The sequence below is a fragment of the Pseudomonas sp. o96-267 genome, from assembly GCF_003935465.1.
GTDB classification, from domain to species: Bacteria; Pseudomonadota; Gammaproteobacteria; order Pseudomonadales; family Pseudomonadaceae; genus Aquipseudomonas; species Aquipseudomonas sediminis.
In genome coordinates this window covers 237,067-330,714 of sequence record NZ_RHQP01000001.1, presented here as the reverse complement: position 1 = coordinate 330,714, position 93,648 = coordinate 237,067, and the positions used below count along the sequence as shown (strand labels likewise).

Sequence of the window (93,648 nt, the reverse complement as noted above, 5' to 3'; positions counted from 1 at the left end):
TAAAAACACAAACGCCACGAATCAATCGAGGCGTTTGTATTGAACCGGTTCAGTTCAGAACGTTTTCACACAGTCTGCTGGTGGGCGCCTTTTTCGTTTCTCTGCTTTGCGTCGATCTGGCTCAGGCCTTCTGCCCGTTACGCGCAGATCTGCCTCAGGTTGCCGTGCGCCAGGTGGTCGATGGCGACACCGTGCGCCTGGCCGATGGGCGCAGCATTCGCCTGATCGGCATCAACACGCCCGAACTGGGGCGCAAGGGGCGCAGTGACGAGCCCTTCGCCGTGCAGGCCAAGCGTCGTCTGCAGGCGCTGGTCGATGCCAGTGATGGACGTGTCGGTCTGCTCTACGGTGAGCAGCGCAAGGATCGTTACGGCCGTACCCTGGCCCACCTCTTTGACCGCCGGGGGCGTAATCTCGAGGCGCAACTGCTGGGCGAAGGCCTCGGCTTCATGGTGGCGGTGGCGCCCAACAGCGCGCTGGTGACCTGTCAGGCGCAGGCCGAGCGCCAGGCGCGCAGCAAGCGGCTTGGCGTGTGGCGTGACGAGCAGGTGAGGACGGCTGGCCAGATACGCAGTGGTGGCTTCGCCTTGCTCGGTGGGCGGGTCACCAATGTGCAGCGCAACCGCGGCGGCCTCTGGATTGATCTCGATGGCAGTCGGGTACTGCGCGTGGCGCCGGAACTGATGGGTGAGTTCGACGTGCGTGCCTTGCAGAAACTCAAGGGGCGACAGGTGGAGGCGCGTGGCTGGGTCATCGATCGCCAGAGTCGCGGCGGCTTGAAATCCGGGCAGGCGCGCTGGATGCTGCCGCTTACCCATTCGGCGATGCTGGAGGTGTTGCCATGATTCGTGCATTGACGCTGTGTCTTATCTGCGGCTGGTTGGCGGGCTGTGCGGTCAATCCTGCAACGGGTCGCAACGATTTCGTGATGATGAGCGAACGCCAGGAGTTGGAGCTCGGTGCGCGTTATAACCAGGAAATCCTCAAGCAATACCCGCGCTATCAGGATGCCAAGCTGCAGGCCTACATCCAGCGCGTTGGCGAGCGCGTAGCGCGCAGCAGTCATCGCAATCAGCTCAACTATGTCTTCACCCTGGTGGACAGTCCGGACGTCAATGCCTTCGCGTTGCCGGGTGGCTACATCTATATCCATCGTGGCCTGCTCGCCTACCTCAACTCCGAGGCAGAGCTGGCTGCAGTGCTGGGGCACGAGGTCGGCCACGTGACGGCGCGTCATAGCGTGCGCCAGCAGAGTCAGTCCACGGCCTGGGGCTTGCTCGGCCAGGCCGCCGCCATCGGTACCGGTGTCGGCGCTTTGGGCGATCTGACCAGCGTCATGGGCAATGCCTTCGTGCGCGGCTACGGCCGCGATATGGAATTGGAGGCCGATGGCCTTGGTGCGCAATATCTGGCGCGTGGTGGCTACGATCCGCAGGCGATGATCGAAGTGGTCAAGGTGCTCAAGGGGCAGGAGGATTTCGCCCGCGAGCAGGCGGCCAAGCGTGGAGAGGCGCCAGCGGCGGGTGGTTACCACGGTTTGTTCGACACGCACCCGGATAACGATCGTCGTTTGCAAGAGGTGATCGGCCCGGCGAGTGCGCTTGTGGGTGGTAATCAGGAAGTGGGGCGCGACAATTTTCTGCAGATGCTCGACGGTCTGGTGTTCGGCGATTCGGCGGCCAGTGGCATTCGCCGCGGACGCCGTTTCTATCACGGCGAACTGGACTTCACTCTGACCTATCCGCAGGGCTGGCAACTGGTCAATCGTCCCGATGTACTGATCGGCCACACCCAGGATGAGCAAGCCTTTATCGCCATGACGCTGGAGGCAGCGGACAAGCAGCTTTCGCCCGCCGAGTATCTGCGCCGGCGCGTTGGTAATCAGCGCCTGGTAGCTGGCGAGGAGCTGCGTCTGGGGACGCTGCAGGGCTATACGGCGGTCTTGCAGGGACAGTCGGCGCGGCGCGTGGCGGTGATCTATCGAGGCGACAGTGCGTACCTGTTCGTGGCGGCGGTGAAGGGGCGCGCTTCGCTGGAAACCGAGGACCAGCGTTTTCTCGAGGTCATCCGCAGTTACCGGCCGCGGGAGGCGGCCGAACGCAAGCTGGCCGAGCCGGTGCGCCTGCACTTGGTGCGGGCCAAAGCGGGGCAAAGCTTGTCCACTCTGGCCAAGGACTCGCCGCTACCAGCTGGCGGGGAGGCCCAGTTGCGTTTGCTCAATGGGCTCTATCCAAGCGGTGAGCCGCGCCCTGGCGAGTGGCTGAAAACGCTGCGCTAGTGCGGCGCTTCAATCGCGACCGAACGGTCTTGTGCAGGTGTATACAACTTGCGTATCCTCGGCCGCCTGCCCGTTCAACAGCCAACAAAAGCGGAAATGCCACTATGTCAGATCTAAAAACTGCCGCTCTCGAATATCACGCCCAGCCCCGCCCCGGTAAGCTGAGTGTCGAGTTGACCAAAGCCACTGCTACCGCCCGCGACCTTTCGCTGGCATATAGCCCGGGTGTCGCCGAGCCGGTTCGCGAAATCGCTCGTGATGCCGAGCTGGCCTACCGTTACACCGGTAAAGGCAACCTGGTAGCCGTGATTTCCGACGGTACCGCCATCCTCGGTCTGGGTAACCTCGGCCCACTGGCTTCCAAGCCGGTGATGGAAGGTAAAGGTGTACTGTTCAAGCGTTTCGCCGGCATCGACGTGTTCGATATCGAAGTCGATTCGGAAAGCCCGCAGGCCTTCATCGACACCGTAAAACGCATCTCCATCACCTTCGGCGGCATCAACTTGGAAGATATCAAGGCCCCCGAGTGCTTCGAGATCGAGCGCGCACTGATCGAGCAGTGCGACATCCCGGTCTTCCACGATGACCAGCACGGTACCGCTATTGTGACTGCTGCCGGCATGCTCAATGCGCTGGAAATCGCCGGTAAGACCCTGGAAGAGGCGAAGATCGTCTGCCTGGGCGCCGGTGCCGCCGCCATCTCCTGCATGAAACTGCTGGTGAGCATGGGTGCCAAGGTCGAGAACATCTTCATGATCGACCGCAAGGGCGTGATCCATGCCGGTCGCGACGACCTCAACCAGTACAAGGCCGTGTTCGCTACCGAGACCGACAAGCGCACGCTGTCCGATGCGCTCGACGGTGCTGACGTGTTCGTAGGCCTGTCCGGTGCCAACCTGCTGAGCCCGGAAGACCTCAAGCGCATGGCGGCCAACCCGATCGTCTTCGCCTGCTCCAACCCGGATCCGGAAATCAAGCCGGAGCTGGCGCACGAGACCCGCAACGACGTGATCATGGCCACCGGTCGTTCCGACTACCCGAACCAGGTCAACAACGTGCTGGGCTTCCCCTTCATCTTCCGCGGTGCTCTGGACGTTCGTGCCACCCGCATCAACGAAGAAATGAAGATCGCTGCAGCGCTGGCACTGCGTGACCTGGCCAAGTTGCCGGTACCGCAGGATGTCTGTGACGCCTACGGCGGTATCGAGCTGTCGTTCGGTCGTGAGTACATCATTCCGAAACCGATGGATCAGCGCCTGATCACCGTGGTTTGCGATGCCGTGGCCAAGGCTGCCATCGAGTCCGGTGTGGCTACCCTGCCGTATCCGAAGCACTATCCGCTGACCTCGGTGGATGATGTGTTCAACGGCTAAGCCGGCTGGATGCACAAACAAAAAACCCGCCTAGGCGGGTTTTTTGTTGTCTGTCGCGTTCTCTCGGATACGAGCTTTTGCGCGTGTGGCGCGTCGGCGAAGTGCCGATCAGAACAGATCGATCGGCGCCATTTCGTCAGCCGGCAGCGGGCTGCCAGGAGCGCCCATCCCTGGTTCGAACTCACTCATTGGGGGAGGCGAGTCTTCGCTTTTGAACAGTTCGAAGTAGGCGTCCGGCGTGCCCGGTGCGGCAGCGCGGCCACTGACCGGGTCGACGCGCAGCGTCAGCAGGCCCTTGGGTTCCTTGGGCAGATGGTTGGGGCGGTCCTTGAGTACCGCGCCCATGTAGCCCATCCAGATGGGTAGTGCGACGGTGCCGCCATACTCGTGGCGGCCGAGACTTTCCGGTTGGTCGAAGCCGGCCCAGACAGTGGTTACGTAGTCGGCGTTGTAGCCGGAGAACCAGCTGTCCTTGGACTCGTTGGTGGTACCGGTCTTGCCCGCCAGGTCGTTACGACCCAGTGCAAGGGCGCGGCGACCGGTGCCGCGCTTGATCACGTCCTGCAGCATGCTGGTCATGATGTATGCCGTACGCTCGTCGATGATCTGCTCGGCTACCTTGGGTTCTTCCAGCGGCAGATCGTCGGCCGCGTTAACCGTCAGGTTGGCATTCTCCTCGGTCGGCTCACTGCCTGGGACGCGCGCCGGGTTGGCGCGGAACAGCGGTTTGCCGTTGCGGTCATCGATGCGTTCGATCAGGTAGGGCTCGATCTTGTAGCCGCCATTGGCGAAGGTGGCCCAGCCCTCGGCGATTTCCATCGGCGTCAGGCTGGCAGTGCCGAGGGCCAGCGACAGGTTGCGCGGCAGGTCCTGCGGGGCGAAGCCGAAGCGCTCGATATAGCGCAGGCTGCGGTCGATGCCCATGTCCTGAAGCAGACGGATGGAAACCAGGTTGCGCGACTTGTACAGCGCTTCGCGCATACGAATCGGGCCGAGGAAGGTGTTGTTGTCGTTCTTCGGCCGCCATTTCTGCGACAGGTAGTCATCGGAGAGGATGATCGGCGCATCGTTGACCAGCGTCGCAGCGGTGTAGCCACTGTCCAGTGCCGCACTATAAATGAAGGGCTTGAAGCTCGAGCCTGGCTGGCGTTTGGCCTGTACGGCGCGGTTGTAGTTGCTCTGGTCGAACGAGAATCCGCCGACCAGTGATTGAATGGCGCCGCTGTATGGATCGAGGGACACTAGCGCGCTCTGTGCCGCAGGGACCTGGGCGAAAAGCAGGCTGCCATCTTCCTGGCGTTGCACGCGCACGATATCGCCGACCTGGGCGACATCGCCGGGCTGCTGCGGGCGCGGGCCAAGGCTGTTGGTATTGAGGAAGGGGCGCGCCCACTTCATGCTGTCCCAGGCCACGGCCTGTTCTTCGCCGTTGCGGGTCAGCACCAGGATGCCGCTTTTTTCGACCTGGGTAACCACTGCCGGCTCCAGGCCGCCGATGCTGCGAAATTTGCCCAGTTCAGCGAGCCAGGTTTCACGTGTCATGCCTGGCAGGCGGCTCTCGGGGCCGCGGTAGCCATGGCGCTGATCATAGGCGATCAGTCCGTCACGTAGCGCGCTATTGGCCACTTCCTGCAGATTGCTGGGGACGGTGGTGGTGACGTTGAAGCCTTCCGTATAGGCCTCGCTGCCATAACGGCCGACCATTTCGGCACGCGCCATCTCGGCTATATAAGGTGCGCTGAGTTCTGGCGCGGGAACGTGATAGCGTGCGTCGACCACCTCGGCAAGCGCTTCCTCGTAACTGGCCTGGTCTATGCGACCCAGGCGATACAGGCGGCCGAGGATCCAGTCGCGGCGCTCCTTGGCGCGAGTCGGGTTGACCAGTGGGTTGTAGCGCGAGGGGGCTTTCGGCAGGCCGGCGATCATCGCCATCTGTGCCAGGTTGAGGTCGCGGATCGACTTGCCGTAGTAGACCTGTGCGGCAGCTTCGATGCCGTAGGCGCGGTGGCCGAGATAGATCTTGTTGACGTAAAGCTCGAGGATCTCGTCCTTGCTCAGCTCACGCTCGATTTGCAACGCCAGGAGAATTTCGGTGGCCTTTCGCGAGAAGCTGCGCTCGCTGGTGAGGAAGAAGTTCTTCGCCACCTGCATGGTAATGGTGCTACCGCCGCTTTGAATCTGGCCGCTTTTCAATAATTGCGTGGCAGCGCGCATCAGGCTGGTCACATCGACGCCATAATGATTGGCGAAATTATCGTCCTCTGCTGCCAGCAGGGCACTGATGAATTCCTTGGGGATCTCGTCGAAGCGAATGGGCGAGCGACGCATCTCGCCGAACTCGGCGATCAGCTTGGCATCGCTGCTGTAGACGCGCAGGGGGATCTGCAGCTGGACCTGGCGCAGCGACTCGACGGACGGAAGGGTCGGGCTAAGATAAAGAAACGCGCCGCTGAAACTGAGCAACAGCCCACAAAAAACGGCAACGCAAGACCACCAGAAGAACTTCAGCAGGCGTATCAAAATGTTCGGAATTCCAAGTAAAAGAATGAGTTAAGCAGGAGCCGAGGCAAAAAGGGAAAAGCTGATCACATTATAAGCGTTTTTTTCCCGGGGAGCCATTTGCGCTTCTGTCAAGACTGATATTTAATGTGGAAAAACATAAATAGTCCGTAAGTCGCGGATGCCAATAGGAAAACGGTCGTGCTAGGGCTCTTCACTAAGAAAGCGAATACGCTGCTGGGGATCGATATCAGCTCGACTTCGGTCAAGCTCCTCGAACTGAGTCGCTCGGGAAGCCGCTACAAGGTAGAGGCTTATTCCGTCGAGCCGCTTCCACCTAACGCAGTGGTAGAGAAGAACATCGCCGAGCTGGAGGGGGTCGGTCAGGCGCTCTCGCGCGTGTTGGCCAAGGCCAAGAGCGGGGTCAAGACGGCCGCGGTTGCTGTGGCTGGTTCGGCGGTCATCACCAAAACCATCGAAATGGAAGCCGGCCTTTCCGAGGATGACCTGGAAAACCAGCTGAAGATCGAGGCTGACCAATACATCCCCTACCCGCTGGAAGAAGTCGCCATCGATTTCGAAGTTCAGGGCCCGGCGCCGCGTAACCCCGAGCGGGTTGAGGTGCTGCTGGCCGCATGCCGCAAGGAAAACGTGGAGGTCCGCGAAGCAGCCCTCGCGCTCGCCGGGCTTACCGCGAAAGTGGTCGATGTCGAGGCCTATGCCCTCGAGCGCGCTTACGGTTTGCTGGAGGCGCAGTTGGGTGGCGGTCACGATGAGTTGACCGTCGCGGTGGTGGATATTGGCGCGACGATGACCACGCTCAGTGTTCTGCACAACGGCCGCACTATCTACACCCGCGAGCAGCTTTTCGGCGGCAAGCAACTGACCGAGGAAATCCAGCGCCGCTATGGCCTGTCGGTCGAGGAAGCTGGTCTTGCCAAGAAACAAGGTGGTCTTCCAGATGACTACGACAGTGAGGTTTTGCAACCGTTCAAAGAAGCTGTCGTTCAGCAGGTTTCGCGCTCGCTGCAGTTCTTCTTCGCTGCCGGGCAATTCAATGATGTCGACTACATCCTCCTGGCTGGTGGTACCGCGTCCATTCCTGACCTCGATCGTCTGATTCAGCAAAAGATCGGTACGCAGACGTTAGTGGCCAATCCCTTTGCCGATATGGCGCTGAGCAGCAAGGTCAATGCCGGTGCGCTGGCCAGTGATGCGCCGGCACTGATGATTGCCTGTGGTCTGGCGATGAGGAGTTTCGACTGATGGCGCGGATTAACTTACTTCCCTGGCGTGAACAGCTGCGCGAGGAGCGCAAACAGCGGTTTTTGGTAAGCCTGGTCGGTGTCCTCGTTGTGGCTGCTGGCTTGGTCTTTCTGGGTGATCAATTTCTCAGTTCGGCGATCAGTAACCAGAATGCGCGAAATGACTTCATAAAGAAGGAGATCGCAGTTCTCGATGCGCGTATCAAGGAAATCAGTGAGCTGAGAACGCGTCGCCAGCAATTGTTGGAGCGCATGAAGATCATCCAGGACCTGCAGGGCAATCGACCAATCATCGGTCGTGTGTTCGACCAGTTGGTGAGAACGCTTCCGGACGGTGTGTATTTTACCAGTGTGAAAATGACGGGTAAGAGCATTGCCATCATTGGTGCGGCGGAGTCGAATAACCGCGTCTCGAATCTGATGCGTAACTTGGATGGTTCGGAGTGGTTGGCCGCGCCCAATCTGACCGAAGTCAAAGCTGTCACAGCGGGGGCTTTGGATCAGGCGAATGTGTTTCAGCTGACTGTCCAGCAGACACAGCCTGATCAAGAAAAGGCGGAGGCGGCTAAATGAGTATTAAAAATTCCTTGGACAGCCTGCGCAGCATTGATATCAATGAACTTGATTTGAATAATGTTGGGTCGTGGCCTGGTGCGGTTAAATTCATTGCTGGCCTACTGCTGCTTATTGTCGTTCTGGCGTTGGGTTACAACTTCCACCTCAAAGATATGCAAAGCATGTTGGAGCAGCGTCAGCGAGAAGAAGTGACGCTGAAGGAACAGTTTTCCAGCAAAGCATTTCAGGCTGCGAATCTGGAAGCTTACAAAGAGCAGATGCAGGAAATGGAAGTTTCCTTTGGCGCTCTTTTACGTCAACTGCCAAGCGACACCGAGGTTCCTGGGTTGCTGGAGGATATCACTCGTACCGGCTTGGGCAGTGGCTTGGAATTCGAAGAGATCAAGCTGTTGCCGGAAGTGGCTCAGCAGTTCTATATCGAGCTGCCGATTCAGATCAAAGTCACCGGTAGCTATCACGACCTTGCTACTTTCGTAAGCGGTGTCGCTAGTCTGCCGCGTATCGTCACCTTGCATGATTTCCAGCTGGCACCCGCCAGTACTGAAAACTCCAGCCGCCTGAACATGCAGATCATGGCCAAGACCTATCGCTACAATGATAAGGGGGCTCAACAATGAGTTTCTCTCGTTTGGTTCTGGTGACAGGTTTCGTTTTCTTGGCCGGGTGCGGTGTCGGTAGTGATTTTTCCGACCTGCGCACCTATATGGATGAAGTACGCGCAAAGCCTAAAGGCGCTATTGAGCCGCTGCCGACGTTTCAACCCTATGAAAGCTTCACCTACCGTGCTGCGTCCTTGCGTAGCCCCTTTCAGCCTCCGGTTAAAATCGATGTCGTCACTCGGCAGAAGGGGGCGCCGGAGATCAAACCGGATGAAAGTCGTGTCAAGCAATTCCTTGAGGGTTTCAATATTGAAACATTCGAGATGGTTGGCACGCTGAGGAATGATCGCCAGTTATTCGCTCTGGTTAACGGCGCGGGTGGTGTTCATCGTGTAAAAGTTGGCGACTATCTGGGGCGTAACCACGGCAAGATTCTCGTGATCGATGACTCCAAGATCGATGTTATGGAAATTGTTCCAGATGGCGAAGGTGGCTGGCTTGAGCGACCACGCAGCCTTTCCTTGAAGGAGCGCTCCTGAGGGGGCGGGGTGAAAAATGAATATAAATAATCTGTCTGCCACACGGGATACGAAAATGAACGGCTCTCTTTCGCGTCTTAGCGTCGCCCTGTTGGCGGCGCTGCTGTCGCCCGCGGTATTGGCGGCCAATCTCCAGGATTTGAATGTCGCCAGCTTGCCCGGTGATCGGGTTGAGCTGAAGCTGTCCTTCGATGAGCCGGTAACGGCTCCTCGCGGCTATACCATCGAGCAGCCTGCGCGTATTGCTCTGGACCTGCCGGGGGTATCGAACAAGCTCGGCTCCAAGAATCGTGAGCTGGGTGTCGGCAATGCGCGTAGCGTCACCATCGTCGAAGCCAAGGACCGTACCCGTCTGATCGTCAACCTCACCAATCTTGCGCCATACAGCACGCGAGTCGAGGGTAACGATCTGTATGTCTTGGTTGGAGATGCCTCTGCAGCCGCAGCGCGACCCACTGCGTCGGCGCCAGCGTCGGTAACGGCTGTTCCGCCCAAGAAAACCTACGGGCCCCAGGCGAAAGCAATCAGCAATATCGACTTTCAGCGTGGTGAGCAGGGCGAGGGTAATATCGTCATTACCCTTTCCGATAGCTCGATAAGCCCTGACATTCAGGAGCAGGGTGGGAAAATTCGTCTGGACTTTACCAAGACTGAGCTGCCTGAGTCCCTGCGTGTACGCCTAGATGTAAAAGACTTTGCAACGCCGGTGCAATTTGTCAGTGCCACGGGGAGCTCAGATAAAACCAGTATCGTGATTGAGCCAGTCGGTTTGTATGATTACTTGGCTTATCAGACGGAGAATAAGCTGACGCTGAGTGTAAAGCCGCTTAGTCAAGATGATGTAGAGCGCCGTAACGCTGAGCGCTTTGCTTACACAGGTGAGAAACTATCGCTCAACTTTCAGGACATCGATGTACGGTCTGTTCTGCAGCTGATCGCGGACTTCACTGATCTCAACTTGGTTGCAAGCGATACTGTGGCAGGGAATATTACCCTGCGTTTGCAGAATGTGCCCTGGGATCAAGCGTTGGATTTGGTGCTGAAGACCAAAGGGCTCGATAAGCGGCAAGTGGGTAATGTGCTGCTGGTCGCCCCGGCGGATGAGATCGCTGCGCGTGAGCGGCAAGAGCTGGAGTCGAAGAAGCAGATCGCTGAGCTCGCCCCTCTGCGCCGTGAGCTGATTCAAGTGAACTACGCTAAGGCTACTGATATGGCCAAGCTATTTCAGTCGGTCACCAGTGCTGATGGTTCAGCGGACGTGCGTGGCTCTGTCACTGTCGATGATCGCACCAACAGTATCATTGCTTATCAGACTCAGGAGCGCTTGGACGAGTTGCGCAGAATTATCGCTCAGCTTGATATCCCTGTGCGTCAGGTAATGATCGAGGCTCGTATCGTTGAGGCCAACGTTAACTACGACAAAGCTCTTGGTGTGCGTTGGGGTGGTTGGTTGGGCAATGGTAATTGGTCTGGTTACGGCAAGGATGGGGCAACTTCCTTTGATACTGATACCGGGCAGGCTTATTTGCCAGGAACCGATACGGTTGGTCGCTTTACTCTAGAGGATGGCGTAGCTCCTACTCCGTTTGTTGATTTGGGTGTCGCTGAAAGCACTTCGGGTATTGGGATCGGCTTTATGTCCAACCACTTAACCCTGGACCTCCAATTGTCGGCCATGGAAGCGTCGGGTAATGGCGAAATCGTTTCGCAGCCCAAGGTCGTCACTGCTGATAAGGAAACAGCCAAGATCCTCAAGGGGCAGGAAGTGCCGTATCAGGAAGCCAGCTCCAGTGGGGCCACCAGTACCTCGTTCAAAGAGGCTGCCCTGGCTTTGGAGGTTACTCCGCAGATCACGCCGGATAATCGCATCATAATGGAAGTTAAGGTCACTAAGGATGCGCCTGACTTCTCGCGCTCGGTTAACGGTGTCCCGCCGATCAACAAAAACGAGGTCAACGCCAAGGTGCTTGTAGCCGACGGCGAAACGATAGTCATCGGCGGGGTGTTCGAGAATACTCAGACCAAGTCTGTCGAAAAAGTGCCGTTCTTGGGCGATGTGCCTTATCTGGGACGGTTGTTCCGGCGTGATATCGTGCAGGACAACAAGACTGAGTTGCTGGTTTTCCTCACTCCGCGCATCATGAACAACCAAGCCATTGCCGTGAACCGATGACCTAAGTGCGGAATGTAATCCTCGTTGGCCCGATGGGAGCTGGAAAGAGCACCATCGGGCGTTTGCTTGCTAAAGAACTGCGTTTGTCTTTCAAGGACTCCGACAAGGAGATCGAGCAGCGTACCGGTGCCGATATACCCTGGATCTTCGATGTCGAGGGTGAGCAGGGTTTTCGTGAGCGGGAGCGGGCGGTGATCGCCGAGCTCTCGATGCAGGACGGTCTTGTGTTGGCCACTGGCGGTGGGGCAGTCATGCGCCCGGAGAATCGTCAGGCTCTGCATGCGGGTGGGCGAGTCGTCTACCTGCATACTTCTGTGGAGCAGCAGATCGACCGCACGTCGCGTGATCGCAATCGCCCGTTACTGCGCACGGCCAATCCGTCTCAGGTGCTCAGAGATCTGATGGCCATGCGTGATCCTCTATACCGAGAGGTCGCCGATATCATCATCGAGACGGATGAGCGTCCGCCACGCATGGTGGTTCAGGAAATTCTCTTGCGTCTGGAAGCCTTGTCGCCCCGTTAAAGCGCGGGGCGAACTGCGCTATCCTAGTGGCCTTTTTCTCCTGGGGGCCTCATGCAGACTCTTCACGTTGATCTCGCTGAACGCAGCTATCCCATTTATATCGGTCAGGGGTTGCTGTCTCGCCCTGCACTGCTCATGCAGCACATAGCTGGTCGGCAGGTGGCAATCGTGACCAATGAAACCGTCGCGCCGCTGTATCTGCAAGCGCTGCTGCAGGTGCTCGAAGGCTATAGCGTTACCTCTGTGGTGCTGCCTGACGGTGAGGCGTTCAAGAACTGGGAAACCTTGCAGCTGATCTTCGATGGCTTGCTGAGCGCTCGACATGATCGCCGCACCACTGTCGTTGCCCTTGGGGGTGGTGTGATTGGTGATATGGCGGGCTTTGCTGCAGCCTGTTATCAGCGAGGTGTCGATTTCATCCAGGTCCCGACGACCCTGCTTTCTCAGGTCGATTCCTCAGTGGGTGGCAAGACTGGCATCAATCATCCGTTGGGTAAAAACATGGTAGGTGCCTTCTACCAGCCCAAAGCCGTTGTGATCGACACGAGCAGTCTTGATACATTGCCTGTTCGCGAGTTGTCGGCTGGTCTTGCCGAAGTCATCAAGTATGGCCTGATCTGCGATGAGCCCTTCCTGGCATGGCTGGAGCAGAACATGCCGGCCTTGCGTGCGCTCGATCAGCAGGCGCTTACCTACGCTATCGAGCAATCCTGTGCGGCCAAGGCGCGTGTCGTCGGTGCGGACGAGCGTGAGTCGGGAGTGCGCGCCACTCTCAATCTCGGTCACACCTTTGGACACGCCATAGAGACTGAGCAGGGCTATGGTGTGTGGTTACATGGGGAGGCGGTTGCCGCTGGAACGGTGATGGCGTTGGAAATGTCCTATCGCCTGGGCTGGCTATCGGCAGCGGATCGAGACCGAGGTGTACGCCTGTTGCAGGCGGCCGGGCTGCCAGTGGTGCCGCCGCAGGATATGACGCCTGCGCAGTTCCTCGAGCATATGGCAGTGGACAAGAAGGTGCTCGATGGTCAGCTGCGTCTCGTGTTGCTAAAACGTTTGGGTGAGGCTGTAGTGACTGCCGACTACCCGCGTGAAATTCTCGACGCCACGCTGCGTAGCGATTACGCCGCGTTGGCTCAGTCGTCTAACTCTTGAAGAGTGATCCATGACCAGTTTGCATGCTGACGAAGCTTTCCTGGCGCATTACCAGTTCAGCCACGACCCCTTTGCGCCACGAGTGCCTGGCTTCAAGTTCTTCCCGGCGCAGCGCAAGCCAGTGTTGGGGCAATTGCATCACCTCGCGCGTTACAGTCAGCTGTTGCTCGCCGTGGTCGGCCCTGAAGGCAGTGGCAAGACGCTGCTGCGTCAGGCATTGGTTGCCAGCACCAACAAGCAGGCGGTGCAGAGTATTGTCGTTGCGCAGGGCGTTACCGGTAGCGAGGCGCTGCTGCGCCAAGTTGCTCAGGGTCTGTCCATTGCTCAAGCCGATGTGCGTTCGATTCTGGCGCAAGTAGGGCAGTTGGCGTTGACCGGGCAAGAGGTTTATCTGCTGGTCGACGACGCTGATCAGTTGGATGATGCAGCGCTGAAAAGCGTCTTGGCGCTTGCGGCGGGCAATGCCGAGGGGCGTCCGCATATCTTTCTGTTTGCCGAGCAGGATCTGTTGGCGCGCTTGGAGGCGTTGGCTGGTGGCGAGGAGTGTTATCACGCGATCGAGCTTCAGCCTTACGCTGAAGAGGAGACGCGCGACTACCTGGCTCAGCGGCTAGATGGCGCCGGCCAGAGTATTGATCTGTTGACCGAAGAGCAGATCGAGGACATTCATGTTCGTGCTCAGGGGTGGCCCGGAGCAATCAATCAAGAGGCGCGTGAACTGCTGGTCGAGCAGATGCTCGCGCACCGCTCGGCTGGTCGTGGTACGGGCGGCGGTTTTGCCCTGCCGAAAAAGCATCTGTTGGCGCTGGCCGTCGTATTGGTCGGCGTTGCTGCTGCCTGGTTCATGCAGGGACGGGAATCTGCCCCGCCTGCGCCGGTGGCCAGCAACTCGTCGCTACCTTTGCAGTCGTCCGCGCCGGCCGTAGAAGCCGAAGAGCCGGCGCAAGCGCCTGCTACAGAAAGTCGCGCGCCAGCTATCGAGTTCGCGGGTGCCAGTCAGCCACTGCCGTTGCCGCTTGTGGGTGAGTCCCAGAGCGTGATTCGCCAGCCGTTGGCTGAGGCAGCTGGCGAAGAATTGGATAACTTCGAGCCGGAGCCCTCGACAGCAACGCCGCCGTCAACTCCAATCGCTGCTGCACCTGCACCTGCACCTGCACCTGCACCTGCACCTGCACCTGCACCTGCACCTGCCCAGCAGCCTGACCCGGCTACACCCAACCCCGCGACCCCGGCCCCGGCTCCCGCTCCGGCTGCGACGCCCAACCCTGCGCCCGCTACGGCGGCGGCCAATGCACATGCGGGCAGTTGGTACGCGCAGCAGCCAGCCTCCCGCTATGCCTTGCAAGTGGTCGGGTCGCGCTCGGAGGCCAACATTCAGGCGTTGGTACGTGAGGGTGGTAGCGAATATCGTTATTTCAAGAAGGTCCACCAGGGACAGCCGCTGTATGTGCTGACCTATGGTAGTTTTGTCAGTCGCGACGCCGCTCAGGCGGCCGTGAAAACTCTGCCGGCCAAGCTGCAGGCCGGTAAGCCCTGGCCTCGTACGCTGGGCAGTATCCAGCAGGAAATGAGTCGTTAGACGCTCTGTCCCAAGATGACCGCCTGGTCGTTAGCACGACCTTGCGGTCTTATCCTTCGTTTTTGCGACATAAACTTTCACCCCCTCGTCACGAAAATTTGTGACGAGATGGGTGGATATGTACAATGACCTCCCTTTTGCCCATGCAAAGCTGGCCCGTGCCCGCTTTTCGGGTTCAAGTCATTGAATTAGAAAGCAATTTGCCTGAAGTTTAGGCAGCCTGGTGAGAGTTTCCCCTATGAAAGCAGGTTTGTACCGTCCTGATGAGTTCAAGGATAACTGCGGCTTCGGCTTGATCGCCCATATGCAAGGTGAGCCTAGTCATCACCTGCTCAATACCGCTATTGAGGCCCTCACCTGCATGACTCACCGCGGCGGTATCAACGCCGACGGCAAGACCGGTGATGGCTGTGGCCTGCTGATCCAGAAGCCCGACCAATTCCTGCGCGCGATCGCCCAGGAGCAATTCGGCGTCGAACTGCCTGCGCAATATGCGGTGGGCATGGTGTTCTTCAATCAGGATTCGGCTAAGGCCGAAGCCGCACGCGAGAACATGAATCGCGAAATCCTCGCGGCCGGCCTCCAGCTGGTGGGTTGGCGCAAGGTGCCGATCGACACCAGCGTGCTGGGCAGGCTGGCGCTGGAGCGCCTGCCGCAGATCGAGCAGGTGTTCATCGGCGGCGAAGGTCTATCCGACCAGGAATTCGCCATCAAGCTGTTCAGCGCCCGTCGTCGCTCCTCGGTGGCCAATGCCGACGACAGCGACCACTACATCTGCAGCTTCTCGCACAAGACCATCATCTATAAAGGCCTGATGATGCCGGCGGATCTGCAGCAGTTCTACCCGGATCTGGGTGACGAGCGCCTGCAGACCGCCATCGCGGTCTTCCACCAGCGCTTCTCCACAAACACCCTGCCGAAGTGGCCGCTGGCACAGCCTTTCCGTTATCTCGCGCACAATGGCGAGATCAACACCATCACCGGCAACCGCAACTGGGCGCAGGCCCGTCGCACCAAGTTCGCCAACGAGCAGATTCCCGATCTCGACGATCTGGGCCCGCTGGTCAACCGCGTCGGTTCCGACTCCTCGAGCATGGATAACATGCTCGAACTGATGGTCACTGGCGGTATCGACCTGTTCCGTGGCCTGCGCATGATCATTCCGCCGGCCTGGCAGAACGTCGAGACCATGGACGCCGACCTGCGCGCGTTCTACGAATACAACTCCATGCACATGGAGCCCTGGGACGGCCCGGCCGGCGTGGTGCTGACCGATGGTCGTCATGCCGTGTGCCTGCTCGACCGTAACGGTCTGCGCCCGGCGCGTTGGGTTACCACCAAGAACGGCTACATCACCCTGGCGTCGGAAATCGGTGTGTGGGATTACCAGCCCGAGGACGTCATCGCCAAAGGCCGTGTCGGCCCGGGGCAGATCCTCGCTGTCGACACCGAGACTGGCCAGGTGCTGGATACCGAGTCCATCGACAGTCGCCTGAAATCGCGTCACCCCTACAAGCTGTGGCTGCGCAAGCATGCCCAGCGCATCAAGGCGACGCTGGAAGACCGCGACCACGGTTCGGCCTTCTACGACCCGGATCAGCTCAAGCAGTACATGAAGATGTTCCAGGTCACCTTCGAAGAGCGTGATCAGGTGCTGCGTCCGCTCGGCGAGCAAGGCCAGGAGGCGGTCGGTTCCATGGGCGACGACACGCCGATGGCCGTGCTCAGCCAGCGCGTGCGTTCGCCGTACGATTACTTCCGCCAGCAGTTCGCGCAGGTTACCAACCCGCCGATCGACCCGCTGCGCGAAGCGATCGTCATGTCCCTGGAAATCTGCCTGGGTGCCGAGCGCAACATCTTCAGCGAGTCGCCGGAGCACGCCACCCGTGTGATCCTCAGCAGCCCGGTGATTTCGCCGGCCAAGTGGCGCGCGCTGATGAACCTGGATCGCCCGGGCTTCGACCGTCATGTCATCGACATGAACTATGACGAGTCGCTGGGTCTGGAAGCTGCCGTGCGCAACATGGCCGACCAGGCCGAGGAAGCCGTGCGTGCCGGCAAGGTGCTGCTGGTACTGACCGACCGCCACATCGCCCCTGGCAAGCTGCCGGCGCATGCCGCGCTGGTCACTGGCGCCGTGCATCACCGCCTGACCGAGAAAGGCCTGCGTTGCGACTGCAACATCCTGGTGGAAACCGCCACCGCGCGTGACCCGCACCACTACGCCGTGCTGCTGGGCTTCGGTGCTTCGGCGGTATACCCGTTCCTGGCCTACGAAGTGCTGGGCGACCTGATCCGTACCGGCGAAGTGCTGGGCGATCTGTACGAAGTCTTCAAGTACTACCGCAAGGGCATCTCCAAGGGCCTGCTGAAGATCCTGTCGAAGATGGGCATCTCCACGGTCGCGTCCTACCGCGGCGCGCAGCTGTTCGAGGCGGTCGGCCTGGCCGATGAAGTCACCGAACTGTGCTTCCGGGGTGTGGCCAGCCGCATCCAGGGTGCGCGTTTCGTCGATATCGAAAGCGAGCAGAAGCTGCTGTCCTTCGAGGCCTGGAACAATCGCAAGTCGATCCAGCAGGGCGGCCTGCTCAAGTTCGTCTACGGCGGCGAGTACCACGCCTACAACCCTGACGTGGTACGCACGCTGCAGGACGCCGTGCAGCAAGGCAACTACGAGAAGTACAAGGAATACTCGAAGCTGGTCGACACCCGTCCGGTGTCGATGATCCGCGACCTGCTCAAGGTCAAGGAATCCAGCGCGCCAATCAGCCTCGACGAAGTCGAGCCGCTGCAGTCGATCTTCAAGCGTTTCGATGCCGCCGGTAGCTCCCTCGGCGCGCTGTCGCCGGAGGCGCACGAGGCGCTGGCCGAGGCTATGAACCGCCTGGGCGGTCGTTCCAACTCCGGTGAGGGCGGCGAAGACCCGGCCCGCTACGGCACCATCAAGAGCTCGAAGATCAAGCAGGTGGCGACCGGCCGTTTCGGTGTGACTCCGGAGTACCTGGTCAACGCCGAAGTGCTGCAGATCAAGGTGGCCCAGGGCGCCAAACCCGGCGAGGGCGGCCAGTTGCCGGGCGGCAAGGTCAACGGCCTGATCGCCAAGCTGCGCTACGCGGTGCCGGGCGTGACCCTGATCTCGCCGCCGCCGCACCACGACATCTACTCGATCGAAGACCTGGCGCAGCTGATCTATGACCTCAAGCAGGTCAACCCGAAGGCACTGGTGTCGGTCAAGCTGGTGGCGGAAGCCGGTGTCGGCACCATCGCTGCCGGTGTGGCCAAGGCCTACGCCGACCTGATCACCATTTCCGGTTACGACGGCGGTACCGGCGCATCGCCGCTGACCTCCATCCGTTATGCCGGCGCGCCGTGGGAGCTTGGTCTGGCCGAAACCCATCAGACCCTGCGCGGCAACGACCTGCGCGGCAAGGTGCGGGTACAGACTGATGGCGGTCTGAAGACCGGCCTGGACGTGATCAAGGCAGCCATCCTCGGCGCCGAGAGCTTCGGCTTCGGCACCGCACCGATGGTGGCTCTGGGCTGCAAATACCTGCGCATCTGCCACCTGAACAACTGCGCCACCGGCGTGGCCACGCAGAACGACAAGCTGCGCAAGGATCACTTCATCGGCACCGTCGAGATGGTGATGAATTTCTTCACCTACGTCGCCGAGGAAACCCGCGAGTGGCTGGCCAAGCTGGGCGTGCGCAGCCTGGAAGAGCTGATCGGGCGTACCGACCTGCTCGAAGTGCTGCCGGGCGAAACCGCCAAGCAGGGCAATCTGGATCTGTCGCCGCTGCTGGCCAGCGCGCATATCCCGGCCGACAAGCCGCAGTTCTGTCAGGTGCCGAAGAACCCGCCGTTCGACGAAGGCCTGCTGGCCGAGAAGATGGTGGAAATGGCCAAGGACGCCATCGCCGGCAAGACCGGTGGTGAGTTCGAGCTGAACATCGGCAACTGTGACCGCTCCATCGGTGCGCGCATTTCCGGTGAGATCGCCCGCGTGCATGGCAACCAGGGCATGAACGGCGCGCCGATCACCTTCCGCTTCAAGGGCACTGCCGGTCAGAGCTTCGGTGTATGGAACGCCGGTGGTCTGCACCTGCGCCTGGAAGGCGACGCCAACGACTACGTCGGCAAGGGCATGACCGCGGGCAAGATCGTCATCACCCCGCCTGCAGGCAGCCCGTTTGCCACCGAGGACAGCGCCATCATCGGCAACACCTGCTTGTACGGCGCCACTGGTGGCAAGCTGTTCGCCACCGGCACTGCGGGTGAGCGTTTCGCTGTGCGTAACTCCGGCGCTCACGCCGTGGTGGAAGGCACGGGCGACCACTGCTGCGAGTACATGACCGGCGGTTTCGTCTGCGTGCTGGGCAAGACCGGCTACAACTTCGGCTCGGGCATGACCGGCGGCTTCGCCTACGTGCTCGACCTGGACAACGGCTTCTACGACCGCGTCAACCATGAGTTGGTGGAAATCCAGCGCATCAACAACGAAGCGATGGAGGCCTACCGCAGCCACCTGGAAAGCGTGCTCGCCGAGTACGTTGAAGAGACCGGTAGCGAGTGGGGGCAGAACCTGCTGGAAAACCTGGACGATTACCTGCGCAAGTTCTGGCTGGTGAAACCGAAAGCGGCCAGTCTGAAGTCGCTGCTGTCCAGCACCCGTGCCAACCCGCAATAAGAATGCGCCTGAAGTGGTTTGATGAGGTAATGCAATGACTGAACGTCTGAATAACGACTTCCAGTTCATCGAAGTCGGGCGCAAAGACCCGAAGAAGAAACTGCTGCGTCAGCGCAAGAAGGAGTTCGTCGAGATCTACGACAACTTCAAGCCGGCGCAAGCTGCAGACCAGGCGCATCGCTGCCTGGGCTGCGGCAACCCGTATTGCGAGTGGAAGTGCCCGGTGCACAACTTCATTCCGAACTGGCTGAAGCTGGTCTCGGAAGGCAACATCCTGGCCGCCGCCGAGCTCTCGCACCAGACCAACACCCTGCCGGAAGTCTGCGGCCGCGTGTGCCCGCAGGATCGCCTCTGCGAAGGTGCCTGCACCCTCAATGACGGCTTCGGCGCGGTGACCATCGGTTCGGTGGAGAAGTACATCACCGACACCGCCTTCGCCATGGGCTGGCGCCCGGACATGTCCAAGGTCAAACCGACCGGCAAGCGTGTCGCGGTGATCGGTGCCGGCCCGGCTGGCCTGGGCTGTGCCGACGTGCTGGTGCGTAACGGCGTGACCCCGGTGGTGTTCGACAAGAACCCGGAGATCGGTGGCCTGCTGACCTTCGGCATCCCCGAGTTCAAGCTGGAAAAGACCGTGCTCAGCCGCCGCCGTGAAGTTTTCACCGGCATGGGCATCGAGTTCCGCCTGAATACCGAGATCGGCAAGGACGTGACCATGCAGCAATTGCTGGATGAGTACGATGCCGTGTTCATGGGCATGGGCACCTACACCTACATGAAGGGTGGCTTCCCCGGTGAAGACCTGCCGGGCGTCTATGACGCGCTGGACTTCCTCATCGCCAACGTCAATCGCAACCTCGGTTTCGAGAAGGCGCCGGAAGACTTCATCGACATGAAGGGCAAGCGCGTCGTGGTACTGGGCGGTGGTGACACCGCGATGGACTGCAACCGCACCTCGATCCGTCAGGGCGCCAAGGCCGTGACCTGCGCCTACCGTCGTGACGAAGAGAACATGCCCGGCTCGCGCAAGGAAGTGAAGAACGCCAAGGAAGAGGGCGTGAAGTTCCTCTTCAACCGCCAGCCCATCGCCATCGTCGGCGACGGCAAGGTGGAAGGCATCAAGGTGGTCGAGACCCGTCTCGGCGAACCGGATGCCCGTGGCCGCCGCAGCCCTGAGCCGATCCCGGGCTCCGAGGAAGTCATCCCGGCAGAAGCCGTGCTGATCGCTTTCGGCTTCCGTCCGAGCCCGGCGCCCTGGTTCGAGCAGTTCGAGATCCAGACCGACAGCCAGGGCCGCGTCGTGGCGCCCGAGCAGAGCACTTTCAAGCACCAGACCAGCAACCCGAAAATTTTCGCCGGTGGCGACATGGTGCGTGGTTCTGACTTGGTGGTGACGGCGATCTTCGAGGGTAGGAACGCCGCCGAAGGTATCCTCGACTACCTGGGCGTCTGACTCGTCTCGTACCTGCGCGGCTGCGACCTACGTGGTCTGTAGTCGCGCGGGTCGATGGCGAAACTCTCCAGGCGTGAGCGCAGGGTCGTTGGCTTCAGCTCCAGCAACCGCGCCGCGCCGTCCTTCCCCGATATCCTGCCCGCACAGGCCTTCAGTGCTGCGATCAGGTTTTCGCGCATCTGCCGGCGTTGCTCGCCCTGAGTGAAAATCCGCATTTCCTGTTCCACCTGTGGCTGTGACGGCGCGTCGTTACCGCTGTCGTTGGGCAGATCAAGGCGCAGCCGGGTGCCGGGTGAAATGATCACCGCGCGCTCGATCAGGTTCTCCAGCTCACGAATGTTGCCCGGCCAGGAATAGGCCTGCAGGCGTTGGATGTCTGCCAGGCGCAGGCTGGGCTCAGGACGGTTGAGCTGACGACAGGCGCGGCTGAGAAAGTGCTGGGCCAGCGGCGGAATGTCTTCCGGGCGCTGACGCAGCGGCGCCGACTCGATGGGGAAGACGTTGAGGCGAAAGTACAGGTCTTCACGGAAGCGGCCGGCGCGCACTTCCTGGCGCAGGTCGCGGTTGGTGGCGGCGATTACGCGTACATCCACCTGGCGGGTACGGTTGTCGCCGACCCGCTCCAGCTGCTGTTCCTGCAGCACGCGCAGCAGCTTGCTCTGCAGCTCCAGGGGAATTTCGCCGACCTCGTCGAGAAACAGTGTGCCGCCGTCGGCCAGCTCGAAGCGCCCGACGCGGTCGTTAAGCGCGCCGGTGAAGGCGCCGCGGATATGCCCGAAGAACTCGCTCTCGAACAGTTCACGCGGTACCGCCGCGCAATTCACCCGGATCAGCGGGCGGCGGCTGCGTCCGCTGTTGTCGTGAATGGCGCGGGCGATCAGCTCCTTGCCGGTGCCTGACTCGCCGGTGATCAGCACGTTGGCGCCGGTAGGGGCGACCAGTTCGATCTGGTGGATCACCTGCTGCATGGCGGCGCTGCGCCCGACCAGATCATGCTGGGCATACTCGCCGCGAATTTCCTCCTGCAGGTAGGCATTCTCCAGTTCCAGGCGTTGCTTGAGTTGCTGCACCTCGCTCAGCGCCTGGCGCAACCGGCGCTCGGTTTCCAGGCGCTCGCTGATGTCGCGAAACACCACCACGGCGCCGACCAGTTCGCCGTCGTCGCGCAGCGGCGTACTGGTGTAATCCACCGGAATCGGCTTGCCGTCCTTGTTCCAGAACACCTCGTCGGCCACCTGGTGTACCTCGCCGTCGTTGAAGGCGGCGTAGATCGGGCAGGTGTGGCCGTCGTAGGTGCTGCCGTCGGGATGATGGTGGTGGATCAGGTCGTGAATGTTGTGGCCGATCAGATCGTCGGCCCGCCCGCCGAGAATGCGCTCGGCCGCCGGATTGACGAAGGTGGTCTCGCCATTGCGGTTGACGCCATAAATGCCCTCGCCAGCGGCGCCGAGGATCAGCTGATTCTGCCGCTCGAACTGGCGGAAGATGCGTTCCACGCCCTGCCATTCGAGCAGCCCTTGGCGTTGATAGCGCTCGGCTTCGGCCAGCCCGCGCAGGGCGTCCAGGCGACGGCGCTGCTGGATCAGCAGACCGAGCAGGCTAGCGCCGTCATGTTCCAGCCGGCTGCCGTCGATTTCCACCTCCAGCGGCTCGCCATCGCGATGCAGCAGCCCGAGGCCGTCACGCCAGGCAGCGCCGCGCACCTGTACCTCTTCGGTGAAGGTGACTAGGGCTCCCAGGTCATGTGCCCAGAGACGGCTGGCGCGCTGTGCGAGCAGTTCATCCAGCGGCCAGCCGAGCAGGGCGCAACAGGCTGGATTGGCATGCAGGATGCGGTCGTGGATTGGATCGATGACCAGGCTGGCGCTCTGCATGTGTTGCAGCAACAACTGGCTAGCGGCATTGGGATCGGGCATCGCGGAGCTCTCGGGATTGGCCTTTCAGGTCGTTATCCAAAGGGCGTGCCAGTTGCCGAAATATCGTTTTTTATGGTGACGAATTTTCGTGAATGACGAGTTTTCGTTTTTCCTTTGCTTGATGAAAATCTTTATTTTTCAATTAGTTATTCTTGTTTTTGAGCTGGTACAGCTCCTGCACTAGCTGACATGAACCGGCCAGCAATGGCCCAGCCCAGTCAGCGCCCGCCTCACCAATTTGGGGCAGGCCATCGCAGGAGTGATCACGATGAGCGTCAACAGCCTGGACGATCCATTCAGCCCCGACAGCGAGCTGTCCCATGGCGCCGGGTGTGCCTGTCAGCGTTGCACGCCCAGTGCCGCTGCGCTGCCCGATGACAGCGAGGCCATGCTCGATCGCGCGGTGGAGAACGCCATTGTGCGCGGCGTGTTCGGCCATAACGATTTCTCCCGGCGCAGTTTCATGGGAATGATCGGTGGCGGTGTCGCGGCGGCGATTCTGGGCAGCCTGATCCCGTTGGATGCGGTCAAGGCGGCGGTCAAGGACAGCCTTGGCCCGTTGGAGAAGACCAAGCTGAAGATCGGCTTCGTGCCCATCACCTGCGCCACGCCGATCATCATGGCCGAGCCGATGGGCTTCTATGCCAAGTACGGATTGGAAGTTGAGACGGTGAAAACCGCCGGCTGGGCGGTGGCGCGCGACAAGTCGCTGGCCGGCGAATACGACGCCTCGCACATGCTTTCGCCGATGCCGCTGGCTATCAGCCTGGGGTTGGGGTCGACGCAGACGCCATTCGTCATGCCGGCGCTGGAGAACGTCAATGGCCAGGCCATCGTGCTTGGCATGCAGCATCAGGACAAACGCGATCCGAAGCTGTGGAAGGGCATGCGCTTCGGTGTGCCGTTCGAATACTCGATGCACAACTTCCTGTTGCGTTATTACGTCGCCGAGCATGGCCTGGACCCGGATCGCGACATCCAGATTCGCGTGGTGCCGCCACCGGAGATGGTCGCCAACCTGCGTGCCGGCAATCTTGATGGCTTCCTCTCGCCGGACCCGTTCAACCAGCGCGCGGTGTGGGAGAAGGTCGGCTTCATCCACCTGCTGACCAAGGAGTTGTGGCCGGGCCATCCGTGCTGTGCCTTCGCCTGCAGCCAGCGCTTCGCCAGCGAGAACCCCAATACCTATGGCGCGCTGCTGCATGCGCTGATCGATGCCACGCAGTATTCCTCCAAGGCCGAGAATCGCAAGGCGGTAGCCGAGGCGATTTCCACCCGCAACTACCTCAACCAGCCGGTGCCGGTGGTGCAGCAGGTGCTCAGCGGGCGCTATGCCGACGGTCTGGGCAACATCCATGACGAGCCGCAGCGCATCGACTTCGATCCGTTCCCGTGGCAGTCGATGGCCGTGTGGATCCTCACCCAGATGAAGCGTTGGGGCTATCTGCAGGGGGATGTCGACTATCGCTCCATTGCCGAGCGGGTGTTCCTCGCGGCTGACGCCGGCAAGGTCATGAAAGAACTTGGCCTGCCGGTACCGGCCGACGCCTACAAATCCTTCAGCGTGATGGGCAAACCCTTCGACCCGGCCGATCCGGACGGTTACCTGGCCAGCTTCGCCATGCGGAGGTCGTGATGAAAGCGTCCATGTCCCTGCGCGCGGCGATTCTTTCCGTTGTGCTGCTGGTTCTGCTGCTCGCCATCTGGGAGGTGCTCTGCCGCGTGCCCGCAAGCGCCGCAGTCAGTGCTGATGACGAATACGCCCTGCTCATGGGCGAGGCCGAGCAGGAGGCCCGCGTGCCGCCGCCCTCGGTGGTGCTGGCGCATGCCTACGCCGAACTGAGCCAGCCGTTCTATGACAACGGACCCAACGACAAGGGCATCGGTATCCAGCTCGCGCACTCGCTGTACCGGGTGCTGACCGGCTACCTGCTGGCGGCGCTGGTGGCGATCCCTATCGGTTTCGTCATCGGCATGTCGCCGCTGATGTACCGCGCGCTCAACCCCTTCATCCAGATTCTGCGGCCGATCTCGCCGCTGGCCTGGATGCCGTTGGCGCTGTTCGTGATCAAGGACTCGCAGACCTCGGCGATCTTCGTGATCTTCATCTGCTCGGTGTGGCCGATGTTGCTCAACACCGCCTTCGGCGTCGCTGGCGTACGTCGCGACTGGATCAACGTTGCCCGCACCCATGAGCTGAGCCCGCTGCGCACGGCGTTCAGCGTGATCCTGCCGGCGGCCATGCCGACCATTCTCACTGGCATGCGCATCTCGGTGGGCATCGCCTGGCTGGTGATCGTCGCCGCCGAGATGCTCGTCGGTGGCACCGGTATTGGTTACTACGTGTGGAACGAGTGGAACAACCTCAACCTGGCCAGCGTGATCTTCTCGATTCTGATGATCGGCGTGGTCGGCATGCTGCTCGACCTTCTGCTGGGCAGCGTCGCCCGTCTTGTCAGCTACCAGGAGTGATGTCATGTCCCGCTATTTTCTCGATGCCCGCCGCCTGGCCAAACGCTTCCCGCAACCCGGCAGCGAGCCGCTGACAGTCTTCGAGGACGTCAGCTTCGGTCTCGACCAGGGCGAGTTCGTCTGCATCATCGGTCACTCTGGTTGTGGCAAATCGACCATCCTCAACGCCCTGGCCGGGCTCGACAGCTTCAGCGAAGGCACGCTGGAAATGGCCGGTAAGGAAGTCGCCGGGCCCAGCCTTGAACGCGGCGTGGTGTTCCAGAACTACAGCCTGCTGCCCTGGCTCAGCGCGCTGGAGAACGTCGAATTTGGCGTGCGTGCGCGGTTTCCCCAGTGGACGAAGGAGCAGCGCCGCGCGCACAGCCGCAAGTACCTGGAAATGGTCGGCCTGGGCGGCTCCGAGGCGCGCAAGCCGGCGCAGCTGTCCGGCGGCATGCGCCAGCGCGTGAGCATCGCTCGTGCCTTTGCCACCCAGCCAAAGTTGCTGCTGCTCGATGAGCCCTTCGGCGCGCTGGATGCCCTGACCCGCGGGGTTATCCAGGATGAGCTGATCAAGATCTGGAGTGCTACCAAGCAGACGGTGTTCATGATCACTCATGACGTCGACGAGGCGATCATGCTCTCCGACCGCATCCTGCTGATGACCAATGGCCCACAGGCGCGCATCGCCGAGTCGGTGCGCATCGACCTGCCACGGCCGCGCCAGCGCGACCAGGTGATTCACCACCCGGCGTACTACCGCATCCGCAACCACCTAGTGGACTTCCTGGTGAACCGCTCACACGAATTGCGCGGCCGCACCGTGGCCGACGAGCAAGGCTTCCCGCCCGAAATCAACCCCGCCCTGGACGAGCCGGCAGCGGCCGCCAGAGTCGTACCTCTGACCCCCGTGAAGGAGTTTCACCATGGATAAGCAAGAAATGCGTAGCACCATCATCGCCGCCAAGGATCGCCTCGGCCTGGATTGGGCGGAAATCGGCAAGGGCATCGGCATGTCGCCGGTGTGGACCACTTCGGCCTGCCTGGGCATGAACAGCATGCCCAAGGAGAACGCCGACGCCCTGTGCGAGACCCTCGAGCTGCCGGAGGAAGTCTCCGCTGCGCTGCAGAAATTCCCACACAAGCACTGGGACAAGGCGGTCCCCACCGATCCGCTGATCTATCGCTTCTACGAGATGATCAACGTCTATGGCGAGACCATCAAGGAACTGATCCACGAAGAGTTCGGCGACGGCATCATGAGCGCCATCGACTTCAGCATGGATATTTCCCGCGTCGCCGACCCGAAGGGTGACCGCGTGCAGATCGTGCTAAACGGCAAGTTTCTGCCCTATCGCAGCTGGTGAATCGTCGCGGCATATCGTCGCGATGGACAAAAGGCACGGCACCCGCCGTGCCTTTTGTTTTGCGCTCTGCGAAAATGCCCGCACTTTTTTCTAGGACTCTGCCATGACCGCCCTGAAGAACGACCGTTTCCTGCGTGCCCTGCTCAAGCAACCCGTGGACGTCACGCCGATCTGGATGATGCGCCAAGCCGGTCGCTATCTGCCGGAATACCGCGCGACCCGGGCCAAGGCCGGCGACTTCGTGAGCCTGATGAAGAACCCGGAGCTGGCCTGCGAGGTCACCATCCAGCCGCTGGATCGCTACCCGCAACTGGATGCGGCGATCCTCTTCTCCGACATCCTCACCATTCCCGATGCCATGGGCCAGGGCCTGTACTTCGAGACCGGAGAAGGGCCGCGCTTCAAGAAGGTGGTCAGCAATCTGGCCGACATCGAGGCGCTGCCTGTGCCGGACCCGGAGAAGGATCTGGGCTACGTGATGGACGCCGTGCGCACCATTCGTCGTGAACTCAATGGCCGCGTGCCGCTGATCGGCTTCTCCGGCAGTCCTTGGACGCTGGCCACCTACATGGTCGAAGGCGGCTCGTCGAAGGACTTCCGCAAGACCAAAGCCATGCTCTACGACAACCCGCAAGCCTTGCACGCGCTGCTCGACAAGCTGGCGCAGTCGGTCACGGCCTACCTCAACGGGCAGATCCTGGCCGGTGCGCAGGCGGTACAGATCTTCGATTCCTGGGGCGGCGCGCTGTCGGCAGCGGCCTATCAGGAGTTCTCCCTGGCCTACATGAAGAAGATCGTCGACGGCCTGATTCGCGAGCACGACGGGCGTCGTGTGCCGGTGATCCTGTTCACCAAGGGTGGTGGCCTTTGGCTCGAATCCCTGGCTGACACCGGCGCCGAAGCGCTGGGCCTGGACTGGACGTGCGACATCGGCAGCGCGCGCGCCCGTGTCGGTGCCAAGGTCGCCCTGCAAGGCAATATGGACCCGGCGGTGCTCTACGCCAAGCCGGCGGCGATTCGTGCCGAGGTGGCGCGCATCCTGGCTGCCTATGGCGCTGGTAGCGGTCACGTGTTCAACCTCGGCCACGGCATCACTCCGGAGGTCGACCCAGCTAACGCGGGCGCTTTCTTCGAGGCCGTGCACGAGCTGTCCGCGCAGTATCACCAGTAAGGCGTCTCCAGGGCGCCAAGACCTAATCCCTGTCACTCCCGCGAAGGCGGGAGCCCAGGTGCAGCGTGCTATCTGGATGCCCGTCTAAGCGGAGTGACGGTTATTTCAGCGGCCTTCCTGGCGCCTCCCTTGGCGCCACGCGTTCCTTTTTCTTGCGCGGATGAATCAGACGCACGCTGATCACGCTGTCCGTCGTGCCGTGCTCGAACAGGCTGTCGCTGGGTTTGGGTTTGCCGCCGAAGAGCGACGGATTGCCGGAAAAACCGACCGGCTCCAGCGGAATGCCGCGAGGGCTGAGATCCAACTGGCCGTTACCGTTGTTGTCCTGGAACACCTGCACGGCATAGCGGCCGGGGGAAAGGTCGCTCAGGTGCAGCGGTGTTTCTGCGCTGTGCAGTTCGCGCAGGCTGGGCTGCCAGTCCTGCTGGTCTGCTGGCACCAGCGCCAGGTACAGGTTTGCCTGATCCTGTACGCCTTCCACCTCGATCAGCAGGTCGCCCGCCTGGATCGACTGGCAAGCGAGTAGCGGAACCAATAGGCAAAGTTGGCACAGGCGAGTTACGGTTTGAAGAATTCTCTGTGGCATAATTTGCACATTTTGCAGGGAATGCGCCGCGAATGCGTCATGTTTTAGTCGTCCACTTCTCACAGACTGGCCAATTAGACCGCTTGGCGCAATCGGTCTGTGCGCCGCTGCGCGAGTGCGACGGCATCGAAGTGGATTTCCTGGCGCTGCAACCTGCCCAACCTTTTCCCTTTCCCTGGCCGTTTCTCGGTTTCTTCCGGATCTTCCCGGAAACCGTGCTGATGAAACCGCAGCCCTTGCTGCCGCTGGCTGTGGACGCCAACAAACGCTACGACCTGGTGATCCTGGCCTATCAGGTGTGGTTCCTCTCGCCCTCGCTGCCCTGCACCAGTTTTCTCGCGTCGCCCGAAGCCGCCCGTCTGCTGAAGGACACACCGGTGGTCACGCTGATCGGTTGCCGCAACATGTGGCTGATGGCGCAGGAGAAGGTCAAGGCGCGCCTGCAGGCGCTGGGTGCGAAGCTGGTGGATAACGTCGTGCTGACCGATGCCTGCGGTACGGCGGCGAGCTTCCTGGCCACGCCGCTGTGGATGTTCACCGGCCGGCAGAAGCCCTATAGCTGGGTACCGCGCGCGGGTATCGACGAGCGGGAATTGGCGGCAGCCAGTCGTTTCGGCGACGCTATGACGCGTCGGCTACTCGCTGACCAACAGCCCATCGAGACACCGATGCTCGCTGGCTTGGGCGCGGTGAAAGTGGATGAAAAACTGATCGCCAGTGAAAAGGTCGGCAACCGTAGTTTCACCCTGTGGAGCCGACTGCTCTCGGCGCTTGGCCCGCAGCAGAGTCGCCGGCGCGGTGCCGGGCTGGTGCTGTATATCGTGTTTCTGATTTGCCTGATCCTGACCGTGGTGCCGATCACGGCGGTGTTGAAAAAATTGCTGGCGCCGCTGTTCAAGGGGCGTATCCAGAGAGAGAAGGCCTACTTTGCCGGCCCATCCGGCGAGTGAAGTGACCCCGAGGTAAGACCGTGGTAACCCGTGTATTCATCAACCGCATCAGCGCCTGCCTGCCGCACGAGCCTGTGGATAACGAGCAGATGGAAGCACGCCTGGGCATGGTCGGCGGCAAGCCGTCGCGTGCGCGCAAGCTGGTGCTGCGCCGCAACGGCATCGTGCAGCGTCACTATGTCATCGATCCGGCGACCGGCGAGCCGAGCATGAGCAATGCGCAGCTGAGTGCCGAAGCGATACGCGGCTTGCAGGGCGAGGGTTTCGAACTGAACCAGCTCGATTGCCTGGTGGCCAGCACCTCGTCGCCGGATCAAGTGATGCCGGGGCACGCCGTAATGGTGCACGGCGAGCTGGGCAACCCGTCCTGCGAGGTGGCGACCACGGCCGGTATCTGCCTGTGCGGGATGACTGCGCTGAAATACGCCTGGATGAGCGTGGCCAGTGGCGAGAGCCGCACGGCCGTGGCTTGTGGCTCGGAGGTCGCCTCGACCCTGATGCAGGCGCGCAACTTCAACGCCGAATACGAAAGCCGCGTCGACGAGCTGGAAAAGCACCCGGAGATCGCCTTCGAGAAGGATTTCCTGCGCTGGATGCTTTCCGATGGTGCTGGCGCCGTGCTGCTGCAGGATCGCCCGAATCAGAGCGGCCTGAGCCTGCGCATCGACTGGCTGGATATCTACTCCTTCGCCGATCAGATGCCGCCCTGCATGTACGCCGGTGCCGACATGCAGGACGATACGCTGCGTGGCTGGAGCCGTTACGACGCCGACGACCGAGCGAAGCAGTCGGTGATGGCGATCAAGCAGAACGTCAAACTGCTCAACGAGAACATCGTCAAATACACCGTGGAAGAGGCGCTGCGCCGGATCATGGCACGCCGCGAGTTGCGCGTGGCGGACATCGACTGGTTCCTGCCGCACTACTCCTCGGAGTTCTTCCGCGAGCCGCTGGCCGTGGGCCTGGCCAATGTCGACCTGCCGATCCCGATGGAGCGCTGGTTCACCAACCTGACCAGCAAGGGCAATACCGGCGCGGCGTCGATCTTCATCATCCTCGAAGAACTGTTCAATGGTGGTCGCTTGCGCAGCGGCCAGCGGCTGCTCTGCTACGTGCCCGAAAGCGGGCGTTTCTCCAGTGCGTTCATGCACCTGACGGTGGTCGGCAATGAAGCTTGATGAAGTTCCGCAGGATCACAGCTCCACCTATGGCGGCCATAGCAAGCTGGTTTACGCAGTGGATGCCAGCGGCCATTACCAGGGGACCCAGAGCGATGGCTGGGAGCCGGAGGCCTATTCCACTTTGCTCGCTGTCGCCGAGCTCGAAGCCCAGGAGGCCGAAGCCCTGGCGCTCTGGCAGCGTGGCGAGCAGTCGCCGCTCAAGTGCCTGATGTACCGCTACCGCATGGACGAACCAGCGCTGGCGCAGATCACCGGCCTGTGGCAATGGCGGGTGCGCCGCCACTTCCGCCCGGAAATCTATCGCCGCTTGAGCACTTCGCTGCTGGCGCGCTACGCCGAGGCCTTTGGCCTGACCGTCGACGAGTTGCGTCGCTACCAGAGAGAGTTGCCATGACCGCGTTCGAACACCGCCAGAGCGCCCACTGCGAAAGTGGCGTCATGGCCAGCCTGCTGACCCACGCCGGTCTGCCAATGAGCGAGCCGATGGCCTTTGGCCTGGCATCGGGTCTGGCCTTCGCCTACCTGCCGATCGTCAAACTGGGTGGCATGCCGCTAATTGCCTACCGCATGCCGCCGCGCCACCTGATCAAGACCCTGAGCAAACGCCTCGGCGTGCGCCTGACCAGCCGTACCTTTTCCAACCCCGAGCAGGGCCGTACGGCACTGGATGCGGCGCTGGATAGCGGGCGCCTGGCAGGGCTGCAGAGTTCGGTGTTCTGGCTGCCGTATTTCCCGCCGGAGATGCGCTTTCATTTCAACGCCCACAACCTGCTGGCCTATGGGCGCGAGGGTGACGAGTACCTGCTCAGCGACCCGGTGTTCGAGGCGCCCGTGCGTTGCGCCAGTGCCGACCTGCAGAAGGCGCGCTTCGCCAAGGGTGCGCTGGCGGCCAAGGGCCTGATGTACTACCTCGACGACGTGTCGCCGGACCAGGATTGGGAGCGTCTGATCCGCCAGAGCGTGCTGTCCACCTCACGCATCCTCGATGGCATGCCACTGCCGTGGATTGGTATTCGTGGCATCCAGCACCTGGCCAAATGCGTCGAGTCGCTGGACCCGGCGCAGGCCAAGTACAACCGCCTGTACCTCACCCATATCGTGCGCATGCAGGAAGAAATCGGTACCGGCGGTGCGGGTTTTCGTTTCATGTATGCCAGCTTCCTGCAGGAGGCCGGCGAGAAGATCGGCGATGCCAGCCTGCAGGAGGCTTCGGTACGGCTCACCGCCGTGGGCGATGATTGGCGCCAGTTTGCCTCGGCCTGTGTGCGCGCCAGCCGCAGCAAGGGCGAGGCGCCGGACTTCCGGCCAATCGCCGATATGCTCCGCGGTATCGCCGGGCAGGAGCGGGTGTTGATGAAAGAGCTGGGCGCCTGGGCCAAGCGCAAGGGGTGAGGTTGGTTGCGGTGGGCTGAAGTCCACCCTACGGAGGTGCATCTCAGTTGTAGGGTGGGCTTTAGCCCACCAATGACATCAACAAGCCTGTAGGTGTAGGACTTCGATGCCTACCGTCAGCTCGGCAAAGTCCTGTGCTTTCGTGGGGGCCTCGACCAATACCGCCTGCGCCTGGAAATCCCCGTCTTCGTCGATTACCACCAGCAACGCCTGGCTGATTGCGCCATCGGCCAGGTCCAGGGCGGCCAGCATCTGTAGCTGTTTCCACACATTGGCCCCGGCACCGATAAACAGGTTCGGCCCTTCCAGTCCCAATTGGGCGGCGACATGGAAGCCGGCCGCATTGCTGACGCTGTTGACGAACTCGAAGGGCTTGGGCTGGCGCTGATGCACGCAGACCGCATCGAGCAGCGCGCCCATGGTGGCGCGGGCCGGGTGGCGTGAGGCCAGATAGAGGCCGCAATCGCTAAGCAAATGCGCCTTGAGTGGCGCGCTGCACAGCAGTGCTTGCAGGATCATGCGATCAATGCGCCGTGGCGGGGCTGCCAGCCACTGGCCCAGCGCGGCCTTGAGATCCTTGTCGGAGCAGCTCGCTTCTCCGCGCACGCTGCAGGCGGCGATAACCGGTTTCATGCTTGGGCTCCCGTGCAGCGCTGCAGTATCAGGCTGGCATTGTTACCACCGAAACCGAAGAAGTTGGCCAGCAGCAGGCTGTCCGCTGTCACGCAGGTTGGCTCTGCGCTGAGCGGCAGCAGGGCTTCGGCTGCATAGTCCAGGCCTGGCAGGTTGGCGAGGTTCCCCATCATCAGCAGGGTCTCGCTGAGGCCGCAGGCGCCCAGGGTATGGCCGAGCCAGGGTTTGAGCACGCACAACGGTGGCAACGCGTCGCCGAACAGCAGGCGTACGCCATTGTTCTCGGCACGGTCGTTGGCACCAGTGGCGGTACCATGCAGCTTTACCAAACCGATCTGTCCGGCATCGACGCTGGCGCTGCGCAGGGCCTCGCGCATCACCCAGTCGATATGGCTGCCGTCTTCGCGGGTGGTGGTCAGGTTGCTGGTATCGCAGGCGCTGAAGCCACCAAGCAGCTTGGCCAGTGGCGCCTCGCCGGGCTCCCTGGCCAGCAGCGTGGCGGCATAGGCCTCACCGAGAATCAGGCCGTCGCGCTCCGGGTGAAAGGGCCGGTAGGCGCCGCTCGGGCTGGTCAGGTCAAGGGCGCCGAAGCCTTGCTGGGCAATGGCGCTGGGTGTTTCGAAGGCCAGTACCAGCACGCGTTCGTAGAGGCCGGCGGCGAGTATCCGTGCGCCATACAGCAGGCCGTTGGCGGCGCTGGTGCAGGCGGTATTGAGGGTGAACGCGTCAGCGAAACCCCAGCGTTGGCGCAGGTCTCCGGCCAGCAGGTCGAGTGAGGTCGAATGTTCTGGGCGAAAGCCGCCTTCTGCGGCGATCAGTTGTTCGAGGTCGTCGATATCCAGGCTGGTGCTGGCGATGATCAACAGGCAGTCATCCAGCGTACCTGGCTGTTCGCCCAGGGTCTCGCCGAGCAGTCGGTCACAGCGCTGCTGGCGGCTTTCACCGCTGCGGCTTACGGCCAGGTAGGGGCGCGGTTGCTGCAGTTCATGCAGCTGGAACGAGCTCGGCACAGGCAGTTGGCCGGCTTGCAGGGCTGCGCTGGCGGCGTGCAGGTCGGTGCCAAGGGCACTGTGCAGGGCGCCGCGCTGGAGATAGATGGGCGTCACTTTTTCTGCCTGATGAAGGCCGCGATGCTGGCGATGCTGTTGAGAATACGCCGCCCATCCTTGGCCCCTTCGATGCGCACGCCATAGTGCTGCTGCAGTGCCAGGGAGACCTGCAGGGCATCGAGGCTGTCCATGGCGATACGACTTTGCTGACCGAATAACGGCTCGTCATCGGCGATGCTCTGCCAGTCGATGTCGTCTTCCTTGTCGCATTCACGGATCAGCAATTGCTTGAGTTCTTGTTCTAGTAATGTGTCGTCCATTGCGTTTGCTGCACTCGTCTGCGGAACAGGTAAAGCCCGCCGCCGCCCAGCACCAGGGCGAACAGCAGAAGGCGGGCACAGTCAGGGGCGATGTCGGCAAGCGTTCCCTGACCCACCAGCAGGGTCAGGAAGGCGTCCAGCGCCCAACTCATCGGCGAGATTTCCGCCAGTTGGCTCATGGCCTCGGGCATCACGCTCTTGGGCACCATGATGCCGCCGATGGCGGCGAGGATGATATTGAGACCGCCGCCGAGCAGCAACGCCTGCTCGCCGCTACGTGCCAACGAGGCCAGCAGCAGGCCCAGGCTGCAGGCGGCCAGGCTCAGGCTCAGTGCCAGCAGTGCGTAGGCCAGTGGCGAGCCCGGCAGGCTCAGGCCGCTCAAGCCGAGCAGTGGTAGCAGGTATACGCCGATGGCCAGCAACAGGGCGAACTGCAGCAGGTTGATCGCCAGATAAGGCAGCAGTTTGCTCAGCACCAGGATGCTGGGGCTCAGGCCCAACGCACGAAAGCGCAGCAGGGCGCCGCTCTGCTGTTCACGCTGGAAGCCGCCAGCCATCGGCAGGGCGACGAAGAACATGCCGAAGATCAGCCAGGCCGGCACGCTCAATTGGCTGGCGTTGGCCTTGCCGCTGAGTTCGCCGCTGGCCAGCATCTGTTGTTCGCTGATCTCGCTCTGGGTGCGCTGGCTGATCAGTTGCCAGCGTTGTTCGGTGCTCATGCCTGCGTCCAGCGCGTCGCTGTCTTCCAGGTAGGCCAGCAGGCGAGTCTGCGCCAGGGCGATGTTCAGCGCTGCGCGCAGGCGTTGGCGCGTCTGCCCATCGATGCGCGGGGGAAAGCTCAGCGTGGGGCCGATGTGAGGCGTTTCCAGCAAGGTCTCGGAAAAGTTCCTGGCCAGGCTGATGCGGGGCAAGGGTTCTTCGCTGCTGGCGAGCAGGTGGCTGCCCGGTAACTGTTCCTGCAGCGCGTGCTGGAAGAACGCGCTGGCTTCGCTGTCTTGCTCGATCTCCAGCACCAGGCTCAAGGGCGGCGGCTGGTCACGCAGGTAGTTGGACAGCGCGGCGGCCATCAGCACGAGAAACAGGATCGGCATGATGAACAGCACGGCCAGTGCATGCGGGTCGCGCAGCAGCAGCAGGCATTCCTTGCGTACCAGCGCCAGCAATGGGCTCACAGGCGGCCTCCGTTGAGGCTCAGGTAGAGCTGCTCCAGCGATGGCCGGCCGAAGCGCAGCAGGCTCGGTGGGGTCGGCTGCGCGGCGAGGAACTGGGTGATCACCAGCAATTGCTGGCTGTCCATATTGCCGATGCGCAGACCATCCGGCAGCGCCTCGGCGCTCAGTTGCAGCTGGTCGAGCAGTTGCTGAAAGCCAGCGGGAACCTGTTCCGGCCATTCCAGCAACAGGCCGTGGCCACCATCGAGCAGTTGCTGTTTGTCGACATCGAGGCGCACCTTGCCTTCATGCAGCAGCAGGATGCGCCCAGCCACACGCTCGACCTCGTCCAGATAGTGGCTGGTGTAGATCACCCCATGCCCTTCGGCGGCGAGCCGCTCGACGGCATCGAGCAGCATTTGCCGGCTGGCGGCATCGACGCCGACAGTGGCTTCATCGAACAGGTACAGGCGTGCGGGCTGGAGCAGGCCGATGGCGAAGTTCAGGCGGCGCTGCTCGCCACCGGACAGGCGTGCGGCGCGGCGTTGCAGCTTGTCTTCGAGAGCGCTGCTGGCGATGCACAACTCCAGACGCTGGCGGCGCTGAGCACCGTGCAGACGGTAGAGATCGGCGAACAGTGCGAGGTTCTCGGCCACCGTGAGTTCGGCGTAGAAGGCCAATTGCTGGGGCACCAGGCCCAGGCTGCGCGGCCCGTGCCAGCGGATCTCACCCTGTTGCAGGGCCAGCGTATCGCTGAGCAGGGCCAGCAGCGTGGTCTTGCCGGCGCCGTTACTGCCGAGCAGGCCCAGGCACTGGCCTTCCTGCAGTTGCAGGTCGATGCCGTGCAGGGCGAAGGTGTCTGCGCCCGGGTAGCGGAAGCTGAGGTCACGTAGCTCAAGCACGGACGAGTACCAGCAGCAGTTTGCCATCCAGCAGCGCCTTCGCACCGGCATGGATGGCGAAGGCATAGAGTGCGCCGGCCGGGCTCAACGCCTCCTGTTGGGCGCTGACCAGCAGCGGCTCCGAACTGCGTGTGACCGGGTGCAGATTGAGCTGGGAAAGTTTGCCGACCAGGGCCATTTCAATGGCATCCGCTCCGCCGTATAGGGCACCATGTGCGGCGCAAAGCTGGGCCGCGGCTTCGAACAGCAGGCAAGGCGAGGCATTTTCGCCAAGCTTGTCGAGGTGATGCCAGGCGCTGAGACCGCGGATAGTGAGGGTGTCGTGATCGACCAATGCCTCCAGCCAGAGAGCATCGCCCTGGTGCGGCAGCAGTGTGTGCAGTTGGGTGCGATCCATGGCGGGCGGTCGGTACGTACGGGCGACGCAGTGTAACAGAGGCAGGGATAGAGGGAGGATGCAGTGACGATCTGGCAGTGGGTGGCTTTTGTGATGCTCAGCGCAGTGCTGGTGGGAATTTCCTGGCGCACCTTGGGCAATCCGCGCAGTCACGGTTTCTATCGTTTCTTCGCCTGGGAAGCGATGGCGCTGATGCTGGTGCTCAATGCGCCGTCCTGGTTTGGCGACCGCGGCGAGTTGAATCAGCGCATATCCTGGGTACTGCTGAGTCTTTCTCTGTTGGTGCTGTTCGCTGGCGTGTACCAGATGCGCCGTTTCGGACAGGCCGGTACGCAACGTCAGGATGATGAGCTATTCGCCTTCGAACGCACGTCGCAGCTGGTGACGGGCGGTATCTTCCGCTACATCCGTCACCCCATGTACTGCTCATTGCTGTTGCTGGCCTGGGGTATCGCCTTCAAACGCATCGATGTGCTGATCGTGTTGCTGGCGGTGCTGTCCAGCGTGCTGCTGTGGTGTTCGGCGCGCTGCGAAGAGCGCGAATGTATGGCCTATTTCGGCGATGCCTATCGCCAGTACATGGGTCGTAGCTGGATGTTCCTGCCACTCGTGCTCTGAGTGCCTCGTTCAGAAGCCCTATTGCGCGCTCTGGTGCTCCAGCAGAAGCTGTCGATAGGCACGTTGATAGTCCTCATAGCCGAGATTCTGCTGCTGCAGATCACGCACGCGTTCATCCAGGCTCTTGCGTGGCTCGGCTGTCGAGTGGGCCTGTGCGGCAGGTTGGGCCGTGCTGCTCAACTGCGCGCTGGCCAGCAACTCGTCGATGACCGGGTCGATCTTGCTCTTGGTGCCTTGCCATTTCATCAGCGACAGGCCGCCCTTGCCGCGCAGATGATAGTTGGCCTTGGCCAGTGTCTGACGCCGAGGACCGAGGATGGTGATTTCGGCGGTGGACAGATACGGCGCCATGTCCCAGGAGCGGCGAGCGGTGTAAGTCACCACGTAAGGGCAATCGGCCCTGGGAATCTTCGAGTGGATTTGCGTCTGGATGCCATGTCGGGCAAAGCCTTCCTGCAGCACGGGCACGAAGTCGCTGACCTGAACTTTTGGGTTCTCTTGGATGCACATTTGATCGGCCGCCGTTTTTAGTGGCGTGACCCGGGTAGCGGTGCAGCCACCGAGTAGTGTTGCCGCCACGAGTAGGGGCAGGGCAATGCGCAGTTTCGACATGGTAGAGGGCTTCCTTGCGTGAAAAGGCCACCTTTACGGTGGCCTTTGGGGGCGTGCAGGCGGTGTCACTTCACCTTGGCGTACTTGGCCTTCAGTGCGACGCCGGCCATGATCGCGCCGGCGTGGCATTCGTATTTGCTGTCGTCGCGGTATTCCTTGTTCTTGTAGTTGCTGGCCAGGTCGACCACGGCGTTGGCACCGGCGGCCTTGGCCGAGTTTTGCAGTTTGATCAGGGCCGATTGCAGTGCCCAGCTGCAAGCCGCTTCATCAGTCTTGTTGAAGGCGTTGGTCTTCTGGCTGGTGGTGACGTTGGCGTTGATGATCTGGGCGCCAGCCGGAGTCTTGTTCAGGAAGAACTTCACCGAACCGTCGAGACGACCGGCCTGGGTCGCCTCGTTGACCACCGACTGGAAGTCCAGGAAGTGAGCGGTATCGCGCGCCTGGCTAAGGCCGGGCAGCAGGGCAACGGAGAGAAGTGCGGCAGTGGTCCAGATTTTTGCTTTCATGGTTATCTCCTTGAATATCACTGTATGGAAAAGCTCGTTCAACGTCTGCTGCGCGTAGGCCTGTAGCAATCACCTACAGCTCATTACCAACCAGGCACCCTGTCAGAAGGACGCCCTGTTCAGTTCCTGCTGGATGCTGCGATCCAGATTGTGAATCCACTTGTTGTAGTTGCGGTGGATCTTGCCGTTCTTGTAACCGAGGTTCTGGCTGTCGCGATAGCGGATCGAATAGCTCGACGCGCTATAGGGAATGGTGATCTCGGCCTGGTGATTGCGGCGCTGGATGAGCGCCATGATGTTGCCTCGGTCGGCACGCTCGACGGTCCATTGGCGGCTTTGCAGCGCGGCGAGAATAGCGCGGCGCATATCATCCTCACTCCTGACCGTCGAAGTGGGTGTGCGGTTCTCGATGTTCATCACCGGTTTCGACGTACAGGCTGCAACGCCCAGCAGCAGGGTTGCGATCAGAGCAAATCGAGTGAAACGAGACATCATCCGTGTTCCTTGTCTGTTGAAAATCAATGCCAGCGCTTGAAGATCAGCGAGGTATTCACGCCACCGAAGGCGAAGTTGTTGTTCATCACGTACTCGTGGCTCATCTGGCGGAACTCGCCGCGCAGATAATCCAGCTCACCGCAGGCCGGGTCGATCTCGTCCAGGTTCAGGGTGTAGACGTAACTGTCCGAGTTCATCATCTCGATGCTGAACCAGGATTCCAGCGCGCCGCAGGCGCCCAGGGTGTGGCCGAGGTAGCTCTTCTGCGAGCTGATCGGCATCTGCGCGCCGAACAGGCTGCTGGTGGCCAGGGTTTCGGCGACGTCGCCCTGCTCGGTGGCAGTGCCATGGCCGTTGACGTAACCGATGGCGGAAGGTTTCAGGCCGGCGTCATCGAGCGCCAGTTGCATGGCGCCGCGCATGGTTTCCTGCACCGGCTTGGTGGCGTGCTGGCCGTCGGAGTTGCATCCGAAGCCGACGATCTCGGCATGGATAGTGGCTCCACGGGCGAGCGCGTGCTCCAGCTCTTCGAGCACCAGGATGCCGGCGCCTTCGCCGATCACCAGGCCGTCACGGCCGCTGTCGTAGGGGCGCGGGCTGGTGTGCGGGGCGTCGTTCTTCAGGCTGGTGGCGTAGAGTGCATCGAAGACCATGGCTTCGGTGGGGCACAGTTCTTCGGCGCCGCCAGCGAGCATCATCTTCAGACGGCCGAACTTGATCGCCTCGTAGGCATAGCCGATGCCTTGGCTGCCGCTGGTGCAGGCGCTGGACGTTGGGATCAGGCGGCCCTTGAGGCCGAAGAAGATGCTGATATTGGCCGCCGTGGTGTGCGGCATCATGCGGATGTAGGAGTTGGCATTGAGGCCGTCTGCCACAGAGTTCAGCAGCATGTTGCCGAAGGCCTTGACCTCCTCGGTGCTGCCGGTTGACGAGCCACAGGCCACGCCCATGCGCCCATCGGCGATGCACGGATCGCCGAGTAAGCCGGCGTGTTCCAGCGCGCGTTCGGCGGCGTATACCGCCAGCTTGGACACCCGGCCCATGCTGCGCGTCTGCTTGCGATTCCAGTGCTTGGGCTGGACGAAATCGTCCACCGGCCCGCCCAGGCGGGTGTTCAGCTCGGTGAAACGGTCCCATTCGTCCATGCGGCGGATACCACTTTTGCCGGCTTTGAACGCGGCCGAGATGGTTGGCCAGTCGCTGCCCAGCGAGGTGATACCGGCCATACCGGTGACGACTACACGTTTCATCAGCACAGACCGCCATTCACTGCGAGAACCTGGCGGGTAATGTACGCCGCTTCGCTGGACATCAGGAAGTTCACCGCACCCGCCACTTCTTCCGGGGTGCCCATGCGCGCCGCCGGAATCATCTTGAGAATCTCCTCCACGGGCACCAGTTCGTCGAGGATATCGGTATCGATCAGGCCCGGGGCCACGCAGTTGACAGTGATCTTGCGTTTGGCCAGTTCGATCGCCAGGGCCTTGGCGGCGCCTATCACGCCAGCCTTGGAGGCGCTGTAGTTGACCTGGCCGCGGTTGCCGACCAACCCGGATACCGAGGTGATGCAGACGATGCGGCCTGGCGCACGGCGGCGGATCATCGGCATGGTCAATGGGTGCAGCACGTTATAGAAACCGTCCAGGTTGGTGCGCAGCACCTGATCCCAGTCTTCTTCGGACAGCGCCGGGAAAGCGCCGTCGCGGGTCAGGCCGGCATTGCACACTACACCGTAGTAGGCGCCATGGGCTTCGACGTCGGCCTCCAGCGCTGCGCGGCAGGCGGCGCGGTCGGATACGTCGAATTGCAGGATGCGCGCCTGGCGCCCGAGCTCCATGATCTGCGCCTGCACGGCTTCGGCCTCATCGCGGCGCGAGCGGCAGTGCAGGACGATGTCATGGCCCGAGCGCGCCAGGCGTAGGGCGATGGCGCGGCCGATGCCGCGGCTGGAGCCGGTGACTAGAACGGTGTTGGCGGAAGTAGTTTCAGTCATGGGATTGTTCTTGCGGTTCTTGTGGCTCTTGTAAATAAACCGCCGGTTGCGGCGGGCGGAACACGTTGAGGCGGGCCTCGGCCTGGATGTCCGGGCCAGTCAGATGGCATTCGAACACGCCCATGCCGTTGTCGTCCTGCAGTGAGCACAGGGCGCGGATGTGCAGTTCGCTGCCAGCCGGGAAACGCTCGACATTGCAGGCGTACTTGCGTGTACCGAGCAGGAAGCCCAGCTCCACCGGCAAGCCGGCGCGCTTGGCCTGGATGCCGGCGAAGGCGGCGATGGCCTGGGCCATCAGCTCGATGCCGGTCCAGGCAGGCAGATTGCCGTGGGCATCGCTGAGCAGGCCATCCGGACGTACGACGAGGCGCACCTCGATCGCTTCGCTATCGCAGCTCAGTACTTCATCGAGCAGCACCATGTTGCCGGCATGGGGCACCAGTTCGGCGACGGGCCACAGGCTCATGACGCATCTCCCAGAATCAGTGCGACGTTATTGCCGCCAAAGGCGAAGGAGTTGCTCATCAGGTTACGGCCCCTGTCACGGGCGAAGCGGGCGCCAGGCTGGACGAGTTCCAGCGGCGCCACTTCGGGGTCGCGCTGGCCGTCCCAGAGGTGCGGCGGCAGCAGGCCATCGCGGTTGTATTCGCTCAGGGTCAGCCAGCAGAAGGCCGCTTCCAGCGCACCAGCGGCGCCCAGGGTATGGCCGGTCATGGGTTTGCTCGAGGAGCAAGGCAGGCCGTTGGGGAACAGCGCATGCACGGCCTTGCTCTCCATCACGTCGTTATGCCGAGTGGCGGTGCCGTGCAGGTTGAGATAGTCGATGTCGCTGGTCGCGATGCCGGCATTGGCCAGCGCCTTCTCCATGGCGGCACGGGCACCGAGGCCTTCGGGGTGCGGCGCGGAGATATGGTGGGCGTCGGAGGTGGCGCCGCCACCGAAGAAGGCGATGGGGCCATGCTCACGGGTCATCAGGAACAGGGCCGCGGCTTCGCCGATGTTGATGCCGTGGCGGTTCACCGAGAACGGATTGCAGGGCTCGGCGGAAACCGCCTCCAGCGATGAGAAGCCATTTAGGGTCAGGCGGCACAGGCTGTCCACGCCGCCGCAGATCACCGCGTCGCACAGGCCCATGCGCAGCAGGCGATGGGCGCTGAGCAGGGCGCGGGCGCTGGAGGTGCAGGCGGTGGACTGGCAGTAGACCGGGCCAGTCAGTTTCAGCCAGTCCGCCAGGAAGTTCGCTGGCGCGGCCATCTCCTGCTGGATGTAGTCGTACTCGGCTGGCAGCTCGCCATCGTCGAGCTGGCGCCCGATATGCTCGCCCGCTTCGCGAATGCCCGAGGTGCTCGTACCCAGCACCAGGCCGACGCGGTGAGCACCATGGCGGGCGATGGCCGCGCGCAGTTCGGGCTCGATCTGCAGCGCAGCGGCCAGCAGCAGTTGGTTGTTGCGACTGTGCGAGCTCTCGAAGCCAGGCGGCATGGCTGGCAGATCGGCATGCACGGCGCCGACCGTCAGACTGCGCTCGCTGACCCAGCCGTGTTCGGCACGCATGCCCGAGGTGTCGCCGGCGAACAGCGCATCGGCGACGGCCTGCTTGCCTTCGCCCAGGGCGCAGATTACGCCGAGTGCATTGAGGTAGCCGGGGGTAGGGGCACGGGACATCAATCGCTTTCTTCCAGGTTCAGTGCATGTATCCGGTAGTTCAGGCCGGTCTTGCCAAGGGTGAAATTCAGTGGGCCGTGGTAGTCGACGGTCCAGTCCGGCGCAAGGCGGCGTTGGTCATCGCGCACCTGTTGCCAGCTGCCGGCCGGGTAGGCCTGCAGCGCGTCGCCTCGGGTCAGGGCGAACAGCAGCGCGGCGAACAACTCGCGGGCCTCGGCGTTGGGTGGCAACAGGCCGTCGTTGCGCCATTGTCCGGCATCCAGCAGCTGACGCGCCTGTGGGATGCCGAGCGGGTCCATCAATGACCAGCGCAGGGCCGAGCCTTCACGCTGGATCACCAGCAGCCAGTCCTGTCGCACCTGTGCCTGCTCACGCTGGATCTGCAGGCTGAGCGGTAAGGGCACGACCAGTGCCGGTGGCGTCTGCGGCACGGGGGTATGTGCGGCGCAGGCGCCCAGCAACAGACTGGCGACGAGCAGGAGTATGCGTGGCATCACGGTTTGCGCGCCACTACGTTGAGCAGCGTTTCGTCGCGTTGGCCGACCGGCTTGGGCCGCATCAGCCCCCAGCGCTCCAGCAGGCCGAAATCCTTGGAGCGACTCCACCACAGATAGGGGTAGGAAACACTGCTCTCTTCGAACTGGAAACCCTGCGCGCTGAGCATTTGCAGGTACTGCTCGGCGCTACGTTGAACGTGCATCGGGTGACGGAACAGCCAGCGGATCACCCAGGTATCGATGTAGAACTTGGTCGATTCGGCCAATAGTAACCGGCCACCCGGTTTCAGCACGCGCCAGAACTCGGCGAGGGCTTTCTCCTGTTCCACCAGGTGATGCAGCGTCTGGTGGCAGAACAGCAAGTCGACGCTGGCGTCGGGCAGGTCGATGGCCGCGCAGTCACTGGCGATCAGTTCGACCTCCAGGCCCAGGCGCTCGGCCTCGCGGCGCGAGCATTCGAGGCTGTGCGGATCGGCGTCGAGGCCGATCATCCGCGCCGGTGCGAAGGCGGCGTTAAGCAGGCCGAAGGAGCGGCCCTGACCGCAGCCGGCATCGAGTAACACGGGCGCTTGCGGCAGCGGGCTGCCGCACAGGCGTACCAGGTCGTTGATCGCGACCCGCAACACATGGTGCTGCCAGACATGGCTCTGCAGGAACCAGAAGCCGAAGCGGGTTTCTTCGACGTAGGTGGGCGAGACGGGGCGCAGGGTGCTCATCGACGATCCTTGTCAGGCTTGGGAACAGAGCTCTGCGAGAACTCGCAGGCGGCGGCGTGGTTCGGACACGTAGGGATTCTTACCGTCCCAGGCGTAGCCGGCAAGGATCGAGCTGATCATGCGGCGAATTTCCGGGGAGGCTTTTTCGTAGTAGATCACGTCCTGGAAGGAACCCTCGTACCAGCCTTCGACGTAGACACGGAAGGTATCCACGCCGCGTTTGAGCGGGATGGCGAACTCGGTTTCCCAGTCCACCGTCTCGCCCTCGAGCTGACGATGCAACAGCCCGGCGGCCATGCTCGCCGAACGCATGGCGATGGTCACGCCGGAGCTGAATACCGGATCGAGGAACTCGGCGGCGTTGCCCAGCAAGGCGAAGCCTGGGCCGTGCAGGCTCTTGACGTTGGCCGAGTAACCGTTGATCTCGCGCGCCGGGGTATCCCACACGGCATTGCCGAGCACCTTGCTCAACGATGGGGTCTCGGCAACGAACTGCCTGAGACAGGCATCGAGATCTTTCGGAGAATTCTCGTAGTGCTCGGCTGCGGCGACCACGCCCAGCGAGCAACGGCCGTTGCTGAATGGGATGGTCCAGAACCACACGTCGCGCAGCGTCGGGTGAGTGGTGATGAGGATCATCTCGCGGTTGAAGCCCGAGGCCGGGTCGATGCGATCCTCGATATGGGTGAACACCGCACGGCGGACTGGGAAAGCCGACGGCGTGTCGAGATCGAGTAGACGCGGCAGCACGCGGCCATAACCGCTACCGTCGAGGACGAAGGCGCACTCGACCTGGTATTCATGACCGTCGGCCAGGCGACGTACCGACAGGCGCGGGCAGTCGCCGCTGAAGTCGGCGGCGAAGATTTCTTCCTCGTAGCGAATCTCCACGCCCTGGCGCTCGGCCTCGTCGGCCAGCAACTTGTCGAAGTCGGCGCGGATGACCTGATAGGTCGAACCCTTGCCCTCGGTGAATTTGTCGCGGAAGTCGAAGCTGGTGTAACGGTCGCCCCAGGCGAAGGCTGCACCGTGCTTGGTCTGGAACCCAGCGGCTTGCACGGCCTCGAGCATGCCGGCTTCTTCGACGAAGTCCAGGCAGTGCGACAGTAGGCTTTCGCCGATGGAAAAGCGCGGGAAGCGCTGGCGCTCCAGCACCAGTACGTCATGACCCTTGCGTTTGAGGATGGCGGCTGCGATGGCGCCGGACGGGCCGGCACCGATGACGACGATCTGGCGTTGTTCGAGTTCAGGAGATTTCATAGCGGGCTTTCGCTTCATGATTGGCCGCATGCCGGCCCAGCAGGGCAGGCAGCAGAGTAGAGAACAGACTCATCAGCAGCAGGCCGAAGTACACCGTTGAATCAATCAGCTGGAGCTGCAGGAGCAGGTTGAGGAACACGATTTCGGTCAGGCCACGGATGTTCAGCAGCAGGCTTTCGCGCCACTTGATCCGTGCCGACGCGGCCGGATCTGCCCAGTGCAGACCCAACCAGCTACCAAGCACCTTGCTGATGACCGGCAGCGCCAGCAGGGTAACCAGTAGCAACCAGGACAGGTGTTGATCCAGGCCATGGAAATCAACGCGCAGCACGCCATAGGTGAGGATCAGCGGGACTGCGAGCCCATTCATCGCCCGTTTCCAGTGACGCTCCGCGAGTGGCAGGACGAAGGGCTGGCGCAGGTAACCCAGACACAGCATGTAGCCGATGCCGAACACCAGCGCATTCAGTTCAAGCTGCTGCAACGCCAGCATCAAGGCGAAGAATGGCAGGCTGTAGAACGACGGATGACGCAGCCTGGCGGCACGCAGCAACAGGGGCAGCAATGCCGCCAACAAGGGCCACAGCAGCGTTGCCGGCTGGCTGCTGCCCTGGGCCAGGCCGAACAGACTCCAGCACATGAAATCCATCAGGATCGCCGCATGCAGCAGACGTTTACTGTCGGCAGGCGGGTAGCCGATGCTCTGCAGAAACAGGTAGAGCACGGGAATGGCGGTGATGGAGAACAGCAGGCCGATGCCGACGGCACTCAGCCAGCCGCGCTCGCCGGGCAGCAACCAGAGCGAACAGGCCAGGCCTGCGAGCATCGGCACGAGGAAACTGGGCAGGGCGATCTTCACGCACGCCGGGCTGAGGTCGAGATCGATCACGTCGCTGAGGATGTAGCCGAGTAGCAGCGCGAAGCACAGACCGTAGGCAAGCTCCAGCCAGTCGGGCGCCAGCAGGTCGCTGGCGCTCAATTGCCAGTGCGGCTCGGCCCACAGCAACAGCAGCGCCGGGATGGCCAGCGCTGCCACCAGCAATTGGCCGACGATGGGAATCAGGCGGCGCCCACCGACGACCGCGACCAGCGCATAGATGGCCAGGGCCAGCAACCAGAACAGGACGACCGTCATGGCTGCTTATCCTCTGCTTGCGCGTCACCTGCCCAGGGGGCGAGGAGGAAGCTGAAGGCCAGGCCGATGCTGATGGCCAGGCCGAAGTTGCTCACCGCAGGCGTACTGGAAACGGCCAGCAGGCCGAACGACAACCAGGTGGTCAGTGCCGACAGCAGCGTGCCGAGCAGGCTGGTGGCCGCGCCGCCGACCCGTTCGCGAATCAGAATGGCGTAGTCCACGCCGATGGCGGTGACCAGTAGCAGGCCGAACAGGCTGAACAGGGTCAGCGGCTGGCCAAGCCAGCCCAGGCTGGCCAGGCTGGCCAATGCGGCCAGCAGCGAGACCGCCAGTACGCGAGCGGCACCGCGTGCGCCAAAGAAGATCCAGAGCACAGCGAAGATCAGCAGGCAGGAGGCCAGCTTGAGTTCGGCGGCGCTGACTTGCGTGGCGGCGAACAGGCGATTGAGCTCGCCGAGGCGGTCGACCAGTTTTACCCCGTCCAGTCCCTCGACCTGGGCGGCAAGCAGATCGCTGTCGGTCAAGCCTTGCAGGCTGATCAAGCCGGCGACCTGGCCGTCATCGGCGTTGCCCAGCCAGAGTGGCCGCCAGGGCTCACTGAGTGGCGCGGATAGCACCTGCTCGATGGTCAGCGTCGGCAGTGCTTGCAGCTGTTGCGCTTCCTGCTCGATGGCCTCGGCGGGGATGCCCAGTTCGTTGAGTGCAGCGCTATGGCTCGGGAGCTGTGCCACGGCTTGGCGCAGTGCCTCCTGCTGGGTGGCTGGCGCCATCAGCTGGCTCAGGGCCAGATAGCTCTTCAACTGGCCTTGTTCCACCAGCTTGTCCAGGCGTTGGCTCAACGACTGCTGGCGTTGCAGCAATTGTTCCTCGTCGTCGCCGTGCACCAGAAAGAACTGACTGGTCGGTTGCATGCCGACGATCTGGCTGATGGCTTTCGATTGCTCCAGCAATTGCGGCGGTACGCTGGCCCACTGGCGCAGGTCGTCCTTGTGCGAGAGCTGCAACAGGCCACCAGCGCAAAACAGGGCGAAGATCAACAGCAGCCAGGGTGTGGGCAGTTTACGCAGCAAGGTTTCGCGCCGGTCGAGCAGGCGCTGCGCCAGGGCATGCGGCGGCTGCCAGGGACGTATCTCGGCCTTGCCGAGCAGGGTTGGCAACAGGAACAGCGTGCTCAGGTAAGCGCCGAGCAGGCCGGCGGCGGAGAAGATCGCCACTTGTTTCAGCGCCGGGAACGGGGTGAAGGCCAGGGCCAGATAACCGATGACATTGGTCAGCAGACCGAGGCTCAGGCCAAGAAACGTGGCGCGCAGGGCACGCCAGCTATCCCAGGGTTGCAGCGTCCAGCTTTTCGACAGCAGGTGCAGGGGGTAGTCGATGGCCACGCCGATCAGGCTGGCACCCAGCACCAGGGTCATCACGTGGATATGGCCGAACACCGCGACGCAGGCCGTGAGCCCGGCGAGCACGCCAATGGCCGCGGGGATGAAGGCGAGCAGTACGCGCACCCGGCGAAACACCAGCAGCATCATCAGCAGGGCGCCAGCGCTGGCGATGCTGCCCATCAGGCTGATTTCGCGAGTGGCTTCGCGCTGGCCATGGGCGGAATACAGCAGCCCGCTGCTGGCGAGCAATTGGCCGCCGCGTGCCTGCACCTCATCGCGAGCCTGGGCGACCAGATCGTCCACGGCCAGTGCCAGGTTGCCGTCGAACGCGTCGGCGTTGGTGCGGGCGCGCAGCAGAGCCCAGGTGGTCCCCTCGCTTTCGGCGATCAGCGCGCCGCTGAGGTCGACCTGGACATTGTGGTAATGCGGAAGCCCTTTCTCCACCAGGGTGCTGAGGCCGAGCAGATCATCATTGGTGGCAACCACGCCCTGACTGCGGAAGGGGTCGAACAGATCCTGCACCCGTCGCTCGACGAAGGCGGATGGGTTGTCGATCAGCAATTGACGGTCGGCAGCCGGCAACAGCGCCAGGCGTTGATCCTGCAGTTGCTGGCGTATGCCGGACAGGTCGGCTTGCGGAACCCACTGCACCTTCTCGAACAGCGCCTGTTGCTGCCAGCGTGTGCCCAGTTCGGCGGCCAGTGCCAGGGCTTGCTCGCGCTGCGGGTGGCTGATCAGCACCAGCAGCTCGCGATTGAGCGGCTCCTGCATGCGTTGCACTGCCTGCTGCTCGAGCGCGTCCGGCGTGCCGTTGGGTACCAGTTCCAGCAGGTTGGCCGAGACGGGCGCGCCGCCGCGCCACTGCCAGGCAGCGACGGCAACGAGCAGGACCAGGGCGAGCGGAAAGAGCCGTGAACCCCAGTATTCAACTCTGGAAGTCATGTCGCTCCGCGTCGCTCAGGGACTGATCGGCCTGATTGTCCTCAAGGCGCAGCACGGTGCTGTCGCCCTGGGTTTCCTGCAGCTCGATACGCTGCACCAGCTCACCGCCGGTGATGACGATGGCCTTGAATACCTGCTTGAGCAGAACGCTGCGGGGCGTCAGATCGAGCTGCCAGGCCTCGGCGCTACCGCTCAGGCTTAGTTCGAAATCCTGACGCAGACCGCTGCTGTCGCCCTTGAGCACGGCGAGAAACAGGCGGTTCTGCTGCGCGGTGGCGCTTTGCTGGGCGACGAACTGCCAACCCTGTTCGCTGCGCCGGGCAATGCCTTGCGCGTCGATACGGTAGTCCTGCTGCAATGGGCGTTCGAGCAGCCAGAGCAGGCCATGATCCTTGGCCAGGACGAAGGTGCCGCGGCTGGTCAACGGTTTCGGCAGGGCGCGCAGGTGTTTTTCCTGGATGAAACTGCCGCGCACTACCTCGGGCTCGCCGAGTTGCTCGCTGAGCTGGTCGAGGTCGAAGGCCAGCGCCAATTGGGCAATGCTCGCCAGCAGTAGCCCGGATGCAATCCGGGAGATACATCTGGCGACGCGGCTTTTCCTGGATTTCATCCAGGCGGCGCCTGTAGGAGCGAGCTCTGCTCGCGAAGCTTTCGGGGTTGCCCAGGTTCGCGAGCAGAGCTCGCTCCTACGAAAACGTCGCCAGGTCACGGGGGTCATGCCAGCGCCTTCTGTACGGCATCGATGAAGACCAGGGGCGAGGCGAACTGCATTTCTCGCGTGGCGATCTCCACGGCAACCTGCACGGTGCTGCCGCGGGTCATGCGTTCGCCGGTCTCAGCATCGCTGATCAGGTAGTTGATCTTCAGGCGGCTTTCCCATTCCACCAGGTCGGCGCGCACGATGATGCGCTGGCCGAACTGGGCGCCGCGCACATAGCGTACCTGCAGGTCGATCACCGGCCAGGCGTAGCCGGAGTCGCGCATCTGCCGGTAGTTGTGGTCGAGCTTGTCGAGCAGGGCGCAGCGCGCCTGCTCGAAGTATTTGACGTAATGGCCGTGCCAGACGATTTCCATCATGTCGACATCATAGAACTGCACCTGCAGTTCGATTTCCGCCTGCAATACGCCCTTGCTACGCATACAGCCTCCAGTGCTGAGTGCGGATACGCTCCAGGCACAGGCGCAGTTCGCCTTCCAGGGCGCGGTCTTCGATCACTGGCGGGAAGTCTCTGGCCAACTGTTCGCGCATGGCGGCCAGTGGCGCGGGGATATCCTGCTTGCCAGCCCGCTCGCGCAGCCACACGCCCTGGTTGGCGGCCAGCAGCGTGGCAGCGGCGACCTGTTCGGTCAGCTCCAGGCTGCGCAGGGCATCGCGTGCGGCGATGGTGCCCATACTCACCTTGTCCTGGTTGTGGCACTCGGTGGAGCGCGAGAACACGCTGGCCGGCATGGTGTTCTTCAGTGCTTCGGCAGTCCAGGCGCTGGCGCCGATCTGCACGGCCTTGAAGCCGTGGTTGATCATCGCCGTCTCGACTGGCGCGCCGGACAGGTTGCTCGGCAGACCGTGGTTGTAGCGAGTGTCGACCAGCAGGGCGAGCTGGCGGTCTAGCAGGTCGGCGACGTTGCCGACCAGGTTCTTCAGGCTGTCCATGGCGAAGGCGATATGCCCGCCGTAGAAGTGGCCGCCGTGCAGGGTGCGCTCGGTCTCGGCGTCGAACAACGGATTGTCGTTGGCGCTGTTGAGTTCGATCTCGATGAACTGGCGCAGCAGGCCCAGGCTATCGGCCAGCACGCCAAGCACATGTGGCGCGCAACGGATCGAATAGCGATCCTGCAGGCGATGTAGCGGCGGCAGTGGCGCTTCGACGGCCAGATCCTGGCGAATCCAGGCGGCGACCTGGGTCTGGCCCGGGTGCGGCTTGGCGGCGAACAGGCGCTCGTCGAAGTGCTCCGGATTGCCTTCCAGGGCGATCACGTTGAGCGCGGTGATGCGCGTCGCCAGCTTCAGCAGGTAGTCAGCGCGGGCGTAGGCCAGGCAGGCCAGGGCGGTCATCACGGCGGTGCCGTTCATCAGCGCCAGGGCCTCTTTAGGGCGCAGGGTCAGTGGCGTCCAGCCGAGTTCTTCATGCACCTCGGCGGCGCTGCGGCGCTCGCCTTTGTAGAGTACTTCGCGCTCACCGCTGAGGGTGGCGGCGACGTAGGACAGCGGGGTGAGGTCGCCGCTGGCACCGACCGAACCTTCTTCCGGGATCAAGGGCAGCACGTCGTGCTCGATGAACGCCTGGATACGCTCCAGCAGTTCCACGCGTACCCCGGACACGCCGTGGCATAGCGACTGCAAGCGGGCGGCGAGCACCGCGCGGGTACTGGGGGCGTCGAGCAGTTTGCCCAGGCCACAACCGTGGAAGGTGAACAGGTGCTGGGGCAGCGCCTCGACCTGATGCAGCGGCACCGCGACCACGCAGGAGTCGCCGTAGCCGGTGGTGACGCCGTAGATCACGCCTTCCTTGTCCAGCAGGGTGTCGAGGAAACGTGCGCCCTTGGCGATCTTTTCCCGGTAGGCGGCATCGTCCTGCAGCTGGGCACGGGCCTGGCGCTGCGACAGGGCTACGATGTTCTCGATGGTCAGGGCGCGCTCGCCGAAGATCACCGGCTCAGGCTGGTATGTCGTCATCTCGCTTCCAGAAAGGGTAGAAGTTGAACCATTGTTGCGGTGCGTCCAGGCAGTGTTCGCCCAGGCGCTGCGCGTAACGTTGTGCCCAGTCGTGAACCACCTGATCGCGCTCGCTGCGCTTCCAGCTCACGGCATCGGCGAAGTGTTCCAGACGCACCTGGTAGCGCCCATCGATCTTCAGGCAGTGCATCAGCCCGACCGGGCATTGCAGCAGGCCAGCCAGCAACCAGGGGCCTTGCGGAAACGCTGCCGGCAGACCGAGGAAGTCGACCACCACGCTGCGCCCGCCATGTAGCGGCACACGGTCGCCAGCGATAGCCAGCCACTCGCCGCGCTCCAGGCGCTCGGCCAGTTGCAGCATGATCGCCGGATCCAACTCGCTGACTTGAATCAGGCGTAGGTGGCTGGCGCCGGACTCGCCCAGCAGGCGGTTGAAGCGCTCGGCGTGCTTGGTGTGCACCAGCACGTTCATGCATACCTGCTCGCCGAGTTCGGCCAGGGCGCGGCAGACCTCCAGATTACCCAGGTGGGCGCCGACCAGCAGGCGTCCGCGACCACCGCTATGCAGTTGGCCGCGGATGTCGTCGGGATCGTCCAGTTGCAACTGCTGCAGTGGCAGGCGGCCGTTCCACACATCGAGCTTGTCTAGCAGGCTGTCGGCGAACGCCAGGAACTGACGCAACACAGAGCTGCGGCTTGGGCGCAGATCGGGGCGTGCGCTCCAGGCGGCCAGGTTGTTCTGATACTGATGAATGCTGGTGCGTGCACTACGGCCGAAGAGGTAGAAGTACAGGACGATCAGGTACAGCAGCGGTACCAGGGGGCGGCGGCCAAGCAGGCGCGCGGCCGCGACGGTGAAACGCATCAGCAGGAAACTGCCGCGCTCCTTCTGCCGGGCCCAGTGCTCGTTTTGTTCGGCAGCGCTCATGCGACCAGCCTGCGCCAGAGAATGCGCGGCGCGCGCAGCAGCATGCCGAAGAACAGCCGGGCATGCATGCCCGAGATCAGCAGGTTGTCGTGCCACAGGCGAAAGTGCGAGAGGCCGTCGGCCGGGTAGTGCACCCGCGTTGGCAACCAGTGCATCGGCTGTTCACGCCAGGCCATGCGCACCAGTATCTCGGTGTCGAAATCCATGCGCCGGCCGAGCTTCACCGTATCGAGCAGGGCCAGGGTGGCCGGCAGTGGGTAGATGCGAAAGCCACACATGGAGTCGCGAATCTGCAGCGACAGGCAGTTGATCCAGACCCAGACGTGGGTCAGGTAGCGGGCGTAGAGGCGTGACTTGGGCACGCTCGCATCGTACTGCGGGTAACCGCAGACCAGCGTTTGCGGATGAGCGCGAGCGGTGGTGATGAAATGATCCAGGGTGTTCAGATCGTGTTGACCATCAGCGTCTACCTGCAGGGCGTGGCTGTAGCCAAGGCGCTCGGCCTCGCGCAGACCGGCCATCACTGCGCCGCCTTTCCCCTGGTTGCTCGGTAGGCGTAGCAGGTGAATGTTCGGCTGCTGCGCCAGTTCATCCATAACCGCAGCGCAGGCCGCGTTCGAGCCGTCGTCCACCAGCAGGCATGGCAATCCAGCGCTGCGCAGTTGCCCGACCACGCCGGGCAACGGCCGCTCGTGGTTGTATACCGGGATCACCGCGCAGGGATTGAAGTCTGGCTCAGCCATGGGCCGGCTCCAGCAGAATGCGCCCTGAGGAACAGGCAGCCTCGCCATTGCGGTAGGCGAAATACAACTTGCCGCGTTCGGTGTCGAAACGCAGCGACAGCTGCAGGGTGTCGCCGGGGCGTACCAGTTGCTGGAACTTGAGCACTTCCATGCCTGCGAAGCGCGGCGGCAGATGTTCGATCAACTGGCGCGCCAGTTGCTGCGCCCAATCGACCTGCACCACGCCCGGCAGTACCGGCGTCTGTGGGAAGTGGCCGGTGAAGTGGGCAAGGTCCAGCGGCACCTGCAGTTGCAGCAGCCATTCGCCGTCACGTTCTTCGGCGCTGACAGGCTCTACCCTCGTTGGTCGTGGCGCAGCCAGCAGGTCGTCGATCTGGCTCTGCGCCAGCTTGCCCTGGCTGCTGTAGGGCAATTCCAGCAGCAGACGCCAGCGGCGCGGCAGGGCGATGGTTTCGCAGTGTTCGGCCAGGTGTCGACGCAGGGTTTCGGTCACGGTACGGCGGCCCTGGTTGCGCAGGGCATGCACGCCGTTGGCGCTCAGCGCCAGCAAGGCACCGAGGAAGGCGCGACCCTCCTGAACGACACCCAGGCGGGCATCGGCAACCCAGTCATGATTGACCAGTGCCTGCTCGATCATGGGCAGGGAGATGCGCTTCTCCTCCAGCTTGACGATGCGATCCAGTCGTCCGCGCAGGAAGAAACGACCGTCGTCACCGATCTCGGCGGCATCCGCGCTCTGTTCGATATGTCCGGCTGGCAAATATGGCGAGGCGATGCGCAGGGCTCCGGCCTCATCCAGGCTCAGTTCGACGCCGGTGAACGGTTGCCAAGGCGTGTCACCCTGGCGCCAGCCGATACCGCCGGTTTCCGAACTGCCATAGATTTCCGTCGGCCATTGGCCCAGACGGTCATGCAGGGCCTGCGCTGCTTCGGCGGGCAGGGGGCCGCCGGAGGAAAATACCTGTTTCACGCGGCTCAGCGCCGTCCAGTCGAGGTTGTCGCCCATGCGCTTGAGCAGGGCCGGGCTGGCGACCCAGACGAAATGGGGCTGACTGAGGCTGACCTGCTGCAGGTCTTCAGGGAATGGCAGGGCGCGGCTGTGCACCGGGCGACCGGCGCATAGCGGCCACAGCAGGCGGAACAGCAGGCCATAGATATGCTGGCAGGCGACGCTGCCGAGAATGGTCGCGTTGCCCAGGTTGGCACCCCAGAGCTCTTCCAGAGCGCTGACCTCGTTGGCCAGTTGCGCCAGGCTCTTGTCGATCAGCTTGGGTTCGCCGCTGGAGCCCGAGGTGCACAGCGTCAGGCAGCAGTGCTCGGCGTCGAGAGCGGCAGCGGGCAGCGCCTCGGCGTCCAGCCCTGACAAATCATCCAGCCACAGATCGACCTGGGCTGCCAAACGTTGGCGGGTCTGCACTTGGGCATCGGCGGGCAACAGCACCTGTACCCCGGCGCGCCAGGCACCAAGCAGGGCGATCGCCAGCTCGCCGGCATCTTCCAGATACAGTGCCACGCGCTTTACGCCATGCCCCTGTAGGGCAGCGGCCAGGCGCAAGGCACGCTCACGCAGTTCCGGATGATGCAGTGCGGGTTCCAGAGCGACCTGGCGCTCGTGGTGAGTCTCGAGCAACAGATCGGTGAGGGGCAGCCAGGTCATTCGTGTTTCCTTACTTGCTGGCGCACCAACCACTCGCCAGCGAACAACAGGCCGATCAGGCCGTAAGAGATTAATCCGGTGTACAGCGTCCACCAGGACAGCGGTGCCCACATCGCCAGTGCCATCAGTAGGACGGTATTGCCGAGGAAGAACAACGCCCACACCTTGGTGACGGTGCGCGTATAGCGCACGGCGACTTCCGGTAGCTCTGGCTCGCGCAGGCGCGCCATGCGTTCTACCAGCGGTGGGCCAAACTTCAGACTGAGTCCGAACAGCGCCAGCAGCATCAGGTTGAGCAGTACCGGGTACCAGCGCAGCAGTGCCGGTTCGTTGGCGACGCCGAGCAGCAGGCAGAACACCAATGCTGCCACTGCCAGCCACAGGCCGCCCGGCCGGCGCCGTGCCGTCAGAGCGCGGGCTAGCCAGAGGCCGCCCAGCAGCGCGGCGAACACGCGTGGCGACCAGTGCTCCAGGCCGTAATAGACGGCGAATGGATAGAGGATGCCGGCGATCAGCAACAGCAGGCCAAACAGGCGAGCCATGGGGTCAGTCTTGGGCCTGAGGAACGTCATTGATCAGGCGATAGACGGCCTCGACCACATCGCCCACGCTGCGCACGCTTTTGAACTCTTCCGCAGCGAGCTTGCGCCCGGTCTGGCGCTTGATATGGTCGATCAGGTCGACCGCGTCGATGCTGTCGATTTCCAGGTCTTCATACAGGCTGGCGTCCAGGTTCACACGCTCGGCATCCAGCTCGAACAGCTCCACCAGGGCGCTACGCAGGGTAACGAAGATTTCTTCACGGCTTTGCATCGCGGATAGTCCTCAAGCAACTTGCTGGGCAGAAACGAACGCAGCCAGGCTCGCGACGTTGGCGAAATGCTTGCGTGTGTCCTTGGCTTCGGCGTCGATCTTGATGCCGAAACGTTTCTGGATCGCCAGCCCCAGTTCGAGTGCGTCTACCGAGTCCAGGCCGAGCCCTTCTCCAAAAAGCGTCTGCTCTGCGCCGATGTCATCGGCGCTCATGTCCTCTAGACCGAGGGCATCGATAATCAGGTTCTTGATTTCAAGTTGCAGATTGCTCATCTGAGGCGAGCTCCTTCATAAAGTGTTGGTGCAGATGGTCGTTGAGCTTGCGCGAGGCAATCGGCAGTGGTGCCTGCTCGGTGAATTGCCGCGGATCGATATCCTCTCCGACCCGCAGGCGAAAGTGAAAACGGCGCGACGGAATGCTGTACCAGGGTTCGGCCTTGGTCAGGGTGGTCGGTGTCACGCTGATGACCACCGGGGTCACCACGCTGGCACCACGCACGGCAATCGCGGCGGCGCCACGGTGAAATTCCGGGTTGCTGCCGGGCACCGTACGGGTGCCCTCGGGGAAAATGATCAGAGTTTCGCCGCTTTGCAGGGCGCTGGCGGCCTCATCGAGCATGTCCATGCTGCCGCTGTTGCTGATGTACTGGGCGGCGCGAATCGGCCCGCGCATGCAGGGGTTTTCCCACAGGCTCTGTTTGACCACGCAGTTGGCGTCGCGGATGAAGGCGATCAGCACGACCACGTCGATCAGCGAGGGGTGATTGGCGATCACCATTTGCCCTGGACGGCCCAGGCGCTCTGCGCCCTCGACCTCATAGGTGAGTACACCGGTGCGGAACATGAACTCGACGAATAGGCGAAACGTCCGGCTGACCACGGCGCGTGCTCGGGTACGCCGACGCAGAACGTCGCCGGGCAGCAGGCTGAGCAGGGGGAATACCAGCACGCGTAGCAGCACACCACCGACGCCGAAGAGGGCGAAGCTCAGTGCTGTGGCGACAAGCCTCCATGCATAAGGCGGGCTGTAAGGGCTCAGGCCTCGTTGCGTGACCAGGTCCATTGGCGGTCTTTCCAGTAATGAGTCAGCGTTCGCTGCCCGCCATGGAAGGCGCGCAGCAGGTTCAGGGGGTGTGGCCAGGCGGCGGGTAAGCCGGATTCGGCGGGAGCGAGGCTCAAGGTCCAGGTTGTGCCCGGTTTCAGCAGCAGAGCCAGCGCGTAGGAGAAGGGTACGTCATCTATATAGGGCGTGTAGAGGTCAGGCGGTAATTCTTCTGCAATAACTAGTAACACTGCAGGAGCGCCTTCGGCCAGCAGGCCACTTGCTTCGACCATGGCCTGTTCCAGGCCGTCGCCGGCGGCGGCCATGGCGGTCATCTCGCTACGGTCTTCACGCAGGATCGACCACAGGCCGATGATGGCGTTGTGCACAGACAGGCTGAATTGGGTAGGCGACAGCGGCTCGCCCTTTGCCAGTTCGTTGAGGATTGCCAGCGTGCGTGGGGTTTCGCCATGGCGCGAGGCGAACACCAGGGGTAAAGGGCCTTGGCCTTCTGCCAGTGGCCAGGCGACATGGAACAGCATGCGCGCCAGTCGGCTTAGACGACGCCGCTGCATGGCGGGTAGAAAGCTTACGTCCGGCTGCTGCTGGTCGTCAGGCACGACCGTGGGGGCGCTGCACCAGGCCCGCCAATCATCCTCTGACTCCAGGCCGGGGGCCCAGGCGCGCAATCCTTCGATCTGGAAATTCATAGCACGAGGCTTTTCGCCACTCCGGGCATACTGGGCGGCACGACGAGTCGCCTGAAAGAGACGGCGTCAGTCAGTGCCATGGCATAGTGCCGGTACTTGTTCGGGCGGGCATTATCTAGATGCGCGCGGCACTGTGCAAATGTTGCGCAGCTTCTTCTGATGGGCGGATGATGGCGATGTGGCCTACGTCTCGTGCTTGTCATGGGCTTTGCATAGAATTCGGAACATTCCAGATCAGGGAGAGCGGCGATGCGACGTGTGGTGTTCAACCAGAAGGGGGGCGTGGGCAAGTCCAGCATCGCCTGTAATCTCGCGGCGGTCAGTGCGGCGCAGGGCTACCGTACGCTGCTGATCGACCTGGATGCCCAGGCCAATTCGACCCATTACCTCACCGGGCTGACCGGCGAGGAGATTCCCATGGGTATTGCCGACTTCTTCAAGCAGACCCTGGCTTCCGGGCCTTTTGCGAAGAAGGGCAAGGTGGATATCTACGAGACGCCGTTCGACAACCTGCATGTGGTCACCGCCACGGCAGAGCTGGCCGAGCTGCAGCCCAAGCTCGAGCAGAAACACAAGATCAACAAGCTGCGCAAACTGCTCGACGAGTTGGCCGAAGATTACGACCACATCTACCTGGATACCCCGCCGGCACTGAATTTCTATACGGTTTCAGCCTTGATCGCCGCAGACCGCGTGTTGATTCCCTTCGACTGCGACAGCTTCTCGCGCAACGCGCTGTACGGCCTGCTGGCCGAGATCGAGGAGTTGAAGGAGGACCATAACGATGCTCTGGAGGTGGAAGGTATCGTGGTCAACCAGTTCCAGCCACGCGCGACCTTGCCGCAGCAGTTGCTGGACGAGCTGATCGCCGAAGGACTGCCGGTGTTGCCGGTAAACCTGATGAGCTCGGTGAAGATGCGCGAGTCGCACCAGGTGTGCACGCCGCTGATCCATCTGGATGCACGGCACAAGCTGACCCAGCAGTTCGTCGAACTGCACGATCTGCTCAATCAGGCTTGAAGGTTTGTCAGCGATAAATCAAGGCGCCCGTGGGCGCCTTGTTCGTTAACGCACCACGAACACGTCGCAGGGCGCCTTGTGCAGGAAGTGCTGCGCCAGGCTGCCCAATAGCGCCTGAGAGAAGGCGCTACGGCCGTGGCTGCCGAGTACCAGCAGTTCTGCTCGACGCGTCTTGATCTGCTCCTGCAGGCTGCGCAGGATACCGCCTTGCAGCACTTCATGGCTCAGTTTCGGGCCGTCCGCTGGAAGTTTCTGTGCTTCGTCGAGCAGTAGCTGATCGATCAGGCCTTGCTGGGTCTGCAGTTGCAGTTCGACCTGCTGCGGCGTGCCCTTGTCCGGTTCGAATACATGCAGGGCGTGCAACTCGGCATGGCCAGGCAGCAATTGATAGGCCTGGCCGAGTGCGCTGCAGGCGCACAGGGAAAAATCGATGGCGGCCAGCGCCCGCTGGTAAGGCTGGGAGTCGTTGCGTGCGACCAGCAGCAGCGGCACGGTGCAGCGTCGGGCGATACGGTCGAGGCTGGTGCCGGAGAAAAAGTCATGGCGCTGGTGGTGCCCGCCCAGCACCAGCAGATCGCAGCCGCTGTCCTGAACCTGTTGCAGGACGACCTCCGACGGTTTGCCGCTGAGCATGCGCAGCTCGGTGCCGGGCGGGGCGTATTGGGTCAGGCTGCGATCCAGCGCCTGGCGCGCTTTCTCATGCTGGTCGCTGCTCTGGCTCGGGTCGAGCACATGGAGCATGGTCAGGCGGGCGTTATGCTGCTGGGCCAGTTGGGTGGCGCGGCATAGCGCCATGTCAGCGGTGTCGCGCAGGTCATGGGCGATGAGGATGTGCTTGAACATGGTGACGGCTCTCCTGCCGATACCCCTCGGCAATTTTATTGTGCCTGTTCAGATAGCCGCTCTTTTGACCTATGGCAAGGTCAGGGACTGTTACCGAGTGCGAATGCAGGCAGCGGCGTCATTCAGCGTAAACGCAATTGGTAGTGGCCGCGACTTTCTGCGACTACTTCTCCATCACCGTCGGTCAGTTGCAGCTCCAGCAGGTAATCGGCCTTGCCCTGCTGGCTGGCCTGTTCTTCCAAGCGAGCGATTTCCTCGGCCGAAAGGCGCGCCTCGACCTCGATATCACCCGTGGCGGGGCGACGAAAACGCAGGTTCATTTCCTTGATGATGGGGTAGAAGCGCTGGGCGTCGAAGCTGGTCAGAAACAGCGCGCCGCCGGGTATTTCCGCCAGGGTGAAGAGAGCGCCGGCGTACATGCTGCCGATATGATTCTGGTTGCCTTGCAGGGGCATGCGCAGGCGCACGAAACCTGGTTCCAGCACCTCGGCCTTGAGGCCGCTGCGTTTGACGAAGGCGATCTGTTCTTCGGTGAGTTGGCGGGCGATTTCAACGGGCAGCGGCATGGCGAAGCTCCTTGAGCGGACGTTTTGCCAGACTAAGGGGCCGGTGGCGCGCTGCAATTGACCGCAGCGCCCGCGGCGAGTGACCGAAGCGCTCAGATACCCTGCTGACGCAGCCATGCCTGCAGTTGCGGCAGCGGCATGGCGCCACTCTGGCGGGCGACTTCGACGCCGCCTTTGAACAGGATCAGGCTGGGAATCGAACGGATGCCCAATTGCCCGGCCAGGTTCGAGTTGGCCTCGCTGTCCAGTTTGCCCAGGCGGCAGCGCCCTTGCAGTTGTGCGGCCGCCTGCTGAAAGGTTGGCGCGAAGGCCTGGCAGGGACCGCACCAACTGGCCCAGACGTCCACCAGCAATGGCAGGTCGCCCTTCAACTGACTGGCGAAGTTGGCTTGGGTCAGGGTGATCGGCGCAGCGGGAAGCACTTCACTCTTGCAGCGACCGCAGCGCGGCGTGTCGTTCAGACGCTCGGCAGGAATACGGTTGAGCCCGTTGCAGTGCGGGCAGGGAATCAGCAGCGGATCGGACATGAGGCGAGGCTCCGTGGGGCATGTGCATTAAATGGAGCCAGCGCCTGCGGATATCAAGTCAGAGCGGGGTCAGCGGGAAGAACCAGGGGATGACCACTGTAGCGACGCCCCACAGCAGCAGGTTCAGCGGAATACCGATCTTCATGAAGTCGGTGAAGCGGTAGCCACCGGCGTTGTAGACGAAGGTGTTGGTCTGGTAACCGATGGGCGTGGCGAAGCTGGCGCTGGCGGCGAACATCACAGCGACGACGAAGGCGCGTGGGTCGACGCCCAGATGTTGAGCCATGCCAATGGCGATGGGGGTCACCAGTACGGCCACGGCATTGTTCGACAACACCTCGGTGAGGATGGACGTGAATAGGTAGATGAAGCTCAGCATCAGCAGCGGCCCGGCCCAGGGCAACCAGCCCATGACGTTCTCCACCATGAGTTTGACCAGACCCACCTTGTCCATGGCGATGCTGATGGCCAGCATGCCGAAGATCAGGCTAAGGATCTTCCAGTCCACAGCCTTGTAGGCGTCTTCCACGTCCAGGCAGCGAGTGGCCAGCACGGTGACTGCGCCGATGATCGCCAGGCCCTCGATGGGCATCACGCCGAAAGCGGCCAGCAGCATCACGGCCAGGGTCGAGAGAATGGCGATCGGCGCCTTGTCGCGACGGAAGGCGCGCTCCTGCACGGCGTTGAGGCTGATCAGCTCGCCGTTGTCGGCGAAGCGTTTGATCTGCGCAGGGGTGCCCTCGACCAGCATCACGTCGCCGAATTGCAGCTCGAAATCATCGAGGTTGCCCTGCACGTTCTCGTCCTGGCGATGCACGGCGAGTACGGCGATGCCATAGCGCGCGGTGAGGTCCAGATCGCGCATCGGCCGGTGGCTGTAGCGTGAGTTACGCCCGACTATGGCTTCGGCAAGGATCACGTCGTGGCTGCTGATGGTCTCGAAGGCGTCACCACGGTTGAAGCTCAGGTGGCCACTCTCGCGCAGCTCCACCACATCCTTGACCTGGCCGTGCAGCACCAGGCGGTCGCCGCTGGCCAGCAGGGTGTCGGCGCCGGGGGCGGTCAGCTCCTGCTCTTCACGGAACAGTTTGAGCACCTGCAGGCCGCTGCCGCCGTTGAGGTTGGCGTCGTGCAGCGTCTTGCCGATCATCGGCGAGTCATGCGGCACCAGCAGTTCGGTCATGAAGGTGCGCGACAGGTCGGGGCGCAGCTGGCGCGACAGGGTCTCGCGCTCTGGCAGCAGGTGGCGGCCGATGGTCAGCAAGTAAAGCATGCCGACCGTGGCCAGGATCAGACCCGCACCGGTGATCTCGAAAATGCCGAAGGGCTCCATGCCGGCCTTGCGTGCTACGCCGTCGACCAGGATGTTGGTCGATGTGCCGATCATGGTCAGGGTGCCGCCGAGGATGGTGGCGTAGGACAGTGGAATCAGCAGTTTGGATGGCAGGGTGCCGGCGCGGCGCGCCAGGGCGATCGCCACCGGGGTGAGGATAGCCACTACCGGCGTGTTGTTCAGGCAGGCGGATACCACCAGTGCGGTGACGGTGAGGCCGGTGAGTACGCGAATCGGGCTGGTGCCGACCAGATTGCCCAGCCAGTTACCGAGGGCGTCGATGCAGCCGGTACGCTCCAGCGCGGCGGACAGCACGAACATGCAGGCGATGGTGACGGGGGCCGAGTTGGACAGCACGCTGAGCACTTCGCCTGGCGTCAGCAGCTGGCTGACCAGCAAGGCGGCCACGGCGATGGCGGCGACGATGTCCGGGCTCCACTTTTCGCGAACGAAGGCATAGAGCACCCAGACCAGCAGGGCGCCGACAAACAGCAGGGGCAGGGAGTCCCAGAGCATGAAAATCCTTAGAACCGGCCTTTGATCGGCTAGGCGGCCTGGCTGTTTGCGCAGCAGGTCCCGGCCAGCAGGATCGGGGACAGATTCTTTGCGTCGAATCTCGTGTGAGGTATCGGGCACGCACTGGGCGGCCTGGCAGGGCGCCAAGATAGAGGGGTTCTTTTAGATAGTCTAAGAATGTTTGGGCAGATTGATATGCCTTTTCGATTTAACAGATAAGCACTGTCGAGGCCTTGGCCTGCGGCTGTGAGCCGCCGCGAGAGAGGGCCGACAGTGTTATCACTTACGACGAACAGCTGATCTCCAGGTGCTTGCCCCACTCCGGCGGGCGTTCGGCATAGCGTTGCATATCGGGTTGCTCGTCGAACGGTCGTGACAGCACGCTGTGCAGTTCGCGCACCGGGCCATAGTCGCCGCCCTCGGCCGCTTCGATGGCCTGCTGCGCCAGGTAGTTGCGCAGGATGTATTTGGGGTTGATCGCGTGCATGCGCGCCTGGCGTTCGCTCTGCTCGCCACCTTCCAGGGCGTAGCGCGCCAGGTAGTCCTGGCCCCAGGCATCGAAGCCCGCAAGGTCGACGAAATCCTCACGCACGACTTTCAGCGCTTCGGCAGGCGCCTGTTCGCCAAGGCGGCGGAAGAACAAGGTGTAGTCGGTGGATTTACCGGCCTGCATCAGTTGCAGCAGGCGCTGGATCAACGCTTCATCCTCATCCTCGGCGCTGGTGAAGCCCAGGCGCTTGCGCATCAGGTCGAGGTAGTGTGCCTGATACAGCGGCAGGAACAGGTCCAGCGCCTCACGCAGTTTGTCCACGGAGGCGAATGGGGTCATGGCCTGGGCCAGAGCGGCGAGGTTCCAGTGCGCGATGGGCACCTGGTTGCTGAAGCTGTAGCGGCCAGTGTCGTCGGAGTGGTTGCAGATGTGATTGGCGTCGAAGTCGTCGAGGAAGGCATAGGGGCCGTAGTCGAAGGTGATGCCAAGGATCGACATGTTGTCGGTGTTCATCACGCCATGGCAGAAGCCATAGGCCTGCCAGTGGGCGATCATCGCGGCGGTGCGTTCGATCACCTCGCGCAGCAGCGCCAGCCAGGGTTCGTCCTGTTCCAGACAATGCGGGAAGTGGCAGGCCATGACGTGTTCGCCAAGGGTCTTCAGGTGCTCGTGCTGGCGCGTGTAGTAGAAGTATTCGAAGTGGCCGAAGCGCACATGGCTCTGCGCCAGGCGCAGGACCATGGCCGCGCTTTCCTGCTTCTCGCGCCACACCGGCGTGCTCGAACCGGTCACGCACAGCGCGCGCGAGCTGGGGATGCCGAGGGCGTGCAGGTGTTCGCTGGCGAGAAATTCGCGGATCGAGCTGCGCAGCACCGCGCGGCCGTCGCCCATGCGCGAGTAAGGCGTCATGCCGGCGCCTTTGAGGTGCAGATCCCAATGCTCGCCGCTCTGGTTGACCACTTCGCCGAGCAGCAGGCCGCGACCATCGCCCAGGCGCGGGGTGTAGCCGCCGAACTGGTGGCCGGAATAGACCATGGCGCGAGGTTCGGCCTCTTCCCACAGCTTGTGCCCGGCGAACAGTTCGGCGAACTCGGGGCGCTGTGCCTCTGCAGGGTTGAGATCGAGCAGGGCCATGGCCGCCTCGCTCGCCACCACCAGGCGTGGCTGCTCGATGGGTTCGGGCAGCACCTCGGTGGAGAAGGTATCACCGAGGCGAGCGAAGCGGTTGTCGAAGGTCAGCGTGTCGAGATTTTTCACCTGGGCTCCTGGCTGCTTAGGGCGTTGTGGGCGGCTGGGGTGTTTGTTGCACCCCGGCGGCTCCTGCGGCGGCGGCCTTGGCCAGACTCTTCTGGTCGAGCTTCTGCTCGCCATGCTCGAGATTCTTTACGTACACCTCGACCTGGCGGAAGGCGATGTTGATGCCGTTCTTCGGGAACTCGCGGTCGATGAAGCGGTTGATCTCGTCGGTGGCCGGGTTGCGGTCGCCGAGGTCGCGCACGTGGATACGCAGCTCGTGGTCGAGCGTACTCTCGCCAAAATTGAGGAAGTAGACGATGGGCGCCGGCTCCTTGAGCACTCGCGGGTTTTCCTGCGCGGCCTGCAGCAGCAGCTTGCGCACCAGGTCGAGGTCCGAACCATAACCGACGCCGACCTTGAGGGTGACGCGGGTAACCGTGTCGCTCAGCGACCAGTTGATCAACTGGCCGGTGATGAAGGTCTTGTTCGGAACGATGATTTCCTTGTGGTCGAAATCGGTGATGGTGGTGGCGCGGATGCGGATCTTGCTCACCGTGCCGGAGAGGTTACCGATGGTCACCACGTCACCAATACGCACCGGGCGCTCGAACAGGATGATCAGGCCGGAGATGAAGTTGGCGAAGATTTCCTGCAGGCCGAAGCCCAGGCCGACCGACAGTGCCGCCACCAGCCACTGCAACTTGTCCCAGCTCACCCCCAGCGTCGACAGCGTGGTGACGATGCCGATGGCCACCAGCGCATAGGACAGCAGGGTGGTGGTGGCATAGGCGCTGCCCTGCGCCAGGCGCATGCGTGACAGCACCAGTACCTCAAGCAGGCCGGGCAGGTTGCGCGCCAGGGCCACGGTGATGGCGACGATGATCAGTGCACCGATCACGTCCATCAGGCTGATGGGCACCAACGTCGCGCTGTCCCCGGAGCCGCTGCTGTATTCGTACAGAGTGACCGTGTCGAGGTAGGTGAATACGCCGATCAGATCGGCCCAGACCGCGTACAGGCAGACCAGGAAACCGCCGAGCAGGGCCAGGCGGATCAGGCGCAGGGACTGCTGGTTGACCTGCTCGATGTCCAGAGTGGGCTCTTCCACCGGTGCTTCGCCATCCAGGCTTTCCTTGCTCTGCGCCTGGCGTTTGGCCAGGGCGCGCTGATAGGCCAGGCGCCGTGCCGCCACACTCAGGCCGCGTACCAGCGTGGCTTCGACGATCAGCAGGATGATCAGCAGGTACAGGGTATCGATCAGCCGGTCGGTGAGCTTGAGTGCGGTGTAGTAATAGCCGAAGGCGACTGCGCCGATCAGCGCCAGCGGCAGCAGGTTGAACAGCACGCCGACGCCGGTGCGCAGCCCCGAGGTGTTCTCGCGCAGCGGTGCGCTGAACAGCAGGTGGAACAGCAGCCAGGCCATCAGGGCATAGCAGCTCAGCACCACGATGATGCCGATCACGTCGCCGGCCAGGCTCGCCGGCTGGTGCTCGGCAATGCTCACCACGGCCACCAGGGCCATCACCACCAGCCCCAGGCGACGCAGGTGCTGACGGAAGAAGGCGACGTTGGCCGGTGGCCAGTGGAAGTGCAGGATGGCCACGCCATCCGGGGAGAGAATCCGGTGCAGGGTGTAGAACACCAGCCAGGCCTCGGCCATCTCGTAGAGCGCGGCGCCCAGGTAGAGGTTCTGCCCGCGTGCATCATGCAGCAGGGCGTAGCCGCACAGTGCCAGGAACAGCGTTACCGGCAACGCCAGGATGATGTTGAGCCCCAGCGCCATGGGCGTGTGCAGCTGGCTGTCGTGCTTGTAATGACCAATGTCGCCATGCAGCGCGCCGAGCTTGCTGAACAGGTACTGGCGCCGCCAGAGAATCAGGGCGCAAAGCAGAATCAGCGGCAGGAACACCAGCGGGCGCTCGAACAGGCCGGCGCCGAGCTCGCTGATGGCCAGGCCCCAGGGCATGTTGGCCAGTTGCTGCTCGAGACGACGTGGTGCCGATTTCAGCCAGTCCAGATCGAGTGGCTTGTTGCTGGGAATCCAGAACATCTGCTCGTCGATGGTGGCGCGCAGGCTGCTGGCCGTGTTTTCCAGCTCCTTCTGATTGAGCTGCAGCGTGATCGACTCGTTGAGCAGCGCATTCAGCGAGCGGTTGAGGCGATCGAGCAATTCACGCCGGGTATTGAGCTGGTCGCGCAGCGCGCTGCGCAGTGCCGGCGTGACCTCCTCGCTCGGTTGGCCGCTGAGCAGATTGTCCACATAGCGGGCGGGGTCGCTGATCTCCTCACGCTGCTTGTTCAGCTCGAACTGGTAGAGGCGAATATCGGCGATCTCGTTGGCGAGTGAACCCTCTTCGAGTTTCAGCTTCGGTAGCGCTTGCTTCTGCTGGTAGAGCACTCTCGACAGCAGCAGGCTGCCTTGCAGCACCCGGATCTGCTCATCGAGCGCCTGGTTGGCCTGGTTGAGGTTGTCCAGCTGCTGGCGGGTTTGCAGGTTCTGCTCGGTCAGTCCATTGAGGCGATCTGTCGCGCGCAGCAGGTAATCGGAGAGCTTGAGGTTGAGCGTACTTTCCCGGGCCAGCAGTTTGTCCGAGCTGGCGCGCTCGGCCTCACGCGATTGCTCGGCGACGGTCTGTTCCGATTCTGCGCGGCGGCGTTCGTTGATCAGGCTTTGCAGTGCCTGGCGTTCCTGCTCCGCACGATTGATGCGCTCCTCGAACAGGGCCCGCTGTGCGCTGCCGAGGTCCTGCAGCAGGCTGTTGCCGGCCAGTTCCTGGCGGCGCAGCTGGGTTTGCGCCGCGAGCAGCGAGAGCTCTGCAGTGAGTTGATTGCGGCGCTCCTGAGTCAACGCCTTGCCATCGAAGCGACCGCTCTTGAGGCCGTCGTTGATCAGCTGGCTGCGTGTCTGGTTCTGGCTGATCTCCGCCTGGGCGCGCTCCGGCCGGGTCTGTGCGGTGATCACCAGGCTGTTGGCCTCGATGATTGCCTTGTTCCATTCGCTGAGCTGAGTGGAGCGCTCGCTCAGTAGTTGCTCGAGCTGAGCGAGCGAGGTTCGTGCGTGGCGCTCGGCGATCTGCTGTTCTGGGCTGGCCTTGAGCTTGTCCAGTTCACGCTGTGCTTCGCTGATCAGGCGTGGCGCCTCGTCCAGTTGTTTGCGCAAGTCGTTGAGGCGCTGGTCGGCGGTTTGCCGGTCCCGCAGCATGCGCAGCGTTTGTTCGAGGGTCTGCTTGAGCGCCAGTTGCTCGGCTTCCGGCAGCTTGCGATCAGCCAGGCTGTCCAGGCTCTGCTGCACGCTCTCTGCCGTCGGTGGTTCTTCGGCGAACACGGGTGGGATGCCGATGAACAGGGCAAACAGAACGGCTGCTAGGGAAAGGCGCGACAGATGCATGGTCGATTGATCTACTGAGTGAACGGCAACGATGGAGAATACCTGCGGCACAACGAAGACGCGGGCCCTTGTGGCCCGCGCGTGATGCTGATGCTAGCAGAGTCCTGGCAGGTAGTTTTCAACTGCTTGCTAGAAGTGCAGCCCGGGGCCAGGGCGTGAGCCTTCTGGGAATCTGACGCCGACTTTACGCACCTTGTTCCCCTCCATGGCCGCGACCGTCCAGGTCAGGCCCTGCCATTCCACCTGGTCACCGACTACCGGTTCGCCACCGATTTCGTGAGCGATGAAGCGGCCCAGCGGCTGATTGCCCTCCACCTCATCCAGCTTGAGGCCGTAGAGCGAGGCAACCGCGCTCAGTTCGGCGTCGCCTTCCAGCACGAAATCACCGAAGAAGCGCAGGTCCTGACCCCGCTTGGGTGCCTGGCTGAACAGCTTGCCAAGGGCCGGCAGGTCGTGCTCGTGGCCGATCACGCAGAGCAGATCCCCTGCTTCCAGGCGGGTACTGCCGGAGGGGTGAAGCAGGTCACGGCCACGGAACAGCGCGGCGATGCGGGTGCCCTCGGGCATGTTCAGCTCACGCAGGGCCGCGCCGATGCACCATTTTTCTGCACCCAGGCGATAGACGAACAGCTCCCACTGGCTGGTCGGGTGTACTTCCAGGCCGGCGCGTGACACCGGTGCGGGCTCTGGCGGTACGGTCACGCGCATCAGCTTGGCGGCCAGCGGCAGGCTGGTGCCCTGCAGCAGCAGAGAGATGATCACGATGAAGAACGCCACGTTGAAGAACAACTGCGCGTTGGGCAGGCCGGCCATCAGCGGGAACACCGCGAGGATGATGGGCACGGCGCCGCGCAGGCCAACCCAGGCGATGAATATCCGCTCGCGGTCGTGGAAGGCACGAAACGGCAGCAGGCCGAGGAAGATCGACAGTGGCCGCGCGAAGAGAATCATCCACAGAGCCAAGGCCAGCGCCGGCAGTGCGATGGGCAGCAGCTCGTGCGGCGTGACCAGCAAGCCGAGAACCAGGAACATGCCGATCTGCGCGAGCCAGGTCAGGCCGTCGAGCATATGCAGGATGCCGTGGCGCGAGCGGATTGGCCGGTTGCCCAGCAGCAAGCCGCACAGGTAGATGGCCAGGATGCCGCTGCCGCCTACGGCGGTGGTGATCGCGAAGATGATCAGGCCGCCGCTGACCACCAGCAGCGGATAAAGGCCGGCGGCCAGTTCCATGCGGTTGATCAGTTTGAGCAGCAGCCAGCCGCCACCCAAGCCCAGCAGGGCGCCGAGGCCAAACTGCTGTACCAATTGAATCGGCAGGTCCCAACTGAAGCCGGTCTGGCCGCTGGCGAGCATGGCGATCAGGGTAACGGTGAGGAATACCGCCATCGGGTCGTTGCTACCGGACTCGATTTCCAGCGTGGAGCTGACTCGCTCGTTGAGGCCGCGCCCACCGAGCAAAGAGAATACTGCCGCCGCATCGGTGGAGCCGACGATGGCGCCGATCAGCAAGCCTTCCAGCAGCGTCAGATTGAACAGCCAGGTAGCCGCCAGGCCGGTCAGGCCCGCGGTGATCACCACACCCACCGTCGCCAATGACAGGGATGGCCACAAAGCCACGCGGAAACTGGAGACCCGGGTGCGCATGCCGCCGTCGAGCAGGATGATCGCCAGCGCCAGGTTACCGACCAGATAGGCGAGGGGGTAATTGTTGAAGATGATGCCGCCGGGGCCGTCGGTGCCGGCAAGCATGCCGACGCCGAGGAAAATCACCAGGATGGGAATGCCAAAGCGCGACCCGAACGCGCTGACCAGGATGCTGGCTGCTACCAGCATGGCGCCGATCAAGAACAGATTATTGATGGCGCTGGCATCCAACTGCGTGTACTCCTGGCTGGGTCATTGGGGCGCCGCTATGCATGGCGCGTGCCAGGGATTCTAACCGTAGCCCTCGTACCGCTGTCAAAAAGGTTATTACATTTTTCTAACGCGCCCCTGGGCGCCCTGTTGCAGGGCGCCTCGGAGGCCTTCAGGGAGCCTTAGAACCAGGTGTCCTGCATGCCCAGGCAGGTGTCGTCGCGGGCCTCGAGAATACTCAGGTCGTGGTGGCAGCTCGGCACCTCCCAGGTCAGGAAGTAACGCGCCGCCTGCAGCTTGCCGCGATAGAAATCCTGTTCCTCGGCATTGTTGCTGCGGGCCAGGCCCTGCTCGGCACGGATCGCCTGCTCCAGCCAGCGCCAGCCGATCACCGTATGACCGAACACCTTCAGGTACAGCGCCGAGTTGGCCAGCCCCTGGTTGACCTTGCCGCTCATCAGATCGCCGAGCAGGGCCAGGGTCACCGCCTGCAGGCGCGCCAGCAGTTGTTCCAGCGGCTGGCGCAGGGCAGTGAGCGATTCATGCTCGCTGGCACGCTGGCAGCAGTCGTTGATCAGCTTGAGCAATTGCTTGAGTGCGGCGCCGCCGTTCTGCGAGACCTTGCGCCCGAGCAGGTCGAGCGACTGGATGCCATGCGTGCCTTCGTGGATCGGGTTGAGGCGGTTATCGCGGTAGTACTGCTCCACCGGGTATTCGCGGGTATAACCGTGGCCGCCGAGAATCTGGATCGCCAGTTCGTTGGCCTTGAGGCAGAACTCCGATGGCCAGGATTTGACGATGGGCGTGAGCAGGTCGAGCAGTTCCAGAGCGCGGCTGCGCTCTTCGGCGGTTTCCAGCGTATGGGTGTCATCGAACAGCCGTGCGGCGTAAAGGCCGAGGTCGAATGCACCTTCGACGTAGGCTTTCTGCGTCAGCAGCATGCGTCGCACGTCGGCGTGCTCGACGATGGAAATCTGCGGGCTGCTCGGGTCCTTGCCGTCCGGCTGGCGGCCTTGCGGGCGGTTACGCGCGTAGTCCAGCGAATACAGGTAGCCGGCGTAGCCGAGCATGATCGCGCCCATGCCGACGCCGATGCGTGCCTCGTTCATCATCTGGAACATGTAGGACAGGCCTGCATGCGGTTTGCCCACCAGATAGCCGACGCACTCGCCGTTGTCGCCGAAGTTCAGCGCGGTGGACGTGGTGCCGCGCCAGCCCATCTTGTGGAACAGGCCGGCCAGGGTCACGTCGTTGCGCGCGCCGAGGCTGCCGTCGTCGTTAACGTGGAACTTGGGCACCAGGAACAAGCTGATGCCTTTCACCCCGGGCGGTGCGTCCGGCAGCTTGGCCAGCACCATGTGCACGATGTTTTCGGAAATCGGCTGGTCGCCGCCGGAGATGAAGATCTTGTTGCCTTTGATCCGGTAGCTGCCATCGGCATGCGGTTCGGCGCGGGTTCTGATGTCCGAAAGCGATGAGCCGGCATGCGGCTCTGTCAGCGCCATGGTGCCGAAGAAGCGGCCATCGATGATCGGCTGCAGGTAGCGGGATTTCTGCTCCTCGTTGCCGAAGGCCTCGATCAGGTTGGCCACGCCCATGGTCAGCATCGAGTAGGAGCTGGTGGCGATATTGGCCGACTGGAAATGCGCGAAGCAGGCCTGCGACAGCAGGTTGGGCAACTGCATGCCTCCATGCTCGAAGTCGCGGGTGGCGTTGAGGAAGCCCGCTTCATGAAAAGCACGCAGCGCCGGCTCGATCTCGGGGATCAGCACTGCGCCGCCGTCGACGTACTGCGGCTCGTGTTCGTCGTTCTTGCGGTTGTGCGGGGCGAACAGCTCTTCGGCAATGCCGCGCGCGGTGCTGATGGCCGCGTCGAAGGTCTCGCGGTTGTGATCGGCGAAGCGCGGACGCTGGGTCAGGGCTTCGGCGTCGAGCACTTCATAGAGTTCGAACGCCAGGTTACGGGAGCTGAGCAGTGTCTCGGACATGGAACGGGCCTCCAGATGATCGTCCGAGTCTAGGCAGTCTGCCGCCTGACTGCCCAGCATCATCATTGGCCGTGATAAAGCGCTACATCGTCTCGCCAGTACCCGTCCCGTAGGAGCGGCTTCAGCCGCGATTCAGCTTCTAGAATGGCGTGTTGCACCCGCCTTACTAGGGCATACCAGGCTGTCAGGCGAAACCTCGCGCCAGCTCGCGGGTTAGCTCAGCAGCCGGCATCGGTTTGCAGTTGACGATGTTCTGCCCGGCCCACAGCGGTGAAAAGTCGCCGCTGCCCTGCGCCTCGGCCGCTGCGCGCAACGGTGCGATGGCTGCTGTGGCCAGGGGGAAAGCGGGTGCCTGTGTGCTCAGCGGCCCCAGCTCGCGCATCAGGCGATTGACGATGCCGCGTGCCGGCCGCCCGCTGAACAGATTGGTCAGCGCTGTGTGGCGCGCCGCCGGGCTCCGTAGCGCAGCACGGTGCAGGGCGCTGGTGGTGGCCTCCGGGCATAGCAAATACGCACTACCAACCTGCACGCCGGCGGCGCCGAGGGCCATGGCCGCGGCTACCCCGCGGGCATCGCTGATGCCGCCGGCGGCAATCACCGGTATCGACAAAGCGTCGACCAACTGGGGGAGCAGGGCGAAGGTGCCAAGCTGGCGGCTCAGATCGAAGTCCAGAAAGTGCCCGCGATGGCCACCTGCTTCCAGGCCCTGAGCGATCACCGCATCAACGCCCCGTTCCTGTAGCCACAGCGCTTCGTCCAGCGTGGTAGCGCTGGAGAGAATCTTCGCCCCGCTGCGGCGGACGCGCTCTAGCAGGTCCGGTTGTGGCAGGCCGAAGTGAAAGCTCACAACCGCAGGGCGGAACTCTTCCACCAGTGCGGCCGTTTCATCGTTGAATGGCAGGCGACCTGGTCCGCTGGCGATGCTTGCCGGGTCTACGCCCAGCTCGCGGTAGTAGGGCGCCAGTGCTTCGCGCCAGCCAGCCTCGCGGGCCGCATCTGGCTCGGGCGGCACATGGCTGAAGAAGTTGAGGTTGAACGGCCGTTCGGTCAGGCCGCGTATCGCTTGCAGCTCCTGGCTCAGGGCGGCAGGTGTGAGCATCGCGCAAGGAATCGAGCCGAGGCCGCCGGCCTGGCACACGGCGGCGGCCAGGCGATGATCCTGCGAGCCGGCCATCGGCGCCTGGATCAGGGGAAGTTCGCTACCGAGCAGCTTTTGCAGGGGCATGGCGGGGTTCTCGCTGTCCATGGAAGAGCGGGCAGACTAGGTCGTGAAGGTGCAGTGGAGCAAGCCACGATGCGAGTGGCGAGCGGCCTGTTAAACTGCGCGCCTGATTCGAGGACTGATCCATGAACTACCGCCACGCCTTCCATGCCGGCAACCATGCCGATGTACTCAAGCACCTGGTGCTGACTCGCCTGATCGGCCTGCTGTCGAAGAAAGAGGCACCGTTCGCCTACCTCGACAGCCACGCTGGACTCGGCCTGTACGATCTGCAGGGCGATCAGGCCAGCCGCACCGGCGAGTACCTGGAAGGCATCGGTCGTCTCTGGCAGGCCACGCAGTTACCGGATGCGGTGGAGGCCTACCTGGAGGTGGTGCGGGCGATGAACCCCGATGGCGAGCTGCGCTACTACCCGGGGTCGCCGGAGCTGGCCCGGCTGCTTAGCCGTGAGCAGGATCACCTGCAACTCAACGAAAAACATCCCGAGGACGGCCGCCTGCTCAAGGACAACATGCGCGGCGACCGCCGCGTCGCTGTGCACCTGGGTGAAGGCTGGCACGTGCCTCGAGCGCTGATGCCGACCCGCGAAAAACGCGTGCTGCTGCTGATCGATCCGCCGTTCGAGCAGACTGACGAGCTGCAGCGCTGTGTCGAGGCCTTGAACGAAGCGCACGGGCGCATGCGTCAGGCCATCGTCGCGATCTGGTACCCGATCAAGGACGAGCGGCAGTTGGCGCGTTTCTATCGCGATCTGAGCAAGAGCGCCGCGCCCAAGCTGCTGCGTGCCGAGCTTTACGTGCACGCGCCGGACGATGCCACGCGCTTGAGTGGTTCAGGTCTGGTCATCAGCAACCCGCCATGGGGGCTGGAGGACGAACTCAAGCAACTGCTGCCCTGGCTGGCAGACGCACTTGGCCAGAGCCAGGGCAGCTGGCGCCTGGACTGGTTGATCGAGGAAGCCGCAAGCGGCAAGTCATAAGCGCAAGCCCGGATGCAATCCGGGAGCCGTGGCCCCTGACTCTCGGATTGCATCCGGGCTACAACGCCTCAACCCGGCTTGTGATTGGGCTCGATGTGGTAGCTCAGGTTGCGCCGCGGGCTGAGGTACTCCAGCACCTCCAGCGGTAGTTGCGAGGGGCGCAGGCTGCGGGCGATGGCGAGCTTCGGCTCCTGGGCGAGGTCCACGATCATTGCTTCCTGCTTGAGAATGTCGGCGTCGTAAATGATCAGCGTCGGTTTCAGTGCCTGAGTCGGGTTCATTCCCAGCACCAGCGCATAACGCTCATCGTCCAGTTGCACCAGGCTGCCCGGCGGGTAGATGCCCATCACGCGAACGAAGGCCTTCAGCATCACGTCGTCGAAGTGCTCGCGCTGCTGCTTGAACATCAGCGCCAGGGCCTCGTGCGGGCTCAGCGCCTGGCGTGGGTCGAGCGGGTTGCACAACCCGTCGAAGTGATTGGTGATGGCCACCAGGCGACTCAGGCGGCCGATCGCTGCTTCGCGCAGGCCACGTGGGTAGCCGCTGCCGTCACAATGTTCGTGATGTTCATGGATGATGCGCAGCACCTCGTCATCGAGCATCAGCTTCTGCCCCATGCGTAGGCCGAAATCGGTGTGCATATGCAGCAATTGCTGCTCCGGGCGGGTCAGTGGCTCGGGCTTGAGTAGCACCTTGCTCGGCACTTCCAGCTTGCCGATGTCGTGCAGCAGCGCGCCGAGTCCGATGCTGTGGCAGGCCTCGCTGTCGAGGCCGAGCTGGCGCCCGAGCAGCAGAGACAGCACGGTGACGTTGAGGGCGTGGAAGTAGCTGTCCTCGGCGGCCTTGCCGGTGATGCTGTGGAGTACGACGCCAGGAGCGCCGAGCAGCGTTTCGACCATTTCGCCGACGATGGCGCCGGCCTGCCGCATGGCATCTTCCGGGCGGCTGCGCAGGGTCTGGTTGAGCGTCTTGATGCGTTGGCTGGCTTCGATGAAGCGGCGGTCCACCTCGGCCAGACGGCTGCGCAGATGGCGCAGTTTCTGTGCGCGCTCCTGACGTTCCTGGGCTTGCGGGTCGACGGGCGCTTCGATGGGGGCGGGCGCCGGTACGTCTGCGATGAGCTCCAGGGGTGGGCAGTCGCTGCGTGCCGGGTCATAGCGCAGTTGCTTCAGATTGAGGGCATGCAAGGCGCGAATCTGCGCTTCGTCCTTGATCTTGAAATTGCTGAAGGCGAAATCATGCTCCCACCAGCTCAGGTCCAGATGGACATAGAGGCCGACGCAAAGCTGATCGGGAGTGATGGTGGGCAGAGTGGCGGGCATGCCGAGCTCGTCGAAAGATAGCTAATTGCCCGCAGTTTAGTCCGGCTGATGGCTTGACGGTATCAGTTGTTCAGGCCATCACGTCGATGCTGTTGCCCAGGTTGGGCGGATTGCTGGGGGCGCTGGCCGGTGCAGCTGACTGCACCAGCCCGGTGATGTTGGCAGCCTGCAGCTCCAGTGTCTTGCGCAGCAGTAGAAGCGACATCTGCGCGGAGATCTGCGCCGATGCCTGGCTCGATACCTGACTGGAAATGCTGCTCAGCTCCACGGCCCGTTACCCGTGCTCAAGACTCAGGGGGTAGACATACGCCTGTTCCGCCCAGGCCGCAATAGCCGCCAGGATTCTTCGCCAGGTATTGCTGATGATAGGTCTCGGCGTAATAGAAGGTCGGCGCCTCGGCGATTTCCGTGGTGATGTGGCCCATTCCGGCCTTGTCCAGCTCGGCCTGAAAGCGTGCCTGACTGGTTTTGGCGGCGCTCAGCTGCGCCTCGTCCTGGCAGTAGATCGCCGAGCGGTACTGGGTGCCCTGGTCGTTGCCCTGGCGCATGCCCTGGGTCGGGTTGTGCACTTCCCAGAACACCTTGAGCAGCGCTTCGAAGCTGGTTTGCTGCGGGTCGAACACCACCAGCACCACTTCGGTGTGTCCGGTCAGGCCGGAGCAGACCTCCTCGTAGGTGGGGTTGGGCGTGAGGCCGCCGGCATAGCCGACCGCTGTGCTGAACACACCGGGTTGCTGCCAGAAGCGGCGTTCTGCCCCCCAGAAACAGCCCAGACCGAATACCGCCTGCTGCAGGCCGGCAGGGAAGGGCGCCTTGATCGGATTGCCATTGACATAGTGAGTGTCGGCCACCGGTAGCGGCTCGGCGCGACCGGGCAGCGCCTGCTCGGCAGTCGGCAGGACATCCTTGTTAACGAGAATCTGTGAGCGCAGAACCATGGCGGTCTCCTCGAAATGGGTCAATGGTGGACTACGCGCAACGCGGCGTATTACGTCCGTTGGTCGGCCTGGCGACTGGCGTCGGTCTGTGGCCGGCAGGGGTAGCGGCGCAGGCTGACGATCAGCTCGCGGCCGGAAATCGGTTTGTCGAACAGGTAGCCCTGGCCGACGTCGCATTGCTGGCGGCGCAGGAACGCGAGCTGGGCGCCGGTCTCGATGCCTTCGGCCACGACCTTGAGCTTGAGGTTGTGGGCCATGGCGATCACCGCCGAGGTGATCTCCATGTCGTCCTGGTTGTCCGGGATGTCTTTGATGAAGCTGCGATCGATCTTGATCACGTCGATGGGGAATTTCTTCAGGTAGCTGAGCGACGAATAGCCCGTGCCGAAGTCGTCCATGGCCAGGGTCAGGCCCAGGCTCTTCAGGCGACCCAGTTGGTGGCGGGTGTCGTCGGTGGCCTCCAGCAGCAGGCTTTCGGTGAGTTCCAGTTCCAGCAACCTGGGGTCGAGCTGTTCTTCATGCAGGATGGCGGCGATGGAGCCGACCAGATCCGGGTCGGAGAACTGTTTGGGCGACAGATTGATCGCCACCTGCAGTTGACCCAGGCCAATAGCGGCGATCTGCTTGCTCATGCGGCAGGCCTGGCGCACCACCCACTTGCCGATGGGGATGATCAGGCCGGTTTCCTCGGCAACGCCGATGAACTGATCCGGGCGGATCATGCCCTTCTCCGGATGCTGCCAGCGCAGCAGCGCCTCCATGCCCAGCAGTTGCCCGCTCTTGAGACAGAGTTTGGGTTGGTAGAAGACTTCCAGCTCGTTCTGAGTCAGCGCGCGGCGCAGGTTGTTCTCGACGAACAGCTTGTAGTTGGCCTCGGCGTTCAGCGCTTCGGTGAACAACTGCACCTGATGTTTACCGTTGGCCTTGGCTTTGTGCAGGGCGAGGCCGGCGTGCTTCATCAGGGTCTGCGGGTCGTCACCGTGTTCCGGGGCGATGGCCAAGCCCACCGAGCCGGTGATGCTGATCAACTGGTTGTCGACGAACAGCGGCTTGTCCAGGGTTTGCAGTACCTGATGAGCGACGCGCAGGCCCGCGTCCTGATCGCAACCGTCGAGCAGGATGGCGAATTCATTGCTGGCGAAGCGTGCCAGGGTGCCCTTGGCGCCAAGACTGTTGCGCAGGCGCCGAGCTAGGGCCGAGAGCAGCTTGTCGCCGGTCTGGTGGCCGAGGCTGTCGTTGATCCGCTTGAAGTTGTCGATGTCCACCAGCAGCAGCCCGAGCGACTGAACATTGCGGGCGAAGCGCTCTTCAAGGCTGCGGATGAACGACGGGCGATTGCCCAGGTTGGTCAGGTTGTCGGTATAGGCCAGGCGTTCGATGCGCTGCTGCGCCAGCTTGGCCTCGGTAATGTCTTCGTAGATGCCGATGTAGTGGGTCAGTTCGCCATCGTCGCCATACACCTTGGAGATCGACAGATGGCCCCAGTACGGCTCCTGATTCTTGCGCCGACTGCGGAATTCGCCTTGCCAGCTGCTGTGTTCGGCCAGGCTGGACTGGGCGTCGAACAACAGGTCGCTAAGGTTGGCCATGGCCGGTAGCTCGGACAGGCGGTGACCGCAGACTTCGTCGCTGCTGTAGAGGGTGATGGCGGTGAAGCTGGGGTTGACGTATTCCACCCGGCCGTCGCGGTCGACCAGAAGAAAGGCGCTGGCGCTCTGCTCGACGGCGCGCTGGAACAGATACAGCGCGTGGGTGGCGGAGCGCTTCTCCTGATTGACCAATACCTGGGCGAACTGGTCGGCCAACTCGCCGGCGAAGGCAATCTCGTCGGCCTGCCAGAAACGTTTGGGGCCGATATGTTCGAGGCAGAGCACGCCCACCACTTCACCTTCGATGCGGATACTGGCATCCAGCATCGAGGTGATGCCCAACGGTTGCAGGTAACCGGGGGCCAGCTCGCGGGTGCGCAGGTCATGCTGGGCATCGTGGGCGTCTATCGCTCGGCCGCTTTGCAGAGCCTCCAGGTAGTGCGGGAAATGATGCGCATCGATCGAGGGCAGTTGCTCGTGTCGGTTCAGGTCGCGGCGGTACAGCGACACCGAATCGAGGCTATTGCCGCCCAGATGCCAGATTCCGGCCCGGGCCACACCGTAAACCTCGCAGGCCGCCTGGGTGATGAGTTCGGCGGCTTCCTGGCGCGGATCGCTGGAGACATAGCGTTGGCGTGCCAGGCGCACGATCAGTTGCTGCTGGGTATGCGAGCGCGCCAGATGTTGCAGATGGTCGTTCTGGGTGCGCTGATATTGCTGCAGCGAGCTTCGCAGCTGCTGATTCTGCGTGTGCAGCTCCTGTTCGGCAGGGGCATAGTGGTCGAGGCTTTCATCAGCTACCAGCAGATAGCCGCGCAGCAACTGGCGGTTGCGCTGTTTGAAGGGTTCGCCCATCTCCAGCAGGGTCAGCGCACCGTGCGGTGTGTGCAGGGTGTAGTGCACCAGGTAATGCGGGCCTTGCAGCAGTTGCTGCTGGATGGCGTCGTGCAGACGGTAGCGCGCCTCGGGCTCCATCAGGCTGGCGTAGGGGGCATCCACCAGCGCGCAGAGATCGCTGGCACTGATACCCAGCCGGCGTTCGCAGGCCGGGTCGAGAAACAGCAGGGCCCAGCTCGGCTCGTTCAAGCGCTCGAAACGCAACATGCCGAGCCGCGAGGGCACTGGCAACTGCGTCACAACCTCGGCTGCCGAGCGTGTGCTGGCATCGGGATGGCTTTTCATTGGGCGTTGGGCTTCCAGTATGCTGACCAGGCGAGGCATCCGTTCTCGGTACAAGGCCGCTGCGTCAGAAGGCGCATTGGCGTGGACGGAGGCTAGGGCTCAGGCCTACTTCACTATAGCGTTCGGCAAGGGTGCATCATGCAAGCGAGACTGACAAGAAAACTCATGGCCATGGTGCTTGGCGGAGCACTTTTTACGGCCATACCCGCGGTTGCCGGCGCCGAGGACGCGGCGACATTGCGGGGCGACGAGCAGGCGGCTTATCTGGACGGGCTCAAGCGTCTTTATCTGGCCGATAACGAGCGCAATGCGTTGCTCGCGCACAGCAACGCATTGCTGGAAACCTACGCCCTGCGCGCTGGCTACCAGGTTGGCCAGGCGCAACGGCAGGATCTGCTGTACCGCTTCAATGTCGGTAATACCGGTGAGCTTGTTCTGCGTGAGGAGAGTCGTGGCGCGCAGGGCACTGCCATCTCGGTGCGCAATCAGCGTGTTCCGGTATTCGGTATCGATCCGTTCATCCGCTACGAATGTCCGACCGGTGGTATCCGTTGCGTGCTGTTCAACCCGGCCGACGGCAGCCCGTTGCTGAGCATTGTGCGTGATCACCAAGGCGCCGGAGAGTTGGCCAAGGCGCTGAGCTTTCTGATTCGCAACGTGCAGAAGGGCTGAACAAGAGCGCGCAGCAGCTCTCGGTGTCCTCGTCTCGAGCGGACGTTTCAGGCAGAAGACAGGCAAAAAAAACCCCGCCTAAGCAGACGGGGTTGAGGATGCGAGCGTGGCGTGCTCGAAACGATTTACAGCAGGATGGTGCGGATATCGGCCAGCAGCTGCGACAGACGCTGAGTGAAGCGTGCGGCAGCCGCGCCGTTGATCACTCGGTGGTCGTAGGACAGCGACAGCGGCAGCATCAGCTTGGGCTGGAAGGCCTTGCCATCCCAGACCGGCTGGATGGTGGCTTTGCTGACACCGAGAATCGCCACTTCCGGCGCATTGACGATCGGCGTGAAGCCGGTGCCGCCAATGTGGCCGAGACTGGAGATGGTGAAGCAAGCGCCCTGCATGTCGTCAGCCGACAGTTTCTTGCTGCGCGCTTTCTCCGCCAGAGCGGCAGCTTCAGCGGCCAGTTGCAGCAGGCTCTTCTGATCGACGTTCTTGATCACCGGCACCAGCAGGCCGTCCGGCGTATCGACGGCGAAGCCGATATGCACGTACTTCTTGCGGATGATCGCCTTGCCGCTCGGGGCCAGCGAACTGTTGAAGTCCGGCAGTTCCTTGAGCAGGTGGGCGCAGGCCTTGAGCAGCAGCGGCAGCACGGTCAGCTTGACGCCGGCTTTCTCGGCCACGGCCTTCTGTGCGACGCGGAAGGCTTCCAGGTCGGTGATGTCGGCTGAGTCGAACTGGGTCACGTGTGGCACGTTGAGCCAGCTGCGGTGCAGGTTGGCAGCGCCGACCTGCATCAGGCGGGTCATCGCCACTTCTTCGATTTCGCCGAACTTGCTGAAGTCCACGGTCGGGATCGGCGGGATGCCGGCGCCGCCAGTGGCAGCGGCTGCAGTCGCCTGCGGTGTGGCCTTGGCCTTGTGCATCATCGCCTTGACGTACACCTGCACGTCTTCCTTGAGGATGCGACCTTTCGGGCCGGTGCCGGCGATATCGGCCAGTTCCACGCCGAAGTCACGGGCCAGCTGACGCACGGCAGGGCCAGCATGCACCTTGGCACCATCGCGCTTGGGCGCGTTGGCGACTTCGGCAGCAGCAGCCGACAGCGAAGCGATGGCGCGTACTTCAGCAGCCACTTCCGGTGCGGCACCTTCCGGTACGCGGTGCACTTGCTGACTGGCTTGCGCTGGCGCGGCGGCCGGTGCGGCACCCGCTACCTTGAGCTTGAGAATCAGGTCACCGGTGCCGACTTCGGCGTCCAGCTTGACCAGCACTTCTTCCACCACGCCGGCAGCCGGCGAGGGGATTTCCATGGAGGCTTTGTCGGACTCCAGGGTGATCAGCGACTGTTCGGCTTCGATGCTGTCACCGGCCTTGACCATGACTTCGATGACCTTGACCTTGCCGTCGGTGCCGATATCCGGCACGTGCACGTCCTGCACCGAAGCAGCAGCCGGGGCTGCGGCAGCAGGAGCAGGTGCGGCGGCTGGCGCAGCAGCGGTTGCGGCCGCTTGAGCCGGTGCAGCGCTGGCGGTTGCACCACCGGCGGTACGCAGCTTGAGGATCAGGTCGCCGGTGCCGACTTCGGCGTCCAGCTTGACCAGCACTTCTTCCACCACGCCGGCAGCCGGCGAAGGGATTTCCATGGAGGCCTTGTCGGACTCCAGAGTAATCAGCGACTGGTCGGCTTCGATGGTGTCACCCACCTTTACCATGACTTCGATGACCTTGACCTTGCCGTCGGTGCCGATATCCGGCACGTGCACATCCTGCACGCTGCTGCTGGTCGCGGCAGCGGCAGGAGCCGCCGCCGGAGCGGCTGCCTTCGGCGCTTCGGCAGGTGCGGCTTCGGCTTTCGGCGCAGGCGCCGCTTCGGCGGCTCCTTCGACTTCCAGCACCAGCAACTCGTCGCCTTCTTTTAGGCGGTCACCGATCTTGACCTTGATTTCCTTGATCACGCCGGCTTTGGGCGAGGGCACTTCCATGGAGGCCTTGTCGGACTCCAGGGTCAGTACGCTCTGGTCGGCTTCGACACGGTCGCCGACCTTCACCAGCAGTTCAATCACCTCGCCTTCACCGCCGAGGTCGGGTACGCGAATCAATTCACTCATCGCTACGCTCCTCAGCAGTCCAGGGGGTTGGCTTTGTCGGCATCGATACCGAACTTGGCGATGGCGTCAGCCAGCACCTTGGCTTCGATCTCGCCACGGTCTACCAGGGCTTCCAGGGCGGCCAGCACGACCCAGTTGCGATCCACTTCGAAGAAGTGGCGCAGTTGCTTGCGGCTGTCGCTGCGGCCGAAGCCGTCGGTGCCCAGGACCTTGTATTCCTTGCTCGGAACCCACTGACGAACCTGCTCGGCGAACAGTTTCATGTAGTCGGTAGAAGCGATGACCGGGCCCTTGCGGCCGCCCAGGCACTGCTCGATGTAGGTCTGCTTGGGCTTCTGGCCTGGGTGCAGGCGGTTGCTGCGCTCCACGGCCAGGCCGTCGCGACGCAGTTCGTTGAAGCTGGTGACGCTCCACACATCGGCGCCGATGTTGAACTCGTCGCGCAGGATCTTCGCCGCCTCGACGACTTCACGCAGGATGGTGCCGGAACCCAGCAGTTGCACGTGGTGCGCGGCTTCCTTCTTGTCTTCCTCGAGCAGGTACATACCCTTGATGATGCCGTCTTCCACGCCTTGCGGCATGGCTGGCTGCTGGTACGACTCGTTCATCACGGTGATGTAGTAGAAGATGTCCTGCTGCTCTTCGGCCATCTGGCGAATGCCTTCGCGGATGATCACCGCGAGCTCGTAGCCGTAGGTCGGGTCGTAGGTGCGGCAGTTGGGGATGGTCGCTGCCAGCATGTGGCTGTGACCGTCTTCGTGCTGCAGGCCTTCACCGTTGAGGGTGGTACGGCCGGCGGTACCGCCGATCAGGAAGCCACGGGTACGGCTGTCGCCAGCGGCCCAGGCCAGGTCACCGATGCGCTGGAAGCCGAACATCGAGTAGAAGATGTAGAACGGCAGCATCGGCTGGTTGTGGCAGGAGTACGAGGTACCCGCGGCGATGAAGGAACTCATGGCGCCAGCTTCGTTGATGCCTTCCTCGAGGATCTGACCTTTCTTGTCCTCTTTGTAGAACATCACCTGGTCTTTATCGACCGGCTCATACAGCTGGCCGACCGAGGAGTAGATGCCGAGCTGACGGAACATACCTTCCATACCGAAGGTACGGGCTTCGTCCGGGATGATCGGAACGATGCGCTGGCCGAGCTCCTTGTCCTTGACCAACTGCGCGAGGATGCGCACGAAAGCCATGGTGGTGGAGATTTCGCGGTCGCCCGAGCCGTCGAGGATGGCCTTGAGGGTATCCAGCGGCGGGGTCGGGATGCTGAAGCTCTGCTGGCGACGCTGCGGTACGAAGCCACCCAGCGCGTTGCGGCGCTCGTGCAGGTACTTGTACTCGGGGCTGCCTGGCTCCGGCTTGACGAAGGGGAGGTTTTCCAGCTCCTCGTCCTTGACCGGGATATCGAAGCGGTCGCGGAACTGACGCAGGCTGTCGACATCGACCTTCTTGGTGTTGTGCGCGGTGTTCTTCGCTTCACCGGCGCCGGTACCGTAGCCCTTGATGGTCTTGGCCAGGATCACGGTCGGCTGGCCGCTGTGGTTCACGGCCTGGTGGTAGGCCGCGTAGACCTTGTACGGGTCGTGGCCGCCACGGTTGAGCTTCCAGATCTCGTCATCGGAAAGGTCCTTGACCATCTCCTTGAGCTCTGGTGTGTTGAAGAAGTTTTCGCGAACGTAGGCACCGTCTTTGGCCTTGTAGTTCTGGTATTCACCGTCGACCACTTCGTCCATACGACGCTGCAGGGCACCGTCCTTGTCCTTGGCGAACAGCGGATCCCAGAAGCGACCCCAGACCACCTTGTTGACGTTCCACTGGGCACCGCGGAACACGCCTTCGAGTTCCTGGATGATCTTGCCGTTGCCGCGCACTGGGCCGTCGAGGCGCTGCAGGTTGCAGTTGATGACGAAGATCAGGTTGTCCAGCTTCTCGCGGCCGGCCAGGGAGATGGCGCCGAGGGATTCCGGCTCGTCGCACTCGCCGTCGCCCATGAAGCACCAGACTTTCTGCTTGCCGGCTGGAATGAAGCCGCGCGCTTCCAGGTACTTCATGAAGCGCGCCTGGTAGATTGCCTGGATCGGGCCCAGCCCCATGGATACGGTCGGGAACTGCCAGAAGTCCGGCATCAGCCAGGGGTGCGGGTAGGACGACAGACCTTTGCCATCCACTTCGCGGCGGAAGTTCTTCATCTGGTCTTCGCTGATGCGACCTTCCATGAAGGCGCGGGCGTAGACGCCAGGGCTGGCGTGGCCCTGATAGAACACCAAGTCGCCGCCGTGTTCTTCGGTCGGGGCCTGGAAGAAGTAGTTGAAACCGATGTCATACAGCGTCGCGGAAGAGGCGAAGCTGGAGATGTGGCCGCCCAGATCCGGGTCGTCCAGGTTGGTGCGCATCACCATGGCCAGGGCGTTCCAGCGCACCAGCGAGCGGATACGGCGCTCCATGAACAGGTCGCCGGGCATGCGAGCTTCATGGGTTACCGGGATGCTGTTGCGGTATGGCGTAGTGATCGCGTAGGGCAGTTGCGCACCGCTGCGGGTGGCCAACTCGCCCAGACGGGTCATCAGGTAATGGGCACGGTCTTCACCCTCACGGTCGAGGACGGATTCAAGGGCGTCCAGCCATTCCTGGGTTTCGATCGGATCGAGGTCTTGCATGGCTTGCTCCAGGGCGGAAAGGCTTCCAGAATCGGAGGCCAGTTGGGTCTCACCGGCTTTTTGGGCGGGCGAGTTGAAATTCTTGGATTTACCGGGGGTAGGACCGGCCGCTTGTAGTTTTACTACATTTCGACGACGGATTCAGCCCTCTGGATACAATTCTTTCGTAGTAAAACTACAATCCGCGGCACCGCCGGCCGCGCGTGCCCCGCTGGAGCGGGGCTGCGGGCGATTGCACCGTGCGTCCGGCAGTCCGCCAAAAGGATAGACCATGAGCCTGCCGTTGCTGGTCGAGTTGCCCTCTTCCCTTTTTCCCCTGGCCGAACGTGCCGAGCAGTCACTGCAAGCCGCCTTGGTCGAGCACGAAGCGCTGGCTGAGCGTGTTGCGGGCTGGCCGCAAGAGCGCCGCGATGCCTGGCGGCAGGTTTCGGCGCTGAGCGATTTCGTCGCCGAGCAGGCTCAGCGTGATCCGCAGATGTTCGTCGCCCTGGCGGAATCTGGTGAGCTGGAGCGTAGCCTGGCGCCGGGCGAGTTGCGCCAGCAACTGGAAGTGCAACTGAATGAATGCGCCGATGAGGATGCCCTCGGGCGCTGCCTGCGGCGCTTTCGCAATCGCCAGCAGCTGCGCATTATCTGGCGTGACTTCAGTCGCCAGGCGGCGCTCGGTGAAACCTGCCGCGACTTGTCCGATCTTGCCGATGCCTGCATCGATCTGGCCTATCACTGGCTCTATCCACGCCATTGCGCGCAGTTCGGTACGCCGGTAGGGCGGCGCAGCGGCCAGGCGCAGCACATGGTCATTCTCGGCATGGGCAAGCTTGGCGCGCATGAGCTCAATCTTTCTTCGGATATCGACCTGATCTTCGGTTACCCGGAGGGCGGCGAGACCGAAGGGGTCAAACGTCCGCTGGACAATCAGGAGTTCTTCATCCGCCTTGGGCAGAAGCTGATCAAGGCGCTGGATGCGATCACCGTCGACGGTTTCGTGTTCCGCACTGACATGCGTTTGCGCCCCTATGGCTCCAGCGGTGCGCTGGTATTCAGCTTCAATGCGCTGGAGCAGTACTACCAGGATCAGGGCCGCGACTGGGAACGCTACGCGATGATCAAGGCGCGCGTGGTGGGTGGCGATCAGGCCGCGGGTGCCGAGCTGTTGGATATGCTGCGGCCTTTCGTCTATCGCCGCTATCTGGACTTTTCCGCTATCGAAGCGCTGCGCGCCATGAAGCTGCTGATCCAGCAGGAGGTGCGGCGCAAGGGCATGAGCGAGAACATCAAGCTGGGTGCCGGCGGCATCCGCGAGATCGAGTTCATCGCCCAGGCATTCCAGTTGATCCACGGTGGGCGCGACCTCAGCCTGCAGCAGCGCCCGCTGCTCAAGGTGCTGACGACCCTGGAGGGGCAGGGTTATCTGCCGCCGGCGGTGGTCGCGGAGATGAAGGAAGGTTACGAGTTTCTGCGTTATGCCGAGCACGCCCTGCAGGGCATTGGTGATCGGCAGACGCAGATGCTGCCGGCCGACCCGCAGGATCAGGCGCGAGTCGCCGCGATCATGGGGTTCGCCGACTGGGCGAGTTTTCATGAGCGGCTGATGCATTGGCGTGGCCGCATCGAATGGCATTTCCAGCAGGTGATCGCCGACCCTGATGAAGACGAATCGGATGCTGGCGAGGCCAGCGTCGGCGCCGAATGGCTACCGCTGTGGCAGGGTGCGCTGGACGAAGAAGCGGCTGCGCAGCAACTGCTGGAAGCCGGCTTCGTCGACGCCATGGCAGCTTGTCGGCGGCTCGCCGATTTGCGCAACGGCCCACAGGTGCGCGCCATGCAGCGACTGGGGCGTGAGCGTCTGGATGCTTTCATTCCGCGTCTGCTGGCGCAGACCGTCGAGCACGACAAGCCGGATCTGGTGCTGGAGCGGGTACTGCCGCTGGTGGAAAAGGTCGCACGGCGTTCGGCCTATCTGGTGCTTTTGAGCGAAAACCCGGGGGCGCTTGAGCGGCTGATCAGTCTTTGCGCAGGTAGCCCGTGGATCGCCGAGCAGATTGCCCGCTATCCGCTGTTGCTCGACGAGTTGCTCAACGAGGGGCGGCTATATTCGCCGCCGCTGGCGCCGGAGCTGGCGGCCGAGCTGCGCGAGCGGCTGATCCGTATTCCCGAGGAAGACCTGGAGCAGCAGATGGAGGCGCTGCGTCACTTCAAGCTGGCTCACAGCCTGCGCGTGGCCGCATCGGAAATCGCCGGCACGCTGCCCTTGATGAAGGTGTCGGACTATCTGACCTGGCTGGCCGAGGCGATTCTCGATCAGGTGCTGGCGCTGGCCTGGCAGCATACGGTGCAGCGCCATGGCCGTCCTTATCGTGCCGATGGCACGCCGTGCGATCCGGATTTCATCATTGTCGGTTACGGCAAGGTAGGCGGCCTGGAGTTCGGCCATGGCTCGGACCTGGATCTGGTGTTCATCCATGACGGTGACCCGCAGGCCGAAACCGATGGTGCCAAGCCGATAGACGGTGCGCAGTTCTTTACCCGCCTGGGCCAGCGCATCATTCACCTGCTGACCACCCAGACCACCTCTGGTGCGTTGTATGAGGTCGACATGCGCCTGCGACCATCGGGCGCAGCCGGGCTGCTGGTCAGCTCGCTGGGCGCCTTTAAGCGCTATCAGGAAACCGAGGCCTGGACCTGGGAACATCAGGCACTGGTGCGTGCGCGGGTGCTGGTGGGGTGTTCGCGCCTGGCTGGCGAATTCGCTCGCGTGCGCGCCGAGGTGCTCGGTCGCCAGCGCGATATCGAGGCGCTGCGTGTCGAGGTCAGCGAGATGCGCGCGAAGATGCGTGACAACCTTGGCAACAAAAATACCGCAGCCGGTACGGCGCCGAATGCCTTCGAGGCCACGTCCTCCTTCGATCTGAAGCAGGATGCCGGTGGTATCGTCGATATCGAATTTATGGTGCAATACGCGGCTCTGGCCTGGTCGTGGCAACACCCGCAGCTACTCGAGTTCACCGATAACATCCGCATTCTGGAAGGTCTGGAGCGGGTGGGTTTGATGGGCGCCGAGGATGCCGCCTTGCTGCGCGAGGTCTACAAGATCTATCGCTCGGCCGCTCATCGCCAGGCGCTGCAGAAGCAGCCTGGAGTGGTGCCGGGGGATCAGTTCCAGGATGAGCGCCGCGCCGTGATGCGCCTGTGGCGTGAACTGGGGCTGAGTTGAATGACGGGGGCTGCGGCCCCACCTAATTGTTCGAACCGTGAAGCGAATTTGAGGAGCAGGCAAGATGTCGATGTCCGACCGTGATGGCGTGATCTGGTACGACGGCAAACTGGTGCCGTGGCGCGAAGCCAACACCCATGTGCTGACCCACACCCTGCACTACGGCATGGGCGTGTTCGAAGGCGTACGCGCCTACAACACCCCGGACGGCACTGCGATCTTCCGTCTGCAGGCGCACACCGACCGTCTGTTCGACTCCGCGCACATCTTTAACATGCAGATCCCTTTCACCAAGGAAGAGATCAACGAAGCCCAGCGCGCCGCCGTGCGTGAGAACGGCCTGGAAAGCGCCTACCTGCGCCCGATGGTGTTCTTCGGTAGCGAAGGCATGGGCCTGCGCGCCGCAGGCCTGAAAGTGCACGTGATCGTCGCTGCCTGGCATTGGGGCGCGTACATGGGCGAGGAAGCGCTGGAGGCCGGCATCAAGGTGCGTACCAGCTCCTACACCCGCCACCACGTCAACATCGCCATGACCCGCGCCAAGGCCAACGGCAACTACATCAACTCGATGCTGGCCCTGCAGGAAGCCATCTCCGGTGGCGCCGACGAAGCGATGCTGCTGGATCCGGAAGGCTACGTGGCCGAAGGTTCGGGCGAGAACATCTTCCTGGTCAAGGACGGCGTGGTGTACACCCCGGAAGTGACCTCCTGCCTCAATGGCATCACCCGCAGCACGATTCTGACCCTGGCTGAAGAGCATGGCATCAAGGTGGTCGAGAAGCGCATCACCCGCGATGAGGTGTATATCGCCGACGAGGCGTTCTTCACCGGTACTGCCGCTGAAGTCACGCCGATCCGCGAAGTGGATGGCCGCAAGATCGGCGCTGGTCGCCGTGGTCCGGTCACCGAGAAGCTGCAGAAAGCCTACTTCGATCTGGTCACCGGTAAAACCAGTGGCCACGCCGAATGGCGTACGCTGGTCAAATAAGCGATTCCTCGAAGGCTCGACGGGGAGGCCTCAAGAGTCCGCCGGTAATCTTGCGAGCTAGAGTCAGGCTAGGCGCAACAGGGGCGAGGGCGTGAGTTTACTGCGGTAAATGAACGCCCAAGACCCTTTTGCAACGACGCATGACCGACGCGCAGCTGATTGCAGGTGGGCTCTGAGCCTCCCCGGTCGTTTCTGGAAAAGATATGAAGATACTGATCGTTGGGCCAAGCTGGGTAGGCGACATGGTGATGGCGCAGACGCTATTCCAGTGCCTGAAACAGCGCCATCCCGAGTGCGAGATCGACGTGCTGGCGCCGGACTGGAGCCGGCCGATTCTTGAGCGCATGCCCGAGGTGCGCGCCGCGCTGAGCCTGCCGCTCGGCCATGGCGTTCTCGATCTGGCCACGCGCCGGCGTATCGGCAAGTCGCTGGCCGGTCAGTACGATCAGGCCATCCTGCTGCCCAACTCGCTGAAGTCCGCGCTGGTGCCCTGGTTCGCCGGTATTCCCAAGCGCACCGGCTGGAAGGGCGAGATGCGCTACGGCCTGCTCAACGACATCCGCACGCTGGACAAAGAACGCTACCCGCTGATGATCGAACGCTTCATGGCGCTGGCCTATGAGCCCGGTGCTCTGTTGCCGCAGCCTTATCCACAGCCGCGTTTGCAGATCGATGAGTCCAGCCGTGCGGCTGCCTTGGCCAAGTTCGGCCTGCAGCTGGATCGTCCGGTGCTCGCGTTGTGCCCTGGCGCGGAGTTCGGCGAGGCCAAACGCTGGCCGGCCGAGCACTATGCCAAGGTCGCCGAGATCAAGATTCGCGAGGGTTGGCAGGTCTGGCTGTTCGGCTCGAAGAACGACCATGCCGGCGGTGAAGACATTCGCATGCGCCTGATTCCGGGCCTGCGCGAGGAAGTCAGCAACCTGTCCGGGCAGACCAGTCTGGCCGAGGCCATCGACCTGATGTCGGCGGCCACCGCCGTTGTTTCCAACGACTCCGGGCTGATGCACGTGGCGGCGGCGCTGAATCGACCGCTGGTAGCGGTCTACGGCTCCACTTCGCCGGGCTTCACCCCGCCGCTGGCCGACCGCGTCGAGATTGTTCGCCTGGGTCTGGAGTGCAGCCCCTGTTTCGAGCGCACCTGCCGTTTTGGTCACTACAACTGTCTACGCGAGCTCAAGCCGCGCCCGGTGATCGAAGCGCTGGATAGGCTGGTCGGCGAGACCTTGATCCTGGTCGAGGGCGACTGATTTGCGGGTGCTGATCATCAAGACCTCGTCGCTCGGTGACGTGGTGCATACTCTGCCGGCACTGACTGATGCCGCGCGTGCTATTCCCGGCATCCGCTTCGACTGGGTGGTGGAAGAAGGCTTCGCCGAGATTCCCGCCTGGCATCCGGCGGTGTCCCAGGTGATTCCGGTGGCCATCCGCCGCTGGCGCAAGCACCCCCTGCGCACCTGGCGCAGTGGCGAATGGACGCGCTTCAAGCAGCGTCTGCGGGAAACCCGCTACGACCTGGTGATCGACGCCCAGGGCCTGCTCAAGAGTGCCTGGCTGACGCGTTACGTGTCGGCGCCAGTGGCCGGTCTGGATCGTGATTCGGCGCGCGAGCCGCTGGCCAGTCGCTTCTATGATCGCCGCTATGCGGTACCCAAGGATCAGCACGCGCTGGAGCGCGTGCGCCAGTTGTTCGCCAAGGCTTTGGGTTATTCGCTGCCGTCCGGTAGCGGTGACTACGGCCTGAACCGTGCGGCGATGATGGACGCTACCGCGCAGCCCTATCTGGTGTTCCTGCATGGCACCACCTGGGCCAGCAAGCACTGGCCGGAATCCAACTGGCGTGCGCTGGCCGAGCGCATGGACGAGCTGGGCTGGGCCGTGCGCCTGCCTTGGGGCAATGAGACGGAGAAGGCGCGCGCCGAGCGCATCGCTGCCGGCCTGACGCATACCGCCGTGCTGCCGAAGCTGAACCTGGCCGGTGTGGCCAAGGTGATTGCCGGTGCCAGCGCCTGCGTCTCCGTCGACACCGGGCTCGGCCACTTGGCCGCGGCGCTGGATGTACCGAACATTTCCCTCTACGGCCCGACCTTGCCCGGCAAGGTGGGCGCCTACGGCCGTAGCCAGATTCATCTGTGTGCCAGCGGCCCGGGCGCCGGCAGCGGTGACCGTGACAAGCCCTGCTTCGATGGCCTCGGCGCCGAGCGCGTCGGCCTGGAACTGGAGGCGCTGCTGCTTGCGCCTCCCGGCACCCTTTAAGGAGCGGCTATGCAACTGGCCTTCGTTCTCTACAAATACTTCCCGTTCGGTGGGCTGCAGCGCGATTTCATGCGCATCGCCCTGGAATGCCAGGCGCGTGGCCACGCCATTCGCGTCTACACGCCGATCTGGGAAGGGGAAAACCCCGGCGGCTTCGATGGCCGCGGGGCGCCGGTGCGCGCGCTGTTCAACCCCCGCCGCAATGAGAAGTTCAGCGCCGGGCTGCACGCCGACCTGAAACGCGACCCGGTCGACCGGGTAATCGGCTTCAACAAGATGCCAGGCCTGGACGTCTACTACGCCGCCGACGGCTGTTTCGAGGACAAGGCGCAGACCCTGCGCAACCCGATCTACCGTCGCTGGGGGCGCTACAAGCACTTCGCCGAGTACGAGCGCGCGGTGTTCGCGCCGGAGTCGAAGACCGAGATCCTGATGATTTCCGAAGTGCAGCAGCCACTGTTCGTCAAACACTACAAGACTCCGCTGCAGCGCTTCCATCTGCTGCCGCCAGGCATCGCTCAGGACCGGCGCGCGCCGGCCAATGCTGGCGAGATTCGCGCCGAGTTCCGCCGTGAGTTCAAGCTGAGTGATGATGACCTGCTGCTGGTGCAGATCGGCTCCGGCTTCAAGACCAAGGGCCTGGATCGCAGCCTCAAGGCCCTGGCATCCCTGCCGCGTGAGCTGCGCAAGCGCACCCGGCTGATCGCCATCGGCCAGGACGATCCCAAGCCCTTCCTGCTGCAGGTTAAGGCGCTGGGCTTGAGCGACCAGGTGCAGATTCTCAAGGGCCGCAGCGACATTCCGCGCTTCCTGCTCGGCGCCGATCTGCTGATCCATCCGGCCTACAACGAAAACACCGGCACCGTGCTGCTGGAGGCGCTGGTTTCCGGCCTGCCGGTGCTGGTCACCGACGTCTGCGGTTACGCCCACTACATCGCCGATGCCGATTGCGGCAGGGTCCTGCCCGGCCCCTTCGAGCAGGAGCAACTCAACCGCACCCTGGCCGATATGCTCGCCGACCCGCAGCGTCGTGCGCTCTGGGGGCGCAACGGCCTGGCCTATGCCGACAGCGCCGACCTGTATTCGATGCCGAAGAAGGCCGCCGACGTGATCCTGGCGGAGAGGTGCGCGTGAGCATGTCAGCTACTGCGGGTGGTATCGACCATTCGGGCTCGCCGTCCTCGGTGCGAGGCAACGGTGGTCCCTCCGCCCGACTTGCGCTGTTTGCCGTATCCATAATGAGGGCGCAGCGCCTACAGGGAGGCTTATGCAGCTGATTCTTGCTGAACCATTCAAGTCCCTATGGGCCGGCAAGGATGCCTTTGAGGAAGTAGAGGGCCTGCAGGGGCAGGTCTACCGGGAACTCGAGGCGCGCCGAACGCTGCGCACCGAGGTGGACGGCAAAGGCTACTTCGTCAAAATTCATCGAGGGATTGGCTGGGGTGAAATTCTCAAGAACCTGGTCACGGCCCGACTGCCAGTGCTGGGCGCTGGTCAGGAGTGGAAGGCCATCCAGCGTCTGAGCGAAGCGGGTGTGTCGACCATGACTGCGGTCGCCTATGGCGAGCGAGGCAGCAATCCGGCGCAGCAACATTCCTTCATCGTCACCGAAGAGCTGGCGCCCACTGTCGATCTTGAGCAGTTAACGCTGAACTGGCACGCTCAGCCGCCAGCACCCGGGTTGAAACGGGCGCTCATCCGCCGCGTCGCGCAAATGACCGGACGCATGCATGCCGCCGGCGTGAATCACCGGGACTGTTATATCTGTCATTTTCTCCTGCATACCGACAAACCCCTCGACGCGGATGATTTCCGGCTGTCGATAATCGATCTGCATCGGGCGCAGGTGCGTGATGCCGTGCCGCGACGCTGGCGCGACAAGGACCTGGCCGGGCTGTATTTCTCCGCGTTGGGCATTGGCCTGACCCGGCGCGATCTGCTGCGCTTTCTCAAAGAGTATTTCGGCGTCGTCGACAGCCGCCCATTGCGCCTGATCCTGCAGGACGAGGCCGCGTTGCTGCGGTGGCTGCAGGGCAAGGCCGACCGGCTGCGCGCGCGTTATGTGCGCAAGTACGAAAAAGAAGGTGAAGCATGAGTCAGTGGCGCGTCACCGCCTTGACTACCCCCGAGGCAGCCAGGGCATTCGCGTCGCTGGATGCGGTCTTCGCTCTGCAGGGCGAGGCCATCACCCATGACCCGCTATCGGACGTCATTCGCGTCGAACTCGGTGGGCTGCGTTATTACGTCAAGCGCTACCACGGTGCCGGCAAGGGCGCCCGGCGCTTCATCGGCCGGCCGCGGGTCAAGGCCGAGTGGCAGAATCTCAAGTACTTCGCGGCCTGGGGTATTCCTACCGCGCCCATTGCCGCCTATGGGCTGGAGCGTAAGGGCGCGGCCTTTCACCGGGGCGCGCTGATTACCCAGGAGCTGGTCGATACCTCAGACATGTGGCGGCTCGCTTCCTCTGGCGATGCGCGCCTGCGTGATCGGGCCTGGGTTGAGGATGTCAGCTCTCAGCTGGCTCGCGCCACGCGCATCCTGCATGATCACCATTTCGCCCATAACGACCTGAAGTGGCGCAATCTGCTGGTCGATGAGCATCGCCGCCTGTATTTGATTGACTGCCCGACCGGGGCGTTCTGGTGGGGGCCTTTTTTGCGCAGACGCATCGTCAAGGACCTTGCCTGCCTCGATAAAGTGGCCAAGTATCATCTTTCACGTACGCAGCGCCTGCGCTTCTACCTGCAGTATCGAGGTCGCGACCGGCTCAGCGACAGCGACAAGCAACGTATCAGGCAGATCGTGCGGTACTTCGAGGGAAGAGAATGAAGGACTTCATCGACAGCGATGATCAAACGCTGCTCGAGCGTCATGGACTGGCCAGTTTCGAGGCGCTCTGGGCGCTCGAATTGCATGCGGTCGACGAACCCAACAAGGCGCCGCGCGGCGGTTGGAGCACGGTCTATCGGCTCGACCTGGAAGGCCATGGCTATTACCTCAAGCGCCAGAGCAATTACCTGACCCACAGCCTGGAGCGCCCCTGGGGTGAGCCGACCCTGGCGCGAGAGTTTCGCAACATTCGCCGCTATCAGCGCCTGGGTATCCCGGCCATGAGCGCCGCGTTCTACGCCGAGCGGCGCATCGATGGTGAGCGCCGAGCCGTGCTGCTGACCCGTGCCCTGGATGGCTGGCGCGACCTTGACAGCTGGCTGCCCGAGTGGCGCCAGCTCGCAGCCGAGCAGCGCCAGGCGATCGTCAGCGCCTGTGGTCTGCTGGCTCGCCGTGTGCATGAAAAGGGCCAGGTGCATGGCTGTTTCTACCCCAAGCACATCTTCCTGCAGCCACGAAATGATGGCTTTGCGGCGCAACTGATCGACCTGGAAAAGACCCGGCCGCTGTTTCTCGGCGAGCGGGACAGGGTCAAGGATCTCGAACCGTTGCTACGTCGCACCAATCCCTGGAATGAAGCGGATCACCTGGGCTTCCTGACCGCCTATCTGGGCAGTGGGCAGCATCTTGATCATTGGTCGCAGCGTCTTGCGGCGCGTTTGAAGGACAAGGCCCAACGCCAATGAAACTGGTTCTCCTCAACGAGGCGGGGCGTAATCCTGCGCTGCCGCTGTCGATCGATTTGCCGGGCGGTGAGTCACTCCAGTTGCACAGTCTGCTGCGTGTGTTGCCGGGGCAGCGTTATGTCGGCGAGGCGCAATGGCAGGGGCGCAACGTGCTCGCCAAGTTATTGGTTGGCAGCAAGGCTGAGCGACATTTTGCGCGAGAGCTGCAAGGTGCCCGGTTGTTGGTGGAGCAGAGGTTGTGCACGCCGTTGCTGCTCGATCATGGCGTCGCGGCAGGCGGCGGCTGGCTGCTGTTCGAGTTCCTGGAGGGCGCGCGCAGCCTGGCGGATGACTGGCAGGCCGTCGCCGGCGAAGCCTGGCTGAGCGATGCGCAGCAGCAGGTGCTGGGTGAGGCGCTTGGCGTTATCGGCGAGCTGCATCGTCGAGGTTTGTGGCAGGAGGACCTGCACCTGGACAACCTGCTGCGCCATGACGGCCGACTGCATCTCATCGATGGCGGCGGTATTCGCGCCGAGACGCCCGGGCAGGCCCTCTCCCGAGACCGCGTGCTGGAAAACCTGGGGTTGTTCTTCGCGCTGTTTCCCCGAGCCGTCGATGACTTTATCGAGGAGTTGTTGGTGCATTACCTGCTGGTCAACG

At 62.8% G+C, this 93,648-nt stretch carries 82 protein-coding genes (1 of these 82 only partly in view); 35 read left to right on the top strand and 47 right to left on the bottom strand.

The window, feature by feature from the left end; genetic code table 11:
• Positions 1–80: 80 nt before the first annotated feature.
• From EGJ86_RS01430 to EGJ86_RS01420, 3 genes are all read left to right on the top strand, one after another.
• Positions 81–845 carry a thermonuclease family protein gene (locus EGJ86_RS01430; RefSeq protein WP_177432729.1) on the top strand — a complete coding sequence of 255 codons (765 nt, stop codon included), beginning with the start codon at positions 81–83 and terminating at the stop codon, positions 843–845.
• Positions 842–2,278: a M48 family metalloprotease gene (locus EGJ86_RS01425; protein WP_125833676.1), complete on the top strand. Its 1,437-nt coding sequence runs from the start codon at positions 842–844 to the stop codon at positions 2,276–2,278. Before EGJ86_RS01430 ends, EGJ86_RS01425 begins: the two co-directional genes overlap by 4 nt.
• Before the next feature lie 104 nt (positions 2,279–2,382).
• Complete coding sequence (locus EGJ86_RS01420; protein WP_125833675.1) at positions 2,383–3,651, top strand: malic enzyme-like NAD(P)-binding protein; 1,269 nt, start codon at positions 2,383–2,385, stop codon at positions 3,649–3,651.
• Positions 3,652–3,759: 108 nt separating this feature from the next.
• Here EGJ86_RS01420 and EGJ86_RS01415 read toward each other — a convergent pair whose 3' ends face one another.
• Positions 3,760–6,168: a penicillin-binding protein 1A gene (locus tag EGJ86_RS01415; RefSeq protein ID WP_371916950.1), complete on the bottom strand. Its 2,409-nt coding sequence runs from the start codon at positions 6,166–6,168 to the stop codon at positions 3,760–3,762.
• A 183-nt stretch (positions 6,169–6,351) separates the two neighbouring features.
• Between EGJ86_RS01415 and EGJ86_RS01410 the strand changes: the two genes are divergently transcribed.
• The 10 genes from EGJ86_RS01410 (at position 6,352) to EGJ86_RS01365 (ending at position 20,700) form a co-directional block, all read left to right on the top strand.
• The gene (locus tag EGJ86_RS01410; protein WP_017678539.1) at positions 6,352–7,416 is read left to right on the top strand and encodes a pilus assembly protein PilM; all 1,065 of its coding nucleotides are present in this window, start codon (positions 6,352–6,354) and stop codon (positions 7,414–7,416) included.
• Positions 7,416–7,988, top strand: a complete 573-nt coding sequence (pilN, locus tag EGJ86_RS01405; protein ID WP_099522789.1) for a type 4a pilus biogenesis protein PilN — start codon at positions 7,416–7,418, stop codon at positions 7,986–7,988. The genes EGJ86_RS01410 and pilN overlap by 1 nt, the downstream gene beginning before the upstream one ends.
• The gene (pilO, locus tag EGJ86_RS01400) at positions 7,985–8,608 is read left to right on the top strand and encodes a type 4a pilus biogenesis protein PilO (RefSeq protein WP_125833674.1); all 624 of its coding nucleotides are present in this window, start codon (positions 7,985–7,987) and stop codon (positions 8,606–8,608) included. Before pilN ends, pilO begins: the two co-directional genes overlap by 4 nt.
• A complete protein-coding gene (gene pilP, locus EGJ86_RS01395) occupies positions 8,605–9,129 on the top strand; it encodes a type 4a pilus biogenesis lipoprotein PilP (RefSeq protein ID WP_099522787.1) in 525 nt (174 codons plus the stop codon). The genes pilO and pilP overlap by 4 nt, the downstream gene beginning before the upstream one ends.
• A gap of 55 nt (positions 9,130–9,184) precedes the next feature.
• Complete coding sequence (gene pilQ, locus EGJ86_RS01390; RefSeq protein ID WP_125833673.1) at positions 9,185–11,302, top strand: type IV pilus secretin PilQ; 2,118 nt, start codon at positions 9,185–9,187, stop codon at positions 11,300–11,302.
• A gap of 5 nt (positions 11,303–11,307) precedes the next feature.
• Entirely contained in the window at positions 11,308–11,826 is a 519-nt protein-coding gene (aroK, locus tag EGJ86_RS01385) for a shikimate kinase AroK (RefSeq protein WP_099522785.1), read from the top strand.
• A 51-nt stretch (positions 11,827–11,877) separates the two neighbouring features.
• Positions 11,878–12,981: a 3-dehydroquinate synthase gene (gene aroB, locus EGJ86_RS01380; RefSeq protein ID WP_125833672.1), complete on the top strand. Its 1,104-nt coding sequence runs from the start codon at positions 11,878–11,880 to the stop codon at positions 12,979–12,981.
• A 10-nt stretch (positions 12,982–12,991) separates the two neighbouring features.
• Positions 12,992–14,560, top strand: coding sequence for an SPOR domain-containing protein (locus tag EGJ86_RS01375; RefSeq protein ID WP_125833671.1), 1,569 nt, complete (start codon positions 12,992–12,994; stop codon positions 14,558–14,560).
• A gap of 238 nt (positions 14,561–14,798) precedes the next feature.
• Complete coding sequence (gene gltB / locus EGJ86_RS01370; protein WP_125833670.1) at positions 14,799–19,247, top strand: glutamate synthase large subunit; 4,449 nt, start codon at positions 14,799–14,801, stop codon at positions 19,245–19,247.
• A gap of 34 nt (positions 19,248–19,281) precedes the next feature.
• The gene (locus tag EGJ86_RS01365; RefSeq protein ID WP_125833669.1) at positions 19,282–20,700 is read left to right on the top strand and encodes an FAD-dependent oxidoreductase; all 1,419 of its coding nucleotides are present in this window, start codon (positions 19,282–19,284) and stop codon (positions 20,698–20,700) included.
• On the opposite strand, the gene EGJ86_RS01360 is transcribed toward EGJ86_RS01365, so the two are convergent.
• Entirely contained in the window at positions 20,685–22,616 is a 1,932-nt protein-coding gene (locus EGJ86_RS01360) for a sigma 54-interacting transcriptional regulator (RefSeq protein WP_125833668.1), read from the bottom strand. The two genes, EGJ86_RS01365 and EGJ86_RS01360, sit on opposite strands and share 16 nt — an antisense overlap.
• A gap of 268 nt (positions 22,617–22,884) precedes the next feature.
• Here EGJ86_RS01360 and EGJ86_RS01355 point away from each other — a divergent pair, with 268 nt between their 5' ends.
• From EGJ86_RS01355 to hemE, 5 genes are all read left to right on the top strand, one after another.
• A complete protein-coding gene (locus EGJ86_RS01355) occupies positions 22,885–24,252 on the top strand; it encodes a CmpA/NrtA family ABC transporter substrate-binding protein (RefSeq protein WP_125833667.1) in 1,368 nt (455 codons plus the stop codon).
• Entirely contained in the window at positions 24,252–25,088 is an 837-nt protein-coding gene (gene ntrB / locus EGJ86_RS01350; RefSeq protein WP_125833666.1) for a nitrate ABC transporter permease, read from the top strand. The genes EGJ86_RS01355 and ntrB overlap by 1 nt, the downstream gene beginning before the upstream one ends.
• A gap of 4 nt (positions 25,089–25,092) precedes the next feature.
• Positions 25,093–26,001, top strand: coding sequence for an ABC transporter ATP-binding protein (locus EGJ86_RS01345; protein WP_125833665.1), 909 nt, complete (start codon positions 25,093–25,095; stop codon positions 25,999–26,001).
• Positions 25,994–26,434: a cyanase gene (gene cynS, locus EGJ86_RS01340; protein WP_125833664.1), complete on the top strand. Its 441-nt coding sequence runs from the start codon at positions 25,994–25,996 to the stop codon at positions 26,432–26,434. Before EGJ86_RS01345 ends, cynS begins: the two co-directional genes overlap by 8 nt.
• Before the next feature lie 103 nt (positions 26,435–26,537).
• Positions 26,538–27,605, top strand: coding sequence for a uroporphyrinogen decarboxylase (gene hemE, locus EGJ86_RS01335; RefSeq protein ID WP_125833663.1), 1,068 nt, complete (start codon positions 26,538–26,540; stop codon positions 27,603–27,605).
• 100 nt (positions 27,606–27,705) lie between these two features.
• Here hemE and EGJ86_RS01330 read toward each other — a convergent pair whose 3' ends face one another.
• A complete protein-coding gene (locus EGJ86_RS01330; RefSeq protein ID WP_256672251.1) occupies positions 27,706–28,191 on the bottom strand; it encodes a DUF2141 domain-containing protein in 486 nt (161 codons plus the stop codon).
• A gap of 32 nt (positions 28,192–28,223) precedes the next feature.
• On the opposite strand from EGJ86_RS01330, the gene EGJ86_RS01325 reads away from it, so the two are divergent.
• From EGJ86_RS01325 to EGJ86_RS01310, 4 genes are read left to right on the top strand one after another with little or no spacing between them, the layout of a single operon-like run.
• Positions 28,224–29,141 (top strand): hypothetical protein, encoded by a 918-nt coding sequence (locus EGJ86_RS01325; RefSeq protein WP_106733737.1) that lies wholly within the window; start codon positions 28,224–28,226, stop codon positions 29,139–29,141.
• A 20-nt stretch (positions 29,142–29,161) separates the two neighbouring features.
• The gene (locus EGJ86_RS01320) at positions 29,162–30,319 is read left to right on the top strand and encodes a beta-ketoacyl-ACP synthase III (RefSeq protein ID WP_125833662.1); all 1,158 of its coding nucleotides are present in this window, start codon (positions 29,162–29,164) and stop codon (positions 30,317–30,319) included.
• Entirely contained in the window at positions 30,309–30,716 is a 408-nt protein-coding gene (locus tag EGJ86_RS01315; protein WP_106733739.1) for a hypothetical protein, read from the top strand. Before EGJ86_RS01320 ends, EGJ86_RS01315 begins: the two co-directional genes overlap by 11 nt.
• Positions 30,713–31,714 (top strand): BtrH N-terminal domain-containing protein, encoded by a 1,002-nt coding sequence (locus EGJ86_RS01310; RefSeq protein WP_125833661.1) that lies wholly within the window; start codon positions 30,713–30,715, stop codon positions 31,712–31,714. Before EGJ86_RS01315 ends, EGJ86_RS01310 begins: the two co-directional genes overlap by 4 nt.
• A gap of 78 nt (positions 31,715–31,792) precedes the next feature.
• Here the strand turns inward: EGJ86_RS01310 and EGJ86_RS01305 are convergent, their stop codons facing one another.
• From EGJ86_RS01305 to EGJ86_RS01280, 6 genes are read right to left on the bottom strand one after another with little or no spacing between them, the layout of a single operon-like run.
• Positions 31,793–32,347 (bottom strand): hypothetical protein, encoded by a 555-nt coding sequence (locus EGJ86_RS01305; protein WP_125833660.1) that lies wholly within the window; start codon positions 32,345–32,347, stop codon positions 31,793–31,795.
• The gene (locus tag EGJ86_RS01300) at positions 32,344–33,453 is read right to left on the bottom strand and encodes a beta-ketoacyl synthase N-terminal-like domain-containing protein (RefSeq protein ID WP_125833659.1); all 1,110 of its coding nucleotides are present in this window, start codon (positions 33,451–33,453) and stop codon (positions 32,344–32,346) included. Before EGJ86_RS01300 ends, EGJ86_RS01305 begins: the two co-directional genes overlap by 4 nt.
• On the bottom strand, positions 33,450–33,716 hold the full coding sequence (locus EGJ86_RS01295) for an acyl carrier protein (protein ID WP_074676408.1): 267 nt from the start codon (positions 33,714–33,716) through the stop codon (positions 33,450–33,452). Before EGJ86_RS01295 ends, EGJ86_RS01300 begins: the two co-directional genes overlap by 4 nt.
• Entirely contained in the window at positions 33,698–34,888 is a 1,191-nt protein-coding gene (locus EGJ86_RS01290; RefSeq protein ID WP_125833658.1) for an ABC transporter permease, read from the bottom strand. Before EGJ86_RS01290 ends, EGJ86_RS01295 begins: the two co-directional genes overlap by 19 nt.
• Positions 34,885–35,769: an ABC transporter ATP-binding protein gene (locus EGJ86_RS01285; protein ID WP_125833657.1), complete on the bottom strand. Its 885-nt coding sequence runs from the start codon at positions 35,767–35,769 to the stop codon at positions 34,885–34,887. Before EGJ86_RS01285 ends, EGJ86_RS01290 begins: the two co-directional genes overlap by 4 nt.
• Positions 35,762–36,166: a beta-hydroxyacyl-ACP dehydratase gene (locus EGJ86_RS01280; protein ID WP_125833656.1), complete on the bottom strand. Its 405-nt coding sequence runs from the start codon at positions 36,164–36,166 to the stop codon at positions 35,762–35,764. Before EGJ86_RS01280 ends, EGJ86_RS01285 begins: the two co-directional genes overlap by 8 nt.
• A 63-nt stretch (positions 36,167–36,229) precedes the next feature.
• Between EGJ86_RS01280 and EGJ86_RS01275 the strand changes: the two genes are divergently transcribed.
• Complete coding sequence (locus EGJ86_RS01275; protein ID WP_074936538.1) at positions 36,230–36,784, top strand: isoprenylcysteine carboxylmethyltransferase family protein; 555 nt, start codon at positions 36,230–36,232, stop codon at positions 36,782–36,784.
• 18 nt (positions 36,785–36,802) lie between these two features.
• Here EGJ86_RS01275 and EGJ86_RS01270 read toward each other — a convergent pair whose 3' ends face one another.
• From EGJ86_RS01270 to EGJ86_RS01160, 23 genes are all read right to left on the bottom strand, one after another.
• Entirely contained in the window at positions 36,803–37,396 is a 594-nt protein-coding gene (locus EGJ86_RS01270) for an Sbal_3080 family lipoprotein (protein WP_177431953.1), read from the bottom strand.
• 65 nt (positions 37,397–37,461) lie between these two features.
• On the bottom strand, positions 37,462–37,902 hold the full coding sequence (locus EGJ86_RS01265; protein WP_125833655.1) for an excinuclease: 441 nt from the start codon (positions 37,900–37,902) through the stop codon (positions 37,462–37,464).
• 102 nt (positions 37,903–38,004) lie between these two features.
• A complete protein-coding gene (locus EGJ86_RS01260) occupies positions 38,005–38,397 on the bottom strand; it encodes a hypothetical protein (RefSeq protein WP_125833654.1) in 393 nt (130 codons plus the stop codon).
• A 23-nt stretch (positions 38,398–38,420) separates the two neighbouring features.
• Positions 38,421–39,647, bottom strand: a complete 1,227-nt coding sequence (locus EGJ86_RS01255) for a beta-ketoacyl-ACP synthase (RefSeq protein WP_125833653.1) — start codon at positions 39,645–39,647, stop codon at positions 38,421–38,423.
• Positions 39,647–40,390: a 3-oxoacyl-ACP reductase FabG gene (gene fabG / locus EGJ86_RS01250; RefSeq protein ID WP_125833652.1), complete on the bottom strand. Its 744-nt coding sequence runs from the start codon at positions 40,388–40,390 to the stop codon at positions 39,647–39,649. Before fabG ends, EGJ86_RS01255 begins: the two co-directional genes overlap by 1 nt.
• Positions 40,383–40,856 (bottom strand): hotdog family protein, encoded by a 474-nt coding sequence (locus EGJ86_RS01245; RefSeq protein WP_125833651.1) that lies wholly within the window; start codon positions 40,854–40,856, stop codon positions 40,383–40,385. Before EGJ86_RS01245 ends, fabG begins: the two co-directional genes overlap by 8 nt.
• Positions 40,853–42,055: a beta-ketoacyl-[acyl-carrier-protein] synthase family protein gene (locus EGJ86_RS01240; RefSeq protein WP_125833650.1), complete on the bottom strand. Its 1,203-nt coding sequence runs from the start codon at positions 42,053–42,055 to the stop codon at positions 40,853–40,855. The genes EGJ86_RS01245 and EGJ86_RS01240 overlap by 4 nt, the downstream gene beginning before the upstream one ends.
• On the bottom strand, positions 42,055–42,549 hold the full coding sequence (locus EGJ86_RS01235) for a hypothetical protein (protein WP_125833649.1): 495 nt from the start codon (positions 42,547–42,549) through the stop codon (positions 42,055–42,057). Before EGJ86_RS01235 ends, EGJ86_RS01240 begins: the two co-directional genes overlap by 1 nt.
• Entirely contained in the window at positions 42,549–43,268 is a 720-nt protein-coding gene (locus EGJ86_RS01230; RefSeq protein WP_177431951.1) for a class I SAM-dependent methyltransferase, read from the bottom strand. The genes EGJ86_RS01235 and EGJ86_RS01230 overlap by 1 nt, the downstream gene beginning before the upstream one ends.
• 12 nt (positions 43,269–43,280) lie before the next feature.
• The gene (locus EGJ86_RS01225; protein WP_125833648.1) at positions 43,281–44,528 is read right to left on the bottom strand and encodes an NAD(P)/FAD-dependent oxidoreductase; all 1,248 of its coding nucleotides are present in this window, start codon (positions 44,526–44,528) and stop codon (positions 43,281–43,283) included.
• Positions 44,515–45,663, bottom strand: a complete 1,149-nt coding sequence (locus tag EGJ86_RS01220; protein WP_125833647.1) for a sodium:proton antiporter — start codon at positions 45,661–45,663, stop codon at positions 44,515–44,517. Before EGJ86_RS01220 ends, EGJ86_RS01225 begins: the two co-directional genes overlap by 14 nt.
• Positions 45,660–47,987 (bottom strand): MMPL family transporter, encoded by a 2,328-nt coding sequence (locus EGJ86_RS01215; protein ID WP_125833646.1) that lies wholly within the window; start codon positions 47,985–47,987, stop codon positions 45,660–45,662. Before EGJ86_RS01215 ends, EGJ86_RS01220 begins: the two co-directional genes overlap by 4 nt.
• On the bottom strand, positions 47,971–48,597 hold the full coding sequence (locus tag EGJ86_RS01210) for an outer membrane lipoprotein carrier protein LolA (protein ID WP_256672114.1): 627 nt from the start codon (positions 48,595–48,597) through the stop codon (positions 47,971–47,973). The genes EGJ86_RS01215 and EGJ86_RS01210 overlap by 17 nt, the downstream gene beginning before the upstream one ends.
• Positions 48,598–48,701: 104 nt before the next feature.
• On the bottom strand, positions 48,702–49,127 hold the full coding sequence (locus EGJ86_RS01205) for a thioesterase family protein (RefSeq protein ID WP_125833645.1): 426 nt from the start codon (positions 49,125–49,127) through the stop codon (positions 48,702–48,704).
• The gene (gene hutH / locus EGJ86_RS01200; protein WP_125833644.1) at positions 49,120–50,661 is read right to left on the bottom strand and encodes a histidine ammonia-lyase; all 1,542 of its coding nucleotides are present in this window, start codon (positions 50,659–50,661) and stop codon (positions 49,120–49,122) included. The genes EGJ86_RS01205 and hutH overlap by 8 nt, the downstream gene beginning before the upstream one ends.
• On the bottom strand, positions 50,642–51,589 hold the full coding sequence (locus EGJ86_RS01195; protein ID WP_125833643.1) for a glycosyl transferase: 948 nt from the start codon (positions 51,587–51,589) through the stop codon (positions 50,642–50,644). Before EGJ86_RS01195 ends, hutH begins: the two co-directional genes overlap by 20 nt.
• Positions 51,586–52,332, bottom strand: coding sequence for a glycosyltransferase family 2 protein (locus EGJ86_RS01190; RefSeq protein ID WP_125833642.1), 747 nt, complete (start codon positions 52,330–52,332; stop codon positions 51,586–51,588). Before EGJ86_RS01190 ends, EGJ86_RS01195 begins: the two co-directional genes overlap by 4 nt.
• Complete coding sequence (locus tag EGJ86_RS01185; RefSeq protein ID WP_125833641.1) at positions 52,325–53,989, bottom strand: acyl-CoA synthetase family protein; 1,665 nt, start codon at positions 53,987–53,989, stop codon at positions 52,325–52,327. Before EGJ86_RS01185 ends, EGJ86_RS01190 begins: the two co-directional genes overlap by 8 nt.
• Positions 53,986–54,531, bottom strand: coding sequence for a hypothetical protein (locus EGJ86_RS01180; protein ID WP_125833640.1), 546 nt, complete (start codon positions 54,529–54,531; stop codon positions 53,986–53,988). Before EGJ86_RS01180 ends, EGJ86_RS01185 begins: the two co-directional genes overlap by 4 nt.
• A 4-nt stretch (positions 54,532–54,535) precedes the next feature.
• Positions 54,536–54,802 carry an acyl carrier protein gene (locus tag EGJ86_RS01175; protein WP_125833639.1) on the bottom strand — a complete coding sequence of 89 codons (267 nt, stop codon included), beginning with the start codon at positions 54,800–54,802 and terminating at the stop codon, positions 54,536–54,538.
• Positions 54,803–54,814: 12 nt separating this feature from the next.
• On the bottom strand, positions 54,815–55,075 hold the full coding sequence (locus tag EGJ86_RS01170) for a phosphopantetheine-binding protein (RefSeq protein WP_125833638.1): 261 nt from the start codon (positions 55,073–55,075) through the stop codon (positions 54,815–54,817).
• On the bottom strand, positions 55,056–55,865 hold the full coding sequence (locus tag EGJ86_RS01165) for a 1-acyl-sn-glycerol-3-phosphate acyltransferase (RefSeq protein ID WP_177431950.1): 810 nt from the start codon (positions 55,863–55,865) through the stop codon (positions 55,056–55,058). Before EGJ86_RS01165 ends, EGJ86_RS01170 begins: the two co-directional genes overlap by 20 nt.
• A complete protein-coding gene (locus EGJ86_RS01160) occupies positions 55,838–56,554 on the bottom strand; it encodes a beta-ketoacyl synthase chain length factor (protein WP_125833637.1) in 717 nt (238 codons plus the stop codon). Before EGJ86_RS01160 ends, EGJ86_RS01165 begins: the two co-directional genes overlap by 28 nt.
• Before the next feature lie 249 nt (positions 56,555–56,803).
• Between EGJ86_RS01160 and EGJ86_RS01155 the strand changes: the two genes are divergently transcribed.
• Positions 56,804–57,574: a ParA family protein gene (locus EGJ86_RS01155; protein ID WP_125833636.1), complete on the top strand. Its 771-nt coding sequence runs from the start codon at positions 56,804–56,806 to the stop codon at positions 57,572–57,574.
• 45 nt (positions 57,575–57,619) lie between these two features.
• Here the strand turns inward: EGJ86_RS01155 and EGJ86_RS01150 are convergent, their stop codons facing one another.
• The 9 genes from EGJ86_RS01150 to EGJ86_RS01110 form a co-directional block, all read right to left on the bottom strand.
• Positions 57,620–58,417 carry a universal stress protein gene (locus tag EGJ86_RS01150; protein WP_125833635.1) on the bottom strand — a complete coding sequence of 266 codons (798 nt, stop codon included), beginning with the start codon at positions 58,415–58,417 and terminating at the stop codon, positions 57,620–57,622.
• 122 nt (positions 58,418–58,539) lie between these two features.
• Entirely contained in the window at positions 58,540–58,983 is a 444-nt protein-coding gene (locus EGJ86_RS01145; RefSeq protein ID WP_125833634.1) for a PaaI family thioesterase, read from the bottom strand.
• 92 nt (positions 58,984–59,075) lie between these two features.
• Positions 59,076–59,510 carry a thioredoxin TrxC gene (trxC, locus tag EGJ86_RS01140; RefSeq protein ID WP_125833633.1) on the bottom strand — a complete coding sequence of 145 codons (435 nt, stop codon included), beginning with the start codon at positions 59,508–59,510 and terminating at the stop codon, positions 59,076–59,078.
• Between the two features lie 58 nt (positions 59,511–59,568).
• Complete coding sequence (locus EGJ86_RS01135; RefSeq protein WP_125833632.1) at positions 59,569–61,359, bottom strand: SLC13 family permease; 1,791 nt, start codon at positions 61,357–61,359, stop codon at positions 59,569–59,571.
• 283 nt (positions 61,360–61,642) lie between these two features.
• Entirely contained in the window at positions 61,643–63,106 is a 1,464-nt protein-coding gene (selO, locus tag EGJ86_RS01130; RefSeq protein ID WP_125833631.1) for a protein adenylyltransferase SelO, read from the bottom strand.
• Between the two features lie 16 nt (positions 63,107–63,122).
• Positions 63,123–66,473, bottom strand: a complete 3,351-nt coding sequence (gene mscK / locus EGJ86_RS01125; RefSeq protein WP_074676367.1) for a mechanosensitive channel MscK — start codon at positions 66,471–66,473, stop codon at positions 63,123–63,125.
• 129 nt (positions 66,474–66,602) lie between these two features.
• The gene (locus EGJ86_RS01120; protein WP_125833630.1) at positions 66,603–68,348 is read right to left on the bottom strand and encodes a potassium/proton antiporter; all 1,746 of its coding nucleotides are present in this window, start codon (positions 68,346–68,348) and stop codon (positions 66,603–66,605) included.
• Between the two features lie 161 nt (positions 68,349–68,509).
• A complete protein-coding gene (locus tag EGJ86_RS01115) occupies positions 68,510–70,315 on the bottom strand; it encodes an acyl-CoA dehydrogenase (protein WP_125833629.1) in 1,806 nt (601 codons plus the stop codon).
• A gap of 184 nt (positions 70,316–70,499) precedes the next feature.
• Positions 70,500–71,540 carry a nitronate monooxygenase family protein gene (locus tag EGJ86_RS01110; protein WP_125833628.1) on the bottom strand — a complete coding sequence of 347 codons (1,041 nt, stop codon included), beginning with the start codon at positions 71,538–71,540 and terminating at the stop codon, positions 70,500–70,502.
• Positions 71,541–71,662: 122 nt separating this feature from the next.
• Between EGJ86_RS01110 and EGJ86_RS01105 the strand changes: the two genes are divergently transcribed.
• Positions 71,663–72,517, top strand: coding sequence for a 23S rRNA (adenine(2030)-N(6))-methyltransferase RlmJ (locus EGJ86_RS01105; RefSeq protein WP_125833627.1), 855 nt, complete (start codon positions 71,663–71,665; stop codon positions 72,515–72,517).
• A gap of 68 nt (positions 72,518–72,585) precedes the next feature.
• Here EGJ86_RS01105 and EGJ86_RS01100 read toward each other — a convergent pair whose 3' ends face one another.
• From EGJ86_RS01100 to EGJ86_RS01085, 4 genes are all read right to left on the bottom strand, one after another.
• Positions 72,586–73,839, bottom strand: a complete 1,254-nt coding sequence (locus tag EGJ86_RS01100; protein ID WP_125833626.1) for an HD-GYP domain-containing protein — start codon at positions 73,837–73,839, stop codon at positions 72,586–72,588.
• A 70-nt stretch (positions 73,840–73,909) separates the two neighbouring features.
• A complete protein-coding gene (locus EGJ86_RS01095) occupies positions 73,910–74,107 on the bottom strand; it encodes a putative motility protein (protein WP_061238377.1) in 198 nt (65 codons plus the stop codon).
• A 16-nt stretch (positions 74,108–74,123) separates the two neighbouring features.
• A complete protein-coding gene (gene msrA, locus EGJ86_RS01090; RefSeq protein WP_125833625.1) occupies positions 74,124–74,777 on the bottom strand; it encodes a peptide-methionine (S)-S-oxide reductase MsrA in 654 nt (217 codons plus the stop codon).
• A 50-nt stretch (positions 74,778–74,827) separates the two neighbouring features.
• The gene (locus EGJ86_RS01085) at positions 74,828–77,548 is read right to left on the bottom strand and encodes a bifunctional diguanylate cyclase/phosphodiesterase (RefSeq protein WP_125833624.1); all 2,721 of its coding nucleotides are present in this window, start codon (positions 77,546–77,548) and stop codon (positions 74,828–74,830) included.
• Between the two features lie 138 nt (positions 77,549–77,686).
• On the opposite strand from EGJ86_RS01085, the gene EGJ86_RS01080 reads away from it, so the two are divergent.
• Positions 77,687–78,220, top strand: a complete 534-nt coding sequence (locus EGJ86_RS01080) for a hypothetical protein (protein ID WP_256672113.1) — start codon at positions 77,687–77,689, stop codon at positions 78,218–78,220.
• A 125-nt stretch (positions 78,221–78,345) separates the two neighbouring features.
• Here the strand turns inward: EGJ86_RS01080 and aceF are convergent, their stop codons facing one another.
• Both aceF and aceE read right to left on the bottom strand, forming a co-directional pair.
• Complete coding sequence (gene aceF / locus EGJ86_RS01075; protein WP_125833623.1) at positions 78,346–80,322, bottom strand: dihydrolipoyllysine-residue acetyltransferase; 1,977 nt, start codon at positions 80,320–80,322, stop codon at positions 78,346–78,348.
• A gap of 11 nt (positions 80,323–80,333) precedes the next feature.
• Positions 80,334–82,979: a pyruvate dehydrogenase (acetyl-transferring), homodimeric type gene (gene aceE, locus EGJ86_RS01070; RefSeq protein ID WP_106733772.1), complete on the bottom strand. Its 2,646-nt coding sequence runs from the start codon at positions 82,977–82,979 to the stop codon at positions 80,334–80,336.
• Positions 82,980–83,250: 271 nt separating this feature from the next.
• Here aceE and glnE point away from each other — a divergent pair, with 271 nt between their 5' ends.
• The 9 genes from glnE to EGJ86_RS01025 all read left to right on the top strand — a co-directional run.
• Positions 83,251–86,193: a bifunctional [glutamate--ammonia ligase]-adenylyl-L-tyrosine phosphorylase/[glutamate--ammonia-ligase] adenylyltransferase gene (gene glnE, locus EGJ86_RS01065; protein ID WP_125833622.1), complete on the top strand. Its 2,943-nt coding sequence runs from the start codon at positions 83,251–83,253 to the stop codon at positions 86,191–86,193.
• 64 nt (positions 86,194–86,257) lie between these two features.
• Positions 86,258–87,181, top strand: a complete 924-nt coding sequence (locus tag EGJ86_RS01060; RefSeq protein ID WP_003459089.1) for a branched-chain amino acid transaminase — start codon at positions 86,258–86,260, stop codon at positions 87,179–87,181.
• A gap of 203 nt (positions 87,182–87,384) precedes the next feature.
• Positions 87,385–88,428, top strand: a complete 1,044-nt coding sequence (gene waaF / locus EGJ86_RS01055; RefSeq protein WP_125833621.1) for a lipopolysaccharide heptosyltransferase II — start codon at positions 87,385–87,387, stop codon at positions 88,426–88,428.
• Position 88,429: 1 nt separating this feature from the next.
• Complete coding sequence (rfaC, locus tag EGJ86_RS01050) at positions 88,430–89,434, top strand: lipopolysaccharide heptosyltransferase RfaC (protein WP_125833620.1); 1,005 nt, start codon at positions 88,430–88,432, stop codon at positions 89,432–89,434.
• 9 nt (positions 89,435–89,443) lie between these two features.
• A complete protein-coding gene (locus EGJ86_RS01045; protein ID WP_125833619.1) occupies positions 89,444–90,568 on the top strand; it encodes a glycosyltransferase family 4 protein in 1,125 nt (374 codons plus the stop codon).
• A gap of 133 nt (positions 90,569–90,701) precedes the next feature.
• Entirely contained in the window at positions 90,702–91,529 is an 828-nt protein-coding gene (gene rfaP / locus EGJ86_RS01040) for a lipopolysaccharide core heptose(I) kinase RfaP (RefSeq protein ID WP_125833618.1), read from the top strand.
• Complete coding sequence (locus EGJ86_RS01035) at positions 91,526–92,263, top strand: lipopolysaccharide kinase InaA family protein (protein WP_125833617.1); 738 nt, start codon at positions 91,526–91,528, stop codon at positions 92,261–92,263. The genes rfaP and EGJ86_RS01035 overlap by 4 nt, the downstream gene beginning before the upstream one ends.
• Positions 92,260–93,009, top strand: a complete 750-nt coding sequence (locus EGJ86_RS01030) for a lipopolysaccharide kinase InaA family protein (protein ID WP_125833616.1) — start codon at positions 92,260–92,262, stop codon at positions 93,007–93,009. Before EGJ86_RS01035 ends, EGJ86_RS01030 begins: the two co-directional genes overlap by 4 nt.
• Positions 93,006–93,648 carry the 5' portion of a lipopolysaccharide kinase InaA family protein gene (locus EGJ86_RS01025; protein ID WP_125833615.1) on the top strand. It continues 785 nt past the right edge of the window, so 643 of the gene's 1,428 nt are visible here — the first part of the coding sequence; it begins with the start codon at positions 93,006–93,008; the stop codon falls past the right edge of the window. Before EGJ86_RS01030 ends, EGJ86_RS01025 begins: the two co-directional genes overlap by 4 nt.

Bases quoted from the DNA above. Each gene is read 5' to 3' on its own strand.
- EGJ86_RS01425 (WP_125833676.1), top strand. From the start codon at position 842: ATGATTCGTGCATTGACGCTGTGTCTTATCTGCGGCTGGTTGGCGGGC.
- EGJ86_RS01420 (WP_125833675.1), top strand. From the start codon at position 2,383: ATGTCAGATCTAAAAACTGCCGCTCTCGAATATCACGCCCAGCCCCGC.
- pilN (WP_099522789.1), top strand. From the start codon at position 7,416: ATGGCGCGGATTAACTTACTTCCCTGGCGTGAACAGCTGCGCGAGGAG.
- pilO (WP_125833674.1), top strand. From the start codon at position 7,985: ATGAGTATTAAAAATTCCTTGGACAGCCTGCGCAGCATTGATATCAAT.
- pilP (WP_099522787.1), top strand. From the start codon at position 8,605: ATGAGTTTCTCTCGTTTGGTTCTGGTGACAGGTTTCGTTTTCTTGGCC.
- pilQ (WP_125833673.1), top strand. From the start codon at position 9,185: ATGAACGGCTCTCTTTCGCGTCTTAGCGTCGCCCTGTTGGCGGCGCTG.
- aroB (WP_125833672.1), top strand. From the start codon at position 11,878: ATGCAGACTCTTCACGTTGATCTCGCTGAACGCAGCTATCCCATTTAT.
- EGJ86_RS01375 (WP_125833671.1), top strand. From the start codon at position 12,992: ATGACCAGTTTGCATGCTGACGAAGCTTTCCTGGCGCATTACCAGTTC.
- gltB (WP_125833670.1), top strand. From the start codon at position 14,799: ATGAAAGCAGGTTTGTACCGTCCTGATGAGTTCAAGGATAACTGCGGC.
- EGJ86_RS01365 (WP_125833669.1), top strand. From the start codon at position 19,282: ATGACTGAACGTCTGAATAACGACTTCCAGTTCATCGAAGTCGGGCGC.
- EGJ86_RS01360 (WP_125833668.1), bottom strand. From the start codon at position 22,616: ATGCCCGATCCCAATGCCGCTAGCCAGTTGTTGCTGCAACACATGCAG.
- EGJ86_RS01355 (WP_125833667.1), top strand. From the start codon at position 22,885: ATGAGCGTCAACAGCCTGGACGATCCATTCAGCCCCGACAGCGAGCTG.
- ntrB (WP_125833666.1), top strand. From the start codon at position 24,252: ATGAAAGCGTCCATGTCCCTGCGCGCGGCGATTCTTTCCGTTGTGCTG.
- EGJ86_RS01345 (WP_125833665.1), top strand. From the start codon at position 25,093: ATGTCCCGCTATTTTCTCGATGCCCGCCGCCTGGCCAAACGCTTCCCG.
- cynS (WP_125833664.1), top strand. From the start codon at position 25,994: ATGGATAAGCAAGAAATGCGTAGCACCATCATCGCCGCCAAGGATCGC.
- hemE (WP_125833663.1), top strand. From the start codon at position 26,538: ATGACCGCCCTGAAGAACGACCGTTTCCTGCGTGCCCTGCTCAAGCAA.
- EGJ86_RS01330 (WP_256672251.1), bottom strand. From the start codon at position 28,191: ATGCCACAGAGAATTCTTCAAACCGTAACTCGCCTGTGCCAACTTTGC.
- EGJ86_RS01325 (WP_106733737.1), top strand. From the start codon at position 28,224: ATGCGTCATGTTTTAGTCGTCCACTTCTCACAGACTGGCCAATTAGAC.
- EGJ86_RS01315 (WP_106733739.1), top strand. From the start codon at position 30,309: ATGAAGCTTGATGAAGTTCCGCAGGATCACAGCTCCACCTATGGCGGC.
- EGJ86_RS01310 (WP_125833661.1), top strand. From the start codon at position 30,713: ATGACCGCGTTCGAACACCGCCAGAGCGCCCACTGCGAAAGTGGCGTC.
- EGJ86_RS01305 (WP_125833660.1), bottom strand. From the start codon at position 32,347: ATGAAACCGGTTATCGCCGCCTGCAGCGTGCGCGGAGAAGCGAGCTGC.
- EGJ86_RS01295 (WP_074676408.1), bottom strand. From the start codon at position 33,716: ATGGACGACACATTACTAGAACAAGAACTCAAGCAATTGCTGATCCGT.
- EGJ86_RS01280 (WP_125833656.1), bottom strand. From the start codon at position 36,166: ATGGATCGCACCCAACTGCACACACTGCTGCCGCACCAGGGCGATGCT.
- EGJ86_RS01270 (WP_177431953.1), bottom strand. From the start codon at position 37,396: ATGTCGAAACTGCGCATTGCCCTGCCCCTACTCGTGGCGGCAACACTA.
- EGJ86_RS01265 (WP_125833655.1), bottom strand. From the start codon at position 37,902: ATGAAAGCAAAAATCTGGACCACTGCCGCACTTCTCTCCGTTGCCCTG.
- EGJ86_RS01260 (WP_125833654.1), bottom strand. From the start codon at position 38,397: ATGATGTCTCGTTTCACTCGATTTGCTCTGATCGCAACCCTGCTGCTG.
- EGJ86_RS01255 (WP_125833653.1), bottom strand. From the start codon at position 39,647: ATGAAACGTGTAGTCGTCACCGGTATGGCCGGTATCACCTCGCTGGGC.
- fabG (WP_125833652.1), bottom strand. From the start codon at position 40,390: ATGACTGAAACTACTTCCGCCAACACCGTTCTAGTCACCGGCTCCAGC.
- EGJ86_RS01245 (WP_125833651.1), bottom strand. From the start codon at position 40,856: ATGAGCCTGTGGCCCGTCGCCGAACTGGTGCCCCATGCCGGCAACATG.
- EGJ86_RS01240 (WP_125833650.1), bottom strand. From the start codon at position 42,055: ATGTCCCGTGCCCCTACCCCCGGCTACCTCAATGCACTCGGCGTAATC.
- EGJ86_RS01235 (WP_125833649.1), bottom strand. From the start codon at position 42,549: ATGCCACGCATACTCCTGCTCGTCGCCAGTCTGTTGCTGGGCGCCTGC.
- EGJ86_RS01230 (WP_177431951.1), bottom strand. From the start codon at position 43,268: ATGAGCACCCTGCGCCCCGTCTCGCCCACCTACGTCGAAGAAACCCGC.
- EGJ86_RS01225 (WP_125833648.1), bottom strand. From the start codon at position 44,528: ATGAAATCTCCTGAACTCGAACAACGCCAGATCGTCGTCATCGGTGCC.
- EGJ86_RS01220 (WP_125833647.1), bottom strand. From the start codon at position 45,663: ATGACGGTCGTCCTGTTCTGGTTGCTGGCCCTGGCCATCTATGCGCTG.
- EGJ86_RS01215 (WP_125833646.1), bottom strand. From the start codon at position 47,987: ATGACTTCCAGAGTTGAATACTGGGGTTCACGGCTCTTTCCGCTCGCC.
- EGJ86_RS01210 (WP_256672114.1), bottom strand. From the start codon at position 48,597: ATGAAATCCAGGAAAAGCCGCGTCGCCAGATGTATCTCCCGGATTGCA.
- EGJ86_RS01205 (WP_125833645.1), bottom strand. From the start codon at position 49,127: ATGCGTAGCAAGGGCGTATTGCAGGCGGAAATCGAACTGCAGGTGCAG.
- hutH (WP_125833644.1), bottom strand. From the start codon at position 50,661: ATGACGACATACCAGCCTGAGCCGGTGATCTTCGGCGAGCGCGCCCTG.
- EGJ86_RS01195 (WP_125833643.1), bottom strand. From the start codon at position 51,589: ATGAGCGCTGCCGAACAAAACGAGCACTGGGCCCGGCAGAAGGAGCGC.
- EGJ86_RS01190 (WP_125833642.1), bottom strand. From the start codon at position 52,332: ATGGCTGAGCCAGACTTCAATCCCTGCGCGGTGATCCCGGTATACAAC.
- EGJ86_RS01185 (WP_125833641.1), bottom strand. From the start codon at position 53,989: ATGACCTGGCTGCCCCTCACCGATCTGTTGCTCGAGACTCACCACGAG.
- EGJ86_RS01180 (WP_125833640.1), bottom strand. From the start codon at position 54,531: ATGGCTCGCCTGTTTGGCCTGCTGTTGCTGATCGCCGGCATCCTCTAT.
- EGJ86_RS01175 (WP_125833639.1), bottom strand. From the start codon at position 54,802: ATGCAAAGCCGTGAAGAAATCTTCGTTACCCTGCGTAGCGCCCTGGTG.
- EGJ86_RS01170 (WP_125833638.1), bottom strand. From the start codon at position 55,075: ATGAGCAATCTGCAACTTGAAATCAAGAACCTGATTATCGATGCCCTC.
- EGJ86_RS01165 (WP_177431950.1), bottom strand. From the start codon at position 55,865: ATGGACCTGGTCACGCAACGAGGCCTGAGCCCTTACAGCCCGCCTTAT.
- EGJ86_RS01160 (WP_125833637.1), bottom strand. From the start codon at position 56,554: ATGAATTTCCAGATCGAAGGATTGCGCGCCTGGGCCCCCGGCCTGGAG.
- EGJ86_RS01155 (WP_125833636.1), top strand. From the start codon at position 56,804: ATGCGACGTGTGGTGTTCAACCAGAAGGGGGGCGTGGGCAAGTCCAGC.
- EGJ86_RS01150 (WP_125833635.1), bottom strand. From the start codon at position 58,417: ATGTTCAAGCACATCCTCATCGCCCATGACCTGCGCGACACCGCTGAC.
- EGJ86_RS01145 (WP_125833634.1), bottom strand. From the start codon at position 58,983: ATGCCGCTGCCCGTTGAAATCGCCCGCCAACTCACCGAAGAACAGATC.
- trxC (WP_125833633.1), bottom strand. From the start codon at position 59,510: ATGTCCGATCCGCTGCTGATTCCCTGCCCGCACTGCAACGGGCTCAAC.
- EGJ86_RS01135 (WP_125833632.1), bottom strand. From the start codon at position 61,359: ATGCTCTGGGACTCCCTGCCCCTGCTGTTTGTCGGCGCCCTGCTGGTC.
- mscK (WP_074676367.1), bottom strand. From the start codon at position 66,473: ATGCATCTGTCGCGCCTTTCCCTAGCAGCCGTTCTGTTTGCCCTGTTC.
- EGJ86_RS01115 (WP_125833629.1), bottom strand. From the start codon at position 70,315: ATGTCCGAGACACTGCTCAGCTCCCGTAACCTGGCGTTCGAACTCTAT.
- EGJ86_RS01110 (WP_125833628.1), bottom strand. From the start codon at position 71,540: ATGCCCCTGCAAAAGCTGCTCGGTAGCGAACTTCCCCTGATCCAGGCG.
- EGJ86_RS01105 (WP_125833627.1), top strand. From the start codon at position 71,663: ATGAACTACCGCCACGCCTTCCATGCCGGCAACCATGCCGATGTACTC.
- EGJ86_RS01100 (WP_125833626.1), bottom strand. From the start codon at position 73,839: ATGCCCGCCACTCTGCCCACCATCACTCCCGATCAGCTTTGCGTCGGC.
- msrA (WP_125833625.1), bottom strand. From the start codon at position 74,777: ATGGTTCTGCGCTCACAGATTCTCGTTAACAAGGATGTCCTGCCGACT.
- EGJ86_RS01085 (WP_125833624.1), bottom strand. From the start codon at position 77,548: ATGAAAAGCCATCCCGATGCCAGCACACGCTCGGCAGCCGAGGTTGTG.
- EGJ86_RS01080 (WP_256672113.1), top strand. From the start codon at position 77,687: ATGCAAGCGAGACTGACAAGAAAACTCATGGCCATGGTGCTTGGCGGA.
- aceF (WP_125833623.1), bottom strand. From the start codon at position 80,322: ATGAGTGAATTGATTCGCGTACCCGACCTCGGCGGTGAAGGCGAGGTG.
- aceE (WP_106733772.1), bottom strand. From the start codon at position 82,979: ATGCAAGACCTCGATCCGATCGAAACCCAGGAATGGCTGGACGCCCTT.
- glnE (WP_125833622.1), top strand. From the start codon at position 83,251: ATGAGCCTGCCGTTGCTGGTCGAGTTGCCCTCTTCCCTTTTTCCCCTG.
- EGJ86_RS01060 (WP_003459089.1), top strand. From the start codon at position 86,258: ATGTCGATGTCCGACCGTGATGGCGTGATCTGGTACGACGGCAAACTG.
- waaF (WP_125833621.1), top strand. From the start codon at position 87,385: ATGAAGATACTGATCGTTGGGCCAAGCTGGGTAGGCGACATGGTGATG.
- EGJ86_RS01045 (WP_125833619.1), top strand. From the start codon at position 89,444: ATGCAACTGGCCTTCGTTCTCTACAAATACTTCCCGTTCGGTGGGCTG.
- rfaP (WP_125833618.1), top strand. From the start codon at position 90,702: ATGCAGCTGATTCTTGCTGAACCATTCAAGTCCCTATGGGCCGGCAAG.
- EGJ86_RS01035 (WP_125833617.1), top strand. From the start codon at position 91,526: ATGAGTCAGTGGCGCGTCACCGCCTTGACTACCCCCGAGGCAGCCAGG.
- EGJ86_RS01030 (WP_125833616.1), top strand. From the start codon at position 92,260: ATGAAGGACTTCATCGACAGCGATGATCAAACGCTGCTCGAGCGTCAT.